The organism is Sphingobacterium ginsenosidimutans, from assembly GCF_039536865.1.
GTDB lineage: Bacteria > Bacteroidota > Bacteroidia > Sphingobacteriales > Sphingobacteriaceae > Sphingobacterium > Sphingobacterium detergens.
In genome coordinates, this window is record NZ_BAAAZK010000006.1 from 1 (window position 1) to 115343 (window position 115343).

General features: G+C 39.3%; 99 protein-coding genes and 2 pseudogenes (1 of these 101 running past the window's edge). 26 read left to right on the top strand and 75 right to left on the bottom strand.

Annotated elements, in window-relative coordinates:
- Positions 1–1131: 1131 nt before the first annotated feature.
- The 4 genes from ABFX33_RS10630 to ABFX33_RS10645 all read right to left on the bottom strand — a co-directional run bounded on the left by ABFX33_RS10630 (position 1132) and on the right by ABFX33_RS10645 (position 6089).
- Complete coding sequence (locus tag ABFX33_RS10630; protein ID WP_346086022.1) at positions 1132–2727, bottom strand: M60 family metallopeptidase; 1596 nt, start codon at positions 2725–2727, stop codon at positions 1132–1134.
- 296 nt (positions 2728–3023) lie between these two features.
- Positions 3024–4601, bottom strand: coding sequence for a signal peptidase I (lepB, locus tag ABFX33_RS10635; protein ID WP_346086024.1), 1578 nt, complete (start codon positions 4599–4601; stop codon positions 3024–3026).
- 35 nt (positions 4602–4636) lie between these two features.
- A complete protein-coding gene (locus ABFX33_RS10640) occupies positions 4637–5371 on the bottom strand; it encodes a hypothetical protein (protein ID WP_346086026.1) in 735 nt (244 codons plus the stop codon).
- Positions 5372–5615: 244 nt separating this feature from the next.
- Complete coding sequence (locus ABFX33_RS10645; protein ID WP_346086028.1) at positions 5616–6089, bottom strand: LIC11966 family surface protein; 474 nt, start codon at positions 6087–6089, stop codon at positions 5616–5618.
- Positions 6090–6354: 265 nt separating this feature from the next.
- On the opposite strand from ABFX33_RS10645, the gene ABFX33_RS10650 reads away from it, so the two are divergent.
- From ABFX33_RS10650 to ABFX33_RS10660, 3 genes are all read left to right on the top strand, one after another.
- Positions 6355–8532 carry a TonB-dependent receptor gene (locus ABFX33_RS10650; protein WP_346086030.1) on the top strand — a complete coding sequence of 726 codons (2178 nt, stop codon included), beginning with the start codon at positions 6355–6357 and terminating at the stop codon, positions 8530–8532.
- A gap of 62 nt (positions 8533–8594) precedes the next feature.
- Positions 8595–9071 carry a DUF4625 domain-containing protein gene (locus tag ABFX33_RS10655; protein ID WP_346086032.1) on the top strand — a complete coding sequence of 159 codons (477 nt, stop codon included), beginning with the start codon at positions 8595–8597 and terminating at the stop codon, positions 9069–9071.
- A 64-nt stretch (positions 9072–9135) separates the two neighbouring features.
- Positions 9136–10149, top strand: a complete 1014-nt coding sequence (locus ABFX33_RS10660; RefSeq protein ID WP_346086034.1) for a DUF4625 domain-containing protein — start codon at positions 9136–9138, stop codon at positions 10147–10149.
- Between the two features lie 85 nt (positions 10150–10234).
- Here ABFX33_RS10660 and ABFX33_RS10665 read toward each other — a convergent pair whose 3' ends face one another.
- From ABFX33_RS10665 to ABFX33_RS10675, 3 genes are all read right to left on the bottom strand, one after another.
- Positions 10235–10684: a PepSY-like domain-containing protein gene (locus ABFX33_RS10665; RefSeq protein WP_346086036.1), complete on the bottom strand. Its 450-nt coding sequence runs from the start codon at positions 10682–10684 to the stop codon at positions 10235–10237.
- 65 nt (positions 10685–10749) lie between these two features.
- Positions 10750–12036, bottom strand: coding sequence for a sensor histidine kinase (locus ABFX33_RS10670; RefSeq protein WP_346086038.1), 1287 nt, complete (start codon positions 12034–12036; stop codon positions 10750–10752).
- On the bottom strand, positions 12033–12710 hold the full coding sequence (locus ABFX33_RS10675) for a response regulator transcription factor (protein ID WP_346086040.1): 678 nt from the start codon (positions 12708–12710) through the stop codon (positions 12033–12035). The genes ABFX33_RS10670 and ABFX33_RS10675 overlap by 4 nt, the downstream gene beginning before the upstream one ends.
- A 218-nt stretch (positions 12711–12928) precedes the next feature.
- Between ABFX33_RS10675 and ABFX33_RS10680 the strand changes: the two genes are divergently transcribed.
- The 3 genes from ABFX33_RS10680 (at position 12929) to ABFX33_RS10690 (ending at position 16623) form a co-directional block, all read left to right on the top strand.
- Positions 12929–13789: a helix-turn-helix domain-containing protein gene (locus tag ABFX33_RS10680; protein WP_120261064.1), complete on the top strand. Its 861-nt coding sequence runs from the start codon at positions 12929–12931 to the stop codon at positions 13787–13789.
- 120 nt (positions 13790–13909) lie between these two features.
- A complete protein-coding gene (locus ABFX33_RS10685; protein WP_346086043.1) occupies positions 13910–15259 on the top strand; it encodes an amidohydrolase in 1350 nt (449 codons plus the stop codon).
- Between the two features lie 122 nt (positions 15260–15381).
- Positions 15382–16623 carry an amidohydrolase gene (locus ABFX33_RS10690; RefSeq protein WP_346086045.1) on the top strand — a complete coding sequence of 414 codons (1242 nt, stop codon included), beginning with the start codon at positions 15382–15384 and terminating at the stop codon, positions 16621–16623.
- A 125-nt stretch (positions 16624–16748) separates the two neighbouring features.
- On the opposite strand, the gene ABFX33_RS10695 is transcribed toward ABFX33_RS10690, so the two are convergent.
- Positions 16749–18572, bottom strand: a complete 1824-nt coding sequence (locus tag ABFX33_RS10695; protein ID WP_346086047.1) for a RagB/SusD family nutrient uptake outer membrane protein — start codon at positions 18570–18572, stop codon at positions 16749–16751.
- A gap of 12 nt (positions 18573–18584) precedes the next feature.
- Positions 18585–21869, bottom strand: a complete 3285-nt coding sequence (locus ABFX33_RS10700; RefSeq protein ID WP_346086049.1) for a SusC/RagA family TonB-linked outer membrane protein — start codon at positions 21867–21869, stop codon at positions 18585–18587.
- A gap of 496 nt (positions 21870–22365) precedes the next feature.
- Between ABFX33_RS10700 and ABFX33_RS10705 the strand changes: the two genes are divergently transcribed.
- Positions 22366–22719 (top strand): S41 family peptidase, encoded by a 354-nt coding sequence (locus ABFX33_RS10705; protein ID WP_346086051.1) that lies wholly within the window; start codon positions 22366–22368, stop codon positions 22717–22719.
- A gap of 18 nt (positions 22720–22737) precedes the next feature.
- On the opposite strand, the gene ABFX33_RS10710 is transcribed toward ABFX33_RS10705, so the two are convergent.
- A complete protein-coding gene (locus ABFX33_RS10710) occupies positions 22738–23775 on the bottom strand; it encodes an acyltransferase family protein (RefSeq protein ID WP_346086053.1) in 1038 nt (345 codons plus the stop codon).
- 213 nt (positions 23776–23988) lie between these two features.
- Here ABFX33_RS10710 and ABFX33_RS10715 point away from each other — a divergent pair, with 213 nt between their 5' ends.
- From ABFX33_RS10715 to ABFX33_RS10725, 3 genes are read left to right on the top strand one after another with little or no spacing between them, the layout of a single operon-like run.
- Positions 23989–24507: a hypothetical protein gene (locus ABFX33_RS10715; RefSeq protein WP_257095372.1), complete on the top strand. Its 519-nt coding sequence runs from the start codon at positions 23989–23991 to the stop codon at positions 24505–24507.
- Between the two features lie 23 nt (positions 24508–24530).
- Positions 24531–25334 (top strand): fimbrial biogenesis chaperone, encoded by an 804-nt coding sequence (locus ABFX33_RS10720; RefSeq protein ID WP_257095374.1) that lies wholly within the window; start codon positions 24531–24533, stop codon positions 25332–25334.
- A gap of 46 nt (positions 25335–25380) precedes the next feature.
- Positions 25381–26727 carry a hypothetical protein gene (locus ABFX33_RS10725; RefSeq protein ID WP_346086056.1) on the top strand — a complete coding sequence of 449 codons (1347 nt, stop codon included), beginning with the start codon at positions 25381–25383 and terminating at the stop codon, positions 26725–26727.
- Here ABFX33_RS10725 and ABFX33_RS10730 read toward each other — a convergent pair.
- From ABFX33_RS10730 to ABFX33_RS10760, 7 genes are all read right to left on the bottom strand, one after another.
- Positions 26724–29558, bottom strand: coding sequence for a hypothetical protein (locus ABFX33_RS10730; protein WP_346086058.1), 2835 nt, complete (start codon positions 29556–29558; stop codon positions 26724–26726). The genes ABFX33_RS10725 and ABFX33_RS10730 overlap by 4 nt on opposite strands.
- 85 nt (positions 29559–29643) lie before the next feature.
- Positions 29644–30252 (bottom strand): LuxR C-terminal-related transcriptional regulator, encoded by a 609-nt coding sequence (locus ABFX33_RS10735; protein WP_346086060.1) that lies wholly within the window; start codon positions 30250–30252, stop codon positions 29644–29646.
- 457 nt (positions 30253–30709) lie between these two features.
- Complete coding sequence (gene rfbA, locus ABFX33_RS10740) at positions 30710–31567, bottom strand: glucose-1-phosphate thymidylyltransferase RfbA (protein ID WP_346086062.1); 858 nt, start codon at positions 31565–31567, stop codon at positions 30710–30712.
- 38 nt (positions 31568–31605) lie between these two features.
- Positions 31606–32466: a dTDP-4-dehydrorhamnose reductase gene (gene rfbD / locus ABFX33_RS10745; protein ID WP_346086064.1), complete on the bottom strand. Its 861-nt coding sequence runs from the start codon at positions 32464–32466 to the stop codon at positions 31606–31608.
- A gap of 80 nt (positions 32467–32546) precedes the next feature.
- Complete coding sequence (gene rfbC, locus ABFX33_RS10750) at positions 32547–33101, bottom strand: dTDP-4-dehydrorhamnose 3,5-epimerase (RefSeq protein WP_257095406.1); 555 nt, start codon at positions 33099–33101, stop codon at positions 32547–32549.
- A gap of 2 nt (positions 33102–33103) precedes the next feature.
- Complete coding sequence (rfbB, locus tag ABFX33_RS10755; RefSeq protein WP_346086066.1) at positions 33104–34159, bottom strand: dTDP-glucose 4,6-dehydratase; 1056 nt, start codon at positions 34157–34159, stop codon at positions 33104–33106.
- A 193-nt stretch (positions 34160–34352) separates the two neighbouring features.
- The gene (locus ABFX33_RS10760; RefSeq protein WP_346086067.1) at positions 34353–36320 is read right to left on the bottom strand and encodes a polysaccharide biosynthesis protein; all 1968 of its coding nucleotides are present in this window, start codon (positions 36318–36320) and stop codon (positions 34353–34355) included.
- A 390-nt stretch (positions 36321–36710) separates the two neighbouring features.
- Between ABFX33_RS10760 and ABFX33_RS10765 the strand changes: the two genes are divergently transcribed.
- The gene (locus tag ABFX33_RS10765; RefSeq protein ID WP_346086068.1) at positions 36711–37508 is read left to right on the top strand and encodes a tyrosine-protein phosphatase; all 798 of its coding nucleotides are present in this window, start codon (positions 36711–36713) and stop codon (positions 37506–37508) included.
- Positions 37509–37681: 173 nt separating this feature from the next.
- On the opposite strand, the gene ABFX33_RS10770 is transcribed toward ABFX33_RS10765, so the two are convergent.
- Together ABFX33_RS10770 and ABFX33_RS10775 are read right to left on the bottom strand one after the other, a co-directional pair.
- Positions 37682–39265, bottom strand: coding sequence for a hypothetical protein (locus ABFX33_RS10770; protein WP_346086069.1), 1584 nt, complete (start codon positions 39263–39265; stop codon positions 37682–37684).
- A gap of 41 nt (positions 39266–39306) precedes the next feature.
- A complete protein-coding gene (locus tag ABFX33_RS10775) occupies positions 39307–39480 on the bottom strand; it encodes a hypothetical protein (RefSeq protein WP_257095414.1) in 174 nt (57 codons plus the stop codon).
- A 1167-nt stretch (positions 39481–40647) separates the two neighbouring features.
- Here ABFX33_RS10775 and ABFX33_RS10780 point away from each other — a divergent pair.
- The 3 genes from ABFX33_RS10780 (at position 40648) to ABFX33_RS10790 (ending at position 43774) form a co-directional block, all read left to right on the top strand.
- Positions 40648–40815, top strand: a complete 168-nt coding sequence (locus ABFX33_RS10780; protein ID WP_346086070.1) for a hypothetical protein — start codon at positions 40648–40650, stop codon at positions 40813–40815.
- A 37-nt stretch (positions 40816–40852) separates the two neighbouring features.
- Entirely contained in the window at positions 40853–42727 is a 1875-nt protein-coding gene (locus ABFX33_RS10785; RefSeq protein WP_346086071.1) for a fimbrillin family protein, read from the top strand.
- A 426-nt stretch (positions 42728–43153) separates the two neighbouring features.
- Positions 43154–43774 carry a hypothetical protein gene (locus tag ABFX33_RS10790; RefSeq protein ID WP_346086072.1) on the top strand — a complete coding sequence of 207 codons (621 nt, stop codon included), beginning with the start codon at positions 43154–43156 and terminating at the stop codon, positions 43772–43774.
- On the opposite strand, the gene ABFX33_RS10795 is transcribed toward ABFX33_RS10790, so the two are convergent.
- The 3 genes from ABFX33_RS10795 to ABFX33_RS10805 are packed head-to-tail and all read right to left on the bottom strand — an operon-like array spanning position 43769 to position 45474.
- Positions 43769–44176, bottom strand: a complete 408-nt coding sequence (locus tag ABFX33_RS10795) for a hypothetical protein (RefSeq protein WP_346086073.1) — start codon at positions 44174–44176, stop codon at positions 43769–43771. The two genes, ABFX33_RS10790 and ABFX33_RS10795, sit on opposite strands and share 6 nt — an antisense overlap.
- A gap of 31 nt (positions 44177–44207) precedes the next feature.
- Entirely contained in the window at positions 44208–45044 is an 837-nt protein-coding gene (locus ABFX33_RS10800; RefSeq protein WP_346086074.1) for a helix-turn-helix domain-containing protein, read from the bottom strand.
- On the bottom strand, positions 45031–45474 hold the full coding sequence (locus ABFX33_RS10805; protein WP_346086075.1) for a response regulator: 444 nt from the start codon (positions 45472–45474) through the stop codon (positions 45031–45033). Before ABFX33_RS10805 ends, ABFX33_RS10800 begins: the two co-directional genes overlap by 14 nt.
- Positions 45475–46008: 534 nt before the next feature.
- On the opposite strand from ABFX33_RS10805, the gene ABFX33_RS10810 reads away from it, so the two are divergent.
- Positions 46009–47244, top strand: coding sequence for a tyrosine-type recombinase/integrase (locus ABFX33_RS10810; protein WP_120261084.1), 1236 nt, complete (start codon positions 46009–46011; stop codon positions 47242–47244).
- A 119-nt stretch (positions 47245–47363) separates the two neighbouring features.
- On the opposite strand, the gene ABFX33_RS10815 is transcribed toward ABFX33_RS10810, so the two are convergent.
- The 3 genes from ABFX33_RS10815 to ABFX33_RS10825 all read right to left on the bottom strand — a co-directional run bounded on the left by ABFX33_RS10815 (position 47364) and on the right by ABFX33_RS10825 (position 50550).
- Positions 47364–48152 (bottom strand): HAEPLYID family protein, encoded by a 789-nt coding sequence (locus ABFX33_RS10815; protein WP_346086076.1) that lies wholly within the window; start codon positions 48150–48152, stop codon positions 47364–47366.
- A gap of 72 nt (positions 48153–48224) precedes the next feature.
- Complete coding sequence (locus ABFX33_RS10820) at positions 48225–49412, bottom strand: C1 family peptidase (RefSeq protein WP_346086077.1); 1188 nt, start codon at positions 49410–49412, stop codon at positions 48225–48227.
- A gap of 10 nt (positions 49413–49422) precedes the next feature.
- Positions 49423–50550: an acyltransferase family protein gene (locus ABFX33_RS10825; protein WP_346086078.1), complete on the bottom strand. Its 1128-nt coding sequence runs from the start codon at positions 50548–50550 to the stop codon at positions 49423–49425.
- Positions 50551–50847: 297 nt separating this feature from the next.
- Here ABFX33_RS10825 and ABFX33_RS10830 point away from each other — a divergent pair, with 297 nt between their 5' ends.
- Both ABFX33_RS10830 and ABFX33_RS10835 read left to right on the top strand, forming a co-directional pair.
- Complete coding sequence (locus ABFX33_RS10830) at positions 50848–53172, top strand: TonB-dependent receptor (protein WP_346086079.1); 2325 nt, start codon at positions 50848–50850, stop codon at positions 53170–53172.
- A 5-nt stretch (positions 53173–53177) separates the two neighbouring features.
- Positions 53178–53960, top strand: coding sequence for a DUF4249 domain-containing protein (locus ABFX33_RS10835; protein WP_346086080.1), 783 nt, complete (start codon positions 53178–53180; stop codon positions 53958–53960).
- Between the two features lie 8 nt (positions 53961–53968).
- Here the strand turns inward: ABFX33_RS10835 and ABFX33_RS10840 are convergent, their stop codons facing one another.
- Positions 53969–55039 carry an endonuclease/exonuclease/phosphatase family protein gene (locus tag ABFX33_RS10840; RefSeq protein ID WP_346086081.1) on the bottom strand — a complete coding sequence of 357 codons (1071 nt, stop codon included), beginning with the start codon at positions 55037–55039 and terminating at the stop codon, positions 53969–53971.
- A gap of 352 nt (positions 55040–55391) precedes the next feature.
- Here ABFX33_RS10840 and porL point away from each other — a divergent pair, with 352 nt between their 5' ends.
- On the top strand, positions 55392–56204 hold the full coding sequence (gene porL, locus ABFX33_RS10845) for a type IX secretion system motor protein PorL/GldL (RefSeq protein WP_346086082.1): 813 nt from the start codon (positions 55392–55394) through the stop codon (positions 56202–56204).
- 30 nt (positions 56205–56234) lie between these two features.
- A complete protein-coding gene (porM, locus tag ABFX33_RS10850; protein WP_346086083.1) occupies positions 56235–57773 on the top strand; it encodes a type IX secretion system motor protein PorM/GldM in 1539 nt (512 codons plus the stop codon).
- Between the two features lie 313 nt (positions 57774–58086).
- Here the strand turns inward: porM and ABFX33_RS10855 are convergent, their stop codons facing one another.
- The 9 genes from ABFX33_RS10855 to ABFX33_RS10895 form a co-directional block, all read right to left on the bottom strand.
- The gene (locus ABFX33_RS10855; RefSeq protein ID WP_346086084.1) at positions 58087–58482 is read right to left on the bottom strand and encodes a hypothetical protein; all 396 of its coding nucleotides are present in this window, start codon (positions 58480–58482) and stop codon (positions 58087–58089) included.
- Between the two features lie 342 nt (positions 58483–58824).
- Complete coding sequence (locus tag ABFX33_RS10860; RefSeq protein WP_346086085.1) at positions 58825–59109, bottom strand: hypothetical protein; 285 nt, start codon at positions 59107–59109, stop codon at positions 58825–58827.
- 148 nt (positions 59110–59257) lie between these two features.
- The gene (locus ABFX33_RS10865; RefSeq protein WP_346086086.1) at positions 59258–59722 is read right to left on the bottom strand and encodes a DUF5675 family protein; all 465 of its coding nucleotides are present in this window, start codon (positions 59720–59722) and stop codon (positions 59258–59260) included.
- 7 nt (positions 59723–59729) lie between these two features.
- Positions 59730–60311 carry a hypothetical protein gene (locus tag ABFX33_RS10870; RefSeq protein ID WP_346086087.1) on the bottom strand — a complete coding sequence of 194 codons (582 nt, stop codon included), beginning with the start codon at positions 60309–60311 and terminating at the stop codon, positions 59730–59732.
- Between the two features lie 344 nt (positions 60312–60655).
- Positions 60656–60934, bottom strand: coding sequence for a hypothetical protein (locus ABFX33_RS10875; RefSeq protein WP_346086088.1), 279 nt, complete (start codon positions 60932–60934; stop codon positions 60656–60658).
- Between the two features lie 80 nt (positions 60935–61014).
- Positions 61015–61788 carry a LytR/AlgR family response regulator transcription factor gene (locus ABFX33_RS10880; protein WP_346086089.1) on the bottom strand — a complete coding sequence of 258 codons (774 nt, stop codon included), beginning with the start codon at positions 61786–61788 and terminating at the stop codon, positions 61015–61017.
- A 12-nt stretch (positions 61789–61800) separates the two neighbouring features.
- Positions 61801–62817 (bottom strand): hypothetical protein, encoded by a 1017-nt coding sequence (locus ABFX33_RS10885; RefSeq protein WP_346086090.1) that lies wholly within the window; start codon positions 62815–62817, stop codon positions 61801–61803.
- A gap of 129 nt (positions 62818–62946) precedes the next feature.
- Positions 62947–63855, bottom strand: a complete 909-nt coding sequence (locus ABFX33_RS10890; protein WP_346086091.1) for a lysophospholipid acyltransferase family protein — start codon at positions 63853–63855, stop codon at positions 62947–62949.
- Positions 63856–63976: 121 nt separating this feature from the next.
- Positions 63977–64111 carry a hypothetical protein gene (locus tag ABFX33_RS10895; RefSeq protein ID WP_279634419.1) on the bottom strand — a complete coding sequence of 45 codons (135 nt, stop codon included), beginning with the start codon at positions 64109–64111 and terminating at the stop codon, positions 63977–63979.
- 323 nt (positions 64112–64434) lie between these two features.
- On the opposite strand from ABFX33_RS10895, the gene ABFX33_RS10900 reads away from it, so the two are divergent.
- The 3 genes from ABFX33_RS10900 (at position 64435) to ABFX33_RS10910 (ending at position 66399) form a co-directional block, all read left to right on the top strand.
- Positions 64435–65406: a helix-turn-helix domain-containing protein gene (locus ABFX33_RS10900; protein WP_346086092.1), complete on the top strand. Its 972-nt coding sequence runs from the start codon at positions 64435–64437 to the stop codon at positions 65404–65406.
- Positions 65407–65584: 178 nt separating this feature from the next.
- Positions 65585–66097, top strand: coding sequence for a MauE/DoxX family redox-associated membrane protein (locus ABFX33_RS10905; RefSeq protein WP_346086093.1), 513 nt, complete (start codon positions 65585–65587; stop codon positions 66095–66097).
- Positions 66094–66399, top strand: coding sequence for a hypothetical protein (locus tag ABFX33_RS10910; RefSeq protein WP_120261102.1), 306 nt, complete (start codon positions 66094–66096; stop codon positions 66397–66399). Before ABFX33_RS10905 ends, ABFX33_RS10910 begins: the two co-directional genes overlap by 4 nt.
- Before the next feature lie 79 nt (positions 66400–66478).
- On the opposite strand, the gene ABFX33_RS10915 is transcribed toward ABFX33_RS10910, so the two are convergent.
- The 3 genes from ABFX33_RS10915 to ABFX33_RS10925 are packed head-to-tail and all read right to left on the bottom strand — an operon-like array spanning position 66479 to position 72441.
- Positions 66479–67831 (bottom strand): RagB/SusD family nutrient uptake outer membrane protein, encoded by a 1353-nt coding sequence (locus ABFX33_RS10915; RefSeq protein WP_346086094.1) that lies wholly within the window; start codon positions 67829–67831, stop codon positions 66479–66481.
- Positions 67832–67835: 4 nt separating this feature from the next.
- A complete protein-coding gene (locus tag ABFX33_RS10920) occupies positions 67836–71003 on the bottom strand; it encodes a SusC/RagA family TonB-linked outer membrane protein (protein ID WP_346086095.1) in 3168 nt (1055 codons plus the stop codon).
- A 1-nt stretch (position 71004) separates the two neighbouring features.
- Positions 71005–72441 (bottom strand): TlpA family protein disulfide reductase, encoded by a 1437-nt coding sequence (locus tag ABFX33_RS10925; RefSeq protein ID WP_346086096.1) that lies wholly within the window; start codon positions 72439–72441, stop codon positions 71005–71007.
- Positions 72442–73013: 572 nt separating this feature from the next.
- Here ABFX33_RS10925 and ABFX33_RS10930 point away from each other — a divergent pair.
- Positions 73014–73868, top strand: a complete 855-nt coding sequence (locus tag ABFX33_RS10930; RefSeq protein ID WP_346086097.1) for a hypothetical protein — start codon at positions 73014–73016, stop codon at positions 73866–73868.
- A gap of 1044 nt (positions 73869–74912) precedes the next feature.
- Here ABFX33_RS10930 and ABFX33_RS10935 read toward each other — a convergent pair.
- Positions 74913–75380 (bottom strand): DUF1579 family protein, encoded by a 468-nt coding sequence (locus ABFX33_RS10935; protein WP_346086098.1) that lies wholly within the window; start codon positions 75378–75380, stop codon positions 74913–74915.
- Between the two features lie 47 nt (positions 75381–75427).
- A complete protein-coding gene (locus ABFX33_RS10940; RefSeq protein WP_346086099.1) occupies positions 75428–75928 on the bottom strand; it encodes a DinB family protein in 501 nt (166 codons plus the stop codon).
- Positions 75929–76359: 431 nt separating this feature from the next.
- On the opposite strand from ABFX33_RS10940, the gene ABFX33_RS10945 reads away from it, so the two are divergent.
- Positions 76360–78225 carry a M60 family metallopeptidase gene (locus ABFX33_RS10945; RefSeq protein WP_346086100.1) on the top strand — a complete coding sequence of 622 codons (1866 nt, stop codon included), beginning with the start codon at positions 76360–76362 and terminating at the stop codon, positions 78223–78225.
- 143 nt (positions 78226–78368) lie between these two features.
- Here ABFX33_RS10945 and ABFX33_RS10950 read toward each other — a convergent pair whose 3' ends face one another.
- Both ABFX33_RS10950 and ABFX33_RS10955 read right to left on the bottom strand, forming a co-directional pair.
- Positions 78369–79277: a DUF4625 domain-containing protein gene (locus tag ABFX33_RS10950; protein WP_346086101.1), complete on the bottom strand. Its 909-nt coding sequence runs from the start codon at positions 79275–79277 to the stop codon at positions 78369–78371.
- 238 nt (positions 79278–79515) lie between these two features.
- Positions 79516–79701: a CsbD family protein gene (locus tag ABFX33_RS10955; protein WP_046675215.1), complete on the bottom strand. Its 186-nt coding sequence runs from the start codon at positions 79699–79701 to the stop codon at positions 79516–79518.
- Between the two features lie 203 nt (positions 79702–79904).
- Between ABFX33_RS10955 and ABFX33_RS10960 the strand changes: the two genes are divergently transcribed.
- A complete protein-coding gene (locus ABFX33_RS10960; protein WP_346086102.1) occupies positions 79905–80906 on the top strand; it encodes an OmpA family protein in 1002 nt (333 codons plus the stop codon).
- Between the two features lie 178 nt (positions 80907–81084).
- Here the strand turns inward: ABFX33_RS10960 and ABFX33_RS10965 are convergent, their stop codons facing one another.
- Together ABFX33_RS10965 and ABFX33_RS10970 are read right to left on the bottom strand one after the other, a co-directional pair.
- Entirely contained in the window at positions 81085–81702 is a 618-nt protein-coding gene (locus ABFX33_RS10965; protein ID WP_346086103.1) for a hypothetical protein, read from the bottom strand.
- 82 nt (positions 81703–81784) lie between these two features.
- On the bottom strand, positions 81785–83695 hold the full coding sequence (locus tag ABFX33_RS10970; protein ID WP_346086104.1) for a polysaccharide biosynthesis protein: 1911 nt from the start codon (positions 83693–83695) through the stop codon (positions 81785–81787).
- Between the two features lie 394 nt (positions 83696–84089).
- Here ABFX33_RS10970 and ABFX33_RS10975 point away from each other — a divergent pair, with 394 nt between their 5' ends.
- A complete protein-coding gene (locus ABFX33_RS10975; RefSeq protein WP_346086105.1) occupies positions 84090–85193 on the top strand; it encodes a nucleotidyltransferase family protein in 1104 nt (367 codons plus the stop codon).
- Positions 85194–85315: 122 nt separating this feature from the next.
- On the opposite strand, the gene porN is transcribed toward ABFX33_RS10975, so the two are convergent.
- The 31 genes and pseudogenes from porN to ABFX33_RS11125 form a co-directional block, all read right to left on the bottom strand.
- Positions 85316–86338: a type IX secretion system ring subunit PorN/GldN gene (gene porN, locus ABFX33_RS10980; protein WP_346086106.1), complete on the bottom strand. Its 1023-nt coding sequence runs from the start codon at positions 86336–86338 to the stop codon at positions 85316–85318.
- Positions 86339–86375: 37 nt separating this feature from the next.
- The gene (gene porK, locus ABFX33_RS10985; RefSeq protein ID WP_346086107.1) at positions 86376–87674 is read right to left on the bottom strand and encodes a T9SS ring complex lipoprotein PorK/GldK; all 1299 of its coding nucleotides are present in this window, start codon (positions 87672–87674) and stop codon (positions 86376–86378) included.
- 33 nt (positions 87675–87707) lie between these two features.
- Complete coding sequence (locus ABFX33_RS10990; RefSeq protein ID WP_346086108.1) at positions 87708–88400, bottom strand: hypothetical protein; 693 nt, start codon at positions 88398–88400, stop codon at positions 87708–87710.
- A 136-nt stretch (positions 88401–88536) separates the two neighbouring features.
- Positions 88537–90933: a GumC family protein gene (locus ABFX33_RS10995; RefSeq protein ID WP_346086109.1), complete on the bottom strand. Its 2397-nt coding sequence runs from the start codon at positions 90931–90933 to the stop codon at positions 88537–88539.
- Between the two features lie 8 nt (positions 90934–90941).
- On the bottom strand, positions 90942–91724 hold the full coding sequence (locus ABFX33_RS11000; RefSeq protein WP_346086110.1) for a polysaccharide biosynthesis/export family protein: 783 nt from the start codon (positions 91722–91724) through the stop codon (positions 90942–90944).
- A 194-nt stretch (positions 91725–91918) separates the two neighbouring features.
- The gene (locus ABFX33_RS11005) at positions 91919–92872 is read right to left on the bottom strand and encodes an MraY family glycosyltransferase (RefSeq protein WP_346086111.1); all 954 of its coding nucleotides are present in this window, start codon (positions 92870–92872) and stop codon (positions 91919–91921) included.
- A gap of 29 nt (positions 92873–92901) precedes the next feature.
- Complete coding sequence (locus ABFX33_RS11010; protein ID WP_346086112.1) at positions 92902–93810, bottom strand: NAD-dependent epimerase/dehydratase family protein; 909 nt, start codon at positions 93808–93810, stop codon at positions 92902–92904.
- A 2-nt stretch (positions 93811–93812) separates the two neighbouring features.
- Positions 93813–95093, bottom strand: a complete 1281-nt coding sequence (locus ABFX33_RS11015) for a glycosyltransferase family 4 protein (protein ID WP_346086113.1) — start codon at positions 95091–95093, stop codon at positions 93813–93815.
- Complete coding sequence (gene wecB / locus ABFX33_RS11020; protein WP_346086114.1) at positions 95075–96214, bottom strand: non-hydrolyzing UDP-N-acetylglucosamine 2-epimerase; 1140 nt, start codon at positions 96212–96214, stop codon at positions 95075–95077. Before wecB ends, ABFX33_RS11015 begins: the two co-directional genes overlap by 19 nt.
- A 35-nt stretch (positions 96215–96249) precedes the next feature.
- Positions 96250–97365: a polysaccharide biosynthesis C-terminal domain-containing protein gene (locus tag ABFX33_RS11025; RefSeq protein WP_346086115.1), complete on the bottom strand. Its 1116-nt coding sequence runs from the start codon at positions 97363–97365 to the stop codon at positions 96250–96252.
- Positions 97362–97796, bottom strand: coding sequence for a WxcM-like domain-containing protein (locus ABFX33_RS11030; RefSeq protein WP_346086116.1), 435 nt, complete (start codon positions 97794–97796; stop codon positions 97362–97364). Before ABFX33_RS11030 ends, ABFX33_RS11025 begins: the two co-directional genes overlap by 4 nt.
- Before the next feature lie 12 nt (positions 97797–97808).
- On the bottom strand, positions 97809–98843 hold the full coding sequence (locus ABFX33_RS11035) for a polysaccharide biosynthesis protein (protein WP_346086117.1): 1035 nt from the start codon (positions 98841–98843) through the stop codon (positions 97809–97811).
- A 22-nt stretch (positions 98844–98865) separates the two neighbouring features.
- On the bottom strand, positions 98866–100407 hold the full coding sequence (locus ABFX33_RS11040; RefSeq protein ID WP_346086118.1) for a right-handed parallel beta-helix repeat-containing protein: 1542 nt from the start codon (positions 100405–100407) through the stop codon (positions 98866–98868).
- Between the two features lie 95 nt (positions 100408–100502).
- Positions 100503–100667: pseudogene (locus ABFX33_RS26705) on the bottom strand (DapH/DapD/GlmU-related protein); the annotation flags it as partial.
- A gap of 84 nt (positions 100668–100751) precedes the next feature.
- Positions 100752–100967, bottom strand: a pseudogene (locus ABFX33_RS26710) (hypothetical protein); the annotation flags it as partial.
- Positions 100964–102061 carry a hypothetical protein gene (locus ABFX33_RS11050; RefSeq protein WP_346086120.1) on the bottom strand — a complete coding sequence of 366 codons (1098 nt, stop codon included), beginning with the start codon at positions 102059–102061 and terminating at the stop codon, positions 100964–100966. The pseudogene ABFX33_RS26710 and the gene ABFX33_RS11050, both read right to left, overlap by 4 nt.
- Entirely contained in the window at positions 102054–102881 is an 828-nt protein-coding gene (locus ABFX33_RS11055; RefSeq protein WP_346086121.1) for a 6-hydroxymethylpterin diphosphokinase MptE-like protein, read from the bottom strand. Before ABFX33_RS11055 ends, ABFX33_RS11050 begins: the two co-directional genes overlap by 8 nt.
- Positions 102874–104166 (bottom strand): oligosaccharide flippase family protein, encoded by a 1293-nt coding sequence (locus ABFX33_RS11060; RefSeq protein ID WP_346086122.1) that lies wholly within the window; start codon positions 104164–104166, stop codon positions 102874–102876. Before ABFX33_RS11060 ends, ABFX33_RS11055 begins: the two co-directional genes overlap by 8 nt.
- 133 nt (positions 104167–104299) lie before the next feature.
- Positions 104300–105043, bottom strand: a complete 744-nt coding sequence (locus ABFX33_RS11065; RefSeq protein WP_346086123.1) for an SDR family oxidoreductase — start codon at positions 105041–105043, stop codon at positions 104300–104302.
- Positions 105028–105936, bottom strand: coding sequence for a Gfo/Idh/MocA family protein (locus ABFX33_RS11070; RefSeq protein ID WP_346086124.1), 909 nt, complete (start codon positions 105934–105936; stop codon positions 105028–105030). Before ABFX33_RS11070 ends, ABFX33_RS11065 begins: the two co-directional genes overlap by 16 nt.
- Positions 105933–106658 (bottom strand): acylneuraminate cytidylyltransferase family protein, encoded by a 726-nt coding sequence (locus ABFX33_RS11075; RefSeq protein WP_346086125.1) that lies wholly within the window; start codon positions 106656–106658, stop codon positions 105933–105935. Before ABFX33_RS11075 ends, ABFX33_RS11070 begins: the two co-directional genes overlap by 4 nt.
- A complete protein-coding gene (locus ABFX33_RS11080) occupies positions 106655–107305 on the bottom strand; it encodes an LbetaH domain-containing protein (protein WP_346086126.1) in 651 nt (216 codons plus the stop codon). The genes ABFX33_RS11075 and ABFX33_RS11080 overlap by 4 nt, the downstream gene beginning before the upstream one ends.
- Complete coding sequence (locus ABFX33_RS11085; protein ID WP_346086127.1) at positions 107302–108351, bottom strand: nucleotidyltransferase family protein; 1050 nt, start codon at positions 108349–108351, stop codon at positions 107302–107304. Before ABFX33_RS11085 ends, ABFX33_RS11080 begins: the two co-directional genes overlap by 4 nt.
- Positions 108351–109514 (bottom strand): UDP-N-acetylglucosamine 2-epimerase, encoded by a 1164-nt coding sequence (gene neuC / locus ABFX33_RS11090; protein ID WP_346086128.1) that lies wholly within the window; start codon positions 109512–109514, stop codon positions 108351–108353. The genes ABFX33_RS11085 and neuC overlap by 1 nt, the downstream gene beginning before the upstream one ends.
- A complete protein-coding gene (neuB, locus tag ABFX33_RS11095) occupies positions 109514–110530 on the bottom strand; it encodes an N-acetylneuraminate synthase (RefSeq protein ID WP_346086129.1) in 1017 nt (338 codons plus the stop codon). The genes neuC and neuB overlap by 1 nt, the downstream gene beginning before the upstream one ends.
- Positions 110530–111174 (bottom strand): acetyltransferase, encoded by a 645-nt coding sequence (locus ABFX33_RS11100; protein ID WP_346086130.1) that lies wholly within the window; start codon positions 111172–111174, stop codon positions 110530–110532. Before ABFX33_RS11100 ends, neuB begins: the two co-directional genes overlap by 1 nt.
- Positions 111152–112294, bottom strand: coding sequence for a LegC family aminotransferase (locus tag ABFX33_RS11105; protein ID WP_346086131.1), 1143 nt, complete (start codon positions 112292–112294; stop codon positions 111152–111154). The genes ABFX33_RS11100 and ABFX33_RS11105 overlap by 23 nt, the downstream gene beginning before the upstream one ends.
- A gap of 3 nt (positions 112295–112297) precedes the next feature.
- Entirely contained in the window at positions 112298–113485 is a 1188-nt protein-coding gene (locus ABFX33_RS11110) for a UDP-N-acetylglucosamine 4,6-dehydratase (RefSeq protein ID WP_346086132.1), read from the bottom strand.
- A gap of 133 nt (positions 113486–113618) precedes the next feature.
- On the bottom strand, positions 113619–114143 hold the full coding sequence (locus ABFX33_RS11115) for an ArsR family transcriptional regulator (RefSeq protein ID WP_346086133.1): 525 nt from the start codon (positions 114141–114143) through the stop codon (positions 113619–113621).
- Between the two features lie 231 nt (positions 114144–114374).
- A complete protein-coding gene (locus tag ABFX33_RS11120) occupies positions 114375–114848 on the bottom strand; it encodes a hypothetical protein (RefSeq protein WP_346086134.1) in 474 nt (157 codons plus the stop codon).
- 214 nt (positions 114849–115062) lie between these two features.
- Positions 115063–115343, bottom strand: partial view of a mannose-1-phosphate guanylyltransferase gene (locus tag ABFX33_RS11125; RefSeq protein ID WP_346086135.1) — the end only. It continues 718 nt past the right edge of the window; 281 of the gene's 999 nt are visible here — the last part of the coding sequence; its start codon lies beyond the right edge, outside the window; it ends in the stop codon at positions 115063–115065.

A 115343-nucleotide genomic window follows, 5' to 3' on the forward strand; every position in this document is an offset into this window, starting at 1 on the left:
TTTGTTCTTATTTATTTCATTTTGCCGCTAACTCGCTGTGAACTTGGCGGATTCTTTTTGTGAAACAGGATCCCGGGGGGCTCCGGGGGACAAAAAAGGCGGGTTATATCAGAATATGCACTGGATCTGCAGTGGATAAGCCGTGGAAAGGCGGCGCAAGGGGATGGTGGAACCGCAGCGGATACGCAGTGGAAAGGCAGGATTGCCTATGGGCTAGACTTACGCCACAGCAGCGCAGAACCGGGGAATCCGGCGAAAAAGTCGCAGCAAGGCCAGCTATACGAAAAAAACAGTGAAGGGAGAAAAGTGCATGGGCAGCGGGAATCAGAACCGGAGAATGGACATCTCAGCGAACCCCTGAAAAACAGTTGCCCGGAACAGAAAAAAATCCGAGGGGACGGTCTCCAAGCCGGGATAACGGACAGGCGGCGGATAGACAGGCCTAAAAACCGCAGCAAAAAAAACCCACCACCATAGAAAAACAGCCCGAAAACAGGGGGGCTCAGGGTAAGGACAAATCCAGAGTTTAGTTAGGGTTTGTTTAGGTTTTAGCTAAACTAAACCTAACTAAATGCTAGCCTAATCGTAGACTACTACTACGTTAATATTGGAACTATCCTTAAAAAATACCGGAAGTGATATCCCTGAAGGCAAAAGCATTCTGTTTCGGAGCCGACCACTCGCAAAGGGATAGCCCTTGGGACTCGGGTGTACCTTAGTTTGGACAGCTTCTGGATGAATCCTTATTCTTTCCGTGGTGAGTCCATGCTGAGTCCGAGTCTAACACGCTTGAACAGCGGTAGCATTCCGGTCCAACCATACCAATATCTGCACTCAGACACCTTTAAAGTCCGATTTAGACCCAATTCAGGAGTAACCAAAAGCCGAACCATAGCGCCAAAAACACAAAAAAAACGCTAAACACGTGGACCAACTCGCCGGAAAACGCAGTTTTTTGAAACAAAAATGTGAATATTTTGCAAGAAGAAATGCGCTTAAAAACATAAAACTCCGAACAACAATAGTCGGCCCGGAGTTTTATCTGCTGATTATTATAGGAATTGGCTTAAAATAAGAAACTCCAAATTACTTTTCGCAATTCGGAGTTTCTTACTCCATACGTCGTCAATACTAATTATCTCTTAACGTAGTAAGATCTACTTTAGGTTGCGACAAGTTCATATTCTTAATAGCCTTCTTGCATTCATCAACCATTTCCTGCGTCATTGTATAAGTATACTTTCCGTAATCATCATACTCCAATATACCTATATAAAAGAATCCATACTTATCGAAGAAATCCGTCAGATCTATTTTGGCAACCTCACATGCTGTTTTAACAAAGTTTAATTGATGAACAGCTGGATTCCGCTCGCCCATCATCCTATCGGAGCTCCAATCCGAACGCCCTCTTCGTGAAGGTCTAACGCTATTCTGTTGACGAAAAGCCTCAAATAGATCAGCATAAAAATCTGGGCGTTTTCCGATTCCCTCAAAATATAACTGTAATTGCCAGAAAGGGATCAAACGATTAAACACATCCGGATCGGATAAATAGGAAATTCTCTTCTCAATAATACTGGATTTGGCTTTTTCAAAATTATCCTGCTCAGAAACCCGTGTTTTATTACCCAATGATCGTGTTACATATAAAGAAAACAGGTTATTGCTCACTTCACCAAGTCCACCCCAATTGAACATTGGTCGCGTTTGATGGACATGTCCTACTTCATGACTAAACCCCCAACAGGGATCTCCTTTAATTACCGAAGCAGGATCGACAACCATACCCATCGCATAACCGACTTTGTCACCCATATAGGCAACACCGTCCCCATCACGGAACATGTAATAATTATAATTTACCCGTGCAAGGATGCGATTCTTAGGAACTTTTTTATATTTTTCCAAACCCATCAATCGATGCTGTCTGAATACTAAAGAATCATAATTACTGATCAGTTCAACACCTCTTCCATAGGCATATTTTTTCATTGCCTCTATGGGATAAGCTGTTTGTATATGTTCGCCCTTTGCATCCATAATTGGAAAGACTGCATGATCAATCAGACTATCCCATTCTTTGTTCCCCTGTTTTTTTATATCAAAATATCCGTTTACCTGTCCTGTTGGAAAATGTACAGTAACAGGATTTTCTTTTTCAGGTTGGTCAGAGAAATAATCGATATAAGCTAAACTTCCAAAATCGTTGAGCTGGATAATATTCACGCCATTATGCAGCCTAAATTCTTGCTTTTCTAATCCCCAGCCCTTCGGATCTTCTGTAGGTTTGGTCGGATCCGGAGCTTTACGCAACCAATTTGGCACCACTAGGTTGACTTCTTTCCCATTTGCAATCCCATCCACAATCACAATATGCCGCCCTTCAGGAAGGTATACCCCAGTTATATTCTCATACTTACTATAGCCATCACCAATACTCAACTGATGACCCAATGTCGATGGATTCAGTAAGGCAGAATAAGTCGCATATCTATATTCCTTATTATATTTGCCATCTAGCATAGCTAAGGCTACCCTGCGCAATGTGGTGTCACCAATCTTGTCGATCTGCTTTTTCTTAATACCTTTTTTTAATTTTAATGCGAATGCATCTTCGAACACAGAAAGATCCGCATAGGTCTGCTTAAAATCCTGAGCAGATTGTGCCATTAGATTGACACTCAACAATAGCCCCGCCCCTAAGGCCATAAATTTATTTATCATATCGATTATTATTTTGGTTATATCTTTAATTTAGCTATTAACTGGTATACATCTAATTCATTCTATTTTCTATTCAACAGATCTAAAATCTACATTGTTCAACCACATAAAAAACATATGTTCTATTATATGAAAACTAATTCACCCTCGTCACTTGTGAAACTACAACCTTCACTGGATATATCCCAGCGACAAATGCATAAAAAGAAGATCTTGCATTACATAAAGCAATATAAATAGAAAGGGGATGGTCGTACAGGACCATCCCCTTTTCCTTGCACTTCATTTTTTTCCATTTAATGAATACCCTTGAAAATCCGGTTCCAACGTATTTTAGAAAGCCCTTTTCCATTTGTATTCCAGCTCATCCAGGTAAATAAGGCTTTACCCACAATATGATCCTCTGGAACAAAGCCCCAATCCCTTGCGTCCAACGAATTATGCCTGTTGTCCCCCATCATCCAATAGTAATCCATTTTAAAAGTGTATGAATCCGTCTTGCTACCATTCAAGTATAAGCCATCAGCTTTCTTCTCTAATCGGTTATGCTCATAAACCCGAATGGCGCGCTCGTAAAAAGGCAAGGTCTGTGCATTTAAAATAACTTTCATCCCCTTTTTTGGAATCACAAAAGGCCCAAAATTATCATAATTCCATTTGTACTGCGGATCGTTTGGAAACGTGTTGATCTGCGCTTCCCCTGGCTTAGCGATGTTCATCTGCACGGATTTGACATTCGACCATGATTTCACCATCTGAGCATGCTCTTGGGTTAGAAAAACAATATAGGCTCCCGGTTGAAGCATCTTTATCTCGATGCCCATATCTTTCATTCGCTGTTCATCCAACTCTGTCCCATCGGTCATCACGATATAATCCATCTGACTTTCTGGTGCGACAAAACCAGGTTGGTCATTTACGTATAATACAGCCTCTTTCATACTGATTTTATCACCCGGCATTCCAACACAACGTTTGATCAAATGCTCTCTTTTATCCACGGGACGTGTTTGAATGGTAAATTGCTGGTGCACGGCTTCATAACCCATTGAGCGCACCAAATCATAATAAGGTTGGTCTTGATTCTCTATCGCAACAGTATCCCCTGCTGGTGCATTAAATACGATAACGTCATTCCGCTTGATCTGCTGGAAACCTGGAAGCCGCTTGTATGGAAGCTCAATCAGCTCCGAGAAAGCTTTTCCACCAATAACGGGCATTGTGTGATGTGCAAAAGGAAATGCAATAGGTGTATTAGGGATACGTGGTCCATAATTCAATTTACTCACAAATAAATAGTCACCGATCAAAAGTGATTGCTGCATGGACCCCGAAGGGATCATAAAGGCCTCCAGTAGGAAACCTCGGATCAGTGTTGCTGCAACAGTTGCAAAAACGATCGCATCCGCCCATTCACGGACCATGGATTTCTTATAGGGATACTTGACTTTGAATTCATTGTAGGATTCGTGCAGCAAGCCCAGCTGGATTTCCTTTGTCACTACCTTTCCTTCGCCGGATGCCATTTTAATCTTTTTGGCATAAATTCCATTGAGAAACTGAACATTTTTATCTCGCCCCCATAGCGGTAATACGATAAAAGGTATTAATACCGCAGCGCAGTTTTCCCAGAATCTTCTTTTGCCAAAACAATGGATAAAATCGAGGTATAAATTATAAAAGACAAAGACATTCACAATGGGAACGATCAACAACACAATATACCAAACAGGTCTATTGGTGATCTGCCCTTGAATCCATTGACTATAAACCGGAACGATACCTTCCCAACCACGACGTCCCGCTTTTTCAAATAAAAGCCAAAAACCATAAGCTGCGATAATGGTCAGTACTATAAAAACAATAAGCCCCATATTTTCTTTTTTATCGAAATGTAACTAGATCAACGTTAATAAATAAACAACCTGGATGAATCCAACGGAGATTCTTTCGCGCGCTGTAACTCATTGTATCTCATAATATATTTGATAAATACATCATAATTATATTTCTGTTCTTTTTCAAATTCGGCAAATAATTCGGGTTCATCATTTATCAGACGCCCCAATGTCAGTGTGCGTTTCTTTTTGTTTCCACTAAATAAGCCACTCGAATTACTGTTTATTTCAATCACCTCACCTGTTGCTTTCTTGAGCGCATAAGCATATTTTGACTTCGTAAATCCGACACCAATCATTGGTGCAGCTCCCCCACTACCAATCATCATTCCACCACTGCCTCCAAAATGTAATTCGGAAACAAAGTAGGCCATAATTTCGCCATCGACAAGCACTTCTGCAAAAGTCGGTTCCAGGTCTTGCGCCTTTCGGATCTGATAGGTCTGCGGAGATGTCCCCGGAACGGGATCCAGCCCATTTTCGACATAGGATGGTGCATACACCTTCTTTTTGGATTGCCAATAAGCACGAAACACCTGATCGGGGGTAAAAGTCAACTTTTCTTTTTGTAGGTTTTCAAATTTCAGCTTACGATCCTTAACCGAAGAGATCTTTCCATACAACGTATCCGCATTCATCAATACGAGGTAATCTACATTTTTTTCATCCTTTTGCGCTTGTACTACAGCTGAACTACATAAAAAAAACAAGAAAAAAACAATCCTAAAATTTGATATCAGTCTCATAAACCACTATTTATACCTGTAAAGCTACATAAAAATACATGATTCAGCTATAATTCTTCCAGCTTTAACCTTTCTTAAGTAAATCTGTTTCCCGGAGTGATTGCTATTTTATCCTGTCCTGATTATGCGATGGCAAAAGACAAACTTATAGCGAACATCGACAACCGATCAATATGCTGATTTATAAAAAAAAGCTGTTCCAAAATATTTGGAACAGCTCATTTTATCTGCTTAAAATTAGACCTTACCCTTTATGTTTACCCTCAAATTCAGTAGAAGCTTTGTTTACTCCATTGCTCATGTTTTCAAAGGCTTTATTTATATTATCAAGCAATGCTGATTCTGTAGTCGCGTCAGGGGTTTTGCTTTTACGCAATTCGATCAGTTTTGGATAATCCTCGGTCACAATTTTTTTATAACCATTCAGCCCCTCGAGCACCGCTTTCTGAAAGCTGGCATCACCTTTAAAATCACCTAAATCTTCTACTTTTTTAATATCATCGTCCAAGGATTTTCCCCAATCCGCGCGTACCTGTTCCGCCTTTACATAATCAGCGGCATTCATGGCAGCATTCATCGCCTCAATATGCTTTTCACTTCCATTGATGACAGTGATAATTGAATTGTTATACGTCGCAGGATCCTTCACTCCTGAACCACAACTTGAGATCGCCAGCACCGCTACGGTCAAGACGCCTGTTATAAATTGTTTCATCATTGTTGTTATATTTTATGGTTTACGTGTCTTTTTGTTTATAAACGTCCCTTACCCCTTCTTTCGTTTACACATTATGCCCGCTTCTTTACAATAACCTAATCAACTTACCCAAAGATAGTTGAGTTTAAATATTTTTTTTATCACTGAATTCAGGGATTTATTCCTGCAATCATATTGTGCAACATAGTTGCTTTTAATATTTCTTTACTTATATTTGTTGCAACTTAATTGCAACACAAGATTTATAACAAACCCAACTCAGTTAATGAACAGACGTACGATCTTCTCACTTCTATTTACCTATAGTATCTTACATCCCGCTTGTGCGCAAGAAAAAGCAGCAAAGACAATTGGGTTAAAGGAGGTATATATTGAAGGAGGACGCTATAAAAAATCAGCTGAAGGGGCAATGTCCATAGATGTTCTGACGAGTGATTCATTACAGAAATATCAGGCGGGCAGTTTGATGCAAACTTTAAGCCGACTTCCGGGTGTCAATGCCATAGGCATTGGTGCAAGTCAATCCAAGCCGCAAATCCGAGGTCTCGGCTTTAATCGGGTGGCCACTGTCGAAAATGGAATTAAGCATGAAGGACAACAATGGGGGCTGGATCATGGACTGGAAATTGATCAATACAGCATTGGCACTGCTGAAATTATTAAAGGAGCAAGTTCATTTATGTATGGATCAGATGCTATTGGTGGGGTCATCCGTTTGTCCTCGCCAACAGAACTCCAAGAAAACGGATTGAAAGGTCATGTCAATTTATTGACCAGATCCAATAATGCCACCTATGGAGGTTCGCTACAACTACAGGGTAGGAATGGCAATTGGGTTTTTGGTGGCGGGGCAACACATTTGGGCTACGCTGACTATCGTGTACCGACCGACACGGTATATGTTTACAACTATGCTGTCAGGTTAAAAGATCGACAGGTTCGCAATACCGCAGGACAAGAGACCAGTTTTCAACTTCGAGGCGGTTATATCTCCGATCGATTTTCCTCTATCTTTTATCTGAGCAACTACCATACTAAAATCGGATTTTTCGCCAATGCGCATGGTTTAGAGCCACGGGGTGTAGATACAGCGCTGTATGACCGTTCTGATCGCGATATCCTCTATCCAAGTCAACATGTTAATCATTTTAAACTCATTAGCCGAAATTACATCGCTCGGGACGCCCATAAGATCTGGGTGGATCTGGGTTACCAAAGAAATTATCGCCAGGAATTCAACAACTATACGGCACATGGGTATATGCCTCCAGTTTACCCACAGGACATGACCATTCCGATGAATCTCGAACGACTGTATGATAAAGAGATCTATCATATGACAGTAAAAGATGAATTTGTCTTGGCTGCACATCGACTCACTATAGGAGGTAATGCGGAGTATCAACTTAACAATATCGATGGATGGAGCTTCCTTATTCCTGCTTATAGACAAAAAGCACTAGGTCTATTTATCCACGATCAGTATCCAATAAACGAACAAACCATACTCTATGGTGCCTTACGTTATGATTACAGCAATATCCACAGTTCGCCTTATCAGGACTGGTTTGCATCCAAACTGGAAAACAATCAATCTGCCAATATCGTTAGGGCGGATGAACTTCGTCGTAGTTTCAATAGCCTCGTTTGGTCTGTTGGAGCAACACGGCAAATGGGTTTATGGGAAGCAAAATTGAACGTTGGTAAAAGTTTTCGGGGACCTATTGCACAGGAATTGGCCGCCAATGGTGTGAACTATCATTATTTCAGTTATGAAAAGGGGGATGCGTCTCTTTCTCCCGAGCAATCCTACCAAATGGACTTATCTGTAGCTCGGCGCACTGGAAATACATATATTGCTTTCACCCCTTTTTTCAACTATTTTTCCAATTACATCTATCTCAATCCTACATCAGGTTATGACCAATTTTATGGTGCCGGCAACCAAATATTTGAATATTCCCAAAGCAAAGTACGGCGTTATGGTGCTGAACTAAAAGTGGAGTATCGTCCTTTAACCCATTGGAAAGTAGAATTATTGGGTGAATATGTTCGATCCGAACAACTTTCGGGCAGCAAGAAAGGTTATACTTTACCCTTCTCTCCTGCCCCTTCACTTGTATTGGATCTCAGTTGGTTGCCCAAAAGTAGCACCTATTTTAAGGAGTCTTACCTCTCTTTGGATTCCAAATGGACAGCTAACCAAAAGCATATTGTCCCACCAGAAGAAAAAACAAAAGGTTATCAAATCCTCAATTTCAGAGCAGGAACACAGCTGGTCTTGGGCAGATCAGCTCTTCAATTGCGCTTACAAGTTCAGAACATTTTTGATACAAAATATATGGATCACACTAGTTTCTACCGATTGATCTCACTCCCTGAACAGGGACGAAATATCATCTTATCTGTTGGGATCCCTTTCGGAAAGCAAAACCGAAGCTAACAAACTCATTGATACAATAAATACACAAGTGCTAACTCATCATGATAAAAATAAATATACATATGCAAACACTCAAAAAATATGGAATCATAGCCTTCATTGCGGCCTCTGCCATCGCTTGTAAAAAGGATAAGGAAAGTATTGATACCGAAAAACCAACAATTGATATCAGTGCAGCGACTGCCTTTCCGAAACAATGCAGCCAAATCAGACGTGGATCCAGTTTTACGTTCCGTGCAAAACTATCCGACAATGTTGCCTTAGGCAGCTACAGTATTGACGTTCATCATAATTTTGACCATCATTCACACAGTACCGAAGTGGAGGAATGTACATTAGAGCCTATCAAGAAACCCGTCAAACCTTTTGTCCTGGTCAAGTCTGTCAATATACCGGGACAACCACAACAGTATGATGCACAATTTCAGATTGATGTCCCTTCAGATGTCGATCCCGGAAACTATCACTTTATGATCCAAGTGACGGATCAATCTGGCTGGAGTATCCAGCGTGGCATCAGTGTCCGTATCATTGAATAACAGCAACTTAACAGACAAAATACGTCAATTATTTTTTATCACAAAATTTACAAACCCAATGAACATGAAAACTCGAAACATTCACTTTTTATTCTTGTTTACAGCACTTTTCTTTGGCTTCTTGTCTTCTTGTAAGAAAGACAACGCCGATATTCCTGTCACAACAAAACCTACGATCGGCACCCTAGAAATCGGATCTGACAATAATAAAACAGTCAAAGCCGGAACAGACCTCCATCTTGAAGGTGATATTATAGCTGAAGCGCTTATCGACAAGATTGAGATCGAAATCCATCAGGATGGTGGATCCTTCAAATTTGCCAAAATTTATACCGACGAGAAATATGTTGGCAAAAAAAATGTGACTTTTCATGAGCACATCGACATACCATCTGAAGTTCCTGCTGGCCAATATCATTTTCATTTTACTGTAACCGATAAGGCCGGAAATGCGACGACTGTAGAATCTCCTTTGACCATACAGGGCGCGGACGCTAAAGTCGCCTTTAAACTTGTCTTTACTGAAGTTGATGCGCATGCGCATGGTGACCATTTCCACGACATTGCGGATAAGTCTGGTGTAGAACCCTTTTCAGTAAGCTTCGACAACAATGGTAAGGCATTAGGAGATGGTCACGCACACTTAAAGCCAGCGGGTGTTTATAAAATTGACTTCAAACAATTTGATGCCACTGGTCAGGAAATTCAGGGACAATATATTAAAGATAAAGCAACAGCCACTTTATACAAAGCCTTTTTGACCGGGGGTACCTTTGTTTTAAATTCTGGCAATATCTTAACAGGCGCTATTTTTCAACCAAAAGAGGCGACTTACGGTGATGGTTCGGCAGTAACAGGCGCTATTGAGACCACTGGTATTACGACTTATTTTACAGCCGGGAAAGACAATGCTGGTGAAAAAGAGGTTGCCTTCGTTCTACGTAAATTTAAGGATTCCGCAACCAAAGCTACTATTACCCGTGCAGATTGGAATCGTACTGATTATGTTGCCAAATATCCCGGGGATGACATTATTCGCCTATCTTTTGAATTACATGCCGAAGAAGGTGAAGATTAATTAAGGGAAATAATCGTTTAAATAAAAAACACCTGGTTAGGAATGCTAACCAGGTGTTTTTGCTAAGCTAAACTAGCTGTTCAGATTAATCTCTTATTTTACCCAATATACTCCCTTGTGTATCGACGACAAGTTTCCATTCGTCTGTCCGACTTTTTACTTCGAACGCATACGTAATCTTTTGTTCCTCAGTGATCTTTTTTACATCTTCTATACGATAGCCCGGAAAATCCTTTTTCACTTTTGCAATAACAGCTTTTGGTAAATCATTTTTGGCAAGTTCTTCTTTGTGACGCACAATCTTCCCATTACTTTGAATCCATACCTCATGATCTGTACCGAACAAACCCGTTTCGAACTCGGCTTCATATAGTCCTGCTTTCAGTTCCCATTCTACCCCTTTGGCTTTGGGAAATTTCTGTTGAAAACTATTCACCACCACAGCAGGTACCTGACTTTGGGGAATATCCTGAGCAAAAGCTCCAATTGTTGAGAGTGCAAGAATACATGCACTTAATATCATTTTACCGTTCATGACTTTACTATTTTTAATGTATTACAAAGTAAAACCATGATTCTGTAAAGATTTGGGAATGTTATTTATTCGGGGCGAAAATCTAGCTTAAATATATGTTGATTCTTTTCATAATGATAGGAAATAGAAAAACCATATAAACTACATATTGCCTGAACGATCGCCAGGCCCAGCCCAGTACCTTTGGACGAAGCATCCGATTTATAAAACCTCGAAAACACATGCTCCTTATCCAAAGCAGCCTGTCGGCTCGTATTCGCCACGACAAATGTATTTTCAGTAATCGCTATGTTTACCTCTCCTCCCTCCATATTATGAAACAATGCATTACGGATCAAATTTGATACAATGATATTAGCCAGAGCGCTATCTAATCGTACATTCAATTCATCTTTTTGATCGACATTGATCCTAACATTTTTAAAGGCGGCAACATCTTCTAGTTCATCGGTGATAAGTGTGACAAGCTGATTGATTGAGAGATCCTCGTTGTTCAGGAATTGTTTGTTCTCAATCTTGCTGAGCAGCAATAATGATTTATTCAATCGAACCAATCTTTCAGCAGTATTCAATACTTCGGCGATTGTATTCGACTGTTCAGGCTGTAGCCCGCCAGTTTCGGCCATCATTTCTAACTTATTGATCATAATGGCTAGAGGCGTCTGCAACTCATGTGATGCATTGCCAATAAACTGTTTCTGCTGTTCATACGTTTCCTCATTATGATGGATTAAGGTCCTTACAGCAAGCTGTAAATCATTAAACTCCTGGATATTGGTATCCATAGCAGGCTTATCGCCAGATTTTCCCAGCCGGAATTTAGTCAATTGATCTAAGAACCGATATAGCGGGCTCCATAATCGCTGTATGACGACTCTATTGATTGAGACAATACTGACGACCAAGAGTATAAATAAAATCAGGACGGAATAAAACAGGTTTTTGATTAAATCGCTTTCCTCGATCATCGAATTGATAATTGATAATTCGTAGTAGTGTCCCTTATGCTCAAACGCAGTCGTCAACATACGTACGGGCTCCAATTCAGGCTCCGGATCATCATCATCCTGCATATAAAGCATGGTATCTTTATATACATTCTGCATTTTGATGGCCTGTTGCTCAGAAATTTCACGGACCTTATAATTGTTAATGCCAAATTCCAGATCCGGAGATACAATTGCCTCAGAAGCTAGTTCCTGAATAATTAAGCGTTTTTGATTCTCCAATTCCTCATCGATATTGTCATGGATTACTTCCAGCATAAATAAATAAAAGATGGTCGACCATAACGCAATGACGACCAGTACCGAAATAGAGAGATATTTGAGCGTTTGATTGGCTAATTTCATTTTTCAACAAGTTTATATCCTATCCCGTAGACCGCTTCAAAATCAACTTCCGCCTTTTCCGCCAAAAATTTCTTTCGCAAATTCTTGATCTGTGAATAGATAAAATCGAGGTTATCTGCCTGATCTGTATTATCTCCCCAAACATGTTCTGCCAATGCATTCTTGCTGACAAGACGGTTTTTATTCAGTAAAAAGTAATTGAGGATATCAAATTCCTTTCTATTCAGGGGAACAGCCTCGCCGTTAATCGAAAGACTGCGCTCATGCAGATCAAGCACGAGATTACCCATCTCCAATGTGTTTTTACCATCCCGCTGTTTTCTGCGCAACACAGCCTTAATCCGCGCATTTAATTCGGCAATATGAAAGGGTTTGGTCAGATAGTCATCCGCTCCGAGCTCGAGTCCCTTTAGCTTGTCATCCAACGAATCTTTTGCAGAGATAATAATAACATTATCCGACTTACCCTCTTTTTTCAGCAGATCCAATACCTGTAGCCCACTCCCGCCCGGAAGCATGATATCCAATAAAATACAATCATAATCATAGACCGACACCTTATCCAGCGCAGATCTAAAATCGCTAGCGGTCTCTACGATATAATCCTCTTTGATCAGCGAGCCCTTTACTATTTCTCTCAATTCCGCTTCGTCTTCAATTACAAGTACTTTCATTGGATTATTGTTTTTTTTATTACCGAACTTCCATACTGTTTAACTCCAGTATATTGCTTTCATCGCTACAAATGTATTCCGAATTTAGGAAAGAATTAGGAAAATGACTACTGTTAGTTGCCTGCAGCAACACCGTGCAGATCGAATAGCCTGTTTATTTTTACGTATTAGCGAAAAAACAAAGCGCATTTCGTATTTTAGATCGGATAAGATCTACTATGGACAAACGAAATGCTAATATCTGGGCACCTGTCATTGGACTGGACGGTTTCCGCAAAGAACAGACCGCCGGACGTGAAGAGCTTCTTTTCAATGAATTACATGGAGAAAGGCTAATAGACAAGCCCCATAAGCACGATTTTTTTATTATCAATTTATTTGACAAAGCTTCTGGTGTACATACCATCGATTCCATAGATTATCCCATTAAAGACCATCAGGTGCATGTACTATTCCCGGGTCAGATGCACAAATGGCATGTGTATGCTGGAACTATTGGCTACCAATTAATGATCGAACGGTCGTTTTTCGAGCATTTTGCGCCCTTCTTTCGCTTTTCCTTTACCAATTATCAGAATCATCCGGTAATCGACCTGACCAAGGAGGCCTTCATTCAGCTGCATTATGAATTTGAATCTGTCAAAAAGGAATTGGAACGGGAGCATTCACTGATTCCCTTGATTACGGCCCGTGCGGGTGTTATTGCGGCCATTGTCAGTAGAGAAGCAGAGCATGTCTTCACCGAATTTAAAGTCTATCAATCCGTCCCTCGGCTTGCCAAATTTAACATGCTGATAGATGAGTTTTTCAGAGCACAAAAAATGGTCGCATTCTATGCAGATAAGCTTCATATTTCGCCAAACTATCTTAATATTCTGTGTAAAAAACATCTGAAAATCTCCGCTACCCAGCTTATCCACCAACGAATCTGTGTTGAAGCAAAACGTCTTCTCCAAAGTACGGAATCCTCCATTAAGGAAATTACGTTTGAATTGGGCTTTGCAGATCAAGCCTATTTTTCTAATTTCTTTAAACAACAGACTGGCGTAAGTCCCAGTGATTTTAGAGAAAAAAGATAAATCGCACAAGAAATGGCAGAAATTGCCCAGTAATACTGAAGTCCGCCTTGTGTAACTTTGTAAAAGGCTGATCAATTTTATTGATCGGTCATATAGATTGTAACGTAAATAGGAAATAAAATGAAACCAATAGCTCTTACACGCAAGGAATTTATACGGAACTCTGCCCTGGCACTTGCTGGAGCAACATTGATCCCAGGTATGCTATTAGCAGAAGAAGCTGGCCAACTCGCCCATCAGCAGGTTTTGGACGGACATCAAGGCAAAAAAAGTTATACCCTCAAGAATGTTCTATTGGAAACAGGTTTTGAGTATGATGGAAATGGCAATGTCATCTCTACAAAAACCGGTCTTTTCTCTGTGCATATCGAAGCAGGAAAAATCAAAAAAATAAGCGCCAACAGTACTGATGCGAATGCCATTGATGCAAAGGGACGATTGATGCTTCCTTCTTTTAGAGACATGCACATTCATCTAGACAAGACATTCTATGGTGATAAATGGCAAGCTGTACGACGAGGTGCAGGTGGTGTAAAAGGAATGATTGCACTCGAACAACAAATCCTCCCTGAGCTACTGAAAAATTCGACCTATAAAGCGGAAAAACTAATTGAATTACTACAATCCAAGGGCACAGCCTTCGCACGGAGCCATGTAAACATAGAACCTACATCTAAGTTAGATTCGCTCCGTCATCTGCAACTTGCACTGGAAAACAAAAAAAATAGTTTCGGAGCAGAGCTGGTTGCCTTTCCGCAACATGGCGTATATTACACGGATACTGTACCTTACCTGAAGGAGGCTGCGAAGACCAATATTGATTTTATCGGCGGAGTGGATCCTTTTAGTATAGACGGTGCCATTGAGAAAACAATGGATTTCACTGTTCAGCTGGCACTGGATCACAACAAAGGGATTGATATCCATTTACATGAGTCCGGGGAATCAGGACTAAAAACGGTTGAGTATCTGATCAAAAAAGTAAATGAAAACCCCGCATTGAAAGGCAAGACCTTCCTCAGCCATTGTTTTGTATTGGGAAGACTGGAAAAAGCCAAACAACAGGAAATGGCAGAAAAGCTTGGTGCAGCACAGATTGGTATTGTTTCGACCATTCCTTTTGCTGGCCTAATTATGCCTATCCCCACACTGATGGAAAATAACGTCACCGTGATGACTGGAAATGACAGTATTGTCGATCATTGGAATACCTTTGGAACAGGAAGTGTCCTTCAAAAAGCTAATATGGCAGCACAAGTATATGGTCAGGTCACAGAGTATGGCTTGTCACGTATGCTAAAACTGGCCACAGCAGGCCCGATTCCTTTGGATGACAAAGGAAAACAGCAATGGCCTAAACCCGGCGATGATGCAAACATCGTACTCATCGATGCGAGCTGTTCGGCAGAGGCTATTTCACGGATTTCGCCCGTAGGATCCCTTATCTATCAGGGCAATATTGTCTATTAGGCTGCTAACAAACGAATACTACACAACAGATTTTTTTAACACAATGGCGGTCAATTGCTTTCTATAAGCTTTTGATTGCTCCATTGTGACATACAATTGCTATTCAAACAGTATCAAACATCATGTCAACTCCATATGCAGCCCCGCTAAAGGGCAATTATACACTAAAAAATGTCCTCCTTGAAACAAGCTTTGTTTCGGATGAACGGGGGGTAAAAGCAACAAAAACCGAACTCTTTTGCATAGAAGTTAATGCTGGAAAAATTACAAAGATATTTCCAAATGATCCAAATCTCGCTACAGCAGTTGATGCGAAGGGATACTTGATGCTGCCCGCTTTCAGCGATATGCATGTCCATCTGGACAAGACACTTTATGGACTTCCATGGCAAGCACAATCTCCAAAGAAAAGAACGGTGCTTGAGATGATTGCTTATGAACAGGAGATTATCCCTGAATTACTTCAGACATCGACCAAACGGGCAGAGCAACTTATTGACCTGCTGCAAAGCTATGGTACCACCTTTGCCCGGACACATTTTAACGTCGACACCACTTCTGGGCTTCGTTCTTTGGAAAACCTCCAAAAAGCACTGGACAGCCGCAAGGAGAGTTTCAAGGCAGAATTAGTTGCCTTTCCGCAACATGGATTTTTCTATACCGACTCCGCTCCTTTGATGAAAGAAGTTGCACGGATGGATCATGTAGCCTATATCGGTGGCGTAGATCCTTATGGGATAGATAAAAATATTGAAAAAGTACTCGATTATACTGTAAAACTAGCCCTTGACAATAACAAAGGGATTGATATCCACTTGCATGACGGTGGAAAAGAAGGGATACACACGATTGAATACCTTGCCGAACAAGCGCTTCAGAATCCGAAGCTACAGGGACGCACCTTTGTCAGTCATGCCTTTGTGTTGGCTCAGTTACCACTAGCTGAAGTAGAACGCATTGCCGAAAAATTGGCTGCTGCCAAAGTCGGTATTGTCTCTTCCATTCCATTCGGTGACTTAGTCATGCCCATCCCAACATTATTGAAACAGGGGGTTGAAGTGTTGGTGGGAAATGACAACGTACAGGACTATTGGAGCACTTTTGGCCCCGGAAGCATGTTGGCAAAAGCCAATTTAATGGCCGAAATATACGGTTGGAGATCTGAGTTTGAGTTATCAAGGACACTTCGCTTTGCAACACACAATACCTTGCCATTGGATGACAAAGGCAATATGCAATGGCCCAAAGCGAATGACAGCGCTGAGTTTGTGCTGATCGACGCAAGCTGTTCAGCAGAAGCTGTTTCGCGTGTATCTCCCACCATGGCCCTTGCACATGAAGGTGCACTTCACTGGAAAAAATAACCCCCTACATTATACCATGAAAAACAGAAAGGCTGGGTGTTAAAAACACCCAGCCTTTTTACAAAGTACACCTAGCCGCCATAGACTCTGGCACAGCAGGTTAAAATACCTAAAACTGCGACAGATTACCAGCCTGGATTTTGTTTCAAGTTAGTATTCAAAGTCAATTGATTGGTCGGTATCGGCATCAAATAATCCCGGTCTACTTTAAATTTAAAACCCTGTGTCCCGCCATTCAATGTTTTCTTAAATATTCGGATATAACCCTTTGCATCTGTTTCCAAAGAGGCAACCCTCTCATCAAATTTAGCCTGTCTCGACAGATCAGGAGTAGCTTCGGGTAAATAATCAGCAAATTTGAACCCAACCCAATATGCTTTTTTTGCCCCTACTGGTTCTTTTCCGACAATAAGCTCCCCAGCGGCAGCCCAACGGAAGATATCATCGACCCGAAATCCTTCGCAGGCCAGTTCCACTTTCCGTTCGCGACGTACAGCCTGTATAATCGCTGTCAACGTTGAGAATTCGAAATTAGGATCTTTGGCTACGCCAGTTGTCAAACCAGGCATTCCCACACGCCCACGTAATTTATTGATACTCTTATCCAAATCGCTTTGATTTATTGTTCCAAGTTCAGCTTTCGCTTCTGCATAATTCAGCAGCACCTCGCCATAACGGAAATAAATCAACGCTTGTAAACCTTGTCCAGCTGCCCTTGCATCCGCATAACGGAAGTTATGCCCTTTATAGATCTGATACCCCGTTGGACAAGATTCTTCCGAATCCCAACCATCAAAAGCAGGTGCTGTGAAATATATAATCGGGCTTGCCTTATCCCATCTATAATGTTTTTTGTCATTGATCTGAATCGTCTGTCCCAGACGTGGGTCACGGTTTTCTACGATTTTCTGTAAAGAACTATCGTCGTACCCCGCAGCAACAGGCGTCCCATCTGCTTTAAGGTAGGAGTCAACCAAATTCTTAGTTGCTCCCCTTCCCGCGCCATTTGCCGAGTAGCGATCCCAGATACTATTCACAGCGCCGGCTTCATATTTACGCCAAAACATGACCTCTTTACTTGTACTATAGTTCTCCTGATTAAATAGATCTCTATATCCATTCTCAACCCCTACATTGTCCAAAGCAGGATATCCTGTAGATTCTGAAAGGGCAATCAACTGACCGGACACTGCAGCTGCTTTTTCCAAAAATTGCTGACTTTTATTTACTGCAGGCCTAAAATTGTCTGCTGCATGGTATTTCTCCCAGGTACCTTCGTATAAAGCGATACGTGATTGCAATGCCATCGCGGTTTCTTTCGTCAGACGCCCGGTCCATCCGCCTTTACCACTAGGTAGATAATCCACCGCTTTATCTAAATCGGCCAGGATATTTTCTACAATCTGGTTACGTGGAATACGTGCAGCTTTAAGAACTTCCGAATCCATTCCAACGGTGGTCTCCGCCCAAGGCAAATCGCCATAGTTCTTTAGCTTGGTAAAATAAAATCCAGCGCGGAAAAAGAGCGCCTCACCAACATATTGTTTTACCGCATCAAAAGAGGTCACAGCCTCTACGGTTTTATAATGATCTAAAAAGTAATTAATACTACGCAACGCTGCCCAATCATCGGTTCCCCAGCCATCATTATCATCGGCAATTGTTTTCTCCGCATTCATCCGTGTATTATAGATATACCGCACTTCGGTATCACTGCCGTTATCGGCATCCCAGCCATATGGACCAATTGACCCCCAGCCATCTTCTCTGGCCAACAGATCATTTCGATCATATAAACTATTGACATATAGTTTGAGGTCATTGGTTGTTTTCCAATAATTCGCATCGCTTATTTTATCCAGCGGTTGCCGCTCCAAAAAGTCATCATTACAGGATATATTTAATGACATCAAAGCGAGCGCTAAACCAAAATATTTTATCGTTTTCATTTTTCCTAATTTTTAAAATGTAACATTCAAACCAAAAGCCCAATTGCGTGGCACCGGATATACCTTACCAATATCATTGACAAGTTCGGGGTCTACAATCTTCATCAAACTTGTAACTGTCGCTAGATTTTCCACGTTAAAAAATAAGCGTGCCCGCTTGAATTTAATCTTGTCCAGCAATTCTTTAGGCAGCGTATAACCCAGTTGTAGGTTTTTCACGCGTAGGTAAGCTGCATTTTGTAGGTACCCACTTTGTGCCTTTCGGTTTCTGTCACTGTTGAAATAAGCTCTTGGCAAGTACCCATTTGGATTGTCAGCTGTCCAGCGATCTGTATGGGCCGTAAAATAGGATGATTGCCACTCGCTTCCTGTAAAACCCCAAAAATAGTTTGAGCTAGGGTCAAACATTATATCACGTTTTCCTACCCCCTGCAGAAATACCGTCAGGTCAAATCCCTTATACGCAGCATTCATATTCAAGCCAAAAGAGTAACGCGGAGTGGTATTACCAATGATCTTACGGTCACCAGGATTGGATAGTGTATTATCGCCATTGTCAATCTTGCCGTCGCCATTGAGATCTTTGTAATGAACGTCGCCAATGTTCCAAGTACCACCGTGGATAAAGGATTGATTAGTCACATCAATTTCTGCTTGGTCTTTAAACAAGCCAACAGTTTCATAACCCCATATTTCGCCCATCGTCATACCCGAATACCATTGGCGCTGTATTAGCCCCTGCGGGTTGGTGATTTTGGTTACCTTTCCTATATAATCACTGAAGACCAAATTTGCTCCATAGGAAAGTTCATTGATTTTATCTTTCCAACCTACAGTCAACTCAATACCCTTTGTTTCTGTTTCACCGTCATTGACAAGAGGTGGACGCACCCCCAACAACGCTGGTAGCCCCTGTGATTCCATGGCATAATTTTTACCATTTCGTTTGTACCAGTCAAAGCTGACATTTAACTTATTTTTCAGGAATGCGGCATCCACTCCAAAGCCGAGTGTATTTGTCGTTACCCATGAGAGTCCATAGTTGACCAATCCAGGGCTACCCACTGCTGATCCCCGACCTCCATTAAAGATCCAGCGGGTATCGGTTGGCAATGTCGTTGCCAAATTCGGATAGAATGGGTAGTAATTATCCGTAAAGGCCTGATCGCCTAAGCTGGCATAAGATCCGCGAATCTTAAATTGTTCAATCGTATTGGATAATGGTTGCCAAAAATCTTCTTTCGAGAGCACCCATCCGGCCGATATCCCCGGATAGAATTTAAAACGTTTGTCCTTTAGAAAACGCGAGGTTCCATCGTATCGCCCGTTTAGTTCAAGCAGATATTTCTCTTTGTAGTTATAGTTGATCCGTCCAAATGCACCCCGTATAGCCAATTGTGAGGCTTCATCGTTTGCATTACGGTTGACACCATAGGTCAATCCCAGTGAAGGTACTTCATCGGAGTAAAGATTGTCGTTTGATCCTTGCAATCGAAGATTATCATACAGTTCCTGTGTAAAACCGGCCAAGGCTTTAAAATAGTGTCCACCAAATGTCTTTTCATAGGATGTAAACGCATTGACCGTGTAATGCTGGTTTTTATACGTATTGCGCTCGAAATAATTCGGCGAAGTACCTCCGCGTGGATCTTTTGCACCACTTGGCTTGACAACATAAAATGTTTTGCGGTGATTGCTGTTATCGATATAAGTACCATCAAACGTGTAGTTGGCCGTAAAATCCCAACCTGGGGTCAGATGTACTAAAAACTCACCCGTTAAGATCGCATTGTCCGTTGTTGCTTTTGCTCGCCCGCCATCAGTAAATATACCAATACCGCTGCCCTCCGACCAATTGCCATCTGGATTCTTCATCGGTACAGTTGGGTAGGTCCGGCCGATCTGATGAAAATAATCATACGAGTAGCTATTACCACCACTAATTCCTCCATAAACCGCAGGATTGTCTGTTTGCGCACGGGACAATGCAGTTCTGAAATTAAAGGTAAGCCAGGAGGTAATATTGGTAGACACATTGGCCCGTACATTATAACGTTTGTATTGATCTTTGGCGTAATTAAACAAACCATCCTGTTGATTATAGCCCAAACCTACATAGTAGTTCGAATTTTCAGATCCCCCTGACACGCCAACATTATGCTGTTGACTGAAACTTGCCTTCTTGAAATAAATATCAAACCAGTCATTATTTGCATTCGCCGCGTTCCAACCAAGCCAGCTGTCAGAACTTGGATTCTTCATGGTCTCGTCTTTTAAGATCCCCGCCTGATAATCTTTAATCCGCTTGATGACATCATCATCAAATAACTTAGCTGTATAATTGGAATTTGCTCCAACTTCATTAAATGCGTTGGCGAAGTCCAGTGAGTTGGTGAATTTAGGTAGATTAATGGGTTGCGCAAAACCAAAATTGTTATTATAGGTAATAACAGGCTTGCCTGCTTTACCCTTTTTTGTGGTAATGATAATCACACCATATGGGGCACTTGATCCATAGATTGCAGCAGCAGCAGCATCCTTGACGACTGATACACTCGCCACATCGTTCATATTAATACTGCTCAGATCACCGCCCTGTACTCCATCAATTACGACCAGTGGCCCGGCCGACCGATTGACTTTGTTACCATTTGCATCTATTGCAATACCAGTATACCCGCGCACATTAATTTGCTGTTTTGTTCCGGGAGCACCGTTTGGTGTAGAAATATTTAGGTTGGCTACCGTTCCCTGTAGCGCTTGTGTAATGGTAGGTACAGAACGGTTTTCAAGGCGCTCTCCTCCAATTGAAGCAACAGCTCCAGTTAGGTTTGTTTTCTTTTGTGTACCATAACCGACAACGATCACTTCCTCCAGATCATTCACAGAACTCTCCAGACGGACTTGTAGTTCGCCACTACCCGGTGCCGAAAGTTCTTGAGCTTTGTAGCCCACAGCGCTGATATTCAGTATGGCATTTGTTGCGACTGTAATATGGAATCGTCCATCTTTATCCGTGGAAGTGGTGACGGAGCTTCCTTTGACTTTGACAGTTACACCAGAGACGGGCTGTCCTTGTTGATCGACAATACGACCAGAAAGTTCACGCTGTAGTTTTGTTAGGTTTGTTTCTTCAGTAAGTGCCCCATTAGGTGCAGGAATCTCAGGGATTCCAGTACGTAAAGCAGTTGCTTGCGCACCATTGGCAAGCAAAAATAGTACGACTCCCAAGGAGAATCTTTTTTTCTGGTACAGATACTGACGTCCATACGCAGAAGTGTTAAAAATTGGTTTCATAGTAAAACTTGGTTTTTGACAAGTGGTTATTAATTTCAGCTGTTTAGCTTGTCAAAATAGGTCCAAGAATACGTTACTTTTTATCGTCATGTCGCTAGGTGATTGTAGCACATTGCCCGATATATTTACCTCCTTCTTTTATGTTTTTCAGTTTTGTTAAATCAGTTATATCGATCGGAATTAAACTCAGTCCGCTTTTATAGTCAGTCGCCTTTCACAACCTTACACCACAGTTTAATAACTCTTGCTAAATCGTATGGGAAGCTCTACTTTGGCGTATAATTGTTTGTTTGAGACCAAACTACTAAAATTAAATACTAAATCCCTTGTCAATCAAAAAAAACAAAAGAAAAAAAACATAAACTACAGATTTACAGTTAAATAATTTCATTAAAACTCTTTACTTTTGTAAAAAATTTCTATTTCTTTTCCAATAAAGTTTAAGCGATCTGAAATAAGGCAGTGATTAAAAAGCAAATTCCACACAAGGATTTGGTTGGCAAAGACTGGAAACACAAATCCGGATTACAATAAAGGAAAAGTTGTGATCTTGGTCAATGAGCCGACTCAAAGTAGGGCCGAATTTCATGCCCTTGCCTATTCCACGCATCCCAAAGCCCAAGTTTTAGGTTCGACCACCGCAGCAGCAGAGGGTGAAGTGTCTCCTTTTTTCTTGCCCGAAGGAATATGGACCAGTTTTAGTGGTATCGGGATATATTACCCCAATGGAGATGATACACAACGCGTGGAACTCAAATTGTATCTCAAAGTAAGCCCAACAATAGAAGGAATCAGGGCAGGTAAAGATGAAGTCCTGGAAAAAGCTATTGCACTTATCCGACAACCCTAACAGGATATTAAGTCGATGTTACGATCGCTTAAAGAGTTTCATGATACGAGGCTCTACCCAATCACTCAGGATATAGGCAATACCCAACATCAAGAGCGTAACAGCAGAAATAAGTACATATTTATTTACATAGCTGTGAAGTTGATTGAAAATAATAAAACCAATATGCTGATGAATAAGATATAAGGGATAGGTCAGCATCCCAATTTTGACAAATTTAGGTGAATTGAAGCGTTGTAGCTTTTTACAGGAAACAAGTAATATGACTATATAAAATACAACGATGGTCGCAGCAATAATATAGGGAGAAAAATCGCTATGGAAAGTTCTTGTTAACCAATGGATTCGACCAATAGCGCCATCGACGGACAAATACAGGCACCAGGGCAACACGATAAAATGCTTCAACGCGGGACCCTTTAGAAAAATTTGGCAAAATACGATTCCTGCAATAAAATAAGCGCTCCAGTCCAGAATGAAAAGATGGTGAATAGCATCGTAAATTTCAGATGGTTCAACACACAGGCGCAAGCTTGACAACAACAGCCAAAAGTAGACAAGGTAGTCCAAACTGATCTGCTTAAATCGGTTTACGATAAGAAATACAGCAATAATGAGATAAAATTTCAACTCAATATACAAGGACCAATAAGCACCATCAATATTTCCCTGACCTAACAATTCCTGAACCATCGTGAAATTGGCCAAAAGCTGTTTGAATGTGACCAGGTAACGTGGCGCCCCAAAGAAATAAACGATCACAAATGTTATGATCAAACAGATCCAGTACATTGGATACAAACGTTTGAATCGTGAATAGCAAAATTTTGGTAGTGACCGATGTTTTATAGAAAAGGCGATCACAAAACCGCTGATGATAAAAAAAAGATCTACACCAAGATACCCATACTTGAAATATTCGCCGATCTCGTCGAAGCGCAACAACGACATGTTACCGCTTTTATATCCCCGATATAAATAGTGATACAATACCACCGCGGATGCGGCGATAAAGCGAAACAGATCAATTTGATAGATTCTTTTAGATTCAGCCATTTGAGCGCAAATATAGGCTGTTTCATCTATAGTTTCGGGTAATGGTTCCAAAAAAGAGTACGCTAAACCTCATTATTTACAACTGTTAATTCGACTTGCAATCGCGCATGTATTATCGAATTTATAACATCATTATGTGACTATGGCACATTGTATTTCCATTGCATCCTAGTTAACTTTACTCACATTAAATATCCGTAAAACGAGGAAATTATGAAAAAGAACCTATTAATAGTCTTTATTGCCGTCGCCGCCATATGCTTCGGTTTTCAAGCAAAAGCGCAAAGTGGCACATCGGGACCCGTCACTGTCAATATTAATCTTAGCGATGCCATCTCCATTACTTTAGGCGCAGCCCCTACCGTCAATTTTAATTACACTACCGCTGCGGATTATGCCGGGTCAAAAACGGTAGAGAAAGCGAGTCACTTTACTGTAGTCAGCAACAAGCCCTATGACCTTACGGTAACCGCTGGAGGAGCATTTACACCAGCTGGTGGACCTGCACTAGATATTGTTACAGTTACTGTACCGGCTGCAACTGCCAATGGTGGAACTCCAGTTGCCAATGTACCACTTAGCACTACTGCTGCCGCTTTGGTTAATAACTCTACGGCATCTACAGGCGCGGTTTATACCGTTGATTATACGATCTCAAATCCGGCATCGTTATTAAATCTTGCAGGATCAGCCTATAGTACAACAGTAACTTATACCGCAACACAACGATAAAAATCTGACTAAACATTTTTTTCGTGAGATATTATTTAGCAGTATTTATTATCCTGATATGCAATACCCTGATCCACGGACAGGGTATTTCAATTTCACCTTCCCGGATATTCTTCACTGGTGAAGCTGGACAGACCGTCAGTCAAGCAATTACGTTCAACAACACCTCTACTAGTTCACTTTCCTTTGTCGCGAATCTGAAAGATTGGGACCGTGACTCGTTGGGCAGTAAACGGTATTATGCCACAGGTGATAATATTGGATCAAACGCTTCCTGGCTTACCTTATCTGAAAATACGGTACAGCTAGCGCCTGGGGAAACAAAAGTGGTCAATCTTTCCATGACAATCCCTGATCATCCGACAACAAAGCAGCAATGCCATAGCATGCTTTTCTTTACACAGGTTAAAGAACAAAAAGCTGCACAGGCAAATGGACTCCATATGAATGTCCTGATTGAGGTTGGTATCCAAGTATACCATACGCCAACAGGATTAAAAGCCGGCGATCTGGAATTTCTTGCTTTTGAAGATAAAGGCGCTGTTACTGTTCAGGAAGGTAAAACCATCCATCGGATGGAAGTCAAAGTTAAAAATACAGGCCAGATCAATAAGGATGCTTATGTACGATTTGAGCTGACCAATATAGAAACTGGGGAAGAGACAGCAGTGGACGCTGTGGCAATAGCAATGCTTCCCGATTCAGAACAATGGGTCCGTGTAGACCTACCTGGTAAACTTGCGCCCGGTCGATATCTCGCTGTTGCGATACTTGATGCTGGTAGCCAATATGATTTAAAAATTGCGGAGAAGGAAATTACATATTAGTTTCGCTGCATTCCTGATTGGTATAAGCCACTGCATATCCCATGCGATGGCCCAGGTCACGATTAATTTGCCGCAAGCAAATATCCAAGGGCGTACGGACTACAGCCAAAGTTTTACAGGTGGTCAATATTCTTTTACTTTACTTGCCCTGCTCCCAACAATCAGCACCCGGGCAATTAACAGCACGAGTTTTGTCAGTACAACAGGCGGGGGAACAGTCCCTTTAAATGTAGCACACCTCAAACTAGAAAAAATAAACAACCTTTCGCTTCTCGGTTCAAGTAATGATGTCACGTTATCCACCGCCGATCAGGTTTTAATCAGTTCGCTGGCTACTGTCAGTCTTTCTGCAGGACCGGTTATTCTCAACTCACGTTTTGTTACTGCAAATCAAACATGGGTTGCAGGCATTTATAAAACTACACTATCGCTTACTGCCTCAGGTATTTTAGGCGGCACCATTACACCCTCGAGCCAAGATTTCTCCATCGATGTGCCCGGATTTATAAGCCCTCCGGCGATTATCGGTACAACCAGCATTTTGGTTAATGATTTGAGCTATTATCGTGCGGCAAATGGCATCAACGGTAATAGCGTTATACCTCTATCGACCACCGTCCCCTACATCCCTAGCATCAAAACCGGGAATACACAATTTAACTTTAGCACCACGGTAGCCTATAATGCCTTACCGGTTACTTCTGTTTCGACGGTCAGTGCTACTTTAACGGGAATAGCGAATACCACATCTGCAGCTTTATCCACAACGGATCAATCTTTGACCAATACAGCCGGTATTGCTGTTCCCACAAACAACAATCAGACGTTGACCTATACCTATAACATTGGATTAAACCAGCTGAAAACAAATTTTATTCAGGCAGGCACCTATTCCGTCCCGTTGACCTACAGCTGGAACAAATTATCATCAGCCTATCCCAGTGGCAGCCTACAGGCACAGGCAAATGGAAGCCTGTCTGTTGTGGTAAGCGACCTAGGCGAAATCGTTGCCAATCAACAAACCGTCAATCTTGCTTTTGCGACAACCAATGACTATAAGAATGGTGTCAATTTAAATATGCCAGCCCATCTTAGGGTGAGTAAAACTACGCCATACAACCTATACGTACGTGCCACATCAACAAGTTTTACTTCAGGGGCTAACAGTATCCCTTTAAATGTATTGCGCATTGGTCCAATGGCTGGTCAAAGTGGCATGAATACCATTACCCTATCCTCCACAGCTCAGCAGCTTATTCAGAATGCCGACCCTGTGATAGACCGTAATCTCAACATTCTTTACAGTATCCCCGCCAACGCAACAGGTATGCTCCTCAATAAACCTGCCGGCGCATATTCGGCCAATATTATTTTTAGCTTCGTCGCCCCTTAAAAGCGCTTGATACCAACTTTTCTACGCTCATCCCGATAATTAAAATCGGGAATTACACAATCCTTATCCACTTTAACTTCGATTTCACAATTTTGATTTTCGATCGAGAAGGGCATTCCTTCGGTAACAACAGCTATACTGTAGTTTCCTAATGGAAGATACAGCACATAATCGCCACTTTCTGAACTTAGCGTACTGTAGATTTTCCCTTGACGATCTACGGCGGTTATTTTTATTCCCCCTAGCTGCGGTCTTGATTTTAGATACCTATTCTCAACAATCTTAATACGGCCTTTTAATGGTCTTGTTTTTATCAGCGGAATTTCCAACCGTTGGTTTTTAGTCATCAATACATTGATCGGCCCCTGCGAAACCCAGCCTTTGCTATTCTCCACCTGTACGATATATGGACCAGCACCCATATCAACAAATTTCACACGGCCTTTCTCGTCTGTTAGCGCCACTTCCTTTCCAATCCGCACCAAAACGGCCTCGGCTTTGGCTTCTCCGACGTCATTGCTACCGTTATTGTTTTCGTCTTCGAAAAAAGTCAGTTCCAGCTTATGACCTTTCTGACCAGCACGTCGGCCAAAATTCTTTTCTATTCCCAGGCGAATCTGCCTATTATCAAAAGAATAACGATTCAGCGGGTTAGGATCAGGTGGTAAATTCGGATCGACAAGAAACAACGATTTTCCACTTATTGCAGTATAGAATATATCGGCTGTCAGATTCCAATTATCTTTTATCTGCCAGCGGACATTACCATTTACCGAAAGATTGTTACTTCGGGAGAAGCCATAATAGCTATACATGGTCGAGAGCTGCACATGCAGCTGATTATTAAAGGCGTAAAATTGCGTATTTGGACCCAATGAATAAATGCTGTAATTCGAATTTGCATTGGTAGCCAAAAGATCGCTTAAATAGTACGGGTTAATCTGAATAAATGTATTAAATCCAAAAAACGTATTCGTATAATTACCATTGATGCGGACCGAATGAAACGGCGCAATAGGTCTATTGGATGTATTCCTGTAGGTATATCCATAATCCGTTTGCAGCGAGAACCGGTGGCTGGGGGTAAAAAAATTAAGGTCAGCTACTGTGCGAAGGGAATTCGACTTCCAATTCACCGGATTAGTTGCAATTCCCCACCAATTCTGATAGGCACCATGTTGTGCCATAAAATAAGGCCTGAGCTCAAGTTGTAGTTTTCCAAGACCGGTATGATACCCCAACTCATAAATCTGTATCCGGGAGGCATTATTAAAAAAATAGTTTCTATCTCCCGCAAGGTATTTTGGATTATTATCCATATAGCTGATCCGGGCAGAAAGGTTTCGATTGTTGGCCAGCAACATCGTTATACGTGAATCTGTTTGGGTAAGACCTCTACGCAGCCCCACATAGTACGGTGAACTATAATAATTGACACTTGTAATCTGATAGTTGCCAAAAGAGTTATTATAATTTATGCCTCCTGCTACCGCTAGTCTATTATTTCCGCTTTCAACCTGTTCGATGCTTGTCCCTCCTTCCAAGAAAAGACTATTATTATTGCCCAAATCAATAAAACTTTTACCACTGAACAGACCGCTGCGCACACCACGATAATCATTATTGCTATGTAAGTAAGCGATGCTGTTTTCCTGATTTTTTTCGGTTTGAATGGCATATTTAACACCAACTATTTCTCCACCAGGAATTGGATTATCCATCTCCGTGAACAACATGTAATTGTTCTGGATTGCATACAAACTTAGGGAACGCCGCTTATCGAATTTGTAGGTACCTTTTATACCGCGTCCATTGATAAACTGATCGAGATTTTCATAAATATTACCCAGTTTCACGCCCAACTTTTCGGTATCATAATCCAGATAAGTATCGTATAGATTAAAAGTGCGTTGATCCTGATAATAATCGAAATTCATACGATAGCTCAATTTATCTTTATTGTTCAGATCAATTTTGCCATCTCCCTGTAACTGGTAAACCGAAATATCTTTGCCCATGTTGATATAGCGTAAAGCAGCTCGATTGTCAAAGGGTTGATTTTGCAAATTCATATTGGAAAAAAAACGCTTTACACTACCCACTGTCATCATACGGATACGATTGGAGGCCAACACGCTACCACCGCCCTCGACGGCCTGAATATCAACATCAAAATCCATATGTATATTTTTCTTACGCAAACGGGCGGTAAAAGTCAGCAAAGACTGTCCTCCCGCGGTCAATGTAAATGGCAGGGTCTCACCAATGATCTCCAGGTCAGGAGAAAGGTTAGGAAAACGCAACTGAACAGTCAGGGGTACCAGTCCCCGATTGACAGCCCGCACTAAAAATTGTGTCTGCCCCGTGGCCTGTTCCAGGTAATATTCCGGTTGTTCAGTCTGTATGAGGAAAGACTGTTCTATAGACAACTGCGTATAAAAGGACTGATGTCTCTGTATTTTTACTAAGGGATCATTGGATTCAAATCCGATTGTAAAGGCCTGTGTTCCCTCAGCAATGGTCAGGCGATCGGCCATATATTTTAGCGGAAACCACTTCGTTTCTTTGGGCTTTAAAGTAATCGACCCCGGCAATTTTATTAAGCCCCGAAGAGCCGCGGTGTTAGCTGCTGTAGGCTTTAATTCAATTGCTCTATCGGTATGGTTACTGATGTTTAATTTATTGGAGAATGTTTGCGAAGGTATAATCTGTATTGTATCACGTTCAAAATAATACGTAATATCGTATAGTTGCTGACCTTTCGCTTGGGACAAGAAAAGAGCAGCATAGCAGAAAAGAAACAGGAAAATCCAGCGGCTTCTTATTGGCATAGTATACGATTCAAATATCCATAAAAGTCAGGCTAAATTCCATGAGATTAAAATAAACGACGTCACATATTCATGTAACGAAATGCTAAGCCGTCAGTTGGGCGATCAATTCTCCCTTACTATTGATCTGAAGCTTCCGATAGATACGTTTGATGTAAATACGGACGGTATCCAATGAAATGGTATACTTCTGAGCAATCATTTTATAACTCAATCCCTCTATAATCCCATTGGCAATCTGGAGTTCCCGTGCAGTAAGCAGATCCTCATATTTCTTTGATTTAAAGCTCTGTTCGATCAGGGCTCTATTAATGCTGGGACTCACAAATGATCCATCATTTATAGTAATCTTGATTGCAGACATCAATGATTCCAAGCAAGTTTTTTTTAATAGATAGCTGACAGCACCATATCGGAAGCAGTTACGCACAGTTCGCACATCAGCCACTTCGGTTAATATGATAATTTCAGTTTTTGGAAAGGCATTTTTTGCATGTTCAACAATTAAGGGTTCCTGATTTTCAATGTCAACAATCAATATATCAGGAGCAAGCATTGTCCGATCTACACGTCCACTGCCTATATCAAAAAGAACTTCGATCCTATTTGCTCCTACTTCATTTTCCTCATTAAGTATACGCTGGGTTTCTTGTCTTGCGCGTTCGTCTCTATCAATAATGCCTACAGTAATCATGTGCTTGTTATTATTCCATATAATAATTAGTCCTATATGCCGTAATACCTCTTTTCAGTCATTTAGTACTAATTCGAATGATTCACATTGAATCTGAATTGATCTATATCTCATTACCACCTCTTTAAAAACAACTATTAAAAAAGAATTGTTTTATAAAAGAAAAATACATAAATATAATGAAATTTTTTTCAATATAGGTCAGCCTCTTATCTGAGCTCCCGGAATTGGAAGAAGAGTAATTATTTTATATTGTAAAGCGAAGTAGATAACATCTCGCGCGTAACGAGAATAGAAACTTTTCATAATGGATATTGTGTATAATAAGATGACTGTACACAATATATAAAAAATACACTTCAACAACAAACAATTCGTTTTTTTATGAAGATTCTTTCATTCACTCTTCATAAAAGAGCTTATTCTAAAGGTAGGCTAGCATTACGCAGCAATTCGATTATCTGATATGTTTCAGGTATTCCCCATACCCTGATTTACACAAAGGTTCAGCAACAGAAAGCAGTTGTTGTCGGTTAATGTATCCCATACGATACGCGACTTCCTCAATTGCTCCAATTTTCATACCTTGTCGCTCCTCAATGACTTGCACAAATTGCGCGGCTTGCATAAGTGACTGTATGGTACCCGTATCCAGCCAGGCTGTTCCTCGGTCAAATATACCCACCTTTAATTTTCCCCGCTTCAAATATTCTTTATTAATATCTGTAATTTCCAATTCCCCACGCGCTGAAGGTTTGATACTTTTTGCGATCGCAACAACATCGTTATCGTAAAAATAAATTCCTGGAACAGCATAGCTGGATTTTGGTAGTTTGGGTTTCTCTTCAATAGAAACGACATTTTTCGCTTCGTCAAACTCCACCACGCCATAACGTTCTGGATCATGTACAGGATAAGCAAATACAACACCACCATCAGGATCAGCACAAGACTGTAACAGTTTGGACATGCCCGAGCCATAGAAAATATTATCCCCCAGAATTAGCGCGACCTTATCATCACCTATAAATTCCTCGCCCAACAAAAATGCCTGCGCCAAGCCATCAGGACTTGGCTGCTCCTTATACTCAAACCTACAGCCTAGTTGAGAACCATCGCCCAATAACTTTTGAAAGTTTGGTAAATCCTGTGGAGTCGAGATAATCAATATTTCGCGAATGCCAGACAACATTAATGTAGACAAGGGATAGTATATCATTGGCTTATCATATACTGGCATTAATTGCTTACTTACTGCAAGTGTTAATGGGTGCAAACGGGTTCCAGATCCACCGGCTAATATAATTCCTTTCATTTTATAGTATTGCGTAATGAGTATTGGGTATTGAGATCTTAGTATTTTTTAATTTCCTCGGCTAGCATTTTCGATAAGCTCTCCTTCCATTCGGGCACGACCACATCATAGACCGCTTTAATCTTCGATTTATCAAGCAGTGAGTACTTTGGTCGTTGCGCTGGCGTCGGATAGGCACTCATCGGAATTGGTTTTACCTGACAATCAAACGAATGAAAATCACGTATTGCTACAGCAAAATCATACCAGGAGATTTCGCCTTCATTACTGTAGTGATAGATTCCTGCTTCCCAATTTGCTGCATCAACGATTTTCAAAATCGCTCTAGCTAAATCTTTTGCATAGGTTGGGCTACCTATTTGATCATTAATTACATTTACTTCATCCCGTTCAGCCATTAGGCGGCACATTGTCTTCACAAAATTCTTTCCATAGGAAGAATATACCCAGGAGGTCCGGATAATAATCGCTTCGGAGCACCATTTTTGAATAGCGTTCTCGCCAGCAAGTTTGGTCCGGCCATAAACATTGATCGGTGCTGTTGGCGCGTCTTCGGTTAACGGAACAGCAGAACCACCGTCAAATACATAGTCCGTCGAAATCGCAATCAATTTTGTACCATGTAGATGACAATATTGCGCAATCTCCTCACAGGCTAGGTGGTTGACCAAATCTGCCAGCGCAGGCTCTTCCTCCGCCTTATCAACTGCAGTATAAGCGCCGGCATGAATAATTAAATCTGGCTGATACATCGCCAAAATATCCTGAATCAAGAGCATTTGATCGAGCGGCAACTGCTTCCGATCCAAAAAGTAGCACTCTTTTTCGGTCTCATTCGCCAATAGTTCGTTCAATTCGGAACCTAGCTGTCCAGAAGCGCCTGTAATGACAATTCTCATCAAATCTTATTTATGATAAAAGCCCAATATGTCTATTTCTCCCACGCAGAAGCTTTAAAACACATCGGCGCTCTATTTTGTTATTTCAATTTATTGTATAATGCTGTAAAATTTTGTGCCTCCTTGTCCTTTTGCGACAAGATCATCCGATGGACAGGAATCCGCCAATCAATCGCCAATTGCGGATCTAATGGATGTACGCCATCCTCAGCTTCTTTGTTATAATTATTGTCACATTTGTAGGAAAACACGGCCTGTTCAGACAACACGGAAAATCCGTGTAAAAATCCTCGTGGTACAAATAGCTGCTTTTTATTTTCGGCCGAAAGTTCCACAGCAACATGTTGTCCATAGGTGGGTGAATTGGGCCGAACATCAACAGCAACATCCAATACGCTACCTTCCAACACACGGACCAATTTTGCCTGCGCATGATCACCTGCCTGCATATGCAATCCTCTAACCACGCCAAATTGAGATTTTGATTGGTTATCCTGTACAAAATGGGGATTATGTCCCAATATTTCGGCCAATTTATTTTCATTATACGATTCAAAGAAATAACCTCTCTCATCTTCGAAAACGGCCGGCTCCAAGATAAAGCAACCCGATAGTTTAGTTTCAGTATATTTCATGTTTAAGCGCCGCGATATTGGTTGTTGTAATACTTCTGATAGTCCCCTGAAGTAATATGGTCCAGCCATTCCTGATTGGACAGAAACCAATCTATTGTCAGTGATAAACCTTGTTCAAATGTCACCGACGGGCTCCAACCCAATTCTGTATTTATTTTATTTGCATCAATCGCATAACGCAAATCATGACCAGGCCGATCTTTCACAAAAGTAATTAGAGCAGCAGCTGTCCCCTCTTCACGGCCCAACTTGACATCCATTTGTCGGCATAGTTCTTTGATCAGGTCTATATTCTGCCATTCATTAAAACCACCTACATTGTAAGAATCGCCATTTTTACCTTGATGAAAAACCAAGTCTATCGCTTTCGCATGGTCAATGACAAAGAGCCAGTCCCGCGTATACTTTCCATCCCCATATACTGGCAGTGGTTTGTTGTTTAAAATATTATGAATACACAGTGGGATTAGCTTTTCAGGAAAATGATTGGGGCCATAATTATTTGAACAATTGGTTAAGACAATCGGCAATCCATAGGTATCATGATAAGCTCGCACAAAATGATCCGAACTTGCTTTGGAGGCAGAGTAAGGTGAATGTGGATCATATTTGGTATCCTCTGTAAAAAAACCTGTTTCGCCCAAAGCACCAAACACCTCATCTGTTGAGACATGATGGAAACGTTTCCCCTCAAAATTATCCTTCCAGATTGCTCGAGCGGCGTTCAACAAATTTACGGTGCCGATCACATTGGTCATCACAAATGTGGTAGGATCCGCAATGGAACGGTCTACATGCGATTCTGCAGCCAAATGAATGACACCGTCTGGCTGATATTGTTCAAAAACTGAATTTATGATCGTCTGATCCGTAATATCGGCTTTCACAAAAGTATAATTCGGACGCCCCTCTATATCTTTCAGATTTTCCAGATTACCGGCATAAGTTAGCGCATCCAGATTAATAATTTGATAGTCAGGATACTTTGTAACTAACTCACGAACGACATGGGACCCAATAAATCCTGCACCTCCGGTGATTAAAATTTTTTTATTCATATATGTTGCTTATTGACGGAATACCGCAGGAGCTCATCTGTCAAAATTATTACTTTAGTTAAATAGTTCACTAAAATTAGGTTGATTTTTGCGAATTGGCAAGTTTTAATCGATTGAGACCGTATAATAAATACAAAAGTCCCAGTAATGGGACTTTTGTATATAGATCGGACTAAATTCTTTTGTGTTACTTTTAAATCTTTTTTATAAGCGAATATACCGGAACCTCGTCCACAAGCTCATTGTTATCCAAGGCCTCGTATTCGGAATTTTGGGATTTAAACTCAGGAACGATTCGTTTCATCGCTGCGACCAAGCCCATAAAGTCCGGCAAATGCTGATCTGCATCCACAATCTGCTGACAAACAGCGTTGATCCGTTCCGCTTTCAAGATCAATTCATCATGTTTTACTTTTGCAATCATAATCTTCGGATGATGGGTTTTTACCGTATTTTCATTATTGGCCAAAAGTTCCTCATAGATTTTTTCACCCGGACGAAGGCCAACTATTTTGATATCGATATCTTCCGGATAGCGATAGCCCTTCAGCTTGATCATCCGTTTGGCCAGATCCATTATTTTAACCGATTTACCCATATCGAAGACAAATATCTCCCCTCCTTTTCCCATCACACCGGCTTCTTGTACCAACTGACAGGCCTCGGGAATAGTCATAAAGAAACGCGTAATTTCAGGATGTGTCAGCGTCAATGGTCCTCCACTCGCCATTTGTTTCTCAAATAGCGGGATTACCGAACCATTAGAACCGAGCACATTTCCAAATCGGGTGATGATAAAACTAGTGCCGGATCTACCACTACAGCTACTCACATAGATTTCAGCCATCCGTTTGGTGGCACCCATGACATTCGTCGGATTGACCGCCTTATCAGTGGACACCATCACCATTTTCTTTGTTCCATACTGCATACAGAGATCAGCAACATTCTTACTTCCGATTACATTTGTCTGAATGGATTCATAAGGGTTTGCCTCCATCAGCGGTACATGCTTATATGCCGCCGCATGAAACACAAGATCTGGTTTGTACTGCGCAAATATATTTTGCATAAAAGCGTAGTTACGCACATCGCCAACAATACAGTGCAGATGTTCGGGCTGTGTTGCTTTTATCGACTGCTGGATATCGTACAAGGCAGATTCAGCCTGATCCAATAGAATTAATTTGCTATAATGTCGTCTGGCAATCTGACGTGCCAATTCCGAACCAATGGAACCTGCAGCACCAGTGACGAGAATCACCTTTCCCTTCATCTCTTCTTCAATTTCCGGATGATCCAATTTAATAGGCTTACGACCGAGCAAATCTTCGATTTTTAAAGGGCGGATCTCCCGTTTTGCTCCAGAATTGAGCAGGATGCGGGCTGATGGCATAATTTTGAGTTCAAGTCCGATGTTTTGGAACCAGTCTGATACATATTCCAACCGCTCCGGATCATTGTTCTCCACTGCAATAATCACCTGTGTGATTTCATGTTTGCTAATATACTCCTTGGTAATTTCAGTAATATCTTTGATCTTCAGACCAGCAAGGCGTTTTCCGATGCGCGAGACTTTATCTTCTACAAAAGCGACTACTTGGTATTTAACCCGTGGGTCCTCTTTCAAGAGCGAGAAAGAGACTAATCCTGGACGTGAAGCGCCAAAAATCAGCACATTTTCACCTTTTCGCGCAGGTAAAAATAGATACTCGTAAATAGTACGGTATACGACGCGCGCGCCAACCATCGTTACAATCAAAATACAAGCCTGCATAGTCAATACACCATACGATAAGCGGAAAAAATCACCCATCACCGTTCCTTTTTCCACAGTCATTTTGATCCCAAAGGTTAGCATCATAAGCACCATGTAAGCTGATGCAACCGTTTTAAAAATCTTAATGGTATCCCTTATTCCAGTCTGTCGGACAATCCCTTTAAACGTATTGTAAAATAGAAACATTAACAAGTATACAGGCAAGACCAATACCAGCTTTTTTAGCATCAAAGCGACATCAAAGACGCCCCTGAAATTATTGACTACGTAATTTGAAAACACATAACTTGCGAATACAAACCACATATCGATCAGCAAAATGACCCATCGAGGATTATCCTTCCGCAACCGTTTTCTTAAATCCCATAGAGATCCCATCATAGCTTTCTTCCCGTTTTAGTTTATTTCTTTACCGTCATATTCTCCAATGAAGTTGGCACAACGCATATGGCTTATTTCAATTTTGTAAAGGACGACCAAGATACTCAAAATTTGATAATCATTTGGTCTTTTTACTAAAAAATCAATAACGGTAGGCGCCATATCCCCATCTCCATATCATCGTGGACTAAGCAACTATTATACCGAAAATATTACAATCAATGATAAAAGTTAAAAAATCACCAACAAAAGGCCGCTAAAATTTATTATTATTCAACAAACCCTTTCCCTTCTTATATTTTACATCTCTTTGATAAACGTCAAAACTGGCATATTGTTTGTAAAACATCCTGTAAGACAGACAAAACCATATAGTTGAACAGTAATATTATGAATTTTTTAACCAATTTATTTAAAAATAAAAAGCCATCATCCGTCCGGCCCTTGGCACAACTCGAGTTTTTGGAAGTGGATATGCACAACCATCTGCTACCCGGGATAGATGACGGCAGTACTTCGGTAAAAAATTCTATCGCTTATATTCAAGAGTTGCAGCGTTTAGGTTTAAAGAAATTCATCTGTACACCCCATATTATGGCAGGCGTGCATCCAAACAATAAGTCAACTATCGAGGAAGCACTGACAGCCCTTGTTCAAGGATTGAAAGAGAATGGCAACGGAGCTGATATTTTTGCTGCTGCCGAACACATGATCGATGATGGCTTGACATCGCTTATTCAACAAGATGAACTCTGTGTGATGCCCGGTGGTTACGTCCTGATAGAGATGTCCTACCTATCCGAATCCAAAGCACTTTTTCACATTATTCTAGACATCCAAAAACTTGGTTATAAACCTATTCTTGCGCATCCTGAGCGATACAACTATTATCATGGAAATTTTAATATTTACAAACAGATTAAGGATGCAGGCTGTCTATTGCAATTGAACTTATTATCGCTCAGTCGCTATTATGGTGTAGATAGCAAAGCGATTGCCATGACATTGCTCAAGTCGGGCATGTATGATTTTGTCGGCACAGACTTACACCATGAGCGACATCTTGAGGCGCTCAAGAATATAGCTGAAAAATATCCCGTTCGCGACATGCTAAAAACCTCCCCCATTTTAAATCAAACCTTATTGGATCACCTGGACAGTAATAAATCCCAGGGAATAGCAGGCTAAATAATCGGACTGTCCTATTTTCTATTCAAGACAGGTCAAATGATATGGCAAAAAAACAAATAATACGAAATAAAGAAAATCGCATAAAAAAACGCACCCCCCGATTTGGGGAATGCGCCTCCCTTAAACTTATTATCCAAATAACATTATCTTTACAATGTATCGGTGAAGAGCTATTTTCTTACACAACGCACTTGGTATGCAAAATTTGCCTCCGCGGGGCCTACATTAATAGACCAGCCACTGTCTCCCTTTGCACCAGTCATTTGCAGACGCTGATTACCGGCCAATAAATATAAACCTTGTGCTCCCATTCCATCACCGGAGTTATTATCATTATAGGATCCGCCGTAAGGTAAGTAAAGGAATTTATAGCGATCAGCCCCGGGGTTACCTTGTTTACCAAAGAACATCCCCAAATTGGTAGCAGCAGTACCATCGTACGTATCCACATAACGAGCCGGCGCCCAGGCATTGACATCCTGCGGATTATCCTTACCACCACTATTAGTGTTGTTTATCAATTGGTTAATTTCCGCAGCTGTTGGAAGTCTCCAGGTATTCGCTGGCAACACCAATGCACAAGGATCACCATCAACACCATTGACATCTCTGCTCGGACGTTGATTATTGACATTGAAAACCTTTGGTTTTACATAGCTATTGAACCAATAGTTTCCGTAAGTGTCATTTGTTTTGGCAAAACCATACACTGGATTTCCATTACCATCCGTAGCATAGGTCAAGTTTCCTAAAGCCCAGACCTCATCACCGATATTCACTTCAATCGGTTTCTTCAAAGTAATGTCCAGTTGATATTTTACGCCCGGTTTAAGATTCCAGCCTGCTTTTGTCAAGTTCTTTGCAGCACTTCCAGCGATCGAGACACCGGACAGTACAATTGTACCGTTTGCTGTAGCAGCCGTTGTGATAAAAGTAGAATCGGAATTGATTACTTTTCCAGTTGTATTTTTAAGATTGAAGGCTACGGGATTTGCAGCCCCGGTAAAAGTCAATGCACCGTTTGTAAGTGAGACATCAACAGTCGCATTGGAAGGAGCAATTGTTGCGCCCGCAATACTGCTTACAGAACCCAACTGGGAAGCATCAAATTTCAGTGTTACCTGTGTAAACAAATGCGCCAGATCAGCATTCAATAGATTCTGTCCATCTTTTACCTCAAAATCAACCTGATCCAACATAAAGTCCTTATCTGCAGTTAGACCTGCGAAATTTACAGTACTCAATTTTGCTCCAGTGGCAATTGAAGGCAATGTCTTATTGGTCCCGGACGCATAAATTACGAAAGTATATTTTCCTTTGTCAATCGCAAAATCCTGTGCGCTGTTTCCCTGTGTAAAAGTTTTTGTTTCTTTATAGTCACCCACTGCATCAAAAATGGCAACATAATAGACAGTTCCTTGTTTCAATGCTTTCTGATCGGCACCAGTTGAAACGGTAGCCGCCCGGTTAGATGCTTTTAAGCCCGGTGCCGTTGTCGTTTCAGCGGTCAAGGTGGCCACCAATGTATATTGATTGTCAAACGGAATTTCTACTGTCTGTGCAGCCGAAGCATAGGTACGGCCCACTGAAGCCGCTTTTACCGGATCAGCTGCTGCAAAGGCCTGTCCTATATTTAAACGTATGGTTGGTCCATCTGGAATGATCACGTTATTATTATCTTTACTACATGAAGAGATAAATAATGCGCATGCTAAGATTGTAGCAAAACCAAATTTTATTGTAAACTTATTCATGAAAATAATTGTTTATATCACCAATTAATTAACTCGTCTTATTACCAATCGATTTCTTGCGTCTGCGTTTCAGTCTGCCAAGATTCGGTCACCGAACTGTTTACAGAACCAGCAGCAATGCTATATTCCAATGCGACATTTTGTACACTCATGCAAGGCGCTTCATAAGGAAGACGGCCATTTAGATTTGCCAAGTTTTCTTTGTTCGTTTTCATTTCTTATATTTTTAAAATGTTCTAAAGCAATTTATAGTTGTGTAACTAGTACACACTATGAAAAAAGGAAGTATATATTTAATAATAAGACCTTTAACACATAATAATATGACACTCCTTTATTGAGAAGTTGGACGAAAGTAGATAATATTTTGAAGGAGCCGAAGGAATTCGGACGATGTTTGTTTTCCTGTAGCTAAAGCACTACAAGCCAACTCAAAACGAGTTATTTCCATGACATTTCCATGAGAATTAGGGTCAGATTCACGAAAAATTCGCCATCAAAAAGAGTTGGGCACTAATTTTAAGAAAGAACTAAACCGTGCGTCCTAGGATTGAGCTGACATCGGAAGTCAAAAATTCATTAATTGCTTAAACACTTTAATTATTATGAAATCAAAAACACAAAAACAACATAAAAAACAATAAACCTAAATAGATATATATTTTTCCAAAACAATAAATATAAATCACTATAATTGTTTTTCAATAAATATAAAAAGAACTTTGTGGTAAATATTTTATTTCAAAAAGAAGTGCTTATTATTAGGAAATTGATTATCGATATTAAAAACATTCAATATATTCCAAAAATAAAGCAAGCCCGACATACACGTATAAATACGGACTATTAAGAAAGTAACTGTTCAAACACATTAATTATAAAACAAAAATTTGCCGAAAAAAAATTATTCAAGTTTAAAACAAAAGGCAAACAACTTTGTTCAAGCAGAGTATTACAGTCATATAATACAATAAAAAAGGATTAAAAAATACCTCTGTTTTACGTTAAATGACAGTTATGCAAAAAACAGGCAAACAATAAAACGAGGAAAAGGAAACATATTCAAAAATCAGATGAATTTTGTTCGAGAAAATAATTTACAATATTTTTTTGCACAAGTTGATATTTAGTCGTAATATTACAATTCGAAAATGAATAGTGTGTTAGCCAAGCTATAAAAGAAGAGTAGACATATATAAATTTATAATAGAATTATAACATTAAAATTGACGCAGCGATAACAACAATACTTGTCTGTACGCAGAGACAAGCAGCTTATTAAAACGTTAGTTTTCTAATTTTTTAACAATGAGGTATTAAATTGTCCATTAAATTTTAAACCCCATGCTAGCAATAGCATGGATTATCCAAATAATATTATCATGAATAAGAACGCAAAAAAAATGTACGTTGCTCCGTCCATTAAGGAGCAAGTTGTAGAACTTGAGCAAGGCATTGCTGCAGGTTCACAAGCACAACCAGGCGCGACTCCACAATCGAGCGGCTGGGGAGCTGGAGCAGATGAAACCAATAACGGTGAAGGATCTTAGGAAGTATTGTAATTATTAACAACAGAAAAGCACAAAAATGAAATTTCTACAAAAAAAAGGAGCTCACTGGGTTGTTGCAATGGCAATACTTGCGATACCAGGTACGTTAATAACGAGCTGCTCCAAAGACTCAAAAACAGCGATTGTTGACACAAAAAGCAACAAATTAACCATCGCAGTAGGTGGTATTAAAACCGATAACGATACAGGCACAAAACGCGCAGGAGTTTCCTCATCCAATAAGACAGCAGAGAGCAAAATTTATTCCTTCTCCGATGTTGATATGGCGGTTTCTATGGATAATACTGTTCCTGTAAAAACTACCACTGCTCATGCAGCGCGATCAAATGGCACAGCTGCCGACGTGGCACCTGGCGTTACAGAGAATATGGAACAAGACACTAAATATGTAGTGTATATCTACTCTGGAAGCACATTGGTTGCAGCCAAAGAATTGCAGTCTGGCACCGCAGGTACTATTGATGGGCTTGATCCAGCTGGATCTTACACTTGGGTAGCACTCTCTTACAACTCCAAAGTCGACGCACCATCCTTAACCCCAGCGAGTGGAGCAATTGCACTTCCTCAAAATAAGGATGTTTTATATGCTACAGGTACGGTTAATTTAGCAAGTAGTTCGAATATTAATATCCTTTTCAATCACGCATTTTCACGTGTTGGCATAGAATTAAATACTATTGGTGTATTTGGTAATATTACTGGAAATCCAAGTGTATCTGTGTCAGGTCTGAATTTGGCAACTGGTAGTATTGATCTACTGACAGGTGCGGTTACTGCAGGTTCAACATTTACGCCGACTCTTAGTTATGCTGATTTCAAAAATGTTGACCCTTTATACAACGATGCTAAAATCGCATATGTCTATACTGCCTCAACTGCTGCACAAAGTGCTGTCAAAGTAACGCTTCAAAACCTAAATATTAACCATGTGGATGGAGGTTTGGCTCGTACGTATTTCGCTACAGCAACGGATTTTAATTTTTCTGTTACACCAGTATTGGGCAAAAGTCACCACTTATTGTTAAATGTTGTTGAGTCACCTTTAACCACAGGTTCTGGAGCAACAGCGATAAAATGGAGTCGTTCAAACCTATACGACAGAAATAACGCTGATCCACTTCGCAATTTTGCATTCTACGCAACAAATGCGCAAAGAAGTAGGGCGGACGGTTACTTCTCTTACGGATCATTAGTAGCGGCAAGATTCCCTTCCACTTTGGCACAAAAAGGAGATCCATGTACTAAAATATATCCTCAAGGTCTTTGGAAACAGCCTACTGGGGCGCAAGTATCAACATTAACTTCTTCAACAGGGCTATTAAATAATGTATTGAACCTAGTAGGAACGTTATTAGGAGCTGCGGATCCTGCACCAGGCTCTTCTGTTGGAACAAATGGTGGCAACCATGCACAATATGCGTTTACTGCGGGAGGTACTGCTGGAACAAATGCGTTTGGAGATGCTACTTCAAACTCAAACAATATGCGCATTTTCTACAATGGGCAGATTGTTAATACGGCCCTACTCACTCAGATTGGCTCGAGTGGACAAGGTTTATTGGGACTAGGATTATCAACACTTAATGCAGATCTATTAGGTTTCAGAATTATTGGAACGAATATAGATATTCTAGGCGATAGCTATAATACTGCAGCGGCATTCTGGACAGATTCTCCAGTATTAGCAGGCCCTCTTTTAGATCTTTTAGGCACAAGAGTTGGTTACTATGGTTACCATGCGTTTACAACCAGACGTGCGGTTTTAGGGTTACCATTTGGAGATCCATTTATAAAAGCATCAACTACAGCTGAAGCTCTAAATGTTGAGCTACTGGGCCTAGATCTACTAAGAACTACATTCAAAAACGTACGTTGCGTACGTGCAAACTAAAATACTGAGGTATTTTTAACACCTTATATCAGAAGGCGGCTAGATAATATCTAGCCGCTTTTTTATTGTAGCCTACTTCCTACAAAATATTTTTTTTACATTTTTTAACACGATTAACGTCAATTTTCACACGAAAAGTTCCAATTATATTTTTTACTTTTGAACCATCAAGTCATTTTTTTTGCGTTTGACTTGATAATATTAATGGATAAAATGGAACGAAGGCGTTCGTTCCATTATTTTTTTACACCTGATAGCCAACTTGTTATATCAAAATCCACATCACCTATTGCCAGTCTCTGCAACATAAGAAGCTGACGATTTATCCCTGAAACTTCTTAACTTATAGGCAGCCTGACATTTGATCGAGGTGACGCGATGGACAATTGATCCGCTGCGCTACAGGAAATCATTTCAGAAAATAAAATGGGAAAAGTTACAGACAATGCATTGGCCACATTGATTTCATCACGGATTACGGAGATTATGAATCAGACTGGGCTCTCTCTCAACGGTCTCGCCAGCTTCGCCGGTTTAACGGCAGGACCACTGCGCAGTCATTACAATAAAACGCTCACCATCACCGTCGAACATGTCGCAAAAATATGCAGTCCGTTTTCCATTCCACTTGCAGATTTTTTCAATCCAGAAATAGCGCTGGTCATAGATACCGATAATCTTCCCGGCTTAAGCGTCTTTAAAGAAACAATATCCGCTCAAGAGCAAAACTTCCTACTGAAACAGAAAATTGATCCCACTAATGAAACAGTCAATGAGGATCTGAGGCGACAACGCGAACTGATCGCCTATGTTGTTTATGCCTCGGATTATTTTACCGAACCCCGGACACTCGAACAGATGGTCGATGATTTTCATGAAAATTATAAAATCAATTTTAGCACCGAAAGGATCTATAGCTTGTTACGAAAATATGTGGGGCATGAAGTATTGCAACGAAAACCTTTACCCAAACCCAAATGTAAAGGTAGCATCAGCAAAAGACCTTTTTTGTATTTTAAGTCCGCGGCCGAAACTCAAGGACTATAATGCAGTTATGGAAACACAAGTATTTGTCTGAGGTTGAAGCGGAAACCTTATCTGCCCCTGCCCATTTATTCCCCTAACATCCTTATCCTGTGTTATATGCGGTCTGTCCCCAAATATAAGACTTTTATTCCCTGTTGTTTCGCTACCAACCTCCTTCCCAATATCGATGCGTTCGCAAATTACCCGCAACTCAAATGGTCCAGGAACTGTAAAAACCAAAAAATCCAAAGAAATTATTCTGCTATCTTCCGACGGCAAATAAACATGCTCGGTAACATAGCCTACCGAGATAAAATTACCCAATCGAATTGTCAATGAAGCTTGTTGCGCCGTAGCATTCCCGCTATCGAACAGCCCAAAAAGCAACATAACCATGACCAAGATGAAACGGTCAACTTTCATACGATATCATTTTCCTTGATTTTCATTTGAACTAACTTTCCCGCAGCGCACGTGGAATATGACCTGTCTGCCTTTTCACAAAATTCCGGAAGTTGGATTCATCATTAAACCCCATTTCATAGGATATTTGTGAAATGGACAGATTGGTATGTTTGATATACCTTACAGCCTGCTGCAGCAAAACCGACAAAATCATCGATTTGGCCGTTTTTCCAGTCATCGCCAAACATATATCGGTCAGCTTGCGCGCAGTCACATGAAGCTGATCGGCATAGAATTGTACAGCGGTATATTCCCGGCAATGTTTATGAATCAACATCGAAAAATGGTTTACCAGTCCGATATCGGTTGTGTGCTTTGGCTGCGGCATCTGATCGCCGGCCGATACCTCATGATACACATCCAACAAAAGCGATTCCACACAGTGGTGTGCAACAAGATCAAATATATAATCGCCCTGCATACGTGCCCGACCAAGACGGATCGTAATCTGTTGATTAAAAACTTGTTCGCCAAAGCAGGAATCATAATACAGTACCGGGCGCTCCCCAAAAAACAATGGGGAATGAATAGTCGCAGTATCCTCCAGCGAACGTTCATAAAATGCAGCCGTGAAACAGAGCAAATAACCTCTGCCCACGCGCAGATTCGACAAGTCAATGAACCTACCCGGACCAACAAATATCATCTGGTTTGCTCTTAGATGATATTTTTCTTTCTCAACGATGATATCAATCGGCTCGAAGGTCTTGAATATCCTAAAAAAATCCCCCCAATTTTGTTCGATGTCCTGATCGGGAATGTTCCGAAAAGCAAAGAACCGGAAGCCGGCAGTCGTCATATTGTCCAATTTATCAGGATTTGTCATGCGAAATGATTGAACTATTTTTTCTAACAACCAGGGGGCTCTCATATCGTGTCCCCATCTTTCCATAACTGCAAATCACCTCCAACATCTGCTTCGGATTGCGTTTTGAAAAAACCTGCAGCACTCCATTCCGTCTGAAATCACTTATTTCGATCAGACTATCAGTGGCTGTGTACCCGAATACTTTAATGGATGGGAATCTGCGGCTCATTTCGCGCACGGTATCTATCCCGTTCATAACAGGCATATGCAGATCCAAAATACAGATCTGGGGCAGTACTTTGCAAGCCCCAAGATACCGCAGCAATTCACTCCCATTATCTGCCATAAATTGCAGGTCGAACAGATCAAGTTGCTTTAAAAACAGCTCAATAATTTTTTGCTGGAGCCTGCAGTCATCCGCAAAGATCAACTTAATCTTGTTTTCCATGTGTGCTTATTTTTTGCATTAAACTATAGGACCCTCCCTCCAAAACATCAAAAGATTAATATGGAAGTATTTTCATTTCCACCAGTTTAACATTTGACATTTTGTTACAATTCCTTTGACTTTTTTTTTCGCGGTGGTAAGGAGAATTTTTATTAAAACATTTCTCCAATTCGACAAGTATTATTCAGACTTTGGGCCGGATATAATTCAGTTTGGCTTTCATTTTTTTTGTGTTTATTGATTTCTAAACGTTTTTTTAATAAGGGCTTGACTTTACATTATTAGTCTAATTCAGACTAGAAAAAAAATATTTTTCATTGATTATCAGGAAGATAAATTTTGCATTTTTTTTATAGTGTTGGATTAGGTTGGCAACTACAAACTTTTTTTAATCTCACAGTTATTTTAACGCAATCTATTGCACGTCTTTAAAATAAAAATGGTATATTTGAGTAAGTGAAATTGTAGTCTGAATTAGACTAATTCGTATATACTATTATCTTTATGCTCAGATAATACTAAAAAGTGTACGCGATGATTTTCAATTTTACCCTGTTGAGAACAGGTTCAACTTCTATAATTGCCCTAAAATTTATTGATGAACAACAAAATGAGTTCATTGTAAAAACGACTTTAAAGATCAATCCTACCCGATGGAATACCGACAAACAACGCCCGGAAAACATTTATCTAAAAATTTACAAAAAGCTTAATGTAAAATTAGACGCGATCAAAATCGCTGTATCAAATTACCTGAAGGAGGTAGCATCTAAACAACGTAAATTCTCGCTCAATGTTGTCACCCGCCTTATAAAAAAGTCCTGCGTTCTTAACGAAAGTTCCTTTGCAAAAGGGAGTCTGCTGGAGGCGACCGAGAATTTTATCCAGAGCCGATTGCATCTCATATCCAGCAATACACATCGAAGATACAAGGTCTTTTTCAGCATGCTAAAGCGCTTCGAAGGCTTCCAGCAAAAACACCTGATGCTCAACGAAGTAAACAGCAATTTTGTCAAAGAATTTATTAAATTCGGTGAACTGGAAACCTATAGTTCAAGCACCATTTATCGCACCATATATTTTGTTCGTACTGTGCTCAATTTTTTAGAAAAAAGAGGAATACGAACCTTCGTTTACGAATTAGAACTCCCAAAAATCAAAAAATACAACCGGGTCATCAGTCTCACTGAAGATGAGCTCATTCGTATTAAAGAAACTGTTGTCCCTCCAGAATTGAAGGCCGCTAAAGACTGGCTGGTCATTAGCTGTTACACAGGCCAGCGCGTTTCGGATTTTATGAATTTTAACCTGGATATGATGGAAATCCTCGACGGAAAACCCTGTCTTTCTTTTACGCAGCAGAAAACACAAAAGACGATACTGTTACCGCTGCATCCGACGGCCATACATATTATGTCCGACAACGGAAATAACTTCCCGTCAAAGCTTTCTGCTCAGAAATACAATGAACAGATTAAGGAAATCGCACGCCTTGCCGGTATAAATAGCCTAATCAAAGTTCGCACCAGAACTGGTTTCAGGTCGACAGAAAAGCTGATACAAAAGTGGGAAGCCATTACCAGCCACATCGGCCGACGCAGCTTTGCCTCCAATTTTTACGGAAAGATACCGACACCGTTGCTTATGCAAGCAACAGGCCATAGTACCGAGCTGATGTTTCAGCGTTATATCAGTAATACGGACACCGAAAGAACCCGCTCATTGGGGGCTTATCTGGATGAAGCTTATAAGAGCAAATTTTTAGTCTAAGGTTTGCAAATAGACCGAAGGAATTTTTGGCAAAAGCAGTTCATTTACGATCATCAAACCAGGATTCGACGATAATTATCGACGGCGATTGTCCCAAAGTCCCAAAGAGTTTCGAGGTCCTAAAGCTGATAAATAAAACGGAAAAATGAGCTAATTGCGTTTTCCTTTCCTCCTATTGGCAAGCCGATCGCCATACCGAGCGCCATTTTATCATTCAGCCCCAATTTAACCTGAGGCCGAAGTGTCGTTTCTAAGCTCCCTGAGGCGACTTCTTGGTTGACCTCCATTCCAATAAAATGGTCTGTATGGGGTAGCGTGTAATGCAAGGAAGTATTGATCTGCCAGTTCATTTCAGTTGTATGTGATTTATAATGATAAGCAATTTCTGGTCCCGTATAGATCAATGTATGCCAATTGCTATACCAGCTCTTAGCAGCTACGAAAAAAGGATTAAATGCGGTTGCCCCGTCTACAAAATTAAAAATCTGGGTATAACCTACGGCCAATGTTGTTGCTTGCGGCTTAGCAACATAGAAGGAATATTGCGATGATAACCTTAATCTTTCGAGTTTATTGCTTGAGGATACATTAGTCATTTTGCTTTTTGTATAGGCAAAGTCTGTCTCTACTTCCAGTCCCAATCGATCTATGGGTGCAAACTCATATTCGGCCAAATAGCCATACTCATCTGCTTTACCCATTTTTTTAATATCTGCGCCGATATTAAACTCTTTCTCACCCTTCCTTGCGCCCAAATCACGTACAAGATCATTATATAGCGGTTCGGCATGATGCACTTTATCGGGTATAGATCGACCTTGTTGGGCTTGCGCATTCGTTACCCCCAATAGCATCCAGGCCATCAGGAAAGCTCCAGAAAATTGTATGATTGTGCTGTTGTTTTTCATACAACAAACATCCCATTGAATTATGGAAACAATTGGGAATTACAACAACATCTGCGGCTTTTTTTGCAATACTTATAGTTCTATCAAATTAATTTTAGATAACAATGCAGGATTGAGCGCATTTTTATGTAACATCAGTGTAATCGTTTTATATTTCACAAATTCTTTGGTGACATACATGTACCCTTTAAAATCGTTGGCTTTACCCCAGGAGTTCTTAACAAGATAGTATTCTTTACCATTTTGATCTTTGGCTAGCCCAACAATATGCATCGCATGATCGTCCGTGGTATGCCAATTGTCGAAAGCTTGTTGCCGCTCATCAGTCGTTATTTTTTTCTCAGCCATTGGCTTTACGAACATTTTTTCTTTTTCTTCATTAGACATACTGTCAAATGGTTTCTCAGGAACATAGGCTATACCATACTGCCATGAGAACCCCTTCTCTGACACATCTGTTGTCCAGGCAACTGTATAACCTTGCTGTAATGCACCATCAATAATTTCCGAGAGCTCTTGCATAGGTACATTATAAAACCGATCAAAGGACCAGTTATCGGGCACCAGGAGCACAAAAGGTTTGTAATTCGGATGATCTGTCACAGAAGCAAACCCAATGTAGTCGTCCGGATTAATTCCGATCACCTGATCTGCAAATGTGCGTGCGGTATAAGTTTTCCCTTTATAGTCAAATTTTTCGGGCACTTCCCCAAGATGCGCATCCAGTGTAGCGCTATAGGCTTTCTCCCAATTCGGTGTCAGGGGCCTACTCTTGACCAATACTTTGAGCATTGAATTTAATAATGGGGTCATCTCCCTAAAATCATTATAGGTATGATTACCACGCAGTCCAGCATAAGCCGATCTAGGCATTGCGCCATATTTGCGGAATACATTCAAAACATCATGTAATTGCCCCCCTTCCCCCATTGTCAAGCCACCATGTAGGCGCACATAATTATGAGCCTTATCCAAATAGGCCTGTCTTGCGGTAAAGACCTGAGATATCTCAACAGGTTCTTTCCCCATCCGAATCATCTCCGACTCCAAAAATGAATTGCCGGTGTAGGACCAGCAGGTATTCGTTGCTCCCTGCTGCTTGACCGAAGTGCACCCTAGGTTAATAAGGTCTGTAAATACATACTCAGTTTTGATTCTTTTGTATTTATTTTTATTAAGTATCTTTCGGCCGTACTTGACGGACAATGCACCTAGACATAGCGCCAGTACTACAACAATGATCCATTTAGACCTCTTCATATTGATCGTATTAACGCCCTCCACTGATTACCGCCGTGAATCGGGGCATCCATTGCCTAAGTAGGCTGTAGATAAGCAGCCCCAGCAGGATGACGATAGCCGGACAAGCTAAGTACAACAATAACAATGCTCCATCCGACCGCGGATGGAGCCACTGAAATAAAATTTTGATCACAAATACCAATGGCAAACGATGGTAGGCATAAATAAAAAAGCTGCCATTGGTTAAAAAAGGGTTCAAATGCCATTTTCCGCTGTCGATAAAATAGGCGGATACCGTTATTGCGAGGAGAAGCCCCACAACAACCCCTGCACAATAGAGATAGGACCACCATCCAGCACTCGCGAAATAGACCGCCATAGCCACTATCAAAATATACAAGGGGGCGAGCGCGCGCAACATTGGTTTTAGGACTTCAACAAAATTCATTTTATGAATGCTGAAATAAGCTCCCGCTGTAAAGAAAAAGAAAGAAACTATGCTCAGTCCCGGCAAATAAAAGAAAGGATTAAAAAACCAGAGCAATCCCAATATAATCACAGCATAAGCCTTCAACTTTTTAATGAGTATATAGACTATCGGAGAAAAAACTATCACGACCATCAGATCACGAATAAACCAAAATGGCGAGTTGATCGGCAAGGTTTTCTTCATATGTGGATTTACTTGAGAAGTATCCCAAAAGGACCAGAGCCAATCCAATAAACTATAATCTGTTATTAATTTGTTCCTACCAGAAACCAAGCTGCCCGATAAAAACGTTTGCGCAAGCATAAGGAATAGGATGATCAACAGGTTCCAGAAAATATATGGAACCAAAAGTGATCGAATACGATTTTTTAATTTTTTCAGGTAAACCTCCCTGGAAAACCCCTCCGTTTTATAGAAAAATAAAAAACCCGAAATAAAAAAGAAAAGCGGCACACAGGCCTCGAAAATAACCCTGGAGAATAAGAAAAAGATCCGCGAGAAAACAGGATAATTGACAAAACTAATCTGCTTTACACCCGCCATTACAATATCTGAAAAATCGGTATGGATAAATACCACCCCGACGATCAGCGGGAAACGCAAAAAATCTATGGTCTTTGACTGCAGCTCCTCGGCAGACATTTTAAAATGATAATCTTTACCCATTAGTTAGATTTACAACATTGTTTAGCAGCGATTAAATTACACATTTCTAAATAAATATCCATCATATCGTTTCTTGCTCTGTAAATCAATATGCTGACCTCAAGTAAACATGCCGCGTAAATAACGTGTTTAGAACAATATTCAATGTACCAAAAGCGTTACATAATAGCTAAACCGAACAGAAATAGGAGATATTATGCCGTGAGCTTCACTTAAACTATCAAAACAAATATTAATAAAGGGTTAATACATCATTTCATTTTTTATTGTATACATCAATTCAGATAAGAGCCACAAATGCGTCCAATAATTCAGTACTTTCTGCCCATTTCTCTTGTACTCTTCCCTTTTATTGTCTCAGCACAAGATGCTGTACTAAGCGGTACCATTCGAGATGCAAACACCGGAAAGCCGCTTAAGGGGGCAATTATTTCCAGCGTCAATGACAGCATAGGCGCCACCTCAGACCTACTGGGGCATTACAGCATAACAGTACCTCAACGAACACATCGGTTTACGATTAGTTACATCGGCTATCAGCAACAGGTCGTTACGGTTGAACTATTCCAATCCCGTGAAAGAAATTTTGATCTAAAACCTGCTGCCAATCGAATAGCTGAAGTTGTTGTATCGGCAAAAGAAAAGGGTGAAGCGCTCGATGACCCACAGATGAGTACGGTCCATCTCAGTATGAAAGATATTAAGGATGTCCCCGTACTCTTTGGCGAGAAGGACCTCGTTAAAACCATACAGCTGTTGCCCGGTGTACAAGCTGGTGGAGAAGGCTCGACCAGTTTCAATGTACGTGGCGGGGATGGTGGACAAAACCTCATCCTGCTCGACCAAGCTACCGTCTATAATGCTTCGCATCTGCTGGGGTTCTTTTCCACGTTTAATTCGGACGCAATCAAGGATGTTCAGCTCTACAAAGGGGGTATACCTGCCCAATTTGGCGGGCGGATTTCCTCTGTATTGGACATTTCCATGTTGGATGGCAATAAAAAGCAATTTTCCGGCGAAGGTGGTCTAGGGATTATTGCTTCCCGGTTAAAATTAGAGGGCCCCATTGTCCGCGACAAGAGTTCTTTTCTATTCAGCGCCCGTCGTTCCTATGCAGACTCCTTTTTAAAACTGGCCAAAAGTAAAGATATGGCCAATAATAGCTTGTATTTTTATGATTTAAATGCCAAACTCAGTTTTAACCTTGGGAAGAAGACCAGCCTATACTTATCGGGTTATCATGGCAAAGACAGATTAAAGTACAGCGACCTCTTTAATATTGCTTGGGGTAACAGCACTGCAACAGCAGGATTGAACCACCGATTCAATGATAAAATATCCAGCAGCACTTCCCTTATTTACAGTGGCTTCGACTATCAGGCAGGTGTTTCCAGCGAGCAGATCGATTTTCAGGTCGCCTCCAAAATTCGGAATATCAATGCGAAGCAGGATTTTTCCTACTATGCGAACACCAATAATACCATCCGACTTGGTGTCGCTGCATTGGCCCAATCCATTCGGCCAGCTAATCTCGCTACGGGTAAGAGCCAATCTGTCAATCCGACCGCTATCGAAAGCCAGCGCGGGATCGATCTGGGGGGCTATATCTCCCATGAATGGAAACCTACAACGAATCTATCTATACACTATGGCATCCATCTCCATGATTTTATGGTCTTAGGCAAACGGACTTTCTATCAATTTGACGAAAACGGAAAGCCTATTTCCAAAAAACGGGATAACAGCCGGATTGCTAAACATTATATCAATCTGGAACCACGCCTGTCTGCCAGCCTGCAGCTCGATGAACAGAGCAGCTTAAAAGCCTCCTATAACCGCATCGTACAAAACCTTCATCAACTGACCAATACCACGGCAAGCCTACCCACTGACCAATATGTCCTGAGCAGTCTACATATCAAACCACAACGCGTGGACCAGGCCGTTTTGGGATACTTTCGTACTATTGCGAACAAGCAGTATGATTTTTCGGTCGAGGCCTATTATAAACGTCTGGGCAATCAGATTGATATACGCAATGGGGCAACACTACAGGCCAATGCTTATTTTGAAGGGGAGCTACTCTTTGGTGTAGGCCGGGCCTATGGATTGGAAGGCTACCTCCGTAAGAACAGCGGCCGGCTAAAGGGCTGGATTAGTTATACACTTTCCAAGAGCCGTCGTAAATTTAGCGGGATCAATGGCGGAAATTGGTTCAATGCGCGTCAGGATCGTACACATGATCTCTCGGTTGTGGCAAATTATGCGCTTTCAAACCACTGGACAGTTAGCGGAACATTTGTCTTCAATACTGGAAATGCCGTTACCTTTCCCAGTGGAAAGTACCTTGTCAACGGCAAATCCTTATTCTACTATACAGAACGGAACGGCTACCGTATGCCGGACTACCATCGCCTAGACTTATCGGCCACTTACGATCCACATAAAACCAATAAATGTTTTCATTCCAGCTGGACAATTGGCATATATAACGCCTACAACCGCAAAAACGCTTATACTATTGACTTTCGGGAGAACAAACCCAACCCCAACCTGACAGAAGCTTATAAAATAATTTTATTTGGTATCGTCCCTTCAGTTACCTGGAATTTTAAATTTTAAACGCCATGAATGCTAGACAATCTTCTATCCTATCCTGTCTATTATTACTCATTTCTTCCTGTGAGGAAAAAATGGACCTTGATCTCCATAAAGCTGCTGCCCGCGTTGTTATTGACGCCCAGCTGTCTGACGCCAGTTTAGTACAGCGGATACGCGTCTCGCGATCCGTTGGATTTAATGATCTTGTCAATACTTCGGGAGTCAAAGATGCCAGGGTATCGGTAAAAGACAATGAAAATAGGATCTATACCTTTCAATATGAAAAAGATGGTTATTATATCCATCGCAGCTTTAAACCCGTTGCCGGCCGGACTTATGCACTGAACGTTACCGTACAAAAACAACAATACAGCTCGAGCTGTCAGATGCCAGGCTATGTCGCTGTGGACTCCACGGGCATTTCAGAAAAAAGTCTCACTGGAAAAACCTATTTTTTTGCAACACTGACTTTTAAAGATCCCGCCAAGGTTTCCAATTATTACATCTACACCTTATCTATCAATAATGGCCCATTTCGCTTTGCTGATGCGCAATCTGACCAGTTCAATGACGGGTTAAAAGTGACACATTACATCTCCGACCTAGAGACAGATTTATCGTCTGGCGACGAGGTCATCGTTCGCCGTTACTGTGTGGATGAAAAAGCATATCGATACTGGAACGAATACCAAAATAATAATGTGAGTAATGCAGCCCCAGGTAATCCCAAATCCAATATATCCAACAATGCGCTGGGTTATTTCTCGGTTGCTTCTTTAAAAGAATATAAGCTAAAGATAGGGCGGTAGTGTATGCCCTACTTTCGATTATCACTTTCCTCCTCACGGCCTTCGATGATAAGCTCGTTTACTTCGGACATTTCTCCCTGTTCAAGGTGTTCGATATCTTCAGCCTGTTCATCCGAATACCGGTCGATGAAAAAGGTACAGCCCATGGGGAAATGATCCGAACCGACCGAAGGATAAATAAACAACTTATCAATAAATACATTAGGACTGTGGAAAAGCAAATCTAAGGGCACCCGAAAAAACCAATAATTAGCATGGAACGTAGATAAGATCCCACGTCCTATCCGCGCATCGATCAGCTTGCTGGTTTTCTTAAACAAGACGGAGGATCTGGCCCAAGCCACATTGTTAAAGTCCCCCGTAACCAGCACGGGCATTTTATAATCGCGCACCTTTTTTGCCACACTGAGCAGATCGCCATCCCGTTCTTTGGAATTCTCTTCCTCCGTAGGGCTCGGTGGCGGTGGATGTACCGCAAAAAAGACAAAACGATGGCCATCATCCGTTTCCAGTTCAACTTCGATACTTGGAATATCATCTGCAACAAAATAGTGAATCTGACTTTTATTGACTTTCAGCTTGGTATAAAAATGCATCCCATAGGTATTGTCCAAGGTAACTTTGACAGCATTCGGATAGTCCGATTCCAATACCCGTAAAGCCTTTTCCCATACCGCATCACTTTCCATGGTCAGGAAGATCTTGGGTTCTTCTTTGCGGATCAAATCGATAAAACGCTCATGTTCTTTATTAAACTGCAGCACATTGCAAGATATAATTTTAATGCTATCCGAGGCATCTTTTCCTTTTTCGTATTTATCCTTACGCCAGAATTTAGTGTAACGCACCAGGATAAATACATGATAAGCAATCAGCAAGGCCTGAACAATCTGTATTGCCCAAATCCATGGTGATTCAGCAAGCAGATAAAATCCCCAGGCCAGCACTGGCACCTGAAAAACCAGCAACTGCAATTTCACAAACTCGGCCACACGGAAGATCCAGTGCTGGCAGCGGATAAAAGGCAGTAAACTAAGAAGGATCAAGACCCCTGATAAAACAAGAAATAAAATCTGCATATTGATTTCAAATTTACTTTACAAAGATATTGCTTGAGCGGGATATTTTTATATCAGTGACAGGCTTTCTATCTTTTTACGATCAATATAACTATTGAGAGCAACGAACGTTTATTTTATTTAAAAATAGTCTATTTCAAATTTCAAATGGAATTAATAAGAACGTATAATTTAGACTTACATGGATCTTTGGTATATTTTTTGAATTAGGGAGGGTCTATTGCACAATCAACGAAAATTGGGATGATATCCCGATAATGTATACTATTAAATAGACAAATCCGTTTTATACAGATGAATTCAACAAGAATAGAGGCATCAAAAAATTAAACCAAAAACATAAATAATCACAATGAGCAAGAAAAAAGACAATTCAAGATGGCTGAATGTGGCCATATCCTGGGGTGCGAGTATCGTCATTATTGGGGTACTATTCAAGATTCTCCATATCGGCGGTAGCACAGCCAATTATATGATCGGTATCGGATTGGGTGTAGAGGCGCTACTTTTCTTTCTGATGGGATTCAATCCCCCAGCGCCAGAACCAGACTGGAGTCGTGTTTATCCTGAATTGGACGATAATTTCAATGGCGAACTCCCTGTTCGTGGCAAAGCAGTGGTTGCACAGCCTGCGGGACCATCGGCGACAGCCGCTTTGGACAAAATGTTTGCAGATGCCAATATTGAGCCAGCAAGTATCGAAAATCTGGGTCGTGGATTGCGTGATTTCAGTGAAAAAGTATCCGCCATCAATAAACTATCTGATGTTTCATTGGCGACAGAAGAATTTACACAGAAACTTCGCACGGCAACCTCCAAATTTGACAATCTGAGCCTTGCTTTTGAAAAAGCTTCGGAAAATCTCGTCGCGATGTCCAATACCTCAGGCGATACAGCAAACTACCATGATCAAGTGAAAAACCTGACCAGCAATCTCGGGCAGCTGAATGCCATGTACGAACGTGAGCTACGCGACTCTGCATCACACCTACAATCCATGAATAAGTTTTACGAGAACCTGAGCTATACCATGCAAAACTTCAACGAGTCCCTGGACGACTCCAAAGCGTTCAAGGAAGAAGTCGGCAAGCTGGCTAAAAACCTCAATGCATTGAATGCCATCTACGGCAATATGCTCAGTGCAATGAACCAGCCGCGTATATAATTTATCCTTGTATTACTTAAATTAGAAAAAATGGCATTAGGAAGAGAAACGCCAAGACAGCGGATGATCGGCATCCTCTATCTGGTACTATTGGCCTTATTAGCGCTCAATGTACCGGATTCCATCTTGGATGCATTCAAAAATATCAATAATAGTCTCGAAACATCCAAGTCAAATGTCAATACAGCTGTACAACAGCTGTTCGCTGCATTTGAAAATACCAAGTTAAAAGAAGAACCGGCACGTGCCAAACCTATTTACGATAAAGCTAAAAAGGCGCAGGCCATTATTGGCGAACTGGATAAATATATTCTATCCCTGAAAGAAGAATTTGTCAAACAGGGCGGTGGTTACGATGAAGAAAAAGGAGATCTTGTCAAACGGGAAAATGAAGATATCTCGCCCAATCTGATGATCAACGAGAAAAAAGGAACCGTCCTCAAGGACAAGATCAATGACACCCGTGCCAAGTTATTGGCATTGCTGACACCTGAGGAGCAAAAAATGGTCTCCTTCTCTCTGGAAGCCAAGAATCCCGAAAAGTCTGTTAATGGCAAAAAATCCTGGGAAGAAATCAATTTTGGAAGTGGCACACCATTAACTGCAGCAATGACCATCCTCACAAAGATCCAGACCGATGCACAAAATGCAGAGTCAGATGTTGTTAAGATTATCTTAGGTAAAATGGACCAGGCAGTAGTCAATCTGGATAAGTTTGCCGCAGTAGCCGTGGCACCTACCTCGTACCTCGTACAGGGACAACCGTACAAAGCTGAGGTCTTCTTGACTGCATCCGATTCCAAATCCGAACCAGCAATTTCGGTCAATGGCTCATCTCTGCAGATTGTAGACGGTAAAGGTGTTTACTCGGTACCGACTAATCGGGAAGGTATTTTTAACTGGACCGGCGTGATCAAGGTCAAACAAACAGATGGATCCTTTAAAGAATACCGGACTCCACAGCAGACCTACCAGGTCGCACGTCCTTCGGCGGTGGTATCTCCGGATAAAATGAATGTACTGTATATCGGAGTCAATAATCCCATATCGGTTTCCGCTCCGGGAACACCTACGGATAAAGTTCATGTGAGCATGAGCGGAGGTGGCAGTATATCCAGCACAGGAGGTGGTAAATATAATGTACGGGTAAGTTCGCCCGGCACAACTCGTATCTCCGTCTCGGCCGAAGTCGCTCCTGGTAAAACACAGACGCTGAGCTCAACCGAGTTTCGTGTCAAAAGAATCCCAGACCCGATTGCTAAATTCGCTGGAAAAACGGGTGGATCAATGGCGACAGTCGCACTGAAAGCACAGAATGCTCTGTTTGCCAAACTGGATAACTTTGACTTTGATGCCTCCTTCAAGGTCACCAAGTTTACCATGATTATCGCCAAACCGCGTGCCGACGCGATCGTACTGTCCACCTCTGGCGGTCAGTTGAGCTCAAGCATGTCATCGGCTTTAAATGGGATTGTCCCAGGCACTCGTGTTATCTTTGATAATATCGTCGCGGTGGGCCCAGATGGAACCTCCAGACAGCTCAATGCTGTGGCATTGACAGCAAATTAGAAAAATCACCCCCTACATTTATACATGAGGCCTTCTCCTTTGTTGGAGAAGGCTTTTTTTACAAAAATCCACTCCTGTAGAAAGAACTGAATTCATCTCCGTTAGACCGAAATGCATTTTTGAGGAAAGGACTATGGTTTGTCTGTGGGTTCAATCTGCTCAAAATCGGCAATAAGCGGTCTACTGAGGAGGAATTGTGGCATATCTTGAAGAAGCCACTTTTTGCTAAAAGAAATTAAGTGAAGGGATATGTACATAGAAAGAGCCATTCCCAAAATGGCAATGGCTCAAAAAACAATTCAATCTATTCCTGTTATTTACGCTGGCAATCGGCTGTCCAGACCTTGTCATCTTTGGTATAGCCGATCGTAAGTTTACCGGCATCAATGCGGATCACTCCTGTCCCCGCCGAGCCAATATTAATCAACACATTGTCTTTCTCTTCGAAGTCAACACCATTTAGATTGGGAATACTATTACCAAAAGCAAAGTTATAGGTATTACCGGTTTTTGTTACTGTAATGGTACCATTTGCAGAAGCGACATCCTTACTATTATCCTTTAGGTCGTCAAATGCGATTTTCCCTTCGTATTTACCGATAAAAAGATTGTTGTCCGCAGGATCATCATCTTTGCTACATGATATGAAGCTCATTACTGCTGTCAAAATAAGCATACCTAATCCCAAAGTTTGAATAAATTTTCTCATCGTTCGCGTGTATATGTAAGTCAAAATTTTATTAAAATCGGTAAGTTAAATCCAAACTTTATGCCATCGCAGCCTTCACAAGACAAGACCCGTATCAATCGAAATATAAAAAGTACTAATACAGATCAAGCGTATAAATACTTTTTATGGTCGAAATCGGGGCATCTACTCGCGCAGATGCCCCGCTCCTATTTTCGTCGGAATATCCGATTTAACAGCCTGCTCAGCAAGAAACTAACCAAGGTACCGATGAGAGCCGTGAGGGCTCCATAGAGCAAATCGTCCACCGAAAATGACGCCCAGATACCGCAGAGGGTGCCCCCAATAGCAGACAGCCGTACATCACTGATTTTCATCTGCTCCTCCTTTCTGCGGCGGAAAATCCATCTTTACTTTATTATTACGCATCGCCATCGCTGCGGACGTGTTGGTTTTATCCAATTGGCTTTTATGATTTATTTTTTCCGAATCCGTGGTTTCGTCATCTTTCTCGTTTATAACCGATTCGATAATCCCCAGTCCTAGTGCTATGTACCTGACTATATTCAACGTTTTTCCGGGGAGTTTTATCGGTGCTGCCAGCACGAGCTGCAGCACATTTCCTATTTTGCTAATGATTTTATTCATTTTTATTTAGTATTTAGTATTGAGATATTAGTATTGAGTATTGAGACTCGGCTTTAGCAAGTCAAAGACTTGTACTCTTTGTTTTCTTTTATTTCGTACTGAGATATTAGTATTGAGATTTGGGTAGTGATATCCCAGTTCGTTAAGCTTAAGGCATATTAACAAAAGCGTGCTCAATACGTAAAGTCACTTCTTCTTTTTTTACCTTTTCGATGATCGCATTATAGAGTTCGCAATAAGCTTGCGTGGATTGATATACTTCATAATCGGTGCCATCGGTACTTTTATGGAAGTAAGTCCCTACCAAAAGACAACCGGATGTATCGGCATGTGTATTACCGATATGCATATACACCATGCTAAAATTGGGAATATCTTTTATTTCAATCATGCCCTGATGTATATCCGGAAACCGTTTTTTATAGGCGGTGTTCATCCCACCCCAGTAATTGAGTCCGAGCTTGTAACTACCGATCGGGATGCAGGTTTGCCCTTTCACTTTGCTGTCCCGGATGCTATCTTCGAGTACGTAACATTGAAAGATCCCATCGCGATAAAGTTCAGACAGGGTACTCTCCTTCCCCTGTCGAACACGTTTGAGTGTGAGTTGCATCGGCCTGCTATTTATCCCCGTATTTGAGTTCGTAAGCATATTGATGCCCCGGCGTATCAGTCAGTGTGACTAGGTATTTGGCCTGTAGAAAATCCGGATTGTCCTGCTGGATCTGATACATCCAAGATACGCCGATCCCATCCATATCCTGCGCAAGCCCTGTTTCGATGACCGCATCGTTCTGATCTAGTATCTGTACTTCGATCTTGACCACAGCCATTACATCTTTGACCATCAATGTGATCTGATCCACCGCATTTCCTTTGTAGCCACTATCGTCCCAGCGCCGGATTACCGGTGCTGTAAAGAAATCCTTAAATGCGACATTGTAAGCAGTCTGATTGATATTGGCCTTTGCCTGATAAGCTGCCTTTATATCGGGATCCTGAATTGCAGTGCGCGCATAAAGTGAAGCATCCATAAACCTACTTTGGACCTCGAGCTGCTTGGTTGTCGGCGGTTTTGCATTTGCTGACTTTTTGGGTCTCCGTGCGATCACCGTCTGATCACCCCGCTGGCGGAATACCAGCATCTTCCCTACGGTGCCCGATGCACCCTGCATGACGATATTATCTCTTGATTTTGCCATTTTGTTGTTGTTTTATCTATTTAAAAATCTGTTTACTATCAACACAATGGGCGCCCTTAATTGCGTTGATAGCACAAATATGCTATCCCAAATAGCCGTTGTCAAGCAGCAATGGGGACGACGGTGAATTGCGGTTATTCGCGGCGAAAAACGTTGAAAAATGGCTATCTAAAACTTGGTTGGCCTAAACGTATCCTGTTGCGCTTGTCTTGAGGTTGTGCTTAACAAGTACTAAGGAAGGAAGTTTATTGTGTCGAGGGAGTAAGGTTATTGTGTGGAGCTAGCAAGGATTAAAAGTTTGCCCAGATCTGGGACAGCGTACCTGGGCAAATGGAATGGATGAGCTATTTTTTCTTCTTCGGATTAGCCTTAATATAAGCGATTATCTCATCTTTGAAGTAAAAATCCTTGCCATCCAAACTATATATGGGCAACTGTGTTTTTAATTCACCAAGCTTGGTATCCCTTATTTTCAAGAAAGATTTCATGTCGGTATTATCCATTAACTCGGCGGCAGTACCGAGGTAACTCTGGCTTAGCTGCTGTGCCTGAACGGCGATGACCTGGACGGCCTGTACCAAATCCCTTAATTGAGATTTCACTTCTTCAAAAAATTTTTCCATGTTTCATTAATTTAGTTCATATTTTGATTGTTGGTTAAATGCTCTGGAATAATTCGCACAGTATTCAATTACAAAAGGAGCTAATCTAAAACGTTGATTTTTTGCCGTAATTCCTTGATATAATTGCGTGTTACCTTGAATTTAAGTTGTGGACCTTCGGTCATGTGTATTGTATCCTTGTATAAGGATGCTATAAAATCAATATTAACGATTGTCGATTGGTCAACCTGAACGAATCCAGATTCGGGTAAAAAGTGTATGATCTCTTTTATTGTTTTTTTTGCTGTCCGCGGGCTTAAACGCCCATCTTTGTCTATTCTAGTATTTCTTTCAAAAAATGCCAATTCATTGTCGCCTTTCACTTTTTGGATATAATAAATATCCCTAAACTGCATCCGATGATACATGCGATCTGACAGTTCGAGATAGACAGCTTCAGGCTGGGGCTTGTATGCGATGTTAATGGGCAGGGCCATGCGGAAAAATGCATTATTCAGTGCCCGACACAGCAATGGAAAAGTCGCGGGTTTGGAGATATAATCAGCAGCATCCAATGCATAAGAGCGCAAGGAAAAGGAATCATGGGCAGTAACAAAAACAACCTGTGGCCTCCTTTTGGGATCAATAGACGCATACAGGTCCATCCCATTTAGCAGGCCCGTCTCGGGATCCGAACCTAAAATAATATCCATAAAAATGATATCATACTTGTTGGCGTTGATTTTGCTGATGGTTTCCCTAGTACTATCAGCCGTATCTATCTGAAGATCCAGTCCTGTCTGGTACAATAATTTTTTTAAATGTTGAGCATCATTGGGAACATCTTCAGCAATTAGAATAGGGATTATTGGCATAACAATTTGTTTTTACATAAAAGAAAGCTGAACGGTAAACATATTTGCGTGATTTATATATTCGATTTTATAATTTCCGGGAAGCAGCTGATCAAATAGTTGCTGCACCATCTGGGTCCCAGTACCCGAGTGACCATGCGATCTGGCCGTGGCTACCGTATTCCTCATTTGGAGCTGGAGTTTGGTATCCTTGCGGCACCAGATGATCCATATTATGTATTTTTCTCCCTTGGGACTATGGTCAAGGGCGTTTTCAAACCAAGAAAGCAATGCCGCCGCAGGAATAGACCTATTCCAATCGGCACTGGCAAGCAGCTGCTCACCTTCGAATAGAACAGTTCTATCAGTAAAACATGAAGCCATTACCCTAAGTTGCATCCATTCCTCGGCGATAGCGACTTTTAATTTTTTATTCGCTACTATATCAATCATGTATTGCAGCAAATGTATTGTCTCCGGACGATGTAGCACTTTATTGTCCTGGACGATCTTGATCCATTGTCTGGTAAAATGATCCGACAAGCGTGCAGAAACTATTGTTGTATTCAATGCATTTGAACGTCTCTTAAAACGTGCCCGAAACGAAAGGTAGTGCGTCACAAATTGTACTATAAAAGCGATTACTATAACTAAGGTATTTCCTACAAATACTCTATTATTAAATTGTATCAGACGGCGGGGCGTTATCTTTCCGACAAAATTAATACCTTTTGCCGGGAGCCAATGATAGGCGTATTCATACCAAAAGTCTGCCGAATAACCGATCCAAAGAACCAAAACAAGCAGTATCCCTATTTTAATGGTTGATGACTGTCGCCAACATAGCCTGATCATCAGCCAAAAAACTGTAAACGAAATAAGATAAGGACCTATTAAAGCTATTAGATGGCGTATGGAGAGGCGTCCCCAGACATGTACATTCATCTTGATCAAAATTGACACAATGATTCCAAGGCCCAAAACAAACAGGATAAAGGTTTTATTTAAAACCCAATAAGCTGTTAGCTGGCTGATTTTTGTCGTTCTCATACAATAGTGTAACGGGTACGTTAATTGGTTATTCAAAATCCTAAATATAAATAAAACAAGACAGTATATCTAATTATTTAAACATAATTTTTCTCATAAAGGAAATAACAGCATTTTATAAGTAATTTTCTAATCTAACTTTATTTCAAAAAAGCGTTTATTTTTCACGTCAAAAAAGAATTGTCTTTGCCGCATACATATCGGCATCACCCAAACAGGATCATTTGAAGTGCTATGATTTGTTTGAGCGAGATTTGGCTGGTACAAGTGAAGCATAGGCCAATTTTCCCAAGCCATCCAGTATTGTCCCATGATCTTATTCAAAACCACTGCGAATTTCATTTTAAATCTTTTCAAATAGCCCTTTAGCGGTTCATTTTTCTTGAACACCAATTTATTCGTTATCGATACTTTCCAACGGCCATCGATGTCATCCCTGTCCATTAGCATAAAAGATATGGGAATGCCGAATTTATATGCGAGCCGCGCACTATTGGAATGAAAATAGAGTTGTTTTTGCGCGATAGGAACCTTGATCAAGGCCTGGTGATTTTTAGCGGCGATCTTCCGGACACCTTCATCCGCATCCAAATAAATCAGTACTATCCGACGATCCTTTACCGCTGAGACGATACTGCGGAGCACTGTGGGACGAGTAGCATCTATGTATTTCAGGGTATCCTTGGGAAGGTCATTGATCAAGAGCTCATTATAAACCGACTCGCTGTCGCGCTTGATTACTTCGGCGGACGCAACTACAGTAATCCGATACCCGGCAGCAATGAGATAACGCGGCAACATTCGGTATGGACCATAGTGAAATGCTATGCACATTCCGGTCAGGTCTCTGGGTATTGTTTGCACTATTTCCTGATCCAAGACCTGCGTCAATAAAGCGGGGTGAGCCATCAGCGCGAACGAGCTCTGGAGCGCCCTCCATTTCAAATAGTTAATTTCAAGATCATCGATGCCCAGATCAGGAAAGAAGGTCCAGACATTGGCGAACCAAAAAGGCTTGGTTAAGTGATTTTTGTCCATTGGTTTATTATTTTATTTTCAGCATCCACGATCGAACATCGATTTGCATTTTCAACGAGATGCCCTTTATTTCTATCGCAACTATTAGGCATTGCCTCCCCGGTGGGAGGCAATACTTAGGTTAGGGAATATCTACCCAGCATTTTTCGTCATCAACCACATCATCCATTTCAGGGAACATTCCTATCATCTGCTCCATTGTCAGCCCCATTATTTGAGGAGAGTCGATGACCATACTATCTCTCGTATCTTTCATTGAAAATCATTTAAATATGGCCTGCAACCGTGCGGGTCAGGCCAATCCCGCTGTCTTACGAACATTTAATAAATCGGTTAGCTAACAAAACAAATGTTGGAGAAAATCGCGAAAAAAGCGAAAGAGATGGTATGTTGCAGAAATGGACAGTTTTAATGCCAACCGGCTGCCTTTGGGATTAGAATCATACAGATAACATCAGTTTACTGCATCTTTTCCTTAAAAACGTGTCGTTTATCATTTTATTCGGAAAAGTGGAATCTTCGATTTTACCTTTATAAGCAGCATTTAATCTCAAAAAATTTGTTGCCACAATTCCGTTTATGAAAAAAACATTCCATTTTAGGTTACCCGAAGTAGACCATTTTAGGGATCAAGTGAAAGCATTTTTGCCCAAACTGGCCGATTCGTCTATACAGCATTATAAAGATATAGGCATTCAGCTCATTGAAGAGTACATTGACTATCGCCCGGTCATCTTCTATCGGTTGCAGGCACAGGTGCAGCAACATTTTAGGTTGTCCGTCAATACCACCAAAGCGGATTATCATCTGCTCTATAATATGGCGTCACCGGAGGACATCATAATCAAACAGCCAAGCCAGGAATGCCAGGCAGCGCTGCCATCGGAATACCACAGCTATGTTTATATTCCGAAGGGTAAAATACAGGTAGACCTGTCTCCCGGGCAATATCTGCTGTATGGTGTATTAATTGATATAGGCCTCATCCGACCGGAGATCTACAAAGAAAAACATTTTTTACATGAATTCAGAGCAGCCCATAGGCGTGATAAAAAGCGGCTCTTCCAAAGTGCCCTGTGGCCAATTAAAGAACGGACACGATATCAACTTTCTTACATTGAGGTATATTTATTTAAGTACCGCAAAGAGAATGAGGTCATTGCTATAAAAGTTGTTTATGATCTGTTTGATATTGCTATTTACAAGAACTTCTACCTGCATGAAAAGATAAATTTGGATCAGTCGCTGGCCGAACGTGCCTTTCGGATGATCAGGGATCAAGTAGAGCAGACTTTTAGCAGCTGTTCGATACAGACAATAGCTGACCAGCTGCAAGTAGACATGAGCAAGTTGGATAAAATATACAAAGCAATCTATGACGAAAATCCGAAGCAGACGTGGAATAAGCTTCTAATTCAAAAAGCGAAAGAGTTATTGCTGGCAGGGCATTCGGTCAAAGAAGTAAGCAATTATTGTGGATATGAGCAGCAGCAAAATTTCTCAACATTTTTTCGGAAGCAGGCAGGGGTCTGTCCGAGTAAATATAAATAGTCAATGAAATCATACCCTTCGTCCCTAAAATAGGCACCGTTTCTAAACAATAATATACTACAAGCCCAAAAATAAGACGGACAGCTTCAAACAAAAAATCATACAACGACCTACCTAAAAACCATACATGCCTCGAAAATTACTGAGTTAACTTTGGTATAAGATACAGCAACAAAGTATGAACATGATCACAGGCAAACTGCAGTCACTAAAGCACCATAAGCGTTTGAAGAATGACAAAATCAAACGAACCGTAGGGAAAGCGTCAAATATACTTTTTCGGATTGGCGTTTACGGCTATGCTTGCCTGTATATGTTCACTGGAGTAGATAAACTCATTAACATTGAAAGTTTTACAAGAGGGCTTCTTAAAGTTCCTTACCTGCAGGACTATGCTTTAGCAATTGGCTTAGGTATTCTTGTGCTGGAGATTTCCCTTTCTTTTATGCTAATTATCCCGGGACGAATTCAACAGATCTCGCTATGGTGTTCAACAGTGTTAATGTTAGCTTTCACAATTTTTATTTCCTGGATGATGAAGTATCATCCCACTCAAATGTGCCACTGTGGTAAAGCGATCGAAAAAATGGGCTGGCACAGCCACCTTGTATTTAATCTGATATGGCTAGCGTTAGGAGTCTATGCCATTCGATATAATCACAAATTAATACATAAAACTAAATTATCATGAGAACAAAAAACATCATGAGCACAGTGCTAATCGGATTGGCACTTGTCGGCGGAGCAGCAGGATTGGCAGCTAGCACCACACATTCAAAACCATTAAAACAAAGTGAGGTCATGTTTGGCCGGGACCAAAATGGTAACTGGCATGAATTAACGACACCAGAACAGCAAAACTTAGATTGCACACCTGATGCACAACCCTGCAAATCGGTTTATGAAGAAGGTTATTCACCCGTTACAGGTACCTCTTCGGATCCTGGATTTATCCGCAATGAAGCTTCCAATGGCTACATTACACTTCCTTAATTAAACTAGGATACTTTCCTGGTTTATCAATGAAGCCCGTATTTGTCGTAAATACGGGCTTCTGTAATTTATTCCTTAACTATTCTATCAAATTGTTATACATTTTTTCCGTTCGCGGGATAGGGAAACAATACATCTTATCGTTGGGTTCCAGACGGTAGGTATTGCCATTATATACCCGCTCTAATGCAACCTTAAAGCGAGGATCTTTATTTAACCGTCGTAGATCAAACCAACGCAATCCCCGAAAGACCAGCTCCCGAATCCGCTCGTCTAAAACTATAGCCATTGCATCCTCCACGTCTTCTGCTTTAAGCATCATGGTGCTTGCCTCTTTGTTGAACCGGTGCTTGCGCAAGTGATTTAATAAAGCCAATCCTGCTGGAATGCTGTTTCTACGGATAAGACATTCAGCCTGGATAAGATACATTTCGCTTGTTGTCAGCCCAGTGAAAGGTACCAACGATCTAAAGTAATATGTTGCTTTCATCTGTGCATTTCCTTGCCCGTCAAATTTAAAATATTTACTTTTCCGTAAGTCTTCGGCCGTATATATGGAAATCCACGCAGGATTGACAATTCCATTGGTATACAGCTGTGAAGCCTGTAAAATCGGCATTGAATAGAAAATAATCTCCGGATTTTTTACCCTAAAGGGATCTTCGAATGTATTGCCTACAAGATTATAATCGAGCAAATCAGGTTGTACCTGAAGGCTCAACGAAGCATATTTCTCCGCATTTTCATAATCAAAGCGACTTAAATATACACGTGCCAATAATGCATAAGCAGCGCAACGGTTGGGTCTTGAAATGACAATGGAAGTCTTTGAGAGCAGTTCCGTTGCTGTGAATAAATCCTGAATAATCTGATTGTAACAGATTTCGACAGTTGACCTTCCCGCTTTATCATTGATATCGGCCTTTAGTTTCAGGACAATTCCGAGATCCGTATTAGCCGTCTCTCTGTCGTAAGGAACGGCATACACCTGCAGCAGATGAAAGAAGTGCCATGCCCTGAGAAACAGCGCACTCCCTTTGACGTCATTGTATCGCGTTTTGTCGGTGACATCCTTCATGTCATCCAGACCTTCCAGCACCAAATTTGCTTTCAGTACCTGCGCATAAATATTCGTCCAGTCAAAATCTATTTCCATCTGCTGCAGGCCCTCATAATCCCAGAGGTAAGCATCCGACAGATAGGAGGCCGATGATTGCAGGCTGTTATCTTTGGCAATAAATTCATCCGTAGCCGCATTTATCAGACCGGGGGTCTGATTCATCTGTTGTGCGACGTCATCCAGTAAGGCTTGGTAATCCGCCAGAGTTTTAGGCACTACGAGTGCCTTGTCCGGTTTTACATCGAGGAAATCGTTCGAGCAGGATATCATACCCAAGCATACGAACATATATAAATAGCTTACTATCTTCATTGCATTAAAATTTAAAGTTTAGACCAAACGATACAGTTCTTGATGGCGGGAAGTCAACCAATGGATAATCTGGATCAAGGCTACTTTTGGAAGACTTCCAGATTATTCCTAGATTGTTCGCATAGACAAAGAATGAGACTTCTTGAAGTTTCACTTTCCGAAGCTTATTTTGAGCTATTGCATACGATAGTTTTAGATCCTGCAATTTGAGATGATCACCTTTTTCGACAAATAAGCCCGTATTATTGTAAAAATTATCCCGGTTTGCATTATTTGTCTCGGGAATTGAGGGAATCACCGTGTATTGTTCATCTCCCGGCTTCTGCCACCGGTGTTCGTAATCGCCATGTTGACTATTCGCCGTCAGTACCGCAGTCATCTTGGCGGTATTGCGACGATAGAAATATCCAAGACGGTAGGTCATATTGACCGAGAGGGAGAGATTACGCCAGGTAAACGTATTGCGCAGACCACCAAATACCGTAGGCCTTTGACTTCCATGATAGACAATCGAATGCTCATCCATACTTGCAATAATAGCAGCATAGTTTTCACTTTCCTGTCCATCCAGGTAACCGACCGGATTTCCATTCAGCGGATTGAGGCCTTTAAAAGGATAAGAATAAAGACCATACTGAGGCTTTCCGACCAGCGTCACCTGTGCTCCGGTGAAGCTGGTCACCTGTGGCAGATAATGCGTTACCTCATCCCTGGCGATAGACAAAAAATATTCTGTATCCCAACCGAAAGCTTTTATAAAGTTTTTAGTCTTTAGCTGCACATCCAGTCCGGAAGTTTTTGTATTTGCATAATTTTCTGTAAAGGAGCTCACCCCAGCAGATGGCGCATACGGGGTTTCACCAATGAGATCCAGTCCCCGTTTCCAATACCGTTCTATTCCTCCCGTAATACGGTTATCCTTACTTGCGAAATCGAGCCCGAGATTCAGCACTTTGGTCCGTTCCCAGCGCAATGCCGGGTTTGGAGGATTGACAACCCGTGCATAGGGCAATCCTGTCAGGATCGCATTGCCATAATAACGGATCGTGGTAAATGCTGTAATGCTTTTATTGATATTGCCGTTATAACCATAAGAAGCTTTGAGCTTCAAGTACGGAAGTATTTCCGATTTATAGAAGGAGGCTTTAGATAGCTGATAGGCCATTCCCACCGACCAGAGCGGCACCCCTTTTTGATTGGTACGTACACCAAAGAGATTGGACTGATCCAAACGTGCAGAAGCATAAAAATCCAGCTGTCTATCATAGGTATATGCGATATTACCGTAAAAAGAGCGGTATCTATCCACGGTTTCCACCAGCTTCTCGCCATTGGCTATGGTCTGTTTGGAATTAGGATTTACATATCGCGGGTAGCTATTGACAAAATCCACATTCGCACTGAAGGCCAGATCATTGTTATATCCATAGAGCAGATTTGAGTTGGAAACCGCAGGGTTATCCCGGATTTCAAAGCCAGCCATAGCACGCCATTGGTGTTGCTGCCATTCTTTCTGATAATCCAATTGTGAGCGAAATGCATGGTTATGGCTTTTACTATTTTCGGTATTCAATATCCCACCTAAGGGAATGGGTCTGATCAAGCTTCCATCGGATTGTATCTGTGTGAGATTATTGATCAGGTCACGACTGAAGAACGTTTCCGGCGGATTATATTTCCGAAAATCATTTTTATTTTGTGTGTACTGGTAGAGTGCTGTCACACGTAGGCCATCCCAGATCTTATAGTTCAGATCGGCATACATTCTGTAGTATGAACTTGCAGCAGTCCTTTCTGTCAAATAAACCTCTTCTAGTGGACGATAACTCCAATCCAGCAATCCGTCTGCTGTCGCTTGATCAATAAATGACCAAGGATAATTTTTCACTGTCCGTGCATAGCTCCCATCTTCATTCCGCAACCGTGCATAGGGATAAAGCTGCGATTGCCCTGTCATATTCAGTCCGTTATTTCCAAGATTGGGACTCTCCTGCCTGCGCTCGCTCAGATCTACTCCGGTCGTCAATTGCAAATGGTCATCCAGCAGGAAAAAGGTGTTTTTCACATTGGCGGAAAGACGTTTAAGCCCATTTCTGACGAGTTCTTCCCTATTATCATCATACCCTAGAGAAATGTAATAAGTCTGCTTCTTGCTGCCCCCACTTAAATTGATATTGTATTGACGGTTGACCATATTTTGGTAAAGATATTTATCCATGTCCATTCTGCTATCAATGGTCTTAAGCTGTTCGATCTGGGCATCTATCTGATCTGCCATCGCCGGATTATCCCGTTTTTGAATCAGCAGAGCAATGACTGGCGTATACGGTGTTTTATTGATATTGGTCTCAGCAGCTTTATAAACACCTTTATCGAAAAGGTATTTTTCCAGTTCGATAAAGGAGCCTGTTGACATACGAGGCTGGTAGTATAAGTCAGGCTTGGCTCCGATGGTCATATTTACATTAAATCCCAGTTTTGGGCTTTTGTCACGCTTTCCCTGTTTAGTTGTGATCACGATTACGCCATTGGCAGCCTGAGCCCCCCATATCGAGGCCGCTGCAGCATCCTTTAATACGGTAATCTGCTCCACATCGTTCGGATTGATATCAAGGATATCGCCTTCGTAAGGAAAGTTATCCAACACGATTAAAGGGTTAGATTCAGAAAATAGCGTACTCTGTCCACGGATCGAGATCGCCCGGGGGCTGTTTCTATTGAAGAGCATCCCGGGAACATTCCCATCTAGTCTACTGATAATATCTGTTGACACCTGCCGGTTCAGCTGCTTTTCATCCAACGTAGCGTAGGAGCCCGTCGCCCGTTCTTTTGTTATAAACTGATAGCCGGTAGAAATCTGCACTTCCTCCAATTGATTCTCTTTCGATTCAAGCAATACCACAGGATTTAGCAACAAATCCTTTACAGCGACCCGTATTGTCATAAAAGATAGATGAGCAATTTCAATGGAGTCTGCTGGTCGTAGATGGTCAATTCTATATTTACCCGTATGATCTTTTAATAAAAGCTGTTGTGTAGACAATATCTTGACACGCGCATCTGTTACAGCTCCATTGTCCCGCGATGCATGAATAACAAAGCCTTGCCTATCCTGTGCTTTCCCGATTCCTTGAACTAGGAGCACAAAAAGTAAAATTGTAAATGCTCTCATGCTATTTAGTTGAAACTTCATCCGCGATGATCAGTACTTCTACATCTCGCTCCTGCGCTACGATTGCCAGATCATACTTTGCGAGCTCCCTGTTCAGGGCTTTGAGATCAGTTAGTTTGGCATTGATCGTAATATCGATAAGCCCACGATAATCCGTCAGGTTGACCAACGGTTTTTTCAAGGGAACAAAGACCCTATCTTCTAAAACACTGATTAGTAAACTCAATGGATATTGGTTGATCCTACCGCCATAGGGACTGATGGTATTGATCTTGTCTCCGCCTTGAGATTTTATCTTGTCGACATCCGAAGTCCTTACGAGGCAATAGGAAGGCACTTTTCTTTTTTCGGTATAAGCACGGTAATCAGGAAAATGCTGTCTAAGGTCATTGCGCATCATACTCCAGGCTTGGTTTTGATATTTATTGGCTACCACCAATTCATAGCAAAAGCCCCTATCTGCCTGTAGCCAGGAAATATACCCAGCACCCTGCTTTCTACTGTTTATTGCGAGGGAATCCTTGCTCAATACGATGGTATTATGCCAGTTAAAATAACGGTTATGGTCGGAATGCGCCAGCTGATACAGCTGTATCATACTTAGGTTGTGTGCAAAGACCCGTCTATATGCCACATCTTTCACTTGCGGATGGTCATCATGCAGCCCTACCGTGTAAGTATATCCACAACCGAATCTGTCTGAATATTCAGTCAGGGTACTTTGTTTGATAAAATTCGTATTCCAGATTTTTTCGGGATCAAAAAAAACAGGCTTGGTCTTGTCATAAGGCGGACGGTAGTCATTTTTAATGGGAAGACTAATTTCTTGACCACGGATCATTTTTTCTATATTATCCGCGTTTATTTGTTTAGCATCTGTAATCGCCAGTACCCTACCCTTCCCGTCCAACCATATATAATGCGGAATGGTACTATGTTTGAAAAGATTTGAAAAGAGGGTATTGTCTGTTATATAATCTAAGTTTGACGGCATTACCTGAGCTCTATTTCGCATTTCAAAAAAGCTACTGACTTTATTTGCTGTTTCATAGGTTATAGGAATAATAGCTATATCCTTGCTGTAGGTAAGCTGTAAAGAATCCATTTTTGGCAATGAGGCGATGCAAGGAGCACACCAAGTAGCCCAAAAATCAAGGATCAGTAACTTCTTATTCGCATATTCCTTTAGGGCTATTGTCTTATGGCCAGTTGAAGTATTTAATGCTGGAAATTTGGATTTCCATATTAATGCAGGCACAGTATCTCCTACCTGGAGCGGCTTTACAGCAAGAGACCCATTGGCCCCGCTGTCCTTGCGGGGCGTCTGAGCCGATAAACTAAACATAGAAACTAAGCATAGGATAGATAGTAGGGCACTATATATACATATTGTCTTCAGATTAGGCAAGAGCTCTCCTGCCCTAAAAAAATGTCTCATTTTTTAAATTTTAAAAAGTAACCTAACGACATCATCTCTTCCAGACTAGTTATGGTCACATGAACAATACATTAAAAGATGGGGAGCTAGATCGCATTTGAGTGGTCATCACAAAGGTTATCATATTGGCGTGATGCGATCCATAGCAATGTAGGGTCAAAGTTTTGACCAAGCTATCCGAGCTACTCGGGCGCTGTAATTAGATTTTTTGTTGTCTGTTTTTTAAGGTTCATATCAGCTTGTTAAGTATAAAAACTTAAAAGCTTTAGAGAAGATATTATTTGTAGGCTCCCTCCGTGCGCTCAACACCCCCTAGGAGAGGCGGAAACCGAAGTTTCCAAGCGTGCAACACGGAGAGAGCCTACATTTATATTCAAATATACAAAATGTAGGCGCTTTCTCACCGTTGCTTCACACGCTTAAAGATTTCCTAGGTCTGTTGAGCGAAGCTTTTTCAGTTCAAAAACAAAGAATACGAGATCATTTCGTATTACTTTTCAAAGATAGCTTATACTAAGATAAAAACCAAATATAAATGGATTTTTCTTTAGCTATTACCGGTAAATTAATGCATGAATAGAAGCTCATATATTTTAATCGGAAACAAGTTAAAATGGATAAGAGAATTGCTCTTATTGACTACAAAAGAAGTAAGTGAATTATCAACTATCCCAGCAACAACTTTGCGAAGAATCGAACATGGCGACAAAACATCAATCGAAAAATGGATTGATAAACTATGTTACTTATACCAGATAAATAAGGCTAAAATATATGACGCCCAATATAGTATTCCAAATTGGAAAATTTTAAGAAGAAATGTGCTTGTAGAGCATAGAAGTAATATTTTATATTTAAAATACATTAATAAAAAGCCCTTTCCCAGAAAGGCCATTGAGTTCCGAGTGATGCAGACGTCTTTCATTAACAGCTATAAAAATACGAGTGAGATAAGAGCCTTTTTACAAAAAACATATAATTGGACGTTCAGCTATGAAGCAATTATAATGGCATTAGACAGCCTTGCTGAAGAAAATCTGATTGAGGTAGAAAATGTAAAGGTAAATCCAAGATGCTACAGAAGAACAAGAAAGAAGAATAACAACATCCTGTCAAAATTATCACTCGTTTCCATAAAATTAGAAGATTTAACAGCGTTAGAATTGGGCAACTCAGTAACCCCAGCTTATGACCGAATGACTGCAATGTTACTAATTCTCAATAATGAAGTTATTTCAAGAGGAAATTTATATGAAAAAATAAATTATACCAATGCATATAAAAATCACAAAAGATCTCTCAAAATCTTAGAGAACCTAAAACTTGTTGAACAAACCGAAGAAAAACCCAACAGTAGCAAACAAAAATACAGAATCACTAGCAAGGGAAGAGAACTATTAAATTCCAGCGGCATTTATAGCAAGTAGCAGTTTCCTACTACATCCAGAGGAAAAAATAGGCATTATCTCTACAGACGGAATAATACAATCTAATCTTTCCCAGCCAACTGTTCGACTACTTCTACAGGGGCGAGCGTCCAATAATTGGGTTAGGAACATAGACACAAATTTGAATATAAATTCGTTTCTTTGAACTAGATATAAACGAAAAATATAAGATGAACTACAAAATATCATTCTCGGAAACCAGCCGAGGACGGGAGTTCTAAATTTGTCTTTATAAATTAAAGTGCTTATGTTTGCATCAACAGTACACGCCACGCTACCCATCAGAACAGCGTCCCAGGGCGTGTCTTTTGCTTTAATAAACAATCATTATTCCTTTAGTACCATAAACAAGCCTTTACTATTGATGAACAAATAAAACAATTAACTAGAAGAGGACTAATTATCAGTGCATCAGATAATGCTTAAAACTATCTTTCAACCTGAAAATCAATTTACCCAACAATTGTAAAACCTGTTCATAAAATATCCTAATGACGATCTAAATGCTCTTGGGATAAAACAAAATTGGCGAGACGAACCTTTATGGCAATTATAATAAAAAACATTCCTGTTCTTAAATAAGATGAAGCGATTAAATCCGATAGCAATGCACAGGTAGCTATTAAAAAAATCAACAATTAAGTTTAGCAAACAGTTATCTATCGCAAGCCAAATTTTAGCGAAAGCTAAAATCTAATTTTTTCTATTTTGGCATTGTTAGGCAAAAGCTATTGTTTTACATTAGATAGTGATGAAAAGCTAATAGTTGCTGCGTTTACAATATCCTATCGTAAAATTTCGTCTTTTGCCTCCTAACAATAAAGCCGTATCATCTTTGTCTTGTGGTAAGATAATTTTTAAATTTAATCAATCATACGCTGACGAAAGCACCCAACCAATTATATTATCTTTAAACATAGAGAAGTTTTTAAGACAAGCTTGACATTCCGTATCAAAATTCTTCTCATTATCAATTTCGAAGACAAATTCGCATTTTTAAGCCAGGTAGGATAAATTCATTGTTTACTCAACAAGCCTGTAATTTGCATCAATCGCTAAAGTTTCTTCACCATTTGGCGAGACATTGTACATTTTTATCCGAAGGTTATGATCAGTGGGTAACGGAATATCAATTCGCCAACCCCAATCGGGATTATCGGGCACTTCATAAGAACCTCTTAAGGAGATATCTCCCGCCTCATTCATTGTACCATAACAATTCATGATCCTTCCATCCATACCCCATGAGTCAACCCATGATGCCGTAACTTCGGATTGTTTATTGTTGTTACCCATTAATAGCATCCCTTCTTGCGCTACACCTTCATGATACCAATCATAAGTAAACATTAGAAATTTGTTGTTAGCAACGGCTTTTATAGCCAAGTTTGATATCGAATCAAAGTTAGGATCGGGCAACCAGCTTAGGATCAACCTATGGTTGCCCTTCCAAAGTCCAATGTATTTATTATGTATGTCTATTAGCTTCATAGTTATTTCCGTTATACCTCCAAACACGTTCCGAAGGATATTACACCCTATTGCTGCTGCCGCATCACATTCCAGAAATTATAGTCCAGCATAGGCGCTTTCAGAACACCTACATGATGCCCTATGGTAACTATCTGACCGCGGTGATAGGTCGTATGGATAATTAAATGTTGGAGGTATTCATACTTGGGAAAATTAGAAGAAAACCATTGTGATTCGATGAGATGGGGCTCGTTCATTGCTTCACTATTTTCCTTTACGTAGGCAGCTAAAAGTTTGGCTTCGTTAACGATGTTGTTCATTTCAGTTTCAATGTCCACCGATGTAGCGATATAGTCAAAGCTTGGAGTCGCCGTCTCACGGATCATCGATGAACAATACAACTGTGTATCGCTAATGTGCTTGAGCGTTTTTGCAATACTAGTGAAGCTCGATGGACATTTCTTTTGTAACAACTCCTCAGGGTAGCTCCTCAGCCAAGCAACCAACTGTTCGCTGACCCAAATGTTATAATCAACACTGTTTGTAATGGATGTTTTTAGACTCATGGTGTTCTTATTTTCTATTTAATAAAAATTAAAAACGCGAAATATTAAAAGACGCGTACCGCACAGCCGAACGCCTAAACACTGGCTATTAACCAATTAAATATAATGAATTTTATGATTTGAAGCTATACCAATAAAATGATACGTCAGAAAATTAATACTTTTCATGTAGACTGAACATATAACTGACCACTACTTCATAAATCCAATAAACCGTCAATTGGCTAGCCCGCTCTTTGAATATACTTCTTTTTTAAAAAGACGCAATACATCTTACGATACCTAGGATTCAGATGTAAAAAGAAAAAATTAAACAATCGATTTAAATCAACTATAAAGCCAGAAAAACGATTTATAAACACACTCGCTTTCAAGCATTTATTTAATTTTAAATGAAATTATCATAACTTAAACCTTATAAACTAAAAATTATGACTTCAATTAAATTAACCAAAAGGCTCTTTTATAGCCTCAGCGTCTGTCTCCTTGCAGTCAGCGCCTGTAAGAAAGAAAATTTAGATTCTTTGGATTCAACCGTGTCAGCAAATAAGAAAGCTACTGTCGTTGACCTGAACAATGTCAGCGTACCGACAAATGAATATTACCAAATCGATTCTCTTGGGCAGGGTACCCAAATCTTTTCGGAATATCCAGCAGCTGCAACAGCCAAAGATCGATTAGCGCTATCCTTCTTACCTTCAGATTATTTGCCGACAGGTTTTTATGCCAAACCAGGTGATACCTTGAAAATTAATGTTCAAAAAACCACAGGCGCAACTTTACCTAAATTACTGGTTGGCACCTACAAAAGGCTAGGAAAAGACTCCTCTCCACAAGAAGTACAGCTACAAGAAGGAAACAATACGATCATTGCTACTAAAAGAGGATCACTATGGATAAGATATGGAACCACAAATACACCTTCAAGTACTTCAAAGCTTACCTTTTCGGCAAACATTAGAAAGACTCCGACGTATATAAAAAATCGTACGGTTCAATCTGCATTTTCCGCAACTATTGCAGCTGCTGATACTGCCGTACAAGATCTTCTTTTTGTCGGACAGAATGTCTTTTTAGTGATGCCCAGAAGTAATAATACCTTTAGTAATCAAAATAACAACAACATCATTCAAAAAATTGATCAGGCCTGGGATGCTGAAGAGCGTCTGAGCGGTCTGGATGGTTCTTCAGCTATACATCAGCCCTATCCCATTCCCCATACCATGACAATCATGGAACCTGCATTTGCCGGAGCACTTGCCGGTAACTATTCAACTGGATATTCCTACGTTTCAAACTTTTTTGAGACAGATAGCTATGTCTATTGGTTTCAGAAACATGAGTCAGGACATATGCACCAGCAAAAATGGGACTGGCATGCCGAGATCATGGCTGATTTCTATGCTGTAGCAGCAAATATTAACTTGGGATTACCTGCAAATAAAATCGGTCGTGATGGCGCTTGGGCAACGATCTGGACACGCGTAGCTGCTTATTTCAATAAACCGGATGCCGAAAGGGATTATAGTACGATATGGGGAGATGGTGGGGTGCAAGGAAGCCGATATCTAGGATCTGCAATGTTGATCCAATTGAAATATGCCTTTGGTGATACTTTTTATCATAACTTACATAAAATAGTAAGACAGGAAAAACCAACGCTGGCAAATGCAGCAGCTAAACATCAATATTTTATGCGTAAGGCATGCGAAATATCGGGTTACGATTTAACAGTTTTCTTTAAAAAATGGGGTTTTAATTATCCAACGATATACACTGAAATAGCAAATCTCAACCTGCCTAAGCCCATTGTTGATCCCTCCCTATTCACCGATAGTGAAAGGCCGATATTAGAAAATGGCGCGATCTATCAAATTGTAACTGCTCTAAACAACTCCAGTGTGATCGACGTGAACAGCAGTGCACCATCAAATGGCACACTCGTATCGCTATGGTCAAAGAACACGCCAGCGTCAAACAATCAAAAGTTTATCGCACGGAAACAGACGGACGGTACTTTTGTATTCAGATCTTCCGCAGACAGCACCAAAGTACTGGACGTACAAGGTGGAAGTGCGAGCAATGGCACACAGATTATTGTTTATACGTACAATGGTGGCGCATCCCAAAAATGGACGCCGTTGAATAGCGGAAATGGTTATATTTCCTTGAAATCCAGCGTCGGGACAAACTCTTATTTAGATATCTATAGTTCAAACACTTCCAACGGAACAAAAGTCCAAATTTGGACTGCAGGAACTGGGAATAATCAGAAGTTTAAATTCGTAAAGCTTTAAGTTGGGCCTAAAAATATGAATTTTTAACAGACTACAACCACCGAGTACGCTATGTATCGTCTCATAGTTTCCCAAGCTATATATACCCAAAAAAGCCCCTACCCTTTTCAGGGTAGGGGCTATATATTTTAAAAGCGAATATTTTAATATTCTATGGTAATAGGAATGGATTTGAAGGTACTCATGTTAAACGTTGTGTTCTTATATAGAATGACAAGATTGTACTGACCAGATTGCCATTGTCGGTCGCCAGTGATTTGATTGCCGAAACCGTCTTTTTCCGCACCGATAATAATATCATCACCACTTATCGCACCATTGGCCAGCTTATACGTATTGACTTTAGAGGCTGGCCCTAGATCTTTATGCTCCACTTTGGAAATAATTATAGCTTTCGTGAGATCCAGCTTATCAACGGTTTCAGGAAAGTGGTTCAGCGCCCGTCTGATCAATGCTGTATATAAGATGCCGTCACCCTGTATTTGTTTAATCTGCGCCCGGGCCGTAAACTTATCTCCTTTTTTGAATACTATAGGGGTTTCAACATAGGTACCCATATAGTAAACCATATCCTCGTTTCGAGAAAAGATATCACGGTCCACGACGGGGTCGACGGGCATATTAGCAGCATCAAAAATCTGAAAATCTTCTTTTAACTCCAGCTTCGAGCCGTTTACGTCATTTACAATGAAGAAGAAATCATATCTTCCCTCGGGTGCTTCCTGTGGAATAGTAAAATGCTTATGTACATTAGCATTTTTTAACCCTTTAAACTCATCCCAGGCGATTTCTATTTTCCATGGTGAGGTATAGGTCTGCCCAGCCTTTGGCAGAATCTTGACCTGAACAGATTCTATTTTGTCTCCGGCAAGGAGATCTGCATTAAAATGAAAATCGCGGCCTCTAATCGCCTGTTTATTATTTGCATAACCGATTTCCACATTTTCAGCTGTCGGCTGACTAATTTCGGGCTCTTGTTTATCTTTCTTGCAAGAAACAAATAATCCAGAGATTAGCATAAATACTAGGATAATTTTTATTGGTTTTATCATATGTTATTGTTATATATATACTTTACATGTCTACGGATGAGCTACATTCACAGCAAAATCAGATAAATGCAACATAGGTGCAAATATAACAATCTCACAACAAAAAGCAATATAGTTGCATTAATTATCACTTCAGTATATTAAATCAGTTAAAAAAGACCGTGAGATTTCGGCACAAAAAGAGCGGTTAACATGCATGTTAACCGCTCTTCCTATTATCACAAAAAAACACTTATTTCTACAAACCGTTTAACCAACTATTTACCTCATCCTGTGTTTTTCCAGTCTTCTTCTGAAGTTTACCCACTAATTCATCTTCTTTGCCTTCTGCATACAATAAATCATCATCCGTAAGATCTGCATATTGCTGTTTTACTTTGCCTTTGATTTCATTCCAACGGCCTTTCCATGTTAATTCACTCATAATATCTTTCCTTTCGTTGTTTATGATTAGAACAGCCTACAGCCAGAATCGTTTAAAGAATAATGTTATAAAATGTTAAAATCAGCCCCGTTTTACATCGACTCCTAATTGTTATACAGTAATTCATTAGGTAAATAAAAAACTAAAGTCGAAAAAGCTTTAGGCACAAAATTTGTCACTGCAAAAAAAGAAAAAAACAGATCATGAAAAGAACAGTACTATTATTTGCACTCGCGGCAGTTGTGGTTTCCTGTAACCAAAAGCCAAAAGAAACAGCAGCATCCCCCGTCGTTCAACAGGATACATTGATGACTGAGAACTCTACCAAAAAGGACACATCGGCAACGCTTGACCTTGCAAGTATCCCATATTCTGATGCTGATATCGGCGTATTTCCATTTTTTACTTCGCCAAAAGGCTATAAGGAGATGAATAAACCCATCAATAAAGATTATGATATCTGCTATTTTGCAATTAATGGTGTGATGAAACCTTATGAAGGCCGGCTTTATAAAGCAAATATAACCAACGAAGAGGGTACACAGTTTTCCCAGCGTTATTTTGAAAAAAGCATGGAGGATTATCTTGCTTCGATCGGAGCCGTTAAAGTTTTTGACGGAACCATCACAAGCGAAGAGTACGAACGTTACCATAAACAAGATCCCCATAAGGGCGATGAGGGAGATATCGGATATGCCGATGAACAGATCCGTGTATACGTGATCCGCAGCAAAAATCAGGGCAATATTTTTATCCAGTATACGGCGAATAATGCCGGTGCCAAACTCAACATCCTACAGGAGAATAATTTTAAACAAACGATACAGAAAATCACGGCTGACGATATCACGAAGGATCTTTCTGAGACTGGAAAATCAATTGTTTACATCACCTTCGACACAGACAAATCCAGCATTACAACTGGTGGTACGGACCTGGTCATTCAGATCGCAGAAGCATTAAAAAACGATCCTAAGCTCAAAATCGCTATCGAGGGACATACGGACAATACGGGTGATGCAGCGCACAATAAAAAGCTCTCCGATGAGCGTGCAAATGCCGTGCTGACAGCATTAGTGGGTCAAAAAATCGACAAATCACGCTTAAGCGCCAAAGGTTACGGCGCCGAACGCCCGCTTGTCGCCAATGATACCGAAGATAACAGAGCCAAAAACCGTCGCGTAGAACTGGTTAAGGTCAAATAAATTTTGCTGATGCAACTATACGGCGCTTTCTGAGATTGAAAGCGTCGTATGGCCATATTTGATCATATGGAAACGGACTTGAAGGAGTTCAATTTTTCAGAGCATTCATTCCTGGTCCAGAAGGAAACGACAGCTTGAGCTATTTTAGGAGGAAATACTTGATCTTAGCATTGCAGGTTTATTGGGTACAACGAAAACTGTACCATAATCCATTTAATTTTGCCCATATAGGAGCAGTTCGTTCTTGCGGTGAAAACTGATGAAAAATAATTGTGTGATCTGTGCCAGCACATTTTTTTAAATGAACAGTTGCATGTAGAACAATTGGCTTTTTACCCATGTAATCCACCATTTGGATGGTTCCATTAAAGGTAGATACGTCCTCCCCCTCCGGTTTGGATAACTTCTTGAATTGAGCCTTGGTTTTCTTAATCAGAGCCTTCGGCAAGGCACGCTTTTCTATGTTCCGATTTACGAGTCCATCGAAATACATCGCCAGATTCTTTTCAATTGTTTTTGCCTCAAGCTTTTGAGTTCCTTCCACATACCACAAAAAAGCATAAGACCAGTATTCATCGCTCTCGGGCTTACTCCATCCGGTTGTAAAGCGCACATCTTCTACTCCTTTGTAGGGAATTTTAGGTGCAAAGTCTATGGGTATCGGAAACCGCTCTATTCCCCAGCCGTCAAGACTAAGACTATATGGAGCTTGCCAAGCAACAGGATCAAATTTTTCCTGCGCCACCAGACACTTGATCGCAAAAGTAAAAAATAGCCAAAAAATAAATAGCTTCATAACAAACTCATCTATTGCCAATTATATAAAGATACTTATTTTTGAACTAAAAATCCATTTACTATTTACATCCTGACGAGGGTTATTTGTCCAATGCCGAAAACATCGAATTCTGGGAGCGGTATTCGGGTACAATATCCTTAATCAACTGCACCAAATTCATTTTATCTTCGTTCGGATCGGCTGTTTTCGCAAGTGCACATAATTGTTCCACACGCGTTTTTTGCAAAGCTAAGTCCGGGGTATTGACCTTTGCAATCATAATCTTGTCATGATAGGTTTTCTCCGTATTCTCTCCATTCGCTAGAAGCTCTTCAAAGATTTTTTCTCCAGGACGGAGACCGACAATTTTGATATCAATATCTTCGGGATAATTATAGCCTTTGAGCCTAATCATCTGCTTGGCGAGCTCCATAATCTTAACTGGTTCGCCCATATCAAAGACAAATATTTCCCCACCTTTACCCATTACCGCAGCCTCCTGAACCAATTGGCAGGCTTCGGGTATGGTCATAAAATACCGGGTTATATTTTCATCGGTAATTGTCAGCGGCCCGCCCTTGAGCATCTGTTTCTCAAATAGAGGGATGACGGAGCCATTAGAGCCCAATACATTACCAAATCGGGTTACAATAAAATTAGTCTTCGAACGTATATTGACCGTTGATATCGCGATTTCGGCGACACGCTTGGTTGCCCCCATTACATTCGTTGGGTTCACAGCCTTATCAGTAGAAACCATCACAAATTTGGCAACATGGTATTTATCGGCCAACAGGGCGACGTTGTAAGATCCCCATACATTTGTTAAAATAGACTCATAAGGATTGGCTTCCATTAAAGGCACATGCTTATAGGCTGCTGCATGAAAAACATAGGTAGGTCTATAAAACTGGAACAAGGTGTCCATAAAGGACTCATCCCGAACATTCCCGACAATAAAGATACAACGGGCAAAATGATTGCTGCTACTCAATTCCTGTTGTATATCATACAAAGCGGATTCAGCCTGGTCTACCACGATAAGCTGTTTTAAGTCAGTATGGGCCAGCTGGCGCACCAGTTCACCACCAATTGAACCAGCTCCTCCGGTTACCAGTACGATCTGGTCTTTCATTTCCGAAGCAATGGTTGGGTTATCCAGATCAATCGCTTTTCGTCCCAATAAATCCTCAATACGCAAACTCCGGATTTGCCGTGTCGCCACTTCACCTGCCAATAGACGGGCAGTATCTGGAATAATTTTAACAATTAATGGAATCGGTTCGGCGAGCTTAAACACCCTATTCAATCGCTCCGGTTTCCGATCATCCACGGCAATGATAATTTCAGATGCCTTGCCATGCCTTAGTACAAAATCTTTATTTAAATCGTTTATATCATAGATTTTAAAACCTTGAATACGGTTGCCTATACGATGTGGGTTGTCATCCAAAATGGCCACGATCCGGTATTTATTACGCGAGGTGGTATGGATAAAGTGAAAGGTCGTATTTCCCATATTACCGGCCCCAAAAAGGATAACAGGAATACGGTTATCTTTATTCCCCCACATCAGCTCATGATACAGGGCCCGATAAAGTACCCGGCTAAAGGTCATTCCGAAACCTGCTATTAACGCGTGAAAAAGAAGTTGTGTATCCGAGAAAGGAAGTATGCCATCATAGGAGGGATACAACCACTCTATTCCTTTACAGATGAGTTCAGCAGAAAAATAGGCCAATCCAATCGCCAAGACAATACGTTGCAATTCGCGAATACCCGTCTTGTGAACAACTCCTTTAAATGTGCCCAAGATACAGAACCAAATCAAATAGACTGCCGAAACAAGCAATGCCTGCCTGACCATATCATCGATATCTACCGCTCCCCTATGCTTGAATATAAGAACATAACTGACAAAAAAAGCTGTCAAGACAATGATCATGTCCAACAGCAGAATTATCCAACGAGGCTTGTTGATGGACAAGCCCTCTTTCCATAAATTACTCATCTAAATTATATAAAGAATATTATATACCTTAATCGTATTTTGCAATTAAAAAGTATCCCTTTCAGTAATTAAATATTTTAAAGTATCCCTCATATCTGATTGCATTTATCGTACCTAAAATAGCAGGATTAATAACTTTTTTTAAAATTTCTAGTCGTTCGTGTATTTTATTGCGGCAGAGGAAGCAATTGTATGTCTTCAAAAATAATTAGCAGTGCAAAACTACTAAATTAAAAGATAAATAAACGATGATGAAGGTATCTAATTGAGCTGTTATCTTTATCATTGATGCAAATAGATTTATGCTATTCGCCACAAATTTAGACAATTCAAAGCTGCGGGAGTACCGTGAAAATCATTATCTTTGGATAAATTGTTTTTGCGAAGAATCTAAATGAACAACCAACTAAAGGATACATTTTTTCAATTGCTACGAATAGGTTTATGGGGAGAAGGAACCCTATTTTTAGATCAACCACTAACTATTGATAATTGGAATGAAATACATCATTATGCCATCGACCATACAATAGAGGGCTTAATTTATGACAGCTTTCCTTTTTTGGAAGAAAATCAACTCCCACCTCAATCATTACGATTAAAATGGGCTGTAAGAATAGACCGTGTCGAACGGAATAATCTACAAATGAATGAGGTCATCGCAAAGCAGTTTGATTCTTTTAATGCATTAGGGCTCCGTCCAATCTTGCAGAAAGGTCAAGGGGTGGCGAACTGTTACCGCACCCCACTTCATCGTATTAGTGGCGATGTGGATTGGTATTTTGAAGCAGATGGGTATTCTGTAGCCCGTAATCAATTGAAAACAGAAGGTATAGCGTTTCAAGATACCGCAGGATTTAGCCTGGACTATGATTGGCAAGGGGTTCATATTGAACATCATAAAAAACTTTTTGATATCCGTAGCCCATTAAAATACAACTATTTAAGAAAGATTTCTAGAAAATATAGCGATAGTTATGAAAAATTGCTAATTCACAATGTACCAATCAGGTTACTCGCACCCGAAATGCAGCTGTTGCAAGTAAATTCTCATATTTTGAAGCATCTATTGGGGTTTGGAATCGGACTACGACAGTTTTGCGATTCCGCCCGTCTCTATTATACCCTTTCAAATACAATTGATCCAATCGCTTTAAAACAGATCTATAAGAAAGCGGGTATATTGAGATGGATTCATTTATTACATAAAATTTTGGTTGATTATATTGGACTGCCAAAATCTTATGTTCCATTTCCCTATCCCGAAGACCTGGATGTTTCGTGGATGATCAACGAGGTCTGGCATGCTGGAAGTTTCGGTTATAATGATGAAAGATTTAAAGGAGGAAAGACCATATCGACCATATCGGTTCAACCTAAAGCTTCAAAACGCCTTTTTTTAAATTTCCTCCGTTATTTTAAATATGCTCCACAGGAAGCACTTTTCTACTATTGGGTACAGGCATATTCTAAATTTATCGGGAAGGATATGGATTAGATTTAAAATTTACATGTAAAGGGCAGCCCATACCTACTTCACAATGAGCTGCCCTTTCAAAAAATCTTTAAGACATTTTCTGCATAGATACTAAACTCTCCGTGCAAAAGTCTAATATCAATTTATAATTTCTCTTCCGTTTTCTTACTCTTTTCAGCATCGGTGGATTTACTTTCTTGCTGTTGTTGTATATTTGACTGATTTCCTTCCAATTCCTCAGCTTTGACTCCCTTTGGGTTGCTCCATAATTTCTTTTTATAGGCATCCAACTTCTCTTCTACTTTTCGACCATCCAGTAATTGTCCACCATTCTCAGATTCTTTGACATTTTGCAACATACCTGGCGATGATTCGCGTACAATTGTACTTGCAAACTTATTCTGCACAAAGAAATCGTCCATAGTCATATCATAGAGCCCCTTATCCGGATCAGAAATATCAACTTGTACTAAACTGTAGCGCAATTGCGGGAAATAGAGCCAAAAGGCGGGTGTCGCCCCCACTGATTCGGCCAGCTCCGCAGACGTGGTGATATTCATTAATGGAGCTACACCTATAATACGAGTCTCTAATCTGCTTCGTTGTTTATCGAAGAAGATATCTTCTTTAACACGAAATTTGGTCACGCGGCTTGGATCAAATTCATTGAGCGCCATTTTCGAATCGATCTGATTTCCTTCACCGTCAAAGATGGGCACCAATACACTATCCGCAAAGCGAGCCATTCCTTCCTGTGCACTTAGCCGTCCTTTGAATGAATCGTCATCTGGACTATATAGGGATAATTTTCCTTTTTCAATCGCTTTCATCACGACCTCAATTAAGGAATTTCCTGGAATAGCCAAGATATAGTTTTTTTCATCTTTCAGGTCGATATCACGCCAAACTCGCTTATAAAACCGGATATTCTTTTTATTTACTTCGGGATATGCAAAGGGCACAGCATCTTCCATATTGTTGGCCTGATAAAAGCCATCTGTCGTAGGGATTGTGTCGGGATTAATTTCTCCTGACACAGCTGGTATTGCAGACATTACTTTATTTAAGGTATCCTGTCTTCCAGGAACAGTATCTATTGTCGTCTCTTGCTGGGCGAACAACGATCCCATGACCAATGTCATGGAAGCTGTTATTAATAGTTTCATGTTCATCATTATTGAATTTATATTTTACAGCCAAGAATTAATACTTACGTGTTTTACTTTGCACTGTAGGCATCTCGAATGCGGACATCACACAACGAAAACCGATATAAGAATGGGGTTCATAATCCACCGAATAATTACGTGTCTCACTATTTAGTTGTTCACCGTTGTCTTTCCATGAACCACCACGTACGACCTTCCGTTTGAGTGCATCGCCATCTTTTTCGTCAGCGTCATATAATAATGCAGGATTAAGGTCATTTACAAATACGACTGCAGAGGGGCTGTAGGCATCTAACGTCCATTCGGAAACATTACCCGCCATATTGTAAACACCAAACGCATTCGGCATATAAGACTTAACCGGCAATGTGAATGTTGCACCATCCCTTGAATAAGTACCATCTCCTTGTTTAAAGTTTACAGCTAATTTCTTTTTACCTTCAGTACCATCTATAGTCATTCTTGAACCTGCAATTGTATCTTGTGGGTCTAATTTTCCTGAAGCCGCATATTGCCATTGAGCTTCTGTAGGGAGACTCAAACTTAACTGATAACCGTTAAGGTAAGAGTTTTTTAAAACCGTGGACGCCATTTCATTGGCACGCCAATCGGTAAACGCTCGCGCTTGTCTCCAAGTAACACCCACAACAGGATAATAGTCAAAAGATGAATGCGTAAAGTAATTCGCATCTAAAGAAGCTAATTGTGCATTTGGAAAATCTTTCGTCCAAATATCTTCCACTGGCATTACCGCGACAGAATCCGTGACATACGATTTTTTCACATTACCTTTTGATTGCAAATACGAAAAACGATATTTAATTACTTCGGGATTGAGTGCCCTTCGATTTCCTTTCATTTCCAGCATAGGAGCCAATCGCTCTTGAATATTGGGGTCATTACTTTTCCACAACGGAGACACTTTTTTTACTTTTGCCCAATTAATTCTGCGTTGTCCAACTTGTTCACCAGCTATTTCTAAAAAGTATTGATCATCCTGTAGATAATCTGTGACTGCAACTGAGTCAGCTACCCAATTAACAAATTCACGATATTGTTTATTTGTTACTTCAGCTTCATCAATGAAAAACGCACTCACACTTACATTCTTACCTACATTTCCGCTATCAAGTGACCCTTTAAAAAGTATAGTTCCTGAAGGAACATAAATCATACCTGGAGGTGCAGGTAATTTACCTCCCCGGAAAGCATTTACTTTTGGCGCTTTATAGATTGCTGAATTTGATTTACAGGCAGAGAAACTAATTAAGATTGCTAAAGCCAAAAATCCAAATATTGGACTTGTAAATTGTCTGCATATTTTATTTTCCATTTCTTTTATTTTGTCTTTGAAACATTAAGCTATCTATTTCCTGTTGAAAAGCGCATACTTTAGGCCGACGGAAACAAATCCATATTGATCGTTATTTCTGTTTATAATTCCGTCTAAGTTATCATTTGTAGTCAAAGTATGCTGGTAATTCACATTGATTGCCCATTGTGGGCCATATAAAGTTCGACCAAAGGGAATATCTACACCAACATTCAGAGGGATTACAAAATGAATTTCACCTAAATCCTCAGCGAATTCTCCACCTTGATTTACAATTGCATCTACATATCTTGGATCTAATTTTCTCGCAATACGATTTTTCACCAGTCCTGCTCCAGCTCCTACATAGATATTCGAAAGAATCCGTGAAAATGTATTTGCGCCTAATGTGTAATAGCTATAATTGTTGGAATGGTCCAAAAATTGCCCCAAACGAACCTTTCCATTTAGGTTTCCAGCGAAATAGCGGTTTTTAAATTCACTTTCGTAGCCATTTCCAGTTAAGGTACCCTTTTCACCGTGTAAACCTACGGATATATAGGGTGTAATTAAATAATCCAGCTCTCCATAAAATGCAAATTTAGATTCGACATTACCCAAGTCTGTTAGGTTAAATGTAGCACCAGCGCCGGCTCCTACACTAATAGGTCGTGAAAACTGCGCGTAAGCAGCTACAATTCCAAATAGAAATAATCCAATAAATGTGCTTAATAGTTTTTTTCTCATAGTGATTGATTAGCAATAACAAAAGTTTATAGTCAAAACGTTTGGTATTAGATATTATTATAAAATTAAAAACCCAAGTCGAAGTAATCGACTTGGGTTCAAACAACAATAAGGCCAAAATCCCCTAATTGCAGTATTATTTTATATTTAAGCGATCTTTAATGCTCTGCCATAACTGAGCCAGGGTCGATTTCTTTTTCTTCTCTTTGTCGCCATAACCATAACCGTAACCGTAGCCATAACCATAACCTCTAGCGAAGTCTACATCATTTACTACAGCCGCAAGGTTTTTCAATTTACTATCTAGATACAACTCTCTAGGTACTTGTAACAGACGTTTATCCAAGTAATTAACCCGAGAAACATACAATGTTAAATCCGAATTATGCGCAATCAACAGCGTATCCGTTACCAAGCTCACCGGTGCTGTATCCACCAAAATATAATCGTAATGTTCACGAGTATATTTAATGACATCATCAAAATGACCATTCATTAATAACTCTGCTGGATTTGGTGCGATATAACCGGAATAGATTACATCGAAATCATAGTTCCCGGGTTTCTTAATAATGATATTATCCACATTCATCTCTGGATTTATTAAGAATTGCGTAATCCCTACGTTAGTATGCTGCAAATGGGACAAACCTAGATAATCCAACACTTTTGGACTCCGAATATCTGCACCAATTAACACAACCCTCTTGCCAGACATGGATAAGATCTGTGCAAGATTCGTCGTAACAAAAGACTTACCCTCACCAGATATCGTAGATGTCACAAATACAACCTTAGACGCATCCTTTTTTTCTGCCCCAAACATAAAGTTCATATTTGTACGCAAAATACGGAAGGCCTCAGCCAATGAGGAACGATCATTTAAATGTACAATCGTATCCTCGGCAGAAGGTATTTCTCCCAAAACCGGAATCTTTACGATCTCTTCAATATCTTTTCTAGAGTGAATTTTATTATCTAATAAAAACTTCAAGTAAAAAATCACAAAAGGAATTAAGAATCCTGCAACCAAAGCACCAAATAATACAATGGGCTTCTTCGGTGAAACTGGGGTACCATTTCCATAAGCGGCATCAATTATCTTGAGGTTATCAGGAGTCGCTGCAGCTTTAACTTCACTCTCCTCTCTCTTCTGCAACAACAATAGGTAGAGAGATTCAACAATCTGCTGTTGTCTTGAAATCTTTTTAAAACCCTGCTCTTGACTTGGGATAGAACTAATCCGTCCTCTAATTTCATTCGATTTTTGTTGAATACTATTTAATGCCAATTGAGTTACCTTTTGATAATTTCTCAGAGATTGACGAATATTTTTGTCACTTTCTGTTATACTTTCATTCAACGCAACGACAGCGGGATTTTGATCAGATGCCGATTTTAATAAATCGTCACGTTCCAGTACCAATTTGTTATATGCTTCTATTGAAGAACCAATGGAAGCATCCTGTAAACCAATATTAGAAGGCAATAACTTCCCAACCTCCTGATTTCTCAAGTAATCATTCATATGATCTACCAGTTGTAGCTGTGTGCGATACTCCAATACTTTCTTATCATTATCCGAAGCAGTATTCAGGAATACTCCAGCCTCTGTGGCCATATCAACCATAGCGTTATTGGACTTGAATTCAGCAGCTTCTTCATCTGCACCCGATAAATCTTTGGAGATTATCATCAAACGTTTATTGATAAAATCTGAGGTCGCACGAGTCATCCGCATTTTATCGTTTGTTAGATCAGCATTATAGACATCGATTAACGAATTTAAAATCAGCTCAGCTTTGTTACCCAATACGGATATCATGGAAAAATTCACAATATAAGATTGAGTTTCCTTATTTGGAGAAATACTAATTGCCGCTAAATTAGCGTCTACTGCCCAATTTTTGGGCAGCACATTAACGATATACTCTGCATTAGGATTAATTTTCTTGCTAGCCCCGCGTCGAAAAATAACACTATTTTTTCCGATTTTTAGATTTTTATCAAAATTTGCAACCAATTTCTCCCCGGAAACTAAATCTGTAATATGCAAGGTACTATTTTCTTTTAGAATCACTTGAAGGCTTACTCTGATACTATCCTGATTGCCTTGAGGTTGCAAAAAGAAAGGCATTTCTTTCTCTAAGATTTCAGAAGACCGAATATTTCCCTTTAAGATATAGGTTACATTGAGATTATGCATATCCACGACCTTACGCATTAATCTTCGAGAGGAAAGCACTTCAATTTGGTCCGCCACATATGCAGAGCGCGTCCCTCCAAATCCCATACTACTTAACTCCGTGATACCAGCAAGCTCACCTGCCGATGCACTCTTTTCATCTTTTAATAAGATCTTTGCAGTCGTGCTATATGTTTTCTGTGCATAACGCAGATAAACAATAGCTATCCCAACGGACAAAATAACTGCTAATACAAACCATTTCCAATAATACGCATATTGCTCAAAAAGTTGCCTTAAATTGATCTCTTCTTCTTTTTCCTTTAACTGTATTGGTTGTTGTTCCATGAGTTCTATTAGCGGGTCAATACTGAAATTACGGTGATTAATAAACCAGCAATGGAGATAATAACGTTTGTGTTACTGCCAAGCTTAGAGTTGTTGATTTGTGATTTATTGGGTTCAACATAAATCACATCATTTTGTGCCAAATAATAGTACGGTGAATTTAATGTATTTTGCTGGGTTAAATCCAAACGATGTGTAGTTTTCTGCCCATCTACTTCGCGAATTATCATAACGTTTTCCCTAACGCCTCGAATTGTCAAATCACCAGCCATCCCTAATGCTTCCAATACCGTTACACGTTCTGTTGGCATAATAAATGAACCCGGTCTTGCGACTTCCCCCAGTACAGAAACCCTAAAATTATTGAAATTAATATTTACACCAGGATCCTTAATATATTGTCCCAACTCGCTCCTAATTTTTTCGATGGCTTGCACCCTTGTCAACCCTGCTACATGCACCTTTCCAAGCATAGGCAATATAACATCTCCGTTATCATCAACTGTATAAGTTGGTCTTAAGGCCATATCAGTCTGTTGAGTCAAATTACCATTTGCCATTGAGCTCAAGGGATTAAATGGAGCTGTAACTTTTGGGTCGGCTGCAGAGACGACAATAGTCAAGATATCATTTGTTTGAATCTTCGGAACATATTGCTCGTATAATGTATTAATTTGAGTCGAATCAGGCTGTAAGTAAACCATATTCTTCCGCGATCCGCAAGAACTAAACATCATTAAGACCCCTAAAAATAGTCCTAAAGCTAAACCATACTTTGAAATTAATCGCATGTGTTATTTTAAATTATAAATTGATTGACTGATTTAACGACAAAAATATATTTTTTTCTTCATACTCTCTCTAAAAATACCATTTTATCAATGCCTTCTTTTTAGAACAGCATCAGGTGAGCAAGATTTGTGCCTAAAATCTATATGACCTTATATTCCGCCTTATTCTATATTTCTTATGTAAGATACCAAGACTAAGTGTACTTTTTAATTATATACGTTTTTATTATTAAATAAATGAGGCTCAATCCGATTATAATTGCCATAGCAAAAGTCAATTGTGTTATAAAATCTTTCGAAGCGAACTGAATTGCTAGAAGTCCTACTCCAAATTGAATTGCCCCATAGATAAAAGAAACCAGCAATTTATTAACACGAGCCTCATTACCCAAATACTGATATAGATGCGAGCGATGTGCTTCAAAGATATTTTCTTTAAGGGCCAGACGGCGGACAATTGTCCATACAGCATCCACACCATAAACTGCTAAGAAAAGAATATAAATAAGATTTCCCGTAGAGAGAATCAAGCTACCCAATGCAAATAACAAAATATATGCAATCGAAACAGATCCTACATCGCCAGCAAAACACTTCGCTTTTGTCCTAAAATTAAAAAAGGCAAAAACCAGTATAGCTAATAAAGTATAGGCCAGTAAGTCTTGTTGGATATAATGGAGCTCTTGGTTGACGAGCATCAATAATCCGCCAACAGTTAAGCTATAACATGCGGTGATACCATTGATTCCGTCCATAAAATTATAAGCATTGATTACCCCTACAACAAATATAAATCCTATCAATAGATAATACCAAGGCATATCAAATAAATCGAGCTGATAAGACATGAGGAGAACCGAAGCGAAATGAACTAATAGTCGGAGTTTATTTGATAAAGTAAAAATATCATCCAAAAAGGAAATCACTGTCATCATGGTCAGTCCAAGAAAAAACCAAGGATACTGGAAATCAGACAGAAAAAAAAAGATAATTGCTCCGAAATAAAAAATAATTCCTCCTCCCCTTAGAGTAATGGAAGAATGAGAAGATCTTTCATTTGGCTTATCAATGATATTAAAATGATTTGCAACTCTAAAATATAGGATCTCTAAAACAAATAAAGCAATTAGTATAATTATATATATCATTTTCTATAAAAATTTATATTTGGCCTATTTTAGGGATTACTTTTGAAAGATCGAATTGTTAATTCTAGTCCTTTTTTCGTTGTTAATGGAAGTTTTTCAATTCCAAGAGCTGATTTAATTTTCGCATTTGAAACCACATATGACTCCGTAAGTTTTTTCAACCGTTCAGAATTAAGTGGTAAGGGCAATATGTCTCCAATTCTAACACCAGTCCGGATTAATCCAGCTGGTATATGCCATAATTTTGCTTTTTTTCCAAGCGTTTCCGATATCAGATTAACCAGCTCGTTTGTAGACAACGAATTGTCATCAGCAAAATTATAAATTCCAGACTTAAGTTCGGCTCGCAAAAGCATTTGTTCAATTAGAAAACTCAAATTATCAATGCTTAAAAAAGAACGCTGATTCTGAAATCCTGCTAACGGCCAAGGAATACCTTTTTTAACAATACTATATAAAAGATTTAAGTTCCCCTTATTTCCTGGCCCATGGATCATACATGGACGAACGATAAACAGCCGTTTATTTTCTGGCAAATTCTGTTTAAGAAGAAAATTTTCTGCTTCCAATTTAGATTTGCCATATGCTGTTATTGGCTTTCCCTGTATATTTTCATCTAAAATACCTTCAACCGTATCCGCAACCGCCTTGACAGAAGAAAAATAAAAAAAATCCCGTATATCCGTTCGCAAAAACTCTTCAAATAACGTAATGGTCAAATCACGGTTAATTTTAAAATACTCATCATCCGCTGAAGTATTTGTTGTGTCATGAGCCTTTCCTGCAAGATGTATCACAGCTTTCGCTTGTTTTGGAAAATGGCTTTTCCAATCTTGATCGCGTAAACTTAATCCCACGACCTCTATATGATGTAGATTTAGATATTTTTTTAAATTTTGACCAACAAAACCGGTTATTCCCGTGATAACTATGGACATAATTAGATTAGTTTATTGATTAAACGGATATAATCAGCTGTCACCACCTCCTTTGAATATTTTTTTGTGATTTCCTCGTAACCGGCATCACCCAGAGTGCGCAAGCTCTCTTTCGAACTTCCTTTTAGAAAAGCTACAATCTCATTTACTTTTTCTGCAAAATCTCTTGTTGTAATTAACTTGGCACATTGCTGTGGTTGCAGAAAGTTAACGATTGGTGTTTTTGCACCAGAGCATACAACAAGTGGCTTAGCACAAGCCATAATTGTATAAACTTTTGAAGGGAAACCATGTCCTTCCATTTCTTTAGACATGAAAATAAACTGGAGATCTGAAAAAGCCAATAGATGTGGCATACTTTCTCTTGGCTGATATGGAAGAATATGCACTTTATTTAACCCATTGATCTTTACCTTTTCCATAACATAGTCTTTCATTACCCCCTCGCCAATAATATAAAACTCAATTGGTTGATCTTTTAGTAAAATCGCAGCACTCAATAAAGGTTCCCAGTCTTGCGCATGACCAATATTACCAGCATACATTACTTTAATTGTATCACTGTTAGCAAAAAGATTCTTATCTAAAATAATCTCTTCGTCGGCCAAAGGTCTATACAGTCCTGTATCAACAAAATTTGGAATTATATGTAATTTTTGAGGCTCGTTGAAACGCCCAACAATGGTATCATAAAAAACTTGATCAATGGTTGTAACAGCATTAGATTTATTATAAACCAATTTTTCCAACCATTTAAGGATTGCAATAATAGGTTTGGATTTTAAGCCTCCCTGTTCTATCAGAAAATCAGGATATATTTCCTGAACATTATAGACGACCTTCGCTCCCTTAGCTTTCCCTATTAATAAATTGATAAAGCCTATGGTCAACGGTGGAGATGGTGATAAAATTGCAGACACTCTTTTTTCAGCCAAGCCTAAAATTAATGATAGAATGTGCCAATAGACAAATCCTAAAATACGTAATGCAGTTGACCCGAATTTTTTCTGGGGAATATGCAATACTTTAATTCCATTAAAAGAACTAGTATAATATAATCCACCTAATTTTTTTTTCATTGGCTGCTTTGCCAATTCATCAGGGAGCACATTATAATGAGGGGTCGTTGTTAAGACAACCACCTCATATCCCTTTTGCTGAAAAGCCAAAGCAATATCATTGTAAAGATAAGCCGTGGATACACCATCTGGACTAAAAGCAATACTATGAATTAGTATTTTTGGAGAATAGCTCATTTTTTTGTTTAAATCTCTTCTGACCACACCACTCTTCTTATATAATCCGTGTAAGAAAGTATAATACGAACCATTTTTTCAGAAACATTTGGCATTGAATAATCGGCAACCTGCCGGAAATTTCTTTTATCACCAACCTCTTGTTTTAATACTTGAGTCAATCCTTGTAACACTCGTTCTGGGGACAAGCCCACCATCATAACTGAAGCTTCCTCCATAGCCTCCGGTCTTTCATGCGCCTGACGAATATTTAAAGCTCTAAAATTTAAGATCGAAGATTCTTCGGAGATTGTTCCCGAATCTGACAATACTGCATAAGAGCGCATCTGCAAGGCATTATAATCATGAAATCCCAATGGTTTGAGGAATTGAATCTCTGGACGCATTTCTATCTGCATCTTATCGAGCATATTTCGAGTACGTGGATGAGTCGACACGATCACAGGATAACCATATTGTTCGGCGATTGTATTTAGAGATTCCATTAAACCTCTAAAATTTTTCTCGTTGTTGATATTCTCTTCACGATGCGATGAAACGACAAAGAATTTACGCTCTTCTAAATTTAATTTAGTCAACACATCCGATGCTTCAATTTCAGGCAAATAGTGATTTAACACTTCAAACATTGGTGACCCAGTTTTGATAATACGGTCAGCAGGTAAGCCTTCACGCAGTAAATATTCCCTGGCAATATCAGAATATGTTAAGTTAACATCTGCTGTGTGGTCAACAATCTTACGATTCGTTTCTTCGGGAACACGCTGATCAAAACAACGATTACCCGCCTCCATATGGAAAATGGGAATATGACGTTTTTTTGCGGGAATTGCACACAAACAAGAATTCGTATCCCCCAACACTAAGAATGCATCAGGCCGCAATTCTTCCAATAGCGGATCAATTTTGATCAAAATATTTCCAACAGTTTCTGTTGCTGTTTTCCCAGCCGCTTCCAGAAAATAATCTGGCTTACGAAGTCCTAAATCTTCAAAAAAGATTTGATTCAATTCGTAATCGTAATTCTGTCCTGTATGCACAATCACATGATCTACAGCCTCTGATGCATCCAGTGCAGTCAGTACGCGTGACAATCTAATAATCTCCGGTCGAGTACCAACAACCGTCATTACTTTTAATTTTTTCATATTCTATTTTAGCTCTAAGGCTTAGTTTAAATTTGTTATACTTCTAAAAAATAGGTATCCGGGTCTGCTGGATCATATGGTTCATTTATCCAAAATAACGTAATCAGCTCCTCTTCACCTATGTTCGTGATATTATGTGTGTACCAAATGGGCATATCTACAAAAGATGGCTCCTGACCATCCAAGTAAAAATCAAGTATTTCATCTGTATCCATTTTCCGCAACTGAATACGTGCTTTTCCTTGAATTACGGCAAAACGTTCTATTTTTCGTGTATGAAAATGATTACCCCGAGTAATTGATGGTACAGTCGTCGAATATGAAGATTGCCCCCCGATGCCCATGCGGATAATCTCAACAAATGTACCTCTCGGATCTGTATGAAGTTGAAATTTTTTCGGATAAATAGCTTTGTGATCCATAAAAGACCGGTAAGTATTAAATAGATTGAGTTCAAATCGATCATTCAATACCGGAATCTCTCCTTTTTCTAGATATAAATCTTTATAATGCTCTAAAAGAGCTCGTACCTCGGACACCTTTTTTGTGGCTGTCGGTTCCACAACAGACAACGGTTGATGCTCTCCTTCACGAATCTGCTTGATAATGTCGTCAACTAATTCTTGCACATAAATTAACTTAACTTCACCATCATTCGCGATCGTTGGTCTTTCAGCATGCGTTAATTGAAAACAAAATGTTGCAACGAACGAATTATAAAAGGGTTTCCCGAAAGGACCAAACACATTGGGAATAAGTAAACCAGTTAACTTGCCACCATTTTCATTCGCCCATTTATTCAAGGCTTCCCTACCTTCACGTTTTGAGCGACCATATAAGTTGTCACGCTCTTCCTGTGTCGACGAGGAAATCAAAACATGTGCCTTGGAACCAGTTCTAACTAACGAAGCAACCAATTTGTTGACCAGTCCTATATTAGTATCGTAGATTACTTGCTCACTTTCATGTCTATTCATTGCAGCTAAATGTACGATTACATCACATTCTGCTACAAATTGATCTAGCTTTTCATCCTCATCGAAATATTCTTTCCGGAAATCTATCCGTTCAAACTCCGTAGGATAAAGTCCTATCGAATTATAAAGATGAGATCCAACAAATCCATTCTGTCCCGTTATTCCTATTTTCATATGTATTGCTCTTTTCTATTTTTGAAATAATCTAATGGATAGGTATAATCGTCATTTTGGGCATTCTCAATACCAAAATCTGCGAATACCAATAATTCCGAATCAGATTCTAAAGCTTGAAATGCAGTACCATACCCAACGGAAAGATGAAGTACTTTATTTTCAGTTGAGTCTAAAATTATTTTTTCTATAGGAAGATCTGAAGAAGCCTGATCCCAATCATCGATTTTCACCACATCAACTGAAAACTTACCAGAGAGGGCATAAAACCAACGTTGCTCCAAGCGGTGAGCTCTCCATCCGCGAACTAGGTCAAGATCCGTATTTTTTATAATATAAAAACGCTTCACTTGAGACATATCAAAGTCATTAACAAAACGAATCTGTCCACGATGATCCTTAGCAATCCCGCCTTGAATAAAATCAATCATATAATATCTAGATTAATAAGGATACTGCATAACATCTTCTCCAAAAACTTCCTTCCTAATCAATGGTAATTTGGAAACAAGCTTTTTCAAACCTTCTACTCCTTGCTGCTCTGTATTATGAGAATGATAATCTTCGATCTTCGAGACATCTTCTTCTCCTTCAGAAAAATATTTGGCGTAATTTAAATCACGATTATCTGCTGGAACACGATAAAAGTCGCCCATATCTTCCGCCTTCAACATCTCTTCACGAGTACATAGTGTTTCATAAAGTTTTTCCCCGTGTCTTGTTCCAATGATTTTCACAGGCACTTCTTTTCCAGTAAGATCCATCAATGCTTTTGCTAAATCACCGATAGAACCCGCAGGGGCTTTATTAACAAAGAGATCTCCAGGATTAGCATGCTCAAACGCAAATAGTACCAAATCTACTGCATCTTCGAGAGACATGAAGAACCTTGACATATTTGGATCCGTGATTGTAATTGCCTCACCTTTTTGAATTTGATTCAAAAATAAAGGAATTACTGAACCCCGAGATGCCATTACATTACCGTAACGTGTCAAACAGACAACGGTATCTGTTAGATTACGTGCTTCGGCCACAGCCACTTTCTCCATCATTGCTTTGGAGATACCCATGGCATTAATTGGATAAGCTGCTTTATCTGTGCTTAGACAAATAACCTTTTTCACGCCACTTGAAGCTGCTGCACGAATCACATTTTGTGTACCTTCAACATTTGTTTTAACCGCTTGCATAGGAAAAAACTCACAAGAAGGTACTTGCTTTAGTGCTGCAGCGTGAAAAATGTAATCTACCCCACGTGTAGCCGGTTCAACTGACGCATAATCTCTTACATCACCTATATAATACTTTATTTTGTCATTCCTATATAGATTACGCATATCATCTTGTTTCTTTTCGTCACGAGAAAATATACGAATTTCCTTAAAATGGTCTGTACCCAAGAAGCGATTTAAAACAGCTGTCCCGAAGGAACCTGTACCTCCTGTAATTAAGAGGATTTTATTTTGTATCTTCATATTCTCTATCTTGTTAAGATGATTATTTGATTTTCCATAGATTCTTCAATCTACTGTTTACTATCTTATTATTATTCGTCTTTAAGTTTTTTGTATTGTCAAATTGCAGAAATCCAGAATTTATAATTTGATTATCCTCCAAAGCAATATCTTGAGCATTGGAAAAATAAATACTATTGAATTGAAAATTGGATGTACTAGGATATTTGAATGTATTACCTCTAACAGTAACATTTTTTACTCTTAAAAGCGAATTATTAAGATGGTTCTGCAAATAAAGGATGCCGTTTGATATGTCTGAAACCTGATTGTTAGTAATAGACACATTTGAAAGAGTCAACGGAGTATTAACTTTAGGCCCATCCTTACTTACAATGAAAGTTCCCTCAACTCCACTATTAAAATTAGAGGAAGGTTGCAAAGTAAAAGTGTTATTGTCAATATTTAACCCGTTTAAACTACTGTTAAGATTTAGGTAAACAATATTATAGCCTGTGCCTCGATTATTGGTGACATTAATGTTATCAGTATTACTCAAACAAATAAGAGACGAATTCTTTTGAACAGAGCTTAAACTAGAGGATTCAATATACCCTCTCTTTACATTATCAAATCGTATCGCCCAAAAATATACTGGATTAGTCCCGTAAGAGGAAATTGAGCATTTGCTTATGCGTACATTTTCACTAAAACGATTATCATAATTCCATCTTCCTATTCCAAATGAACTAGTTTTTATATTACAGTTCCTGAACTCAATATTTTTCGAATCATATGGCCTCTCGTTTTTCTCATTTGAAAACTGAATTCCTTTACCACCAACAATATTTATATTGGAAAAAACGGCATTACTATAGGCTCCCGTAATAGCACTTCCACCATTTCGGTGTGTTTTAATACTTATATTGTCACAGACAATACCATCACAATACCAAAAATGTAATGGAGTCCATCCAACAGTTGTCTCTACTTTTAAATTCTTTATTACGATGTTATTTGTTTCATACATCACGATACCTTCGGTTTGGAAATTCTCCAACCTACAATCGATAAACTTAATTGTGTTAGAACGCCTAATCCCCAATATACCAAAATATTGCTCATTTTGTTTTTTCCAACTAGAAGTAAAATTTCGGAAAGTACAGTTTTCGAAGGTTATATTTGTGGAGCCCTCTATACTTATTAAGTTAAAAAGCTCACTGGCATTGCTAGCGTTGCTAAAAAATTGATTCGTAAATCCTCCATCGAAAATTACATTTTTTATTATAATATTTCTCCTATTTATTATCTGTATCAATTTGGGCGAAGAATATCGCTTTTTAACGAGTTTAACGCCTCCTTTAAACACACTATTATTGCCATCAATCGTGGAGTTACTAGGTATGTCAATAAAAGATGTAAAGTCGTATTGTGCAGCTCCTAATGAAACAGCTCCTTTGTTAAGCATCTGCTGTTCAATAGATCTCTGGCTCCTCCCTCTTTGAGCAACCTGTCCTACAGAAAAGAATGATTGCGTCAAAAAAAGAAAAAGAAAACTCAGTGTAATTATGAATGGTTTTATCATATCTCTAAATCATTGCAAAATTCTAATCCTTCTCTCGATATATTCTGCGGATCTTTTCGAAGGAATTCTTCATGTTTATTTCGTTCTTCTAACGTAGTAAAGCGGTCTTGTATTTTTTTAGCAGGTACACCTGCATAAATAGAAAATGGTTCTACATTTTTTGTCACAACAGATCCAGCAGCAATAATACTACCATCTCCAATTTCTACCCCCGTCATAATAAGAACATGAGCACCAATCCAAACATCTCGTCCTATCTTCGTGCTTCGAACCACTCTACGCCCAGAAAAAATAGTGGGAATTCCTGCTATTCTAAATTCATGATCATCACCTTGAATTGACACGTTATTGGCTAGCATAGAATACGCACCTATACTAACTTTAGGATATATGGTACAATTTGCGCCGATAAAAACATACTTTTCTGTATGCAGATCCCTACTAATTTTCGAGACCCCACCAAAAAATAGTGGTTGTTCAATATCCTTTAAACCAAATCGGTGAATAAAATAAAGCGATTTAAGTTTTCTATAAAAACTCACGATTCTTTTTTTTATCATCTTTTTACTAATTTAATGTTTTTCAATGGCATGAATAATAAATAAAAAATGAGTGGATCTAATGGCCCATGGAAAGCGGTGGAGTCAACAGATGATCTAAACAATAAAACCATAAGAAGTACCATAAAAACATAATTTCCTATTTTTATATATCTAATGAGCGCATATATAATACTGAATATTATAATTATAAAACCAAACAGTCCGTAAAAAATATGTAAACGAATAAATGAGTTATGTGGATTATATTCGACTTGTGCCAATGACTCAATATCAAGCAATGGAGTACCAAAAATAATATTCGAAAGAGACGTTAAAGTCTTATTTAGATACTCTTGATTCATAGTTTCCCGTATGTCCTCAGCTCCCATGTTTTCTATTCGATATAATGCTGTATAAAATATTGAATCTGCAAAATAAATATATGCATATATCGACAAGATCAAAATCAAAGAAATTAATAAAAACTTATAAAGAAACTTATAATTTGACAGAAGAGGTATTAATACTAACAATACGGAAAAAGAAAAAATTCCGCTTCGACCTACCCCCCAAACTGCAACAAACAACGCTAGTACCAGAATTAAAGGACTTGGTTTTCTATTATTTTGTGTTGCCGAAATAATATGAAAACCTACACTAATTAATAGTACAACAGAAATGAAGTTTCGACTTATTGAAAACACTTCATCTGGCACTGTTCCTTTTATGATAAAAAAAAAGAAATAGCAAATAGTCAAATAAGCCAATAATCTATATATTTTAAAATTTAAAGTGTAAAAAACAGGAATTAGAGCTATTCCAAAATAATTGAATACTAAAAAAAAGTCTACAAGCCGGTAATTTTCACTAAAGGGAACAATAAATAAAACACAAAAGGCTAATAAAGAAACAAAAGCAGGAATAATTGCACCTTTAGTAAAACGTCTTAAAAGCAAAAAAAGAGCACTATAACCCATCATAACAAACAAAGACGTAAAAAGAGCATTAGCACCAGGAATACTATCTCCAATTGCAAATTTGCTTATCAGAAAAATAAAATAAGCTGGGATTATAAATTGCACATAAATATGTGGTTCTTTTGCTTTATTCATTTGGTATAATATTATTTATTAAATCTTCAAAACGGCCCAATGGATAAGCATCAAGTAAACTAGTTTCGCAGAGATTTACAATTTTTACACCTTTTTCCTTGGCAAGCTTAGCGATTAAGTAATGAAATTCTGTAGTTATGTGATAGTATTTAAGTTGATATCCCAATCTATTTTCAATCTTTCTGTTTAATCCTTCTTCTTCTTTATAAAAATGGACATCACTACGTGATGCAAACGAATTATAATCTGTTCCCAATAGATATATTTCCTTTGCACCCATATATATAGCTATCAAAATACATGTGCTCACAACATTCATAGTTATAAAACTATTTGAGGAGATGTCACATTCGATATGATCAGTTGGAAATTTTTTAGAATAAAGATATATAGACCTGTTTCTACGATCCAATTTATCCACTAATTCCTTTGCACGATAATCTGCTATTAGAGTAGAGTTTTTGTATTTATTATCAAACTCTGTGTACATACTCTCATAAGCCTTAGTAATAGACAAAGGATCTACCATTGCATAATACGTAGGCTCAAACTCTGGAAATTTATCATTCTTATAAAAGAGGTTTACAGCAAAAGATATATGCTTACTTATATACTCATAATGTTTTTGATTAAGTGTATTAAGTGATGGACCATTTCCCATAATAAAAAACTTTTCCCCTTGATGTTTCCCCTTATATTGAACGTTCTGGGCTACCAATGCCCTTTCTTTTCTCTTGATATAAAAAAGTAGCTCTGAGAGAACATTGAACCCTCTGTAGATCAGCCTATCAATTGTGTCTTTTAGTTTAAATTTACTCATTTATATTTTGTTTACGGAGTATAGGATATAATTTGTTACTATAATATATAACACATGAGCATATTATGAAATTAGATAACAAATTTAAATATGCTAAACCAACAACGGTATATCTGGTTATGCAAATAGATAAAATTACATGAATTATTGAAATAGAAAAAGTGATATACATCAATTCCTTCGTCTTTTTATAATAAAAAATATAATTGACAAACAAATAGTATATACATTGAAAAAAAGCCGCAGCACAAAGAGGAAATATATATGGAATAGCGTCAATGTATTTAGGCATAAACAATTTAATGATTCCATAAATTACAACCATGGATATAACCGTAATTACTGCAAAGGCAATGGTCATGATTAAGACTTGTTTCTTTAACTTAACACTAATATTTGGTGAGCCGCTTGTTAGATTCTTAAAAATAAATACTGAATTAGATGCATTAAAAGCGGTTCCAACCATAAGTATGAGACCTGAAAAATTGAAAATAAAACTAAAAGATCCTAAAATACTAGATCCTTGAAAGAAATTTATAATATAACGGTCTAATCCCATTCTTAGCCAAACTGTGCTACTATGGGGGATTAGAGGTAAACCAAAGCGAGTTATTCGTTTTAAGTGATTTCTATTTACATTAAACCCAATATAGAAGCCCAATTGACGTAAGTAATAAATTGAAATCCCGAAACATATAATACTTGATATGAACTGAGCAAGAGCTCGTCCCTCCCACCCATAATTTCTCTGTACACATAAATACCATGTCAAACCAATATTCAGACCTACAAAGGTCATCGTTAACAGACCATATTTGACAGGTTTCTCCTCAAGACGAAAGACTTCCAAAAGCATTAAGTATATGACCTGAAAAAAACAAATAGCAATGGCACAATAAACATACTCAAGTGGGATGCTCATATAATTTGTTATACTTGATGGTAACAAATAAAATAGAAAGGAAAATAGAAGAAAAACGATTAAAGATAATGAAATGATCGTATTCATAATCCTATTTATATATTTCTTGTTTTTTTTGTAATAAATAACAGAAATATACCCCTGAGTACCTAAAGGGATGATAGTCGTGAAGACCAACAAGATCGTTGAAAAAAGATTTAATTCACCAAATGCTTGTTTAGATAAATATCCCGAAAGCAAAAAAATCAGGAGAAAATTAAGCCCGTTATTAATTGTCGCAAATAAAGTGAAAATCAAACTATTTTTGACAAAGCTGTTATCCACAACTATTGTCAAAATTTTTTCTTTTATTGTTCTCAACATACTTCCATTGTTAATCTAATATATCCCACCAGAAAATAAAACATAAACTTTTTGATCTCGTATAACATTCTTATCCTAAGTTCGATATAGATCAAATGTCGCTTGTCAGTTAGTAATTTACAGAGATAAGTATCTAAATCGCAGTCCAGCCACCATCAACCATTAAATTGTGCCCTGTAATAAACGAAGCTTCTTCTGATAACAGAAATGCCACAGGGGGAGCCATTTCTTCCGCTCTTCCCATCCTTTTTAATGGAGATTTCATTTCATAGCGTTCAATAAAAGAGGGATGCTGTTTATCTATAATGCCCCCAGGTGAGACACAATTAACCCTTATTCCATCCTTCCCAAAATAAGACGCCAAATATCTAGTTAAGTTGATTACACCGCCTTTTATGGCAGCATATGCTGCCGGTGATGTCCCCCCATAACCTTCATATATGGTAAAATCATTACCCACGACTCCATAAATAGAACCAATATTTACAATTGAACCCGATTTTTGCTCTTTCATAACTACTAAAACGGCCTGAGAAAGTAAAAACACCGCGTTCAATTGCATATCGATATTAGATCGCCAAGAGTCATACGGAATATTTTCAAACTTAAGCCCCCAATCCTTTGTTCTTGGATAAGCGTTATTCACTAAACCGTCAATTCTCCCATAAAATTTTTTTACATCATCGACAAGCTTAATAATCTGAGATTCATCCGTTAAATCGCAAGCATAAACTCCTTTCGAAAGATCAACATTATTGTTAATATCCACATCTACCACGACAGCACCTTCATCTCGGCAATAACTAACTATATGCTTACCTATAAGGCCGGCTCCGCCTGTTACTATAATAACTTTGTTTTCTAATCTTCCAGACATATCTTTAAAATATTATAGGCTTCAACTATATCATTAAACCCCTTTTCTTTTGATCGTTGCATCACATTTTGAATAAAAAATTCCATCTGTGGCTGGTAAGTATCTACTATTGTTTGTTTCGAGGAAAAAATAAGCTCGCCATTCCATCTCACTTCATTTTTCAACAAATCAACAGTACATTCTCCCTCCTCACAGATGATCTCCAAGCTTCGCCTTGGAGATCTCCTATAATAATTTAGAACAATATTTGCAGCGAAATCATCATATAACATTAAATAATTAGCATAGTCATATGCAGAAATATTGAGTGATGAAACATTTGAAAATTCTTTCTTTGTCAATTTCGGAAAGCCGAATAACCATACCAGATAGTCAATTTCATGTATTAAATCTATATGTACTCCCCCTCCCATTTCCTTGTTCGCACTATATACCTTTCGAAAATCCACATTTGGCCGCCAATTCGGCAAATATGATCCACAATAAACATTTACCTCATTTACTCGCTTTCCTTTAATAAATTTATGGACAAAAACAAGGCAATCCAGAAAACGAAGATTACAGGCAACATAAGTAGAGATTCCTTTGTCTAAGACGGATTGGACGAGTTTATCTTGATTTAAATTATGAAACAAAGGTTTTTCTATAAACAAAGGTACATTTAGATGTAATAAAGTACGAATAGTTGACTCATGTTCCGATGTAGGATTTGAAATTATCACAAAATCAATTTCGGAGACTTCTCCCAAATCAAAGACATTCACTACCCCTTCTTCTATTGTTGATAATCTATTTCGGCGCAATGCATAGATTACAGCATCCGGCACAATTTGTCGAATCGCCTTAATGTGTTTCCTTGCTATTGCTCCTAAGCCTACAAACAGTATTTTCATATTAACTGGAATGGTAACTTGTTATTTGATAGAAGATAATCCATAAACTCAAAATCGATGGGTGTATCCAAATCAAAACATATATGATCCATATTATATATTAATGATTTCTCTGTTATAACTCCTTTCTCCCCGGAGTCAAAAAATGCACGTCGATAAATATAAAAGGATGCATTTAATTCATATACGTCAGGAGCAGTTTGTCTTGATAAAGTCGTAATATTTCTTTTTTTTGATGTCTGGTAATACCCTGATTCATTTCTTTCCACCATATTAAAGTATGGGTTTTTATGGGCCGTATTCACAGAGAATAAAGTCAGTGCATCACTTTCTCGCTCCATAATTGAAAAGGCCTCTTCGACGTCCGAAAGAGTTCTCAAGGGAGAACTTATATCTAAGTCCAAGACATATTCAAATTTGTTGTGATGCCTTTTCTCAGAATAAGATAAAAGATCACGTATAGCATCAACCTTCCCAGCGTTATCAGAAGCTAAATCCGCAGGTCTCGTGTATTCTGTTGATAGACCTAACTGTTCAGCCATATTCTTTATTTCTTCATCGTCCGTGGAAAGCTCTATTACTACTTCTTTATAGCGTTGTTCAATTTGTTTCGCAAATTGTATACTGTAATCAATCAATGGACGTCCATTTAATTCTTTTATATTTTTCCGAGGAATTCCTTTGGACCCACCACGTGCACAAAGACTAATTAAAATTTTCATTGTTTCTTAATATCTTTAAAAATTAGATTTGGAGATTGTCCAAATACAATTGTATCAGACGGGACGTCTTCGTCCTTAATATATGTATTTGCAGATATCCAAACATTGTTTCCAATCCTTGATTTTCCAAGTATCTTTGAATTGGAGTACATTTTTACGTTATCACCGATTATAGGATAAACGCCTTTGTTCCCTCCTATAGTACAACCTTGCATTGCAAAAAAATTGTTTCCATATTTTGCCCGACCAAGCACTAATCCCAAGGGGTGTTCAAAAAAGAAGACAGCAGGCAACTCAACCTCAGCATAAATATCAACCGAATGCAATATTTTATTTAAATAATAAAATTTATCTTTCAACTGATGTTTTAGCCCCGCAAAAATTTGGCTATAAAAGTATAAATAAATAAGATATTGTCCTGAATGATAAGACGCAAAGAATACTCTCCCGTCTGCAGAAAAGTATTTATTATCTACATTTTGAAAACAATACTCAATTTTTTTTAAAACATCAACATGATATTTTCTAATTAAATCTTCTTCATCTTTAGTCAGAAAAAAAAAGTTCGCCAATCTTTTTAAAAGAACTCCTATCAATTGTTCCTCATCGATATCACAAAATATATTAGAACTTATAAGGTAATTCATAATTTTATATGTTTAATATCTTCTTGAGCCTTTTTAAAATCTTCGTGCTTACCAATATCTAACCAATAACCATTTATCGGATAGGTAATAAGTTTCAGATTCATTTCAATAATACGGTCCATCAAATCAGTGATATCAAAAAATTGATCTTCTGGAATCATTTTTAATATATCCTTTTTTAAGATATATATTCCGGCATTGGAATAGTAGGTGTACCGTGGCTTTTCTTTTAGCGACCTTACCGTATTTGTTTCATTAACTTCTAAAACAGCATAAGGTACATCCACATGATATGAGGTAGCGGCAACCGCCATGTCTGCACCAGAATCTTTATAAGTCCTAAAAAAATCAGCATAATCTATATTTGTCAATAGATCGCTATTCATTACAATAATATCGTCGTGCTCAAAATGTTCAACTAAGAGAATCGATCCAATAGTTCCAAGCGGCTTTTCTTCCCTAACATAGCGAATATTCAGATTCCTTTCAGAACCATTTCCAAAGTAATCTACGAGCTGATCGCCCAGATAATTAATACTTAAATTGACATTCTTTATTCCAACTTTCTGCAGCCGATCAATATTATATTCAATAATTGGCTTTTCACCAACCTTCAAAAGGGGCTTAGGCGTTGTCTCTGTAAGTGGTCTTAAGCGTTTTCCCTCCCCGCCTGCCATTAAAACGGCATCAGCAGGGATTAAAGTCGATCTAGTTCTAAAGTTTAATATATCAACGATAATGTTCTGATCGTTTAGAATAGGTACAACTTTGAAATGGCTGGCCCTAAATGATTCCAACTTATCTAAACTATACTCCTTTTCCAGTATAAATTTAGGTGAGGGTTGAATAAAGTCTATCAATTTATGATCAAAATCAAGACCTTTAATAAATCCCCGTCGCAAATCACCATCCGTCATAGACCCCAATAATCTATTTTGGCTATCAACCACAAATAAAATCGCATCAGAAGCCAATTGATCTAACTTAATTAGTGCATCCCGAACAGTTTCTGTTTGCAGAATAGTATGCTTTTTAACAATATTCATTAGCTATGGTTTATATTGTAAAATTCTTTAACATGTAATTTTTTGAAATCAACAGCGTATAAGATTTTCATAATTTTATCTGATGTTCCTCCAGTTCCGTATGGATTGACGGTATTAGCTCTTAGTTTCTGATCCTTCGCAGTTTTGATCTGCTGAAAACAATGTAGAATATCCTCTTCCTCAATAGCACAATTTAAAACAGTATCTGCCTGTGTACGTCCCCTTTGCCTATCCCCAATATTTATTGTTGCCGTACCGAGAGAAGGTGCTTCAATGATTCCACTAGAACTGTTTCCGACAATAGCATCACAGATATTAACAACAGATAAAAAGCGTAAGCTGCCCAGAGAAATGTAAGCAGATGCCTTATCGGGATTTTTATAAACAAACTCATCTATCATTTGATTGATAATACGTCCATCCGTATCTGCATTTGCTTTTGTAAAAACAAAATAACTATCCTGTTGCTTCTCAATAGCATTTAACAATACTTGGAATTGATCTTTCGACGAAAAATGAGACAATGTTTCGGGATGAAATGTTACCTGATAATTGTATTTTTTAAAATAAATACCAAGATTCTCTTCGAGTTGCTCTCTGGTTAACAATTCCAAGTCGACAATATTATCTAGACCAATAGCTCCGACATTATGCACATTTTCGGGGCGTTCTCCCATTTGAATTACGCGTTGTCTATATTCTTCAGTAGAGGTGAAATGTAATGCACTTAGTTTAGTAATGGCATGCCTGATCGCATCATCATAAGCCCCTTCTGTTATTTCCCCTCCATGCAAATGAATGACCGGAATATTAAAAATTGCAGCCGTCGATGCGACAGATAGCATTTCATATCGATCGCCCAATATTATAATGGCCTCTGGAGCCAATCGGGCAAAAGCTTCGGAATATCCTATCATACCAAGCCCCATCGATTTAACGATACCGATCGCAGTATCTGACGATAATAGCATTTCTACCTTCTCATCAATTTGAAATCCATCCTCCTCAAGAAACCTGTAGGTTAAGCCAAATTCTGGAGACAAGTGAGCTCCTGTTGCCAAAATTTGTAGTTGAAACTCCCCACTTTCACGAAGTTTTATCATTAATGGCCTTAATAAACCATATTCCGCACGTGTTGCTGTTATTACACAAATTTTCTTCATCACAGACAAATTAAATCATCCTCTTCAAAGTTTTGTTCAGCAATCTTTCCAACAACCTCATCCCAACACATGGGAGAAATACCAGATCCAGGGCGTTTTACAGTAAGGTTCTCTTCAGAAAAAACTTCACCTTTCTTTATCGCAACTTTTGCCACAATACTTTTTCGTGCGATTGCAATATTTTTCTTCTCTGATTCACTAGGTTCTTTCAATCCGGATCCGGAAATAGCCTGCTCTATATTTCTTATTGCTAAAACCATAGCTTTCAATTCGCTCGGTTCCAACGAAGCAGCATGGTCAGGTCCGTCCATATGCTTGTCTAAAGTAAAATGCTTTTCTATAACGCGGGCACCTAAAGCAACAGCTGCAATAGGTACTTCTATACCCAGAGTGTGATCGGAATAACCTATTTCAGTATCGAACGTGTTTCCAATATGCAACATCGCCTTCATGTTAACATCTTGCATTGGAGTCGGGTACTCTGTATTACAATGCAAGATTGTAATATCTTCTTTATTAACACCTTCTTTTGTAAAAACATCAATAGCTAAACGAATATCTTCCAAAGTGCTCATTCCAGTAGATAGAATTACTTTATCAAACAACTTTGCTACCATACGTAGATATGGTAAGTTTGTAATTTCTCCTGATGGCACTTTCACTAAACCTAAACCTATATCTTTTAAATATTGTAAAGAGTCCAGATCAAATGCTGTAGAAAAGAAATTAATATTCTTTTGATTACAATACCTAATCAGCTGTTCATGATCATCATGCGAAAGCTCTAACTTTTTCAACATATCCAATTGCGAATCCTTTTCATCCTTTGTATTCTGGATTTGATAATCCGCTTTTTTCGCAGACTTCGCGACTAGCTTATCGGCTTTAAAGGTTTGAAATTTCACATAGTCAACACCTGCATCGACAGCAGCATCTACTAATCTGAAAGCATTTTCTAAACTTCCATTGTGATTAACTCCCGCTTCCGCAATAATTATAACTCTATTATTCTTCATTATCTTAATTTTTTTGCGGGATTCCCGACCCAAACTTCACCAGTTGGTATATTATTCAAAACCACGCTTCCTGCACCAATTATCACATTATCACCGATGGTTATCCCTTGTTTAATAACTGCATTTGCACCAATGAATGTATTTTTTCCAATTGTTACCTGCCCCGCTAGTACGGATCCTGGCGCTAAATGGACATTATTGCCGATCCGACATTCATGTTCCACAATAGCTCCTGAGTTAATAATGCAACAATTACCCATCTGTACCAGAGCATTTACAATAGTTTGCGGCCCTATATAAATACCATGCCCTAATTGTACAAAATTTGCAATAGTAGAGGTAGGATGAATAACATTCAGGATCTTTTTCCCATTGGCTATAATTCTAGACGAAATCTTTTCTCGAATATTATTATCTCCTATTCCCAAAATATAGCTATCAGCAAGATTCCAGTCAAATATCGCACCCGATTCGTTACCGATATATTGCAAATCAAAAGGATTCTCGTCTTTTTCAAACAAATCACTATAGAACTGAACTCGTAAGTCGTTTTTCAAACAAGCATCCAATACGACATAAGAATGTCCAGAATATCCTATAATTGCAATTCTATCCATTTTATTATCTAACACTACTAGGGACATTGACTATCCGTTCTTCTAAAAATTCAGCATTTTTTTGTTCATCACGCTGAAAATTTAAATACATAGGTAAACGATGCATTAAATTCCAGATTGGACGTGTCATAATTCCGGCTTCATTTGTATATTTAAGAAAATGCTCCCTTTCTATTTTATTCTCCAATTCAACACACATCAACCAGTAATTAGCTTTTGCTTCTGGCAATTCTTCCCTGAATTTTATACCCAAACCCCGAAATAGATTGGCATACCCTTCTGCTAAATCTCTTTTATCTGCCAAAAAACCATCTAATTCTTCTAATTGGGCACAAGCTAATGCTGCATTTAAGTTTGGCATTCTAAAGTTATACCCTAATTCATCATGAAAAAACTCATATGGATGCGGTCTTTTCGCAGTAGTGGTTAAATATTTTGCATGTTTTCCCAACTCAGCATCATTCGTTACGATTACTCCTCCCCCTCCAGAAGTAACGGTCTTATTTCCATTGAAAGAAAAACCGCTAATAAGCCCCATAGAGCCCGTATGTTTTCCTTTGTAATAACTTCCTAGAGATTCCGCAGCATCTTCAACTAAGGGGATCTGCCACTTCTTGCAAACAGCAAGCAGTTCATCAAGATGTACAGGAAAGCCAAACGTATGCATAGGCATACATGCTGCAATTCTCTTTCCCGTGGATTTGTTATAACAACCGTCCTCACGAATTTCTCCGTATTGCTCTAAGAATGCTTCTACGGCTTTAGGAGACAGTCCCATGGTATCTAAGTCAACGTCAATAAAAACTGGCACTGCTTGATTGTACATAATAGCATTGGCCGTAGCAATAAAAGTCAATGCTTGGGTAATAACTTCGTCACCTGCTTTGACACCAGCTAACCTTAACGCAACTTGCAAAGAGGAAGTCCCATTAACAACCGCAACCGCTTTATTTGTTTGGGTAAATGTTTGCATCATCTGCTCAAACTGATCTACATAAGCACCTACCGAAGATACAAATGTAGAGTCAATAGTATCTAAGACATATTTTTTTTCATTTCCACGAAATCTAGGTTCATGCAATGGAATGAATTTATCAGTTTTGTATTGCTCCCTTACAAATGAAATAAGTTGATTTATGTTTTCCATTTTTTACATTTTTGCATCTAAATACTTTCCTGTTTCTTTATGACCAAAATCAGGAATCATCTGATTAAAGAGCTCTACGATTTCCTCTTTCCCCCATGTCCCAGAATTTCTCATTGCATTAATTGTATCCTCAAATAAATTGATCTTATCGACATCCTCATTAAGTGCGTTTTTTATGACTCCGAGATTTTCGAAACGCTCCATATCTAAAGTTTCTGTCGAAGTAAAGAATTCTTCAAAATCCTTCTCCCCCGTGGTATCACTTTTCGTAAAGAGGCATGGCCATTTCCCCTCTAAAGGTAGGCTATCGATCAATGCTCTAGCTTCCTCTTCGTTCTCGCATAAATATGGCTCGTAACCTATTTCTTTCAAATATTGGACAGCAATCTCAGCAAAAGTAATGAGGTGAAGGTTTTCGCTTAATTTTGGGAAAAAGATATCACGGTTTTCACCAAAGACACATGACATGAGACATAACTCACCGGATTCTTTTGGTATTACAAAATACCTTTTAATATCATTAGGAGCAACTATAGGTTGACGCTTCTCTATACGCTTATTAAAACCATGTAATAGAGAACCATCGGAAAAAGCGACATTAGCAAAGCGAGCTGTTGAGATATCTATTTCCTTGCTTCTACGCATTAGAAACATTTCCATAATTCGCTTAGAGGCTCCCATCATGTTAACTGGGTTTGCAGCTTTATCGGTAGAAACACAAAAATATTTTTTAACACCCTTCTCAATGGATTGTTGAATTGTCTTATCTGTATTAAAGATATTGACATTAATCATCCTCATCAAGGTATAAGGATCTTTTTCACTCCGTACATGCTTCAATGCAGATAAATTCAACACGTAATCATAATCTCCATCTGCATTCCAAAAAGCATCGTATTCTGTAGAACCAATATCTAGTGCAAAAGTCTGAAAATCTCCATCTATATATCCAAAGCTACTTCGAATATCACGAACAAGCTCCACCATATTATTTTCGCTAATATCGACAACATGCAACTTCTTAGGGTTTCTCTTGAAAATCTCCTTTGTCGTTGCAGATCCTATTGATCCTGCTCCTCCAATCACCAAAAATTTAGACGAACTAACAATTTCAGTTAGTTTCTTTTCATGCTGTTCAATGTCATTATTGAACAACTCTTGATTTCTTCCAATTAATTTTAAAATATCCATACGTATAATCTACGATCAATAATTGTCTATTCAAAAAATGCCCTGCATCCAAAACACAGCACACACGCTATTTGCACCTTGCCTTTAATAAGTTCCTTACCCTCTAATCTTCATTCGTAGAAAACATCTACTTTCATTTTACCGGGTAGGCTTTGCTATTGTTGTCGAATAAAACAATGCGATGCCCAACAAACTCATCGAAATTAACAATGATTTTCTTTTTTAATTTCTTCCCAACTTTATCCGCTAACTGCAATAAATATGCCTGATTTAAATTATTGCCCCAAATTAATACTTCTATATTCCCAGAGTCTATTCCTTCGGCATAATTTCCAACCAAGCTAACTTCCTGAATATCTCCCGCTTTTTGTAAAATAAACTCAACAACATCATCTATTCCCAAATAGGTGTGAATTAATTTTTGTAAAGGCTTAAATAAGGAATGTTTGGTATTGGCTCGGTATACTATCTTATTCTTATCTGTACTTTTTTCTAAATACCCGGCCTCAGACAATTGATTCAGTTCCTTTCGAATTGCATTAGTTGATTCCTGAAATTCATCTGCCAATCCACGCAAATGTCCTTGATTACTTGCTGACACAAAAAACTTGATCAATAATTTGAGACGAGTCTTGGATGTAATCAATGATTCTAACATTGGCACTATTTTAATGAGTAACAAAAGTACTCAATACCATTTACTTCTGCAAATGAAGAAATTGTTAATTAACAGAAGCTGCATTCACATTTAAACCTTAATTAGCTCAAACACTTAATTAACAGCTTCTAAAAATTAAAATTCACGTGGAACATCAACCCAAATGAACATAAAATTGCCCCCCTGTCATGAGGTACCCTTAAAAATAAAACAAGTACTATTATCAACCAATCAAACTTCAGTTTTTTGATATAAATCCGATATGGATAAAGTTGCCGTAAATGATTCTGGCCTCCTTTCTTCAAAATTTAGAACTCCGGAAATATTTATCCGTCCGCCTGTTAGGTTTTCAATCTTTGGAGTCCGTCTGTTAATCTTAAAACGAACGGAAACATCGGATCGCCTATTATCCTTCCGTTCAAATGGAATAACTAAAATCTGCTCAAGGTTTACGTCTAAAGCGGAATGTAATGGTCTTACTTTTCGGATGACAATATTCTTTAATCTATCATCACTACGTTCAGCTTTAAAGATAAATACCCCACTTCGGACATTTCTATCCCCACTATATTGGCCTGGGCGCTCCTGAAACATATAGCTAACGGTCATTCCAACGCTTCTATTAAATCGTTGTTTCTGCTGTTTCTTCCTCCAGAAAAAACAGCCCCCTAAAAATAAAATAATAAGTATGGCTATGGTCATCATATCATTATGTTGGTTAAAATTAAATGACTAAGTGCTTCACATATAGATGCTCTTAAACACTAACCAAATATCTGATATTACTATTAATTCAATATTAAATCAGCAGGGACAAATAAGGGACATTTGGTAATCTGTTAAGAAACAGATTTAATAACATGGACAATGCTGAAAAAAAAAGAGCTTGATCATGCAATGATCAAGCTCCTTTGCTAAATTAGTCAATCAATTTGGATTGATGCCGTTCCAATGTATTGTATATTTTTTTTACGTCCTGTGATTTTTCCTTCTGAAGAACGAGGATAGCATCTTTTGTATGAACAAGGATACTATCTTTTAAACCGACAAAGGCTGTGTAAATATCAGTACCAATAACCATATTGCCATTCTCATCGACTGGATGTCCAGTTAGCTTTAAATAATCGTACATTGATTCAAATGACCCTAAGTCAGACCATTGGAAACTTGTGGCTACAACACGAATCTTCTTTGACCGTT

Bases quoted from the DNA above. Each gene is read 5' to 3' on its own strand.
- ABFX33_RS10630 (WP_346086022.1), bottom strand. From the start codon at position 2,727: ATGATAAATAAATTTATGGCCTTAGGGGCGGGGCTATTGTTGAGTGTC.
- lepB (WP_346086024.1), bottom strand. From the start codon at position 4,601: ATGGGGCTTATTGTTTTTATAGTACTGACCATTATCGCAGCTTATGGT.
- ABFX33_RS10640 (WP_346086026.1), bottom strand. From the start codon at position 5,371: ATGAGACTGATATCAAATTTTAGGATTGTTTTTTTCTTGTTTTTTTTA.
- ABFX33_RS10645 (WP_346086028.1), bottom strand. From the start codon at position 6,089: ATGATGAAACAATTTATAACAGGCGTCTTGACCGTAGCGGTGCTGGCG.
- ABFX33_RS10650 (WP_346086030.1), top strand. From the start codon at position 6,355: ATGAACAGACGTACGATCTTCTCACTTCTATTTACCTATAGTATCTTA.
- ABFX33_RS10655 (WP_346086032.1), top strand. From the start codon at position 8,595: ATGCAAACACTCAAAAAATATGGAATCATAGCCTTCATTGCGGCCTCT.
- ABFX33_RS10660 (WP_346086034.1), top strand. From the start codon at position 9,136: ATGAAAACTCGAAACATTCACTTTTTATTCTTGTTTACAGCACTTTTC.
- ABFX33_RS10665 (WP_346086036.1), bottom strand. From the start codon at position 10,684: ATGAACGGTAAAATGATATTAAGTGCATGTATTCTTGCACTCTCAACA.
- ABFX33_RS10670 (WP_346086038.1), bottom strand. From the start codon at position 12,036: ATGAAATTAGCCAATCAAACGCTCAAATATCTCTCTATTTCGGTACTG.
- ABFX33_RS10675 (WP_346086040.1), bottom strand. From the start codon at position 12,710: ATGAAAGTACTTGTAATTGAAGACGAAGCGGAATTGAGAGAAATAGTA.
- ABFX33_RS10680 (WP_120261064.1), top strand. From the start codon at position 12,929: ATGGACAAACGAAATGCTAATATCTGGGCACCTGTCATTGGACTGGAC.
- ABFX33_RS10685 (WP_346086043.1), top strand. From the start codon at position 13,910: ATGAAACCAATAGCTCTTACACGCAAGGAATTTATACGGAACTCTGCC.
- ABFX33_RS10690 (WP_346086045.1), top strand. From the start codon at position 15,382: ATGTCAACTCCATATGCAGCCCCGCTAAAGGGCAATTATACACTAAAA.
- ABFX33_RS10695 (WP_346086047.1), bottom strand. From the start codon at position 18,572: ATGAAAACGATAAAATATTTTGGTTTAGCGCTCGCTTTGATGTCATTA.
- ABFX33_RS10700 (WP_346086049.1), bottom strand. From the start codon at position 21,869: ATGAAACCAATTTTTAACACTTCTGCGTATGGACGTCAGTATCTGTAC.
- ABFX33_RS10710 (WP_346086053.1), bottom strand. From the start codon at position 23,775: ATGGCTGAATCTAAAAGAATCTATCAAATTGATCTGTTTCGCTTTATC.
- ABFX33_RS10715 (WP_257095372.1), top strand. From the start codon at position 23,989: ATGAAAAAGAACCTATTAATAGTCTTTATTGCCGTCGCCGCCATATGC.
- ABFX33_RS10725 (WP_346086056.1), top strand. From the start codon at position 25,381: ATGGCCCAGGTCACGATTAATTTGCCGCAAGCAAATATCCAAGGGCGT.
- ABFX33_RS10730 (WP_346086058.1), bottom strand. From the start codon at position 29,558: ATGCCAATAAGAAGCCGCTGGATTTTCCTGTTTCTTTTCTGCTATGCT.
- ABFX33_RS10735 (WP_346086060.1), bottom strand. From the start codon at position 30,252: ATGATTACTGTAGGCATTATTGATAGAGACGAACGCGCAAGACAAGAA.
- rfbA (WP_346086062.1), bottom strand. From the start codon at position 31,567: ATGAAAGGAATTATATTAGCCGGTGGATCTGGAACCCGTTTGCACCCA.
- rfbD (WP_346086064.1), bottom strand. From the start codon at position 32,466: ATGAGAATTGTCATTACAGGCGCTTCTGGACAGCTAGGTTCCGAATTG.
- rfbC (WP_257095406.1), bottom strand. From the start codon at position 33,101: ATGAAATATACTGAAACTAAACTATCGGGTTGCTTTATCTTGGAGCCG.
- rfbB (WP_346086066.1), bottom strand. From the start codon at position 34,159: ATGAATAAAAAAATTTTAATCACCGGAGGTGCAGGATTTATTGGGTCC.
- ABFX33_RS10760 (WP_346086067.1), bottom strand. From the start codon at position 36,320: ATGATGGGATCTCTATGGGATTTAAGAAAACGGTTGCGGAAGGATAAT.
- ABFX33_RS10765 (WP_346086068.1), top strand. From the start codon at position 36,711: ATGAATTTTTTAACCAATTTATTTAAAAATAAAAAGCCATCATCCGTC.
- ABFX33_RS10770 (WP_346086069.1), bottom strand. From the start codon at position 39,265: ATGAATAAGTTTACAATAAAATTTGGTTTTGCTACAATCTTAGCATGC.
- ABFX33_RS10775 (WP_257095414.1), bottom strand. From the start codon at position 39,480: ATGAAAACGAACAAAGAAAACTTGGCAAATCTAAATGGCCGTCTTCCT.
- ABFX33_RS10780 (WP_346086070.1), top strand. From the start codon at position 40,648: ATGAATAAGAACGCAAAAAAAATGTACGTTGCTCCGTCCATTAAGGAG.
- ABFX33_RS10785 (WP_346086071.1), top strand. From the start codon at position 40,853: ATGAAATTTCTACAAAAAAAAGGAGCTCACTGGGTTGTTGCAATGGCA.
- ABFX33_RS10790 (WP_346086072.1), top strand. From the start codon at position 43,154: ATGGGAAAAGTTACAGACAATGCATTGGCCACATTGATTTCATCACGG.
- ABFX33_RS10795 (WP_346086073.1), bottom strand. From the start codon at position 44,176: ATGAAAGTTGACCGTTTCATCTTGGTCATGGTTATGTTGCTTTTTGGG.
- ABFX33_RS10800 (WP_346086074.1), bottom strand. From the start codon at position 45,044: ATGACAAATCCTGATAAATTGGACAATATGACGACTGCCGGCTTCCGG.
- ABFX33_RS10805 (WP_346086075.1), bottom strand. From the start codon at position 45,474: ATGGAAAACAAGATTAAGTTGATCTTTGCGGATGACTGCAGGCTCCAG.
- ABFX33_RS10810 (WP_120261084.1), top strand. From the start codon at position 46,009: ATGATTTTCAATTTTACCCTGTTGAGAACAGGTTCAACTTCTATAATT.
- ABFX33_RS10815 (WP_346086076.1), bottom strand. From the start codon at position 48,152: ATGAAAAACAACAGCACAATCATACAATTTTCTGGAGCTTTCCTGATG.
- ABFX33_RS10820 (WP_346086077.1), bottom strand. From the start codon at position 49,412: ATGAAGAGGTCTAAATGGATCATTGTTGTAGTACTGGCGCTATGTCTA.
- ABFX33_RS10825 (WP_346086078.1), bottom strand. From the start codon at position 50,550: ATGGGTAAAGATTATCATTTTAAAATGTCTGCCGAGGAGCTGCAGTCA.
- ABFX33_RS10830 (WP_346086079.1), top strand. From the start codon at position 50,848: ATGCGTCCAATAATTCAGTACTTTCTGCCCATTTCTCTTGTACTCTTC.
- ABFX33_RS10835 (WP_346086080.1), top strand. From the start codon at position 53,178: ATGAATGCTAGACAATCTTCTATCCTATCCTGTCTATTATTACTCATT.
- ABFX33_RS10840 (WP_346086081.1), bottom strand. From the start codon at position 55,039: ATGCAGATTTTATTTCTTGTTTTATCAGGGGTCTTGATCCTTCTTAGT.
- porL (WP_346086082.1), top strand. From the start codon at position 55,392: ATGAGCAAGAAAAAAGACAATTCAAGATGGCTGAATGTGGCCATATCC.
- porM (WP_346086083.1), top strand. From the start codon at position 56,235: ATGGCATTAGGAAGAGAAACGCCAAGACAGCGGATGATCGGCATCCTC.
- ABFX33_RS10855 (WP_346086084.1), bottom strand. From the start codon at position 58,482: ATGAGAAAATTTATTCAAACTTTGGGATTAGGTATGCTTATTTTGACA.
- ABFX33_RS10860 (WP_346086085.1), bottom strand. From the start codon at position 59,109: ATGAATAAAATCATTAGCAAAATAGGAAATGTGCTGCAGCTCGTGCTG.
- ABFX33_RS10865 (WP_346086086.1), bottom strand. From the start codon at position 59,722: ATGCAACTCACACTCAAACGTGTTCGACAGGGGAAGGAGAGTACCCTG.
- ABFX33_RS10870 (WP_346086087.1), bottom strand. From the start codon at position 60,311: ATGGCAAAATCAAGAGATAATATCGTCATGCAGGGTGCATCGGGCACC.
- ABFX33_RS10875 (WP_346086088.1), bottom strand. From the start codon at position 60,934: ATGGAAAAATTTTTTGAAGAAGTGAAATCTCAATTAAGGGATTTGGTA.
- ABFX33_RS10880 (WP_346086089.1), bottom strand. From the start codon at position 61,788: ATGCCAATAATCCCTATTCTAATTGCTGAAGATGTTCCCAATGATGCT.
- ABFX33_RS10885 (WP_346086090.1), bottom strand. From the start codon at position 62,817: ATGAGAACGACAAAAATCAGCCAGCTAACAGCTTATTGGGTTTTAAAT.
- ABFX33_RS10890 (WP_346086091.1), bottom strand. From the start codon at position 63,855: ATGGACAAAAATCACTTAACCAAGCCTTTTTGGTTCGCCAATGTCTGG.
- ABFX33_RS10895 (WP_279634419.1), bottom strand. From the start codon at position 64,111: ATGAAAGATACGAGAGATAGTATGGTCATCGACTCTCCTCAAATAATG.
- ABFX33_RS10900 (WP_346086092.1), top strand. From the start codon at position 64,435: ATGAAAAAAACATTCCATTTTAGGTTACCCGAAGTAGACCATTTTAGG.
- ABFX33_RS10905 (WP_346086093.1), top strand. From the start codon at position 65,585: ATGAACATGATCACAGGCAAACTGCAGTCACTAAAGCACCATAAGCGT.
- ABFX33_RS10910 (WP_120261102.1), top strand. From the start codon at position 66,094: ATGAGAACAAAAAACATCATGAGCACAGTGCTAATCGGATTGGCACTT.
- ABFX33_RS10915 (WP_346086094.1), bottom strand. From the start codon at position 67,831: ATGAAGATAGTAAGCTATTTATATATGTTCGTATGCTTGGGTATGATA.
- ABFX33_RS10920 (WP_346086095.1), bottom strand. From the start codon at position 71,003: ATGAGAGCATTTACAATTTTACTTTTTGTGCTCCTAGTTCAAGGAATC.
- ABFX33_RS10925 (WP_346086096.1), bottom strand. From the start codon at position 72,441: ATGAGACATTTTTTTAGGGCAGGAGAGCTCTTGCCTAATCTGAAGACA.
- ABFX33_RS10930 (WP_346086097.1), top strand. From the start codon at position 73,014: ATGAATAGAAGCTCATATATTTTAATCGGAAACAAGTTAAAATGGATA.
- ABFX33_RS10935 (WP_346086098.1), bottom strand. From the start codon at position 75,380: ATGAAGCTAATAGACATACATAATAAATACATTGGACTTTGGAAGGGC.
- ABFX33_RS10940 (WP_346086099.1), bottom strand. From the start codon at position 75,928: ATGAGTCTAAAAACATCCATTACAAACAGTGTTGATTATAACATTTGG.
- ABFX33_RS10945 (WP_346086100.1), top strand. From the start codon at position 76,360: ATGACTTCAATTAAATTAACCAAAAGGCTCTTTTATAGCCTCAGCGTC.
- ABFX33_RS10950 (WP_346086101.1), bottom strand. From the start codon at position 79,277: ATGATAAAACCAATAAAAATTATCCTAGTATTTATGCTAATCTCTGGA.
- ABFX33_RS10955 (WP_046675215.1), bottom strand. From the start codon at position 79,701: ATGAGTGAATTAACATGGAAAGGCCGTTGGAATGAAATCAAAGGCAAA.
- ABFX33_RS10960 (WP_346086102.1), top strand. From the start codon at position 79,905: ATGAAAAGAACAGTACTATTATTTGCACTCGCGGCAGTTGTGGTTTCC.
- ABFX33_RS10965 (WP_346086103.1), bottom strand. From the start codon at position 81,702: ATGAAGCTATTTATTTTTTGGCTATTTTTTACTTTTGCGATCAAGTGT.
- ABFX33_RS10970 (WP_346086104.1), bottom strand. From the start codon at position 83,695: ATGAGTAATTTATGGAAAGAGGGCTTGTCCATCAACAAGCCTCGTTGG.
- ABFX33_RS10975 (WP_346086105.1), top strand. From the start codon at position 84,090: ATGAACAACCAACTAAAGGATACATTTTTTCAATTGCTACGAATAGGT.
- porN (WP_346086106.1), bottom strand. From the start codon at position 86,338: ATGAAACTATTAATAACAGCTTCCATGACATTGGTCATGGGATCGTTG.
- porK (WP_346086107.1), bottom strand. From the start codon at position 87,674: ATGGAAAATAAAATATGCAGACAATTTACAAGTCCAATATTTGGATTT.
- ABFX33_RS10990 (WP_346086108.1), bottom strand. From the start codon at position 88,400: ATGAGAAAAAAACTATTAAGCACATTTATTGGATTATTTCTATTTGGA.
- ABFX33_RS10995 (WP_346086109.1), bottom strand. From the start codon at position 90,933: ATGGAACAACAACCAATACAGTTAAAGGAAAAAGAAGAAGAGATCAAT.
- ABFX33_RS11000 (WP_346086110.1), bottom strand. From the start codon at position 91,724: ATGCGATTAATTTCAAAGTATGGTTTAGCTTTAGGACTATTTTTAGGG.
- ABFX33_RS11005 (WP_346086111.1), bottom strand. From the start codon at position 92,872: ATGATATATATAATTATACTAATTGCTTTATTTGTTTTAGAGATCCTA.
- ABFX33_RS11010 (WP_346086112.1), bottom strand. From the start codon at position 93,810: ATGTCCATAGTTATCACGGGAATAACCGGTTTTGTTGGTCAAAATTTA.
- wecB (WP_346086114.1), bottom strand. From the start codon at position 96,214: ATGAAAAAATTAAAAGTAATGACGGTTGTTGGTACTCGACCGGAGATT.
- ABFX33_RS11025 (WP_346086115.1), bottom strand. From the start codon at position 97,365: ATGAAAATAGGAATAACGGGACAGAATGGATTTGTTGGATCTCATCTT.
- ABFX33_RS11030 (WP_346086116.1), bottom strand. From the start codon at position 97,796: ATGATTGATTTTATTCAAGGCGGGATTGCTAAGGATCATCGTGGACAG.
- ABFX33_RS11035 (WP_346086117.1), bottom strand. From the start codon at position 98,843: ATGAAGATACAAAATAAAATCCTCTTAATTACAGGAGGTACAGGTTCC.
- ABFX33_RS11040 (WP_346086118.1), bottom strand. From the start codon at position 100,407: ATGATAAAACCATTCATAATTACACTGAGTTTTCTTTTTCTTTTTTTG.
- ABFX33_RS11050 (WP_346086120.1), bottom strand. From the start codon at position 102,061: ATGAATAAAGCAAAAGAACCACATATTTATGTGCAATTTATAATCCCA.
- ABFX33_RS11055 (WP_346086121.1), bottom strand. From the start codon at position 102,881: ATGAGTAAATTTAAACTAAAAGACACAATTGATAGGCTGATCTACAGA.
- ABFX33_RS11060 (WP_346086122.1), bottom strand. From the start codon at position 104,166: ATGTTGAGAACAATAAAAGAAAAAATTTTGACAATAGTTGTGGATAAC.
- ABFX33_RS11065 (WP_346086123.1), bottom strand. From the start codon at position 105,043: ATGTCTGGAAGATTAGAAAACAAAGTTATTATAGTAACAGGCGGAGCC.
- ABFX33_RS11070 (WP_346086124.1), bottom strand. From the start codon at position 105,936: ATGAAAATACTGTTTGTAGGCTTAGGAGCAATAGCAAGGAAACACATT.
- ABFX33_RS11075 (WP_346086125.1), bottom strand. From the start codon at position 106,658: ATGAAAATTTTAATTAGTCTTTGTGCACGTGGTGGGTCCAAAGGAATT.
- ABFX33_RS11080 (WP_346086126.1), bottom strand. From the start codon at position 107,305: ATGAATTACCTTATAAGTTCTAATATATTTTGTGATATCGATGAGGAA.
- ABFX33_RS11085 (WP_346086127.1), bottom strand. From the start codon at position 108,351: ATGAATATTGTTAAAAAGCATACTATTCTGCAAACAGAAACTGTTCGG.
- neuC (WP_346086128.1), bottom strand. From the start codon at position 109,514: ATGAAGAAAATTTGTGTAATAACAGCAACACGTGCGGAATATGGTTTA.
- neuB (WP_346086129.1), bottom strand. From the start codon at position 110,530: ATGAAGAATAATAGAGTTATAATTATTGCGGAAGCGGGAGTTAATCAC.
- ABFX33_RS11100 (WP_346086130.1), bottom strand. From the start codon at position 111,174: ATGTCCCTAGTAGTGTTAGATAATAAAATGGATAGAATTGCAATTATA.
- ABFX33_RS11105 (WP_346086131.1), bottom strand. From the start codon at position 112,294: ATGGAAAACATAAATCAACTTATTTCATTTGTAAGGGAGCAATACAAA.
- ABFX33_RS11110 (WP_346086132.1), bottom strand. From the start codon at position 113,485: ATGGATATTTTAAAATTAATTGGAAGAAATCAAGAGTTGTTCAATAAT.
- ABFX33_RS11115 (WP_346086133.1), bottom strand. From the start codon at position 114,143: ATGTTAGAATCATTGATTACATCCAAGACTCGTCTCAAATTATTGATC.
- ABFX33_RS11120 (WP_346086134.1), bottom strand. From the start codon at position 114,848: ATGATGACCATAGCCATACTTATTATTTTATTTTTAGGGGGCTGTTTT.